The following is a 115,343-nucleotide window of genomic DNA, read 5'->3' on the forward strand; positions in this document are numbered from 1 at the left end:
TCAATAGTGTGGCTGCCAATGTTTTTGCCAAACCAATCGTATCTTGTAAATGTTCCCGTAACACAATGCGATACATTGCTTCTCCCATATCATTACGACTTTTAGCAATATGCATCTTCCCTGCTAAGTCGTTTCCAATCATGTCACCGATTTTAGATTCTACTAGGAAAAACAAATCTTCATATGCTGCAGTATAAATGAAATCGGCTTTATCCATATTACGAATTTCTTCGATTGCCTCTAACACTTTTTCAGCCTCTACCTCTTTTATAATGTTCTGTTCTGCAAGCATAATCGTATGCGCACTATGCACCGCAAGCATTGCGTGAAATAAATGATCTTTTTGAAGTTCGAACAGCGGTTTTAGTAGGACTTCAGAATAAGTTTGTCCAGGAAAAGACTTCCCATCGGCTTCTTCAAATCTAAGCTTTTCTTCATTCATCTCCCCACCTCATTCAATTCATTTCCAGGGCTTTCTATGGGCAATTTCCAACTGTGTTCTCTAGTATATGGTTTGTTGTCCGGTTGGAAATGGGAGATGCCTAGTGAACTAGAAAATAACCCACTCCATTAGGATAGTTATAAATCTTAAAGCACTAGATGAGCCAGATAACGAAAAAAGCATTGGAATCCACTTGTGGAATCCAATGCTTTTTTCATTTTGATTTTTATATTTAAAACTTCTACATTAGACTAGGAATTCTTCTCATTGCACAGAAAACGTACCCAACGTTTCCTGCAACACAGATACTGCCTCTTCAACCACCACTTCATGCCCGCAATTTTGCAAAGCTTCACCGATTTTTCTGATAGAAGTCTCCAACATTTCTGGAGTTGTATTCCCCATGTGACCGATTCTAAAAGCTTTTCCAGCTAGATGTGCAAGTGCGCCTGATAAAATCACACCTTCTTTAGCTAACTCTGCACGGAATGCGGCATCGTCTACACCTTCTGGATAGTAGATACAACTCAATGTCGGTGCAGCGTCTTTCTCTTCAGCTAGCGGTACCATACCATATACCCGTAATGCTGATCGAACGGCACTCCCATAGGCTTTATGACGGACATAACGTTCTTTGAGACCCTCTTCTTCAACAATCCGCAATCCTTCTTCGAGTGCGTAGATCATGTTGACAGGCGGTGTTGCAAAGTATTTGGATGGATCATGCATGACCGGGATCCAGTTATGGATATCACAATAGTAGGCAGATACTGATTCCATTTCGTTACGTGCTTTCAACGCCGCTTGACTGAAAGCTACTATGCCCACGCCCGGAGGGACTCCAATCGCTTTTTGCGAACCAGTTAAGACAATGTCGATTGCTGTATCCGGACCTGCATAATTGTGTTGCATATCTTCCGGCATCGCTGTTGTTGCACATACTCCGTCAACAATAGCTAAAGCACCGTGCTGTTTAATGAGCGGAATTAATTCACCTAAGCTTGCTTGAACCCCCGTTGACGTATCAGCATGCGTCACAGTGACCGCTTTGTATTGGTTTCTCTCTAAATACTCTTTGACGTGTTTCAAATCGACTTGTTTGCCCCACTCTGCCTGCAGCAGATCAATTTGAATCTCGAATGCTTGCCCCAGTTTAATGAAGCGATCCCCGAAATAACCATGGCTGATGATCAAAAGTCGCTCCCCAGGTGCAATCGTATTGACGAGCGCCATTTCCATTGCAAGTGTTCCAGATCCAGCGACGATAAATACTTCCCCATCCGTATTCAAAATTCGCTTTGTACGTTCAATGGCTAATTTAAATCGGCTTACAAATCGTGGATCTGTATGAGCACGAGTTTCCTCCCCCAATGCATCGTAAATGGAATCGACGACCGGCGTCGGTCCAGGTATGAGTAGCAAGTCTTCATTTCTCAATCAAATTCCCCCAATAATCAGATTGTTGTGCATACAAAATTTCGACATGGTTCTAGAAATATCCTTTATTACGAAAAAAAGCCCGTTATCTCAACGGGCCATACGTTCTTCATACGCAGTAATTTGGTCTTCATATTGGAATGTGAGCGAAATTTCATCCCAACCATTCAACAACATCTGGCGAGAATACGGGTCGATGTTGAAGGGGAGGATAGCTCCTGTGTCATGCCGTGTAACAGTTTGTTTCTCCAAGTTCACAGTGAGCTCAATCGGGTTCTTTTGGCCATCTGCAAGTAAGGAATCGATTTCGCTTTGAGTGAGTCGAATCGGTAAGATGCCATTTTTGAAACAGTTACTATAGAAGATATCCGCAAATCCTGGCGCGATCACGACTCGGAATCCGTAATCCAGAATGGCCCACGGTGCGTGTTCCCGGGAAGAGCCGCAACCGAAGTTTTCATCCGCTACTAAAATCTGTGATGCTTCAAACCTAGGATCATTTAGAACAAATTCGGTATTCGCATTGCCTTCACTGTCAAACCGCCAATGATAAAACAGATACTTTCCGAATCCTGTACGTTCAATTCGCTTTAAAAACTCTTTTGAAATGATTTGGTCCGTATCGACATTTTTTCGGTCTAACGGGGTCATGACACTTGTGACACTATTAATCGGTTCCATAGGTATACTCCTCCCTTCAGCCCTGCAGCGCAGGTACTTTTCGAATATCCGTAAATCGTCCTGCAATGGCAGCCGCTGCCGCCATCGCCGGACTGACTAGATGCGTCCGCGCTCCAGCACCTTGGCGTCCTTCAAAGTTCCGGTTTGAGGTAGATGCACAACGTTCTCCAGAAGGAACAACGTCATCATTCATCGCAAGACACATACTGCATCCGGATTCACGCCATTCAAATCCGGCCGCTTTAAATACTTCGTCCAGCCCTTCTTGTTCTGCAAGTCGTTTTACAGAACGTGATCCAGGCACGACAATCGCAGTGACGGTCGGATGAACTTGTTGACCTTCCACAATTGCTGCTGCTGCACGCAAGTCACTTAGACGAGCGTTCGTACATGATCCGATAAAGACATGCTGGATAGAAATATCGGATAACAACATACCTTCTTCCAGTCCCATATAAGCGATCGCTTTTTTCAACGCTTCTTTGTCAGATGGTGATGCATAATCAGAAGCATACGGAACGCGGCCACTAATTCCTGTTCCCATCGCTGGGTTCGTTCCCCATGTTACATAAGGTTCAATTTCAGTTGAATCGAGAGTCAGCGTTGTGTCATAGACCGCACCTTCATCAGTCGCAAGTGCGAGCCATTCCGCCGCAGCTGCTTCAAATGCTTCTCCTTCAGGAACGTGGCGACGGCCTCTTAAATACTCAACAGTTGTTTCATCCGGGCTGATCAATCCTGCTTTTGCCCCTGCTTCGATTGACATATTACAAATCGTCATTCGTTCTTCCATCGAAAGGTTACGGATGGCTTCACCCGTAAATTCGATAATATGTCCTGTTCCTACATCGATGCCGAATTTTGCAATGACCGCTAGAATCACGTCTTTCGCAGTGACTCCCGTACCTAATTCTCCGGAAATCTTCACTTCCATCGTTTTTGGTCGATTTTGCCAAAGGGTTTGTGTAGAAAGTACGTGTTCGACTTCACTCGTACCTATTCCAAAAGCAATCGCACCAAACGCACCATGCGTAGATGTATGGCTGTCTCCACAAACAATGGTACGGCCAGGCTGTGTAAGCCCCAGTTCAGGTCCGATAATGTGGACAATCCCTTGGTCTGGATGCGTCATATGCGCGAGCTCGATTCCAAATTCCTCACAGTTTTTCTCAAGTGTCGTCATCTGTTTTTGAGCGATGGGATCGCTGACAGTTTCAACATTACGTGTCGGCACGTTATGATCCATAGTCGCATAACATCGTTCCGGACGCCGCACTTGCCGTCCTGCAAGTCGTAATCCTTCAAACGCTTGCGGGGATGTCACTTCATGGAGGAGATGGAGGTCGATATAGAGCAAATCAGGTTTCCCTTCTTCTTCTGTCACGACATGTCGATCCCAAACCTTTTCAATAATTGTTTTTACCATTTCCAATTCCCCTTTCCATGAGTGGCAGCATGCAAACGCCGCGGTTGTTTAGTTATACGTACGAACACATGATACTGTTTGAAACAGACTGGATATCCACTTCCTCAGCAACGCGTGCTGCCCATTGTTCTGTCGACATTGGACGGACACCTGGTCCTGCAAGATCTGCAGTGCAATGACCTTCTTCATAAATCGTCTGAACGGCTTGCTCAATCGCTGCAGCTTCTTCTTCCATTCCGAATGATTGACGCAACATCATTGCAGCGGACAAAATTGTAGCAGCCGGATTCGCAAGTCCTTTTCCTGCTACGTCTGGCGCAGACCCATGGACCGGTTCGTATAAACCAAAACCGTCCGTCCGGACACTTGCTGAAGGCAATAGCCCAAGAGATCCTGTAATGACTGATGCTTCATCACTCAAAATATCGCCAAACATGTTCTCTGTCACAATGACATCGAATGCTGCTGGGTTTGTAATCAGTTTCATTGCAGCAGAATCGACTAATTGGTGTTCGACTTCAATGTCGGGATAGCCAGCACGGACTTCCTCGACCACTTCCCGCCATAATCGGCTAGACTGCAGTACATTCGCTTTATCAACAGAAGTTACTTTTCCACGCCGCATTCGTGCGAGGTCAAAGGCAGATCGGACAATTCGTTCGATTTCCACTCGCGTATAAACAAGTGTATCAACAGCAGCATCATGTGTTTTCCTACTTGGTTCACCGAAATACAGACCACCTGTCAATTCGCGAACGATGACTAGATCCACGTCTTTCACAAGATCCTCTTTCAAAGGAGAGCGATGGAGGATTGCTGGTACCGCCTTTACGGGACGAATGTTTGCAAAGAGCCCGAAGTGCTTACGGATGGCAAGCAAGCCTTTTTCCGGACGAGTTTCAGCAGGGTTTTGATCCCACTTCGGACCACCTACCGCGCCGAGTAACACAGCATCACTCTTTTCACACAGTGTAATTGTTTCATCTGGAAGCGGTGTACCAAAGGCATCTACTGCAGCCCCGCCGATAGAACCGTGGACAAATTCGAACGAATGATGAAATCTTCTAGCAATTACTTCAAGCACCTTCACTGCAGAACTGATTACTTCTGGACCAATCCCGTCACCGGGTAATACTGCGATACGTTTTTCCATCGTCGTCTCCTCCTTATAAGATTAATTTACAGTTTCAACTGCAAACTCTTTTTGAGTTTCCAATGACTGTCGTACTAATTGTCGATTAATCGCATTCAAGTATGCTTTAGCAGACGCTTCCAATACGTCTTGCGCAATCCCTCTACCTGTTAACTGCGTTCCATTGAAGTTCAAATTCACCACCGCCTGACCGAGTGCATCTCGCCCCTTACCAATAGAAGAAACTTGATAATCGAGAATGTGCACATCGCCTTTCACAAGCAATTCCAATGTATTGAAGATTGCTTCTACAGAGCCTGCGCCAGTCGTTGCAACGCTGACTGTTTCCCCTTCAGGATTCGTGCTCGTCACAGTAGCAGTCGGTACATTATTTGTTCCATACTGCACTTGGATACTTTCCAAGTCATAAATTGGCGTTTCAGTTTTTTCAAGTTGTTGTCTCGTAAAGAGGACGAATAGGTCATCTTCCGTAATCTCTTTCTTTTTATCCGCTAACTCCTTGAACTCTGCAAACACTTCATTTAACTGATCGTCGCTTAAAGTGAAGCCCATCGTGATGGCCCGATCTTTGAAGGCTGCGCGACCTGAGTGTTTTCCAAGGGCAAGCGGCTCTTTCGTTGCACCAATAAGTTCGGGTGTAATAATTTCGTAGGTCTCTGGATTTTTCAACATGCCATCTTGATGAATGCCAGACTCATGTGCGAATGCATTTTTTCCGACAACTGCTTTATTTGGCTGGATTATGACACCAGTTAATCGGCTAACTAGTTCGCTTGTTCGTTTGATTTCATTAAGACGAATTCCCGTTTCCAGGTTGTAAAAGTCCTTTCGAATATGAAGTGCAACCGCAATTTCTTCAAGCGATGCGTTGCCTGCTCGTTCGCCGATACCGTTAATAGTACCTTCCACTTGATCGGCGCCATTTTCGATTGCTGCGATGGAGTTTGCGACTGCCATCCCTAAGTCATCATGACAATGTGCAGAAAGTTTTACTCGATCAATCCCGCGGACGTTCTCTTTCAAGAAGCGGAAGAGTGCACCGTATTCTTGCGGAGACGCATATCCGACCGTATCTGGAATGTTTACCGTTGTTGCACCAGCTGCGATGACTTCGTTCAAAATTCGGACGAGAAACGCTGGGTCTGAACGGAATGCATCTTCAGCGGACCATTGCACAAGTGGGAATTTAGAGCGAGCATATTTGACCGCTTCCACTGCTATATCCACGACCTGATCCGGCGTCTTTTTCAATTTATATTCCATATGAATGGGTGAAGTTGCGAGGAACACGTGTAAGTGAGGCTGTTCTGCGCCTTTTAACGCATCCCACGAAGTATCGATATCACTCTTTACAGCACGGGCTAAGCCCGTCACTGTAGAGTTTCTTACGGTAGTTGCGATGCGTTGAACTGCTTCGAAGTCGCCGGGGGATGAAGCGGGAAAGCCCGCTTCAATCACCGCTGCACCAAGACGTTCAAGCTGGCGTGCGATTTCAAGCTTTTCCGCTGTATTTAAGTTAATGCCTGCTGACTGTTCGCCATCCCTCAGTGTTGTATCGAAAAAGTCAATTCGTCGCACCTGCAGTCACCTCTTCCTCTTTTTTCAATCCTTTCGCAACAAATGGCATCATCGCGCGCAGTTTTTCACCGACTTCTTCAAGTTGATGTCCTGCTTCTTCTTTTTCAATTCGGTTGAAGTTCGGACGACCATCTTCGTTTTCTTGAATCCACTCTTTTGCGAACTTCCCAGACTGGATATCTTCCAAGATCGACTTCATACGAGCTTTCGTATCTGCGTCGATAACACGCGGTCCTGAAACGAAATCGCCCCATTCTGCTGTATCTGAAACAGAATAACGCATACCTGCCATTCCGCCTTCGTACATCAAGTCAACGATGAGCTTCGTTTCATGGAGTGTTTCGAAATATGCGAGTTCCGGCTGGTAGCCCGCTTCTACAAGCGTTTCGAATCCTGCTTTGATAAGTGAAGTCAATCCTCCACAAAGGACCGCTTGCTCCCCGAATAGATCGGTTACTGTTTCTTCTTCAAATGAGGTTTCAAGAACTCCGCCTCGTGCTGAACCGATCCCTTTTGAATACGCAAGTGCCGTCGCGCGGGCTGTACCTGATGCATCTTGATACACTCCGAATAGTGCTGGTACGCCTGCACCTGCAACGAAAGTCCGTCGTACGAGATGTCCTGGACCTTTTGGAGCGACTAGGAATACATCAACGTCTGCAGGTGGTTTGATCTGACCGAAGTGGATGTTGAATCCGTGTGCGAATGCGAGTGCTTTGCCTGCTTTTAAAGCTGGTGCGATTTCTTCTTCGTATACTTGCTTTTGACGCTCATCTGGAAGCAATACCATGATCACATCTGCTTGTTCTGCAGCTTCAGCAACAGTAGCTACCTCAAGACCATCTTCTTTTGCCTTATCAAATGACTTCCCGGGACGAATTCCTACAACAACTTCGAATCCGGAGTCTTTCAAGTTCTGTGCGTGTGCGTGACCTTGTGAACCGTATCCAATTACCGCAATTTTTTTACCGTCCAATACTTTCTCGTTGATGTCCTGGTTATAATACATGTTTGTCATAATGAATTCCTCCTAGGGTTTGTGGGTTTTTTTATTTTTTTAATCATTTTTCAAGATGTTGACATGCCGCTAACACGATTCGTTGATTGTAGCGTAAGACGGCGACTCCGGAGGGATCAGCGAAGATCGAAGACCCTGGACTGAGCGCAGCGAGGGAAGCGGCTGAGATCGAGCCCCTCGGAAAGCGTCCGTCTGAAGCGTAAATCAACACCGTCCGGATACTATGAGCTATTTCAAAATCGATAACAATGGGGACGGAGTTTTTTGGACTTCTCGCACGAATGCTGCTGTGCCTGTTCGTGTGAGCTCCTTGATGCCGTATGGCTTAAGCAAGGCGATGAACGCGTCGATTTTCTCTGGATCGCCTGTCACTTGATACGTCACGATGTTCTTTCCGGAATCGACGACAGTCGCCCGGAACGGTTCTACCAGGCTGTTCATCTCCCCCCTTGCATGTGGTGGCGACGTCACTTTCACTAACGCCAATTCCCGCAGCACAATCGACTTGTCGGTAATATCATTCACCTTAATCACGTCGATTTGCTTTTGCAGCTGTTTCACGAGCTGCTCGATCTTGCGTTCATCCTCCACATGGACGATGAACGTCATTTTCGACATCCCAGATTGTTCCGTGTGACCAACCGTAATGCTTTCAATGTTGAATTGGCGTTTCATGAGCAACCCAGTGACCCGATTCAGCACGCCACTTTGGTTGATAACTGTTACTGTGATGACTCGTTTCATGGCGCACTCACTCCAATCATTTCTTGAATTCCTTTCCCCGGCGCTACCATCGGATAGACGTTTTCCATACGTTTCACTCGACAGTCGATCAAAACGGGTTCATCTGATAACAATGCTTCCGTAAATACTGCTTCCGCTTCTGCCAAGCTTTTAATGCGGTAGCCTTTCAAATCATAGGCTTCTGCGAGCTTCACAAAATCCGGTTGGATCGGGATTAATGATTGTGAATAGCGTTCTTCGAAAAACGTCTGCTGCCACTGCCGCACCATTCCGAGTGCTTCGTTGTTCAAAATCACGACTTTCACTGGAATTCGAAGTTCTTGAAGCAGTGATAATTCTTGTGCAGTCATTTGGAAACCACCGTCACCAACAACTGCAATTACTCGTGCATCCGGTTTTGCGAGTTGTGCCCCGATAGCTGCTGGGAATCCGAAGCCCATTGTCCCGAGACCGCCAGAAGTTACCCAGCGATCTGCATGATTCAATCCATAATATTGAGCAGTCCACATTTGGTGCTGTCCGACATCCGTCGTCACTATCGCATCTCCCTCTGTAATCTTGTGGATCAGCTCAAGTGCTTGTTGAGGAAGCAGATGTTCCGGGTCTTCTTCATACCAAAGTGGGAAGTTTTTTGTCAGACTCTCGAGTTTTGTTAACCAAACCTCCGTGTCTGGCTTGCATGCCGGATGCTTCAACAATGCAAGTAACGCTTCTTTTGCATCAGCAACAATCGGAATTGCAGTCGGAACATTCTTTCCGATTTCCGCTGGGTCGATATCGATGTGAACGACAGTAGCATTTTGTGCAAATCGGTTTAGGTTACCTGTCAATCGATCATCAAACCTAGCACCGATATTAATGAGTACATCACATTCACTGATTGCCATGTTCGAGGTGTACGTACCATGCATGCCCGCCATACCAAGGAAGAGTTCGTGATCTCCTGAAATACTTCCTAACCCAAGGAGTGTATTGGCAATTGGAATCCGATTCACTTCAGCGAATTCCTTCAGTTCTTCAGTCGCTTTAGCGTGAAGTACACCAGCCCCTGCTAAAATCACAGGCTGTTTCGCTTGCTTAAGTAATGCAATAGTTTTTTGAATTTGCAGGTAATTCGGATGAACAGTAGGCTGATAACCAGGCAAATAAAGTTCAGTTGGAGCTTCTGGGACGTTTTCTGCAGAAGCTGTGGCGATGTCTTTTGGAATATCTACAACTACAGGTCCCGGTCTACCAGTCGATGCAATATGGAACGCTTCTTTAATGATACGAGGCAGATCTTCTACCCTGCTAACTTGGTAGTTATGCTTCGTGATTGGTTGCGTAATCCCAATAATATCCGCTTCCTGGAAAGCATCTGTTCCAATGACGCTACTTGAGACTTGGCCAGTAAACACAACGAGTGGAATGGAATCCATCATGGCATCTGTAATACCTGTGACAAGGTTGGTTGCACCTGGACCTGATGTAGCAATTACCACGCCAGGATTGCCTGAAACTCGTGCATACCCTTCAGCAGCATGAATCGCTCCTTGTTCGTGGCGGGCTAAAATGTGTTGAATTGGATTTTGATACAGTGCATCGTAAATTGGAAGTACTGCACCGCCTGGATATCCGAAAATGATTTCAACTTGTAGTTCTTTCAAGGACCGGATTAACACATCCGATCCATTAGCTGGCCGCATTGGAGCGGCATCGTTCTCATTAGCTTCAGGTGCCGTTTTCAACTTCAATTCCGTACTCATTTGCATCTCTCCTTGTCATCATCGCTATATATATGGCTCCATCGGGAATCCAGATTAAATCATAATAAAAAGCCTTTTCTCCCCGCGCAAAAAATTATTGCGCAAGGGATGAAAAAGCTTTCATGGTACCACCCTTGTTCACGGTAACGTTCACCGTCTCATGGACGCGAATGAATCGCATCCTTTATCATAACGGGCACAACTGCCCGAAACAGCTTACTTTGTTCAGCTGTTCACTCCGAGGCGATATCGCGTTGGTTGCATTACCGGTTTGCAGCACCACCGGCTCTCTGGGAATGCAGGATCCAAACACTTTTACCTCATCATCGAGTTCGTCTATTAAATTTTCATAACGCCACCCGTACTGGCGGATGTCACTAATTTGGAATAACGGGCAAGATACCCTTTTTTGATTTTCGGTTCAAATGGTTTCAATTGGCTTTTACGTTTTGCAAGTTCTTCTTCATCGACTTCCAATTCAATGGTCCGATTGGTTAAGTCGATTGTAATGACATCTCCGTTTTCCACAAGAGCGATTGGACCGCCTTCAGCTGCTTCCGGAGAAATGTGTCCGATGGAAATGCCTCGGGATGCTCCTGAGAAACGACCATCCGTGATGAGCGCGACTTCCGTTCCAAGTCCTCGACCTGCAATCGCTGCAGTCGGCGCGAGCATTTCCGGCATTCCAGGTCCGCCCTTTGGACCTTCGTAACGAATGACTACGACGTGACCTGCTTGCACAGTACCATCGTCAATACCTTCTTGAGCTGCTTCCTGAGATTCAAAGACGATAGCTTCACCTCTGAATTCTTTGATGGAAGGATCGACAGCACCGACTTTTATGACGCCGCCGTCTGGTGCAATATTTCCAAATAGAACGGAAAGACCTCCAACTGGACTATAAGCATTTTCTTTATGACGTATTACTTGATCGTTCTTGATTGGCCGGTCTTTCACATTTTCATAGAGTGACTTTCCGGTGATTGTCATCCTATCTGGATGAACAGCACCTTCAATTTCACAAAGCTCTTTTATAATGGCGCTGACGCCACCTGCCAGATGGACGTCGTGCATTGTATAATCGGATGCTGGACTGATTTTCGATAAATATGGAATCCGTTTAGCGACTTCATTAATATCACGGACGTCGTACTCGATTTCCGCTTCGTGTGCAATTGCGAGTGTATGAAGGACCGTGTTTGTAGATCCGCCCATCGCCATATCGAGTGCAAACGCATCGTCAATTGTCTCTTTTGTAATGATGTCTCGTGGCTTAATGTCCTCTTTTACCATTCTCACGAGATGCTGCGCCGCTTCTTTAATGAGCCGATGACGCTCATCAGAAGTTGCGATGATTGTGCCGTTATCCGGCACGGTGACGCCTAGCATTTCCATTAGAGAGTTCATGGAGTTAGCGGTGAACATTCCTGAACAGCTACCACATGTAGGACATGCACTTTGTTCAATATCGAGCAGTTCTTCAGCAGTCATGGTTCCTTGTTTGTAAGAGCCAACTCCTTCAAACACAGATACGAGGGATAACGGCTTACCGTCTGCTGAAGTTCCACCTTCCATAGGACCTCCTGAAACGAATACGGAAGGAACATTCGTACGGACCGCTGCCATCAGCATTCCTGGTGTAATCTTGTCACAGTTCGGGATGTAAAACACACCGTCAAACCAATGCGCGTTAATGACTGTTTCAGCTGAATCGGCAATGAGTTCACGACTTGGCAATGAATACCGCATACCAATATGCCCCATAGCAATTCCGTCATCAACACCGATTGTATTAAACTCGAAAGGAATGCCTCCTGCTTCACGTATCGCTTCTTTCACGACTTCCGCAAATTTGTTTAAGTGCATATGACCGGGAATGATATCAATGTATGAGTTGCATACTCCAATGAATGGTTTCTCCATATCTCTCGATCGCACGCCTGTCGCATACAGTAGACTCCGATGCGGTGCACGATCGACACCTTTCTTTATCATGTCACTTCTCATGAAACTCACTCCTCACAATGGCACCAACGGGTGAACGATAATTTCAGCAACCAGGTAGTTGAAACAACCTTTCGCTGAAGTAGATTGTTGTAATCATATAGCGAAAGAAATAAAGAGTCAACCATGTTTTTGAAATAATTTTTCAATTTAGAATATATAGTGAAAATGTATACGCTTACAACGCCTCAACCACGCGATATATTGCACATCGCACTTTTTTTATAAACTTTTTGATCAACTGTATCCAACAAATCAAAAAATCTTTCGACAAACTTCGCGCAGTCCACAAGTGTGCATAACTTTTTCCACGTTATCCCCTTGATTGCGATAGACCTACTAACTCCTATGAACAGCTTGTCCACATTTTATCCACCAATCAATGTGGATAACCGAACGGTTGTTCTTTTTTTAGTTATCTGATAAGTTAAAAGTAAGCCGCTTTCCTCGTACTTGGGGAAATTGAATAATACAATGCTGGAAGAAGGTGTCGTGTTTATGAACAGACTCCCCGATGATCTGCTCATCCTATCGTATGTAAAAGCCATGGAACTAGAACTAAGTGCTGAGTTTATTAACTTACTGAAGTGTGAAGTGAATAAACGTAGCTTACTTTGTTTTATATACTAACCTGTCGCAATAGCCAAACCATTCAAGGAAAGCGGCGTTCTTGTGTCCCTATACTAACGTAAGATCAGCTGCTCAAATGGGGCAGCTGATTTTTTTGTATGAGGACAGTAACATGAATGTGTTAGATCATTTATGCATGTATCCAGTGAATTCCTATATCCGCTAGCACTAAAAAAGTCCTCTTGTCAGCTAATGCTGACAAAAGGACTTCCAATTGCTAATTATACTGTAAACTGATGAATCATTTCCTGTAGATCCACCGCTTTGTTGCTAAGGTCTTGAGCCACTGCATTGATTTCTTCTATCGTTGCCAATTGCTCTTCCATCGCAACTGCGTTCTGTTCTGTTTGTGCAGAAGCACTTGTAGCTTGACCTGAAATTTCATTCACAGAGGCTGATACTTCTTCAGCACTTGCAGAAATCTGCTCTGTTGCTGCGGAGATTTCTGCAATCTGACCGGACATGACCTGAACAGCTTTCACAATCTCCAAGAACGTACGCCCTGCATTTTCAATGACATGAACACCTTGTTCTACATTCACCATACTTTCAGAGACCGATTGTTCCACGTTCTTTGTATCAGTCTGAATTGCCATCGTCAACTCGACAATCTGACTCGCGGACTTCTTCGATTCCTCTGCCAGTTTACGTACCTCATCTGCGACGACAGCAAATCCTTTTCCATGCTCTCCAGCGCGTGCTGCTTCAATTGCCGCGTTGAGTGCTAGCAAGTTGGTTTGTTCCGTGATGCTAGTAATGACATTCGTAATGTTCTCAATTTCTTCAGTCTGACGGCTCAACCGTTGGATCAGCTCTGAAGTTTGATTTGACGAGTTATAAATAATATCCATTTGCTCTTTCGCTGTTTCGATTGTCTGACCACTTTCCGTAGCGATATACATGGTTTTCTCAGCACTGTCGTTTAGTTGCGTTGCTGATTCTGCAATACGTTGGACACCTACAGCCGTTTCTTCCATTACTATTGAACTCTCACTTGCAGCAGATGCTGATAATCGTGCACCTTGTGCGACAGAGTCAATAGATTTCGCCATCTCTTCAGAGGATTGTGATACCTCATACGTACTTGCAGACAGCTCTTCTGCTGAAGCTGTCAAATGCAGGGCGTTGTCGTTCACCCCACCAATAAGTGTTCGAAGACTTTGTTTCATGCCGTTAAATGAATTCGCAAGATCTTTCAGTTCATCTTTGGATTTCAGATGAATGTCCTCATCTGACAAGTTTCCAGATGCGACAACAGATACCGCTTTAGATAGACGAATCACAGGCTTAGAAATACTGCGAGTAATCGTTGTTGAAATGAGTGCAGCTAACACTAATGCGAGAATGCTTGCTCCAAGCAAACCAAGCTTTGCGTTTTTAGCAGTGTCGAGTGCGCTCTTATTTACTATAGTTAATTGTTCGTTTTGATACGTAGTCATTTCAGTTAATGTTTCTCTTAGTCCCTCATTTATAAGGCTCATTTCCGAATCCATCAATTGGATTGCGCCTTCTACATCATTAGCTTTTTTTAATTTAATAACATCCTGGGATACTGCATAAAACTCCGCATTTAATTGTTCTGTTTTGTCTATCAATCCCTTCATCTTATCCGATTGGGCAAGTTGACGAATTCCAGCGATGGATTCGTTTATTCTTTCATAATGCTCGTCGAATTTATCCAAATCATCTTGTTGACCTAGTAGTAAATACGAGCGTATGTAAACGCCTTCTAGACCGCTTTCTGCCTGAATATTTTTTGCGAGTATAGTTTGTGCAACACGACTTTCGAGCAAAAAGTCATATTCATCTTCAATTTTAGCTATTTGATTAAAGCTATATAACGATGAAAGTAGAATAACAACGATAAGTACACCGAATCCTCCATACAACTTTTTTCCAATTGACATAGGTCATCTCTCATTTCTAGTAAGTAGTAAAAGCATACTTATACTTTCGGCTCTTGATTTCTATTGTTTATATTTAAAGTAATTGATTTTCAAATTATTTTTCATTTTAAAATTATTTCAGAATAACTTACATCTGGATTGCTTTTTTTCTGCTATTTACGTAAAAAAAAGAGACGCAATGAGTGCGTCCCCTTAAACGTTCTTATTTCAATTCATACTTCCCGTAACCTTCTTTAGTTGGTTGGATATATTTAATGCGCGTGTCATCACCGATATGTTCTTTACCTTTTATTGAGGTTTCAAAAATCATTTTTGCACCTTTTACAGGCTGAATCGACCAGTTGTTGTCTACGTAGGGCTCAATTTGATCGATTGTTTCTAAATACTCAATAACGGCTTCACGATTTTCATCTTGATAGAAGATGATCTCTTTTGCATCCCGTACTCCAGGGAAGTTTCCGCTACCGCGATAGTTATTTGTTACGACAACAAATTCTTGATTCGGATCAATCGGTTGATCCTTATATTGTAAATTCCGAATCCGAGTTGCGTTTTCATTTACAAGCTTTCCTTCTTTGCTATCATACTTCGCAGGTTGCGTAATATCTATCTCATATGTTAGTCCGTCAATTACGTCAAAGTTGTAAGAACGGTGGTTTTCGTTCACAATATTTTGTTCTTCCGACTTTGTAGGATCTACTTGGTTGAATGCACCTGAAGACATCTCGAGCCATTCTTTGATGTTCTTACCTGTAAGAACAACCGCAGCGACCGTATTATCATAGACATACAAGTCCGCTAAGTTTTTAATAGACACATCTCCAGCTGGGATATCCGTATAATAATCAGGACCATATCGACCACCGAACTTTAATGGAGATCCTGCAGACAAAATCGGAAGTTTCTCATACTCGGTTCCTTTAATCTTATCCTCAACGTAGTGTTTCTGTGCTTCCGTTAGAATTTGGATGGAGGAATCGTCTCTAATAAGCCCAAAATAGCTCGTAAGTGGCGCAGTTGTTTTAGAAACAGGAGTTCGAATGTAATCTAATGTTTCTTTATGGACTTCTTTCACTGCATCTACTACTTTTTGATTCACCTTATCAGAGTCTTTATGAACTTCACGTACTGATCCTTTACCGGAAACAACTACCCATTTGCCATTGTCCATTTTCAATTGATAGTCTAGTAATCCAAGGTGACTACCAAAACGGTTTGGCATGACAACTGGAGTACCATTCAGTGTACCTTCTTCTGAGTTCACATTTTTCACATCTTTGAAGTCGCCGGGGAAGAGTGCGTGGTTATGACCTGTCAACACACCATCCACACCTTCAAGTGCAGAAATCTGCCACGTGACATCATCTTCTCCCTTGTCGTGAACTTCATCACCTATTCCAGAGTGAGCAATAACGAATACGACGTCAGCGCCTTCCTTTTGTACTTGTGGCAAGAACTTTTCTACAGTATCCGCACCATCTTCAACTGTAACTTTCCCTTTTAAATTCGACCCGTCCCAACGCATGATTCCAGGAGCAACAACTCCAATTACGCCCACCTTCAAATTATGCATGACCCCTTTAGAATCCGTCACTTCCTTGTCCAGAATGACGTAAGGTGTAAAGCGGTTTTTTCCTGTTGCTTCATCATAGATGTTGGCATTCAGAACTGGGAATTCTGCACCTTCAATAACATTGTCCAAGTAATCCAAACCAAAGTTAAACTCATGATTTCCTAATGACATCACGTCATATTTGAGTGCATTCAATCCGGCAACAGAAGGATGCACTTCCCCTTTTTGGAGCGGCTTTTCCTTTACTTTGTAACTACCGAGTGGCGTCCCTTGAATCAGATCCCCGTTATCGAATAACAACGTGTTTTCAACCTCTGCACGTGCTTCGTCGATAAGAACTCCTGTTTTCGCAAGTCCATAGTCTTGAATCACTTTGTCTTGATAATAATCATAGTTCATGAGATTCGTGTGAATATCCGTTGTACCCATAACACGAAGTGCTACAGTCGCTTCTTCAGGATGTGGCTGACTTACTTGTAACAGTCGATTCACAATTGCTCGCATCTCATTTTTCATGACTGCCTGTTTGGGTTTTGCTGTTCCATCTGAATAGCCCTTCATAAGACCAAGTCCTATGCTTTTTGCCATTTCTGGACGCAATGAAGCACCGAAGTCTCGCTTGTCCTTAAAACGATCAAGCAAACTTAACGGATACGTTTTGTCTGTATTCGTAGCACGTGCTGAAATAACAAATGCCTGCTCACGTGTCAATGTTCCATTTGTGTCGAACACCGTAGTAGACCGCCCATGAACAAGACCTGCTTTCACGGCAGCTTCAACGTAAGGTGCGAGTTGTTTATCTACGTCTTTAAATTTGAGCGTTGAACCGTCACTTAGCGAAAGGTTAAGCGCTTTCACAACTTGTTGGATGAATTCGCCTCTTGTTGCTTCGTTTGACTTTGCAGCATTTGCTTTCTGTGGGACCACTAGGCTTCCAACAGTTAACAATACGATAAGAAAACTAACGCCAACTTTTTTTAGCAAAATTTCTCCATCCCCTTTTCAATGTATAATTTTATTCAATTGAAATAAAACGAATCTCCCTGGCACCCCAAATCAATTACATGGACTAAGACGTAAAGAAACTGTTTCTCTTTATCCGAACTTTACTAGAAAAAAGAGACGCAACGAGCACGTCTCTTTTTCTAGTTCTTACTTCAATTCATATTTCGCATATCCATCTTTTGTTGGTCCAACGTACTTAATGCGGCTATCGTCACCAAGATGTTGTTTACCCTTTTCAGATGTTTCGAAGATCATGTTTGCTCCACCCACTGATTGAATGGACCAGTTGCCATCTGCAGAAGGATCGATTGGATCTACTGCTTTCATATAGTCGACAACCGCTTCACGGTTTTCGTATTGGTAAGAAAGCGTATCTGTAGCGTTGCGTACTCCCGGGAATTCCCCACTTGCACGATAGTTGTTAGTTACTACGATAAACTTCTGTTTTGGATCAATTGGTTTTCCGTCAAACATAAGATTTTTCACTCGACTCGCGCCTTCGTTGACACCTTTACCTGCACCGTCATATTTGTTTGGTTGAGTCACGTCATACTCATATGTGACACCATCAATAACGTCAAACAGGTAAGAACGGTAATTTTCATTTAACACGTTTTGTTCTCCAGATTTTTTCGGATCAATCTGATTGAACTGACCACCTGACATTTCAAGCCATTCCTTAACATCGGCTCCTGTCATTACAAGTCCTGTAATCGTGTTGTCAAATACGTATAGATCCGCCATGTTTTTAATGGCAATGTCTCCAACAGGGATGTCCGTGTAATAGTCGGAACCATATCTACCGCCTGCTTTAAATGGTGCACCTACTGATAAAATTGGTAAATCTGCATATTCTGTACCTGGAATCTGCGTTGCTACATAACGTTTTTGTGCTTCTGTAACAATTTGAATCGATGGATCATCTTTCACAAGCGCGAAATAGCTTGTAATTGGTGCTGTTGTTTTAGAAACCGGTGTGCGGATATACTCGAGTGTTCCTTCGTGAGCTTCCTTGACCGCATCCATGACACCTTGGTTGATTTCTTCTGAATCTTTGTGAACTGCGCGCAGTGAGCCTTTTCCAGAGATGACTTCCCACTTGCCATCTTCTATTTTCAATTCATAATCGAGCAATCCAAGGTGGCTACCGAACTTACCTGGCATAACGACAGGAGTTCCATTCAACGTACCAGCAGCTTGATCTGCATTTTTTGTGTCTGCAAAGTCCCCAGGGAACAACGCGTGGTTGTGACCAGTTAGAACTCCATCGACGCCGTCAATTTCAGAAATCTGCCATGTAATATCATCTTCGTCCTGCTCATGAATTTCATCGCCAATTCCTGAGTGAGCAATTACGAATACAACATCAGCGCCTTCTTTTTGTACTTGTGGCAAGAATTTCTTAACTGTATCTGAACCATCTTCCACAGTTACTTTACCTTTAAGTACTGCGCCATCCCAGCGAAGGATACCTGGTGCAACGACTCCGATAACGCCGACTTTCAATGTATGTTTCTCACCTTTAGAGTCTGTTACTTCTTTATCCATTACAATGTAAGGATTGTAGCGGTTTTTACCTGTTTTCGCGTCATACACGTTTGCGTTAATGACAGGGAAACCAGACTCATCGATCACTTGGTCCAGATATTCCAGTCCATAGTTAAACTCATGGTTTCCTAAAGACATCACATCATAGTCAAGTGCTTGCATCGCTGCAAATGCAGGGTGTACTTCACCCTTTTCCAACGGATCTACACTCACTTTATATGTACCGAGTGGATTCCCTTGGATTAAATCTCCATTGTCGAACATAAGCGTATTTTCGGATTCAGCGCGTATTTCATCCACCAACACACCTACTTTTGTAAGTCCATAGTCTTCTACCTTAGTATCCTGATAATAGTCATAGTTTACAAGGTTCATGTGAAGATCAGTCGTACCCATTACACGTAGGGATACAGTTGCTTCATCAGTACCTGGGTATTCCTGACTTATTTTTACTAAACGATTAACGATTGCACGCATTTCATTTTTCAACACTGCCTGTTTCGGTTTTGCTGTGTGGTCTGAATAGCCTTTCAACAGACCTAAACCGATGCTTTTCGCCATTTCCGGACGCAACGAAGCACCGAAGTCACGCTTGTCCTTAAAACGGTCAAGGAGGCTCATCGGATAAGTTTTATCTGTTTTTGCTGCACGTGCTGAAATAACAAACGCCTGTTCACGAGTTAGTGAACCATTTGTGTCGAACTTTGTAGCTGAACGGCCGTGAACAAGACCTGCTTTCACTGCAGCTTCAACATAAGGAGCTAACTGTTTGTCCACATCTGTAAATGTGAGCGTCGAACCATCGCTCGTAGGTAAATTAAGTGCTTGTACAACTGATTGGACGAATTCTCCTCTAGTTGCCTCATCTGACTTAGCAGCGCTTGCTCCTTGAGGTATAATTAAACTACCAAGGGTCAGCAAAGCGACAAGAAAACTGAAGCCGATTCTTTTAAGCAAAGACATTAACATCTCCCTCTCACCATTTAGTTTTCGTACTAGTCAAACATACCATATATTTCTGGTAGTTCCAATGTCTTCTGAAGTTAAAGTTAAAACTTTGCAAACCTTTACTTCCTTGTCATAGAGGGAATAGAAGTGGGTGCACGATTCGCGTTTTGATTATTCCTCTACCGGTACCGTTACATTTTTACTGAATAGAAAGGATGATAGTTATGTTATCTGAAGATCTCTCAAAAATTATTCTCAGTGCTTCGTCAGAAATCGAGCAGACTGGTACATTGCCAGACGACTTATTGCAAGTTGCTTATGAAGAACAGTTGTTTAAGCTGTTTTTACCGAAAGAGTTAGGTGGTCGGGCGCTTTCTTTACCTGATGCTGCCCATGTATTTAAAGACACTTCATTTAATGATGGTTCGTTTGGTTGGCTGACGACAATCGGATCTGGAGGTAATTTATTTCTTGAAAATATGACGGAAGCACAAGCGAAAGAACTGTATTTACCAGCGAACGCTGTGATTGCAGGTAGTGGATATGCAACTGGCAAAGCACATGCTGAAAAGAACGGCTATCGAGTTTCCGGTAAGTGGCGTTTTTGCAGCGGCGCACCGTACGCTTCCATGTTTACAGCGAATACAATTATTTGGCGTGACGGTAAGGAAACAGACGAAATGCGCGCATGTATATTCATGCCAGACCAAGTCGAAATCGTGGAAGACTGGAATGCGATGGGACTGAAAGGAACAGGTAGCCACACGATCCGTGTGAAGGATGCATTTATACCACATGATCGAACCTTTTCAGTAATTGAAACTCAGAACGCACTCGGCCTACCTGTTCATTCGTTCCCGTTCGTCCAATTTTCACAAGTCTCATTTGCAGCTGTTTGTCTTGGACTGGGTGCGCGCTTTTTAGAAGAAGCACATAAGCTTATAGAACAAGCCAAGTCACGCTGGGATGCAGAAAAGATTGCTGGAACAGTGAGTTTGCTTGAGGAACAACAGGAGCGTTTTAACCTAGCCGAGCAACTCTTCCATAATGCAGTGGAACGACGCTGGGACATGCATCTGAATGGTTCCCTTGACGACCATGAACTTGATCAACTGTCCGCTGTATGCATGGAGAGTTCAGATATCGCAACGGATTGTGCAGTCCAGTTATTCCGTAGACTAGGCATGCAGGCTGTATTGGAAACTTCTCCTGTAAATCGTGCGTTTCGTGATTTATGGACCGCGGGGCAACATGGATTTTTGAATCGATCTTAACTTTTTGGTACCAGCAGTCTCTATTTGTATTGAGAGGCTGCTTTTTATTCGTTGAATTGTGTCCCGATTCCGATTAACTCTCCCTTCTTGCCGATTCTTTGCTCGATATTGCCGATTCCTTTCGTCATAATGCCGATTCTTCTTCCAATCTTGCCTATTTACGCTTCCTTCTTGCCGATTCACCATACAAACAGTGAAAGCCTACAAAAATCAAGCGGAGCGCTACCAATTAATCCCTTAACCCCGTTGAATTGTGTCCTGATTCCGATTAATTCTTCCTTCTTGCCGATTCTTTGCTCGATATTGCCGATTCCTCTCGTCATAATGCTGATTCCCCCTCTGATTTGGTCGATTCACGCTCCCTTCTTGCCGATTCACCCATCCTAATCCCCCCCAATCGTCAGGTGAACAACGCAAAAAGGACGACACCCGGGGGCATCGTCCTCTCCTCAAAATCTACTCAGCTCGCCACACTATTCCATGGCCATTGAATGCCAGGCTTTGTAAGTTTGCGACCAAAGCGGTCATAAAACTCAACATTTTCAGCACTTGCACCATTCACATAACTAATTTTCATAACATTCTCGGCTCCAAAGATCCGAAGTGGATTCGTCCCATCCAAAACGACATTTCCTTGAACTGTCCACTTCGTATCGACAGTTAAGCCTTTTTCAGTCGGTTTCAGAATTAGCTTGTTATTTGCAAAGCCCAGTCCGCTTAAAATTGCATACTGGCCAGTTAACGTAATGCCATTCGTTACACGCGAGCGGTAATCCATTGTGATGGAAGATCCTTTCGCATCGACTGTTAAACTCGGCTTCTTGTAATTCAACAAGAAATAATACTTGTTGACAGGAACCTTTTCCCACTCAAATGGATCAGGATCGCTCTTTGTTTTCAGCGCTAGCTGCACTAATATCGGATCATGGTCACTTGCACGGCCCGCCATGTCTGTATAATCTGCATTGATATGCAGCATATCGATTTCAGAAGCATCTGCTAGATTGTTCGACACGAGTACATGGTCAAGCACTTGAGAATTCCCTTGATAAACGTACGAGTAGCGATCCGATTCTTCGACTCCATTCACAAGATTCGTCATTAGTTCACCTTCATGAATCTTGAGCGCATCTGTAAATTGGAAGTCATTAAAATCGCCAAGGGATACAACATTCGCATCAGGGTTTTTCGTCTTCACATCATCCACGAAGTTATACACGATTTGCGCAATATTTTTACGCTGAATCTCACTCTTATACACTGGTGGCTGGACTGCACCAAACAATGGCGTGTCTCCACCTTTTGAATTCCAGTGGTTTGCAATGACGATGACATCTTCACCTTGGAACGTGAACTCTGCTGCAAGTGGTTTTCGGCTACTATTGAACGCTTCATTTGTCGGATCAATCCGTCCTGGATTCACCGTCAAACCACCATTCTCATACCCAACCGCTGTTACTGCATCCCCGTGAGGTGCTCCTGTTTTCATTGAAACGCGCTCAGGATTGTACAGGAATCCAACACGGATATTGGCATTCGGCTGTCCACCATCTTGGTTATTCACCGGATCGATGTTGACATACTCATACTTCACTCCGCCTGCTTCTACAATCGCTTGAATTAGACGTTCATAACTTTGATTGGCTTCAGGTCCACCCGCATCAGGACCGTTATTGTCTTGAACTTCAGTAACACCAACAATATCTGGACTTTTCATATCGACCGCAAAGGCACGTGCTAGCTTCTTTGCTTTATCGGCAGAAGTCGTTTTCGTATTGTTTGAGAAGTTCTCCAAGTTGTACGATGCAATTGTTAATTTCTCGTTGTCCTTCACAATTGTTGTTTTTTCTGGAACTGCTTTGCCCTTTACAAACTTCGCCTGCATCTCTTCCAATCCCACATAAATCTTATAGTTTTGGAACGAATACCCGACCACTCCAACGATAGGTCCTTTAAACTGGTCACCTGTCGCTACTTCAAAATCACGCGCTGCACCATTCGGCTCCAATCGGAATTGGACCAAATCTGCATTCGGAACGTCTTTCTTCAATACCACTCCGCCGTTTTTCGTCTCCGTTTTACGAGATTCTAAAACAGTTGCTAAATCACCATGCTGTTGGGGTCCAACTGCTTTTACATTGCCTACTTCAACGAGCATCGCTTCACGACTCTCCCAGAAATCGCCTGCATATTTAGCTGGATCAAATTCTTTTAAACCTGCGCTAAGAATTTGTTCTTTTGGTAAGTTCGATTCATCGATAACAAATGGCGTGGGAAGTTCAACATTACTGTCCACAACCGTTACAACACCGCCACGATCTTCACGTACGTTAATTTGCGTCGTTTTCAAGTCCGTTTGCTGACGATCTGAGTACCCGTCAATCGCGTACTCACTCACTTGTCCACTGACAGAAACGAGATCACCTTTCTTCAAGTTCCATGCATCACGTCCACTGTACAAGACAACAGCTTCAGATGTATTCAAATCGCCATCGCGCTTATTATCCGGCGTCTGAATGTGATAATACGTCGATCCTTGAAGTTCGTATTTATACGTAACAATACCTTGTACGCCATCTACGACTTGTCCTGCAAATGGTGAATCATGACCTGCTCCTTGAATGTTATGGATTTGCAGTGCATCCGTAATTGAATAGTCAAACGTTTGGACAGCACTCACACGTCCATCATCCGTTTTAGCAACTGCTTTCAACTGAACATTATCGGTAATCTTCAACGGTGTTGCATACGTTGCACCATTCTCAATCGGATCTGTGCCATCGAGAGTATATAAAATTTCTGCATCTACTGTTCCAGATGTCAACGTCACGTCCACACTTTCAACAAATGTTCCGCTACCTGGATTTGCAACAACTGGCTGGACCACCGTAGAGTCTGCGATAACATCTGACGGACCACGTGGAATCACCTGATAGACATCGTCAAATTGCTGAACAATCCCTGTGATCGAGTCGTAGGTCATACCTGCTTGCAACCCAAGGCTGTCATTTTCATCCCGAATCGTAAATTCAGTTCCATCTGTTGCAATGAAGTTTGCCCAACCTGGCCCTGCTTCTTTGTCGGAAAGCGTCACATTATTCACTGTAACAAGCTGTGATTCAACATCTTCACCAATCGCTGCCCCTGTCACAGTTTTCGCAGTCAGCTCTGTTCCCACAATCTTTTCAACAACTGAAGCTTCGTCCAATTGTAATAATCCTCTATAGTCAGCAATCTTCCCAGTTACCGTCACTTCATCTCCAACATTTACTGCTAAACTCGTTGGACGAACAGCGATACCTCCAGTTTCATCTTGAATCGAAATTGTATTTTTTAGTTTTGCAGCGACAATCCCTTTCACTGTCGCTTTTTCTCCAGCTGGCAATGCACGTGCATCTTTAATGGACACAACGTCAACAGGTATTTCAGGCTCTTCGGGATCCGTTGAACCTGATCCATCCAATTCATGGGTACCTAAATTCGAAAACGTATCTTTCGGATAAACCGTCCACTCTTTCGTTCGATCAAACGTATCATCAATGACACCATCACCTTTTGTAACGTCCGCATTTCGAACAAGCGTTACATCCGTACCCCAATTATCTCGAGCATTGACTTGTCCAAATGAGTCGATCGTAGCGTTCCCTTTTTTCAACACGATGGCATCATCGCCGTTGAAGTTTGTCACGCTCCCGATTTCCATATCCGCCTTGGCTTTGAGATCGGCTGAAGCTTGGTTATGCACAATGACATACGTTTTTCCATCTTCAAGTGTACCCGTCAGTTCTAGTTTGTTCGTCGGCGCAACCGCTCCATTTGCATAGAGTTCAACAGAATACCCACTCAAGTCAAGTGTAGCGCCTGTCCCGTTGTACAGTTCAATCGCCTTATTGAATCCAGCCCCTTCCACATACTCGGAAATCAGCAAATCGGATGCTTTTACAGCCGGTGATTCTACTGCATATACCGGAACAGCTGGTGCGACCAATCCTGCCACAAGCGTTGTTGCCATTAATGAGTTCAACCATTTCTTCCCCGTTCGACCGTGCATTGCCTCACACTCCTCGTTGGAATGAATTCGCTCAACAGAAGAATCCGACTATCTATTGGTAGAATTCTAGTTTCAATTTAAGCGTACCATTACACTGTAATAGCGACTATGCGTCTTTGTAGGAGTATTCATAGTTTTCAAGTGAGCGGGAAGTTCTATTTTTCAGAAAAAATATTTTAGGTATTTGGACACACAAAAACACAGCCTTCGCGAAAGGCTGTTAGAGAGAAATAGAATTCAATCAACTTTTAGTTAGTTTACATGTGGATAGACTACTGTTTTATCCTCCTCGACAATCGGCATTGCTCCCCACTTCCCTAGTTCATGAGGAACCAACTCTCCTGTACCATCGCTTTTCGGAACAATATGAAATACCTCCCAATCATGAACCACAAGCCAGTTACTAATGATCAATCGATGGCAGCGTGCGGGGTGTCTTTCCGAGCAGAAATACGCTGTACGTTTTTCAGAAGCAATGTCAGTCAATCTCTTTACACCATCTTGATAGCAATTCGACAATGTATAATCCGCGTAGTTGTGAAAGGATTGGTTTTGCCAGCCCTCATTTAACAAAGGAGAGACGAGTTGGGATGACTGTCGTCTGCCGCCAAGTTCTTCGATATGTGTATAGTCGATTCCTGATTCAGGTAACCATTCGGCCATTTTATCTTTCGCGAACCATGGGAATTTCCGACTGCCTGGGAACGCCCGTACATCAACGAGTTTTTCAATCCTAGCTTGTTCCAAGAGACTAATAAATTCTTCTTTCGTGTGTGAAAAGTGTCCGATCGTATAGATGTTCATACGTGTCATCCTTTATAAGCGTTTCTTATTCAACTGCCCTCGAGGAAGACAGTTGAAACCTTAAAGGAAGTTAAAATTACAGAATAGTTACCGGATAACTGGTATCTTTGCCCCTCTAGCCCAGTCTAAGATGAATGACTTCTGTCTCAAGTTTAGGTTATCAGGTAAGTTATGCGGCGCGAAGAAACGATGTTCCCTGCTTTCCTCACCTTCTTGAAGTAACTCTCCGGAAATTGAATGCGCAATAAAAATCACCTGGACACTATAGACTTGATCTCCATTGCTGTATTCGGCATAACAATCTTCACCTGAGTAGATTCCAAACAACTCCAGCTGACCGACAGACAATCCCGTTTCTTCAAGTGCTTCACGTTTTGCAGTCTCTTCAAACGTTTCCCCTAGTTCCATCACTCCCCCTGGAATACACCAGCTGTCTTCATCAGTTCTATGCTGCAATAAGAGCTGATCATTCTGAACAATCATCACCCCGCATCCGACCGTAAAGAGTGTTTCGTGTCCAATCAACTTGCGCATATTTTGTATGTAATCCAATGACGCTCCTCCTTAGATGACCGTTGAGACTTCTTGATCATTTTGCTGACGGCATCATTCACCGCCTACCACATACTCCATCAGCCAGCAATCCCTATATTCCCCTTCGTGCCACTCGCGCTCGGGTAGTAATTTCACTTTTTGAAAACCAGTCTTTTCATAGCAATGAATCGCCCGTTCATTCCACGTTTGAGGGTCCAACACGATACGACTTGCTTGTTTTTCCCGAATTATCCTCTCAATCGTTAAGATAACGAGCTCAGTTCCGATTCCTCTGTCCCAGTACTCAGGCTCGCCAATAAACTGATCCATGCCAAAGACGGCATCCTCCGAATCATTATATCCATAGATTTTCCTTTCTTCCATCCCAATCGGGTAATACTGAATGTAACCAATCGGGGTATCCTCGTGAATGACAATACATCTCGTTTCCTCCAGATTTCCATCAAAGAAGGACGCTTCCACTCTGCCCATAGTAAAAGGGTTATCACGCCCTTCGTAAAATCGAAGAACTTGTGGATCCGTCAGCCATTTCAATAGTCTATATTTGTCTTCTTCCATCAATTTGCGAAGCCCAATTGAATGCTTTTTCATCACGTTCCTTCTTTCCTGTAAATTGACGCATTAAAACGTAAACCTAGCCTTCTGTTAGCAGCAAATACTTCCGCAATTCCCCATCCACTTCGACGAGTACATACATTCCACCTTCATTCGTTGAATAAATCACGGAACCAATAGGTAACTTTGTAGCCGTTCCATCTTGAAAGTCTTCCGGAATTTGGGAATTATAAAGTATTTCACCAAGCAGTTCATTCTTAGTGAGCTCCAACTCTTGAATCCACTCCACGTCTGCCTGGTAGACCGAACCTTGCCATTGCAAGATGTCCGCGTCCGGTTCTTGTCTTAACACTTCATCGGAGTCTGGGGGTTTGCTAGTTGGTTCAGTGATCGTTCCTGATTCCGAGGTACAGCTCGTCAAAACTAGCACACTCAGGATGATTCCATCTAAGAGAAGTCTCATCGTCATCTCCCCTTTTTGCGAGTAGACTCAGATTAAAAATAAATGTTACAGATACCATTGATAAAAAAATCAAAGCAGGGGTCCTCTCTTCAATTATGCTTCCGTTTTCAACGTATAACGACACTTAGGATAAGCACTGCAGCCCGTAAATTTTCCAAACTTTCCATTGCGTTGAACGAGTTCACTCGCACAGCGAGGACAGCTGCCAACCGATTCTATTGAGTTCGTCAGATTTACTCGTTTTTTTAACCTTACCTGATTTAGTTCTTTGCTAGCATCCTTCTGCTGTTTTGACTTTGAATTAACCGATTGTCTTGGCTTCTGCTCCCTCTGTTTGATTTTTACAGAATGAAGATGTTCCTTCTTCACTTTCCGTTTTTCTTGTTTATCTGTCATCCTCAAATTTTCAAGCGAATGATTCATGTGATCGAGTTCTACTTCCGTAAACACGATTTCGTGATGGTTTTTAATGACACGATTCAGCTCATTGATATGAATAACATATGCAGTTTCAAATGGCTCCTTAAATTTGAAAGTAGCATCACTTGAAAAAGAAATTATCGATTGCACGTCCAATTCTTCCTTATGTAAGTAACCCTTTAGTGACTGGATATGTCCGTAATTTTGCCAAATCGGATTGTACAAACGTTCCTTGCGCTTATAAATCACTTGCGTCCAATTTTTCTGGTGTTCACTTCCGTATATCCAACCGCTATAATGCTTCGTCTCAATGACAAACACTCCGTAAGGCGATAACACAATGTGATCGACTTGTGTGTATCCGCCCTCCCCATCCGGTACATATATGTCTGAAAAAACACTATATTCAGCACCGAGTTTCGTAAGTTTTCGATTTACCAACCACTCACCTATCGCCCCTCGGATAGCCGGTCGTTTGATCCGATACACTCCACGCAAAAGCAGTAGACCGATCAATACATAAAATAGCGGTGACTTGGTGTACATCCATATACCAGTTAAAATTCCGTCAAAAAAACCAGACATAATAATCCCCTCTTTCTATTGCCAAAACAATTTTGTTCAAGAATTAAGATATTGTGATATTTTCCCATTAATTCAATCATAATGCTTTAGAAAAGAAAGTCCACAAAAAAATCGGACTAATGAATTATATTTTGTAACGACAAAGAATTTGCAAAAGTTTTGCATCTGTTCTATTTTAGTTCACACTTGAATGTTATAAACATCTAGGTGACCATTCTTGAAGCAATCATACGTCTTCTCTCGCTCTTTTTTGGACAACCTACTATTATGCTAAAAATAGTGATCCAAATTGTGAATGTGTACGTTAGCTTCTAAATAATAACTAACTGAACAAGGAGGGAACGAGATGAAAAAGGGGATGTATAATCGATTTTGGCGATGGCACTTTTTTGGTGCGTTGTTTATGGCACCACTTCTCATTACGCTGACGCTGAGCGGAATCGGATACTTGTTTTATAACAATGTAGAAAACGTCGCATACAAAGATCTCTTTTTTGGCAACAGTGAAGAAACATATCAACTAACAATCGACGAAGGTATCTCACTTGTAAAGCATGAGAATGAAGGATTTGAAGTAGCCAAAGTTATGATCATGGATGAACCTTATAATACGAGGATAACTTTGTCATCTGAATCTGGCGAAGAAAAGTATGTATTTTTAGATGAACATAATGAAATTGTTGGATCACAAAATCCAAAGTATACGTACGCTAACATTATGAGAAACATCCATAGTTCACTCTTTGTTGGTGGAACCGTCGTAAACTACTTAGTTGAATTGGCTGCATGCTGGGCAATCTTTTTATTATTTTCCGGACTTTATATGACATTCAAAAGTCGTGCGCTAAAGAAACCTAAGAAATCAACACCCCGCTTAAGACTTAAAAGGATCCATGCACTCATCGGGACAATCATTACGATTCCAATGATCATCCTCATTTTCACAGGACTTCCTTGGTCCGCGTTTATGGGGAACTTCATTTACACTGCATCACAGGAACACCCTTCCATCGGAACACCGTTGCTTCAGCAGCAACCACCAACTTCCGATATGAGCGAAATTCCATGGGCTACTCGGAAAGAAGAAGCGCCTGAATCAGAAAAACCCGACCCTCATGCGAATCATGGAGGTCACGGCAAGATGCCTGGAATGGATATGGGGAATGATGGCATTCTAGTTGAAAAACTATTGTGGAAAGCGAGAGACGCTGGAATCTCAAAACCGTATTCTATCGTATATCCTTTTTCTGAAGATGGAGTATTCACAGTATCTAAAGGAAGTAATACCGGCGTCACTGGATTAGACGTCAGCCCTGCCGAGGAAATGACTTCTTATTTCGACCAATACAGTGGAGATTTAATTTCCAAAGTCGGTTATGACGATTATGGGATTTTGGCAAAATGGTTTACGTGGGGAATTCCATTACATGAAGGGCACTTGTTCGGATGGCCCAATAAAATTATTAACTTAGTTGTCTGTCTCGCATTTTTATTTCTTATTTTCTACGGATTTAAAATGTGGTTGTCGAGAAAACGGAAAGGGAATCTTTCGTCTCCTCCTAAAGCAACAAGTGGCATTTCCATCGGGTTTATAGTGTTAATGGTGATTTTAGGAATCATCATGCCTCTATTTGGAATTTCGTTGATAGTTGTACTGGCGATTGAAGGGGTCTTGTACTTCATTAATAAAAAAGGAAATACTTCCAACTCGAACTGATCACATTAGGATTTAAAATAAAGAAGAGGAAGCCTCTCCACTCGGAGTCGCTTCCTCTTCTTGCGTAATGACTTCATAGTCTAATTGCACGCTTTTACAAACGCCTCGAACAGCTTCTTCGAAGGAGCATCTCCTGCACAAGCAGTGTTTTCAGGATGCCATTGAACGCCTATAGCAAACTTGTGCCTCTCACTCGCGATAGCTTCAATAACACCGTCGCTTGACGTACCACATACTATAAAGGGATCACCGACTTCTTTAACCGCTTGGTGATGAAAGGAATTAACAAGAATACTTGATGTTTCGAAGATACTAGAAAGCTTAGTATCCTCCACTAATTTAACACGATGGGACAAGTGTTCCCTTCTCGCCTTCTGCACATGTTGAAGGACATCCCCATCGATTTGTGCGTGAATATCTTGATACATGGTGCCTCCTTGTGCGACATTCAATACTTGATGACCACGGCATATCCCTAAGATGGGTTTATCAGCTTGAAGAAAGGCACGAACTAACTCCATTTCGTTGTCATCCCGTCCTGGTGAGATTTCTCCAAGTTCTTTGATTGGTTCCTCGCCATAGAATAATGGATTAATGTCGAATCCACCTGACAGTAAAAGACCATCCAAGCGCTCTACCAACATCCCCACATCATTCTTCATTCCCGTTGCAAGCAACAGCGGAATACCTCCCGCTTCAGTGATGGATTGAACATAAGAATGATTGAGCATGTATTGATACTCCAAATCATGATGACATGTAATTCCAATCAAGGGATTCATTTTCAACCTCTCCTCTACCTTGGGCTTTGTCATTGAACAGAATTAGCGATCATTATTGCACCACGAATGAGACGATAGCAATGCAACCAATCTTCATTTTTAAAACTTACCGTTAGCGGATTTCTTCGTTCATATATCGGCAATATTTCAACCGCATCGGCATATCCTGTATTCAAAAATTCGATTTCTACTGTAAAAGGTCCTTCCATCCTAAAAGGTGTTTTACTGCGGACATCCTTCAACGACCGCTTTGTACCTTGCCGTATTAGCAACCGAGATTCCGATGGGCTTAGATTTAACGCTGCTGTTCGGGAAATCGATTCTTTTACGATTGCCGACTCAATTTCTGGAATAACTGCTCGTGCTTCATCCGCCAGTAAATTACAACCAGACACAAACACCGTCGGAACATGAAAATAGCCAACGACTAACGCATTTAGTCCAAATTCACCCATATCGGTGGAATTGACTTTAATCGTTTTAATGACTCTGCCACTAAACGTATGATTAAGAACTCCATTTGTTCCAGCTCTTGTATGATAGCCAACGAAAAGTACCGCATCATATTCAGCTGTGAGACCCTCCACCATGGCAAGCTTTTTGGGGGATCCCATTAACAACATTGCTTTACTATGTAACTCATCCGGGTAAATGTTGCGCATCGTTCCGTGTGAATCATTGACTACAATTTCGTCTGCACCTGCTTCCAGTGCCCCTTCGATACACGCATTCACTTCTTCGGTCATAAGCTTACGTGCATAGTCGTGCTCTTTCCCATCACGCAACGTATGCTCTCCATGAACGACACCGGCCACGCCTTCAATATCCGCGGAAATGTAAACCTTCATGATCCACCTCTTATTCTTTTATGCCCATGAAATACTCCAGAAACGCTTCCCCTTTTTCTGAAATTCGTGTTCCTCCCCGCCCAATCCGAGCATGGATTAGTTGTTCATCCTGCATAATTTCGAGGCGTAACCGCAATTGTTGGTCAGACAGTTTTATTCCACGGAGAACCAATCGTTCCTTCACTTTTGCTCTACCTAAAAGTTCATACGATTCTTTTCCTTCTTTATATATAGACAAAATAACAAGACTCTCATCTAGAAATCCATGGGTTTCAATTTTATTCTTAATCGGATCAATCTCACTTAAGCTAAGTGTGAAATGAGTTTCTTTCCGATTTTCAACAGTTACTATATCAACTTGTTTAGTTCCTGTTTCGTTCTTTTTTGTAGTTGACTTCCGTTTCAGCTCAACCGTAACTTGTGATTTGAAAAAGCGGTTCATCAGGACGATTTCAGATATAGTTGTTTTAAGTTCTGACTCAACCTGTTCGATTGTTAAAAAGTCCAGTGTTCGTGGACCGATGTCTATTACATTTTTAAACGCCGCTGGGACCAGTTCCATCTCTCCAGGTGTAACAATCCAGTCGATATCCGAAGGAACTGCATTCATAGGATCATAGGTTTTATAGTGGTGCTCATAATAAATCTTTTTTAAGGAGGTAGCCGTTTCAACTGCATGTTCGACCGTATCATTGATAATCAGGATACGTTGACCGAAGGGGAGCCCTGATAGTTTTTCTGTAGCAGCAATGTTCACTTCCCTATTTGCAACAATGACCGGACATGAAGCAGGGATGAATGAAGCTGTTATTCCTCGTAGGACTTCCTTCGATAACAGCACCAAATCACCCTCAGCTACCGTTTCCATTGTCAATTGCTGTAGTGTAATAGGATATAACTCCACTTGATCACCAAAAATATCAAATAGTTGATAGGCGACGATGGTTAAATATTCTTTTTGAATCGAGATGATATGAAGTTTTTTCATGTTAATTAATCTCAAGCTCCTCAGCATAGTGGCATGCCACGTAATGTCCGGACTCTAGTTCTCGGAATTCCGGCACTTGAATTTTACACGTTTCTTGAGCAAATGGACAGCGCGTATGGAACGTACAGCCAGGCGGAGGGTTCGCCGGACTTGGAATATCGCCTTTTAAAATGATTCGTTCTCGCTTGACCGTAGGATCAGGTATTGGAACCGCGCTCAGTAGAGCTTTCGTATAGGGATGTAATGGTTTACCAAAAAGTTCGTCGCGCGTAGCCAGTTCAACTAGTCGGCCTAAATACATCACTCCAACCCGATCGGAAATGTGCTCAACGACACTTAAATCGTGGGCGATGAAGACATATGTCAAACCAAATTCCTCTTGTAGATCCTTCATCAGATTCAGTACTTGAGATTGAATCGACACATCCAATGCAGAGACGGGTTCGTCGGCAATAATTAGCTTCGGATTCACGGCCAGTGCCCGTGCAATCCCGATGCGTTGACGCTGTCCTCCACTAAATTCGTGGGGATATCGATCCGCATGGTATTTATTAAGCCCAACCACTTCTAGCAGCTCCGTGACACGTTGATTACGATTTCCCTTGTTAAAATTATGCACAATGAGGGGTTCTTCAAGAATTTCTTTGATCGTCAGTCTAGGATTCAGGGATGCGTATGGGTCTTGAAAGACCATCTGGAATTCTTTACGTAACGGACGGATCTGGTCATCCGTCATATCAGTAATATCTTGCCCTTCGAAGATCACTTTACCTTCCGTGATATCGAGTAATTTCATAATCATTCGACCCGTCGTAGACTTCCCACATCCGCTCTCACCGACGATACTCAGTGTTTCACCTTTGTTCACAGTAAATGAAACACCGTCTACCGCTTTAACGAATTCTTTCTTTCTACTGAATAGCTTTGAAGGTATGGGAAAATATTTTTTAACGTTCTGAACTTCCAACAAGGTTTGGTTCATCTGTCGGCACCTCCTCATACAACCAGCAGCGTACAGAATGATTATCCGTCAACTTATCAAATGACGGTTCTTTGTCCCAGCAGACGTCCATCGCATGTGGACATCTCGGAGCAAATTTGCAGCCCATCGGCATATGTGCTGGAATTGGAACATTTCCTGGAATCGAAGAGAGTCGTTCGACACGATCACCAATTTTAGGAATAGATTCCAGCAGCCCTTGTGTGTAAGGGTGTTTCGGATTGGTGAAAATAGATACGACGTCGCTTTCTTCGACAGCCCTGCCACCATACATGACTACGACACGGTCACACATTTCAGCCACCACACCCAAGTCATGGGTGATCAGTAATATTGCTGTATCTGTCGTTGTTGTCAAACTCTTCATCAGCTCCAGAATCTGCGCCTGAATCGTTACATCTAACGCAGTCGTCGGTTCATCCGCAATGAGTACCTTCGGATTGCACGCCATCGCCATGGCAATCATCACGCGCTGTCTCATCCCACCTGAAAGCTGATGGGGAAATTCAAATACGATTTTTTCCGGCCTTGAAATTCCTACTGCTGTCAACATTTGAATGGAACGCTCACGTGCCGCTTTTTTCGATAGTTTCATATGCAGAATGATCGATTCTTCCAATTGACGCCCGATTTTATAAACAGGATTCAATGACGTCATCGGCTCCTGAAAGATCATCGCGATTTCATTTCCACGGATTTTCCTCATTTCACGTTCGCTGATTTTAGTCAAATCCCGACCTTCGTAAAAAATTTCGCCACCTGCAATTTTTCCTGGAGTATCTTTCAACAGTCTCATGATGGAAAGTGATGTGACGCTCTTTCCGCTTCCAGATTCGCCTACAATGCCTAATGTCTCACCTTTGCCCACTTCAAACGATACACCATCCACTGCTTTGACAACCCCAGCATCGCTAGTGAAGTGTGTCTGCAGATTTCTCACCTGAAGAACCTTCTCTTCCATTCTATGCTCCTCCTTTCAACCTATTATTACTCTTTAATCTTTGGATCAAGTGCATCTCTAAGGCCATCACCTAGCAAGTTGAACGCTAGTACAGTTACGAAAATTGCAATCCCTGGAAATATTGTTACGTGAGGGGCAATATTTAAATAATCACGACCACCGCTCAACATCGCGCCCCATTCCGGTGAAGGTGGCTGTGCGCCAAGTCCTAGGAAGCTTAAACTTGCAGCAGTTAAAATTGCCGAACCGATTCTCATTGTGAAATAGACGATGATACTTGAAACGGTACCAGGAAAAATGTGCTTCCAAATAATTCGTTTTGGTCTTGTGCCAATAGATTTCGTAGCTTCGATATATAGTGTGGATTTCACTGCGAGCGTTGAACTTCGGACAATACGTGCAAACATCGGTACACTGAAAATCGCAACGGCAATAATGACATTGCCAAGGCCCGGCCCGAGAATAGCGATAATACCAATCGCCAGCAAAATTCCAGGAAACGCCAGCAGAACATCGCAAATCCGCATAATAATTGAGTCAATCCGTTTGCCATAATATCCGGCAACAATACCGAGAAAAGTGCCACCGATTGCTCCGAGCAATACAGAGGTCAGCCCCACATAAAGGGAAATCTGAGTTCCAGCTAGCACCCTGCTAAAAATATCCCTGCCATATGCATCTGTTCCTGCCCAGTGCTCGGCAGAAGGACCAGACAACACGTTTTCATAATCCGGTTCCGTAATGTCATATGGAGTTATGAATGGCCCTATAAATGCGAGCAAAATGAGTGCGACAACAAAGAAAAACGCGACAAACGCCAGTTTTTGCTTCTTGAACTTTCTCCAGAACTCAGAAAATGGTGTTTTAGATGGAATATTCTCTAAGGTCTGTTGATAGTAGGCTTCTTTGTTCGATAACTTGAGTTCTACCACAAAATCCCCTCCTATTCATAACGAATTTGCGGATTCAAAATTCCATAGAGCAAGTCAACTACTAAGTTAATGAGGATGAATTCCAGCGCAAAAATCAGCATTTCAGCTTGAATAACCGGATAATCCCGATACGCGACTGAATCGATTAATAGCTTGCCTAGTCCCGGCCAACTAAAAACGGATTCAATAACAACTGATCCACCAAGTAGAAATCCAAACTGTAGCCCCGTCATTGTGACGACCGGAATCATTGCATTCCGTAATCCATGTCCCCATGTAATTCTTCGTTCGTTTAATCCCTTAGAGCGACCTGTTCGAATATAATCTTCTTTCAAAACATCCATTAGAGAGGACCTCGTGAAACGGGCAACAACTGCCGCCACTCCTGTCCCTAATGTGAATGCAGGCAAAATATAGCTTTTCCATGAGTCCATACCACCGCTCGGCAGCCAGCCTAATGTAACAGCAAACAATTGAATGAGCATGAGTCCGAGCCAGAAAGATGGTAAAGACAATCCTGATACGGCTCCAAACATCCCTAAATAATCTTGCCACTTATTTCGCTTTGTCGCGGATACCACCCCGATGATCAGTCCTGCAACTACTGCCCATGACATACTCCATACTGTTAGCCAGAAGGTCGGCATGAAGCGTTCTCCTATTTCGTAGCTGACATCGCGATTGGTCTTCAATGACTTTCCGAAATCGCCTTGAAACAAGTTTTTCATGTACGTGATGTATTGTTCTGTTATGGGTTTATCGAGACCTAATTCTTTACGGACGAGTTCCACATCTTCAATGGTAGCATCCTCTCCTGCCACAAGCCTGGCAGGATCTCCAGGAATCATATGTACAAAAAGGAAGATAAAGATGGAAACCAATATGAGAATGGGTATGATCTGCAGCAATCGTTTTCCGAGAAATCGTAACATTCGTAAGCCCCCTTTAGATAAAGAAGGAGCGCTTTAAAATCCAGCGCCCCTGTATCCATCTCTTACTCAATTTCAGCTTCAGAAACACTTAACGAGCCATCAGGCAACAGATAAACACCCTTTAGATAATTTTTCTTTCCCGCCAACGTGTTATCAGCTGATAAGAATACCCACGGTGCATCCTCCCAAAGTAGCTTTTGGACGTCCGCATACGCTTCTGCACGCTTATTTTCGTCAGCAGTCTGTAATCCTGCGCTGATCAATTTGTTCGCTTCATCATTGTCATAATAAGAAACGTTATAAGATTTTGGTGGGAATGCATCTGCTCCGCCTAGCAATGGGCGAATCCCCCAGTCTGCATCTCCCGTCGATGGTGACCAACCGCCATAATACAATTCAAGTTCAGCATCTTCAGCGTTTTGAACGGACCAGATTTTGTCCGACAATGTACCTGATTCCATTGGTACCACTTCAACTTCAATACCAACCGCTGCGAGCTGCTGTTGCAGGAATTCCATTGCTTTAACTGTGCTTGAGCTATTTCCACCCCACAGTTTCGCTTTCATCCCTTCCTTAACTCCCGCTTCCTTCAAGAGTTCTTTTGCTTTTTCAAGATTAAATTCATACAGCTCTTGCTGTGAATAGAACTGTACGTCCGGTGCAATAACGGAGTCTAGTTTTTCTCCTTGACCGTTCATGACAACTTTGATGAATGCATCTTTATTAATCGCGTAATTCAAAGCTTGGCGAACTTTCACATCGTCATAAGGCTTTTTCATCGTATTCATCGCCATATAGCGGACAACAATGGATGGTTTGCTGTCGACTTCAATACCGTCCTTGCCATTTACTCCTTCCACTTGTTCAGTCGGCACTGGGTAGATGAAGTCCGCTTCTCCTGTTTGAAGCATTGCGATACGTGATCCGTTCTCTGAAACCGGTTTAAATGTAATAGAATCGACTTTTGGGAACCCTTCATTCCAATAATCATCATTCTTCACGATTTTCAATCCTTCACTAGGTTTCCATTCAACAAACTTGAATGGCCCTGTGCCGACAGGGTTTTTACCAACCTCGTCTCCAAACTCTTCAAGTGCTTTCGGGCTGTGGATCAAAGCTGCTGGATGCGCAAATGTATTGATCATTGCACCGAATGGTTCAGACAAAGTGAATTTCACTTCGTAGTCACTTATAACTTCCGTCGATTTGATCAATGCGAAAAGACTGTGACGCTTTAAGCCACTATCTGGATCAGCCAGTCGGTCGAAGTTCACTTTAACTGCCTCTGCATTAAAGTCAGTACCATCATGGAATTTCACATTTTCACGAAGCTTAAACGTGAACTCGGTTGCTTCATCATTCGCCTTATATTCTTCAGCAAGCAATGGAACAACTGTCATTTTCTCATCAAACCCTAGAAGACCTTCCATCATTGTTTTTTCAGCAGAGTTTGAAAGCGTATCATTCGTGTCATGTGGATCAAGTGTCGTAAAGTTATCCGCGACCGCGATCACTAAGTCTTTACCTTCTTTTGTCGCCCTTTTTCCATCGCCTTCTTTTTCTGCAGTCCCCTCTTTTGATCCAGAGTCGCTGCATCCCGCTAACACAAGCAACAAGACTAATACAAATGCCGATAGCCAACCGTAGGTCTTCTTCATCTTCTTCTCCCCTTTTTGTTAGACTCGTTTATGATAAAATTCATGAAGCACTTTTCATCGTAAACACAGGTTTCAAGTGACCAATTATTTCATCACGAGCATTTTTCAGAGCGGGCTCATGGTAGGAAGCCAACTGTTTTAATTGTTCATCCGTCAGCAATTCCAGCTGTTTAAGTACTTCTACAGCCACTGGATATACCGCTCTACCATTTCCGTCTTCGATCTTAATCGCAATCCCTAATCCCGTTTCAAGATCCCCTATACAATAGACGCCTTCTGCTCCGGCTTTCCCAAACATTCTCCCATCCATGACTTTCATGAAGTCGGTACAAAAACGATCCGTACCACCTACCATTTCAGGCTCAGCCATCATGGAGGAAGTCACCCTTTCAATCGCTTGCTTCCGTTTTTCAGGGAAGTTTTCTGGGTTCGCCATTTTTGCAAAGCTAAGTGCCAATCTTACAAGCGGGATTCCGTGTACAGGAACCCCACACCCATCGATGCCAATTTCAATTTCTTCAACTGGGACTTCTGACAAGTCACTGATTACTTCAAGAATACGTTGCTGTACTGGATGTTCTAATTGGTAATAATCCTCTGTCGATTCATTCATATACTTGGCAGTTGTCAACATCCCGCTGTGTTTACCTGAGCAGTTATTGTAAACAGGTGTAATCGGGGTATTCGTTTTAATTACGTTTTCATATGATTCAGTCCATCTCGGTGGATGTGTCCCACATTTCAGATCATCTACTTCGAGTTCCAGACGGGTCAGAATGTCTTTCACTCTGATTGTATGCTGGTCTTCACCGTTATGAGAAGCACAGGCAAGTGAAATGTCAGCAGCTTGTAACCCGTAGTGATTTGCAGCACCTGTTTCAATAATTGGAATGGCTTGAAGTGGCTTCATGGAGGATCGTGCAAATGTATGGCGATTTGGATCTCCACAACTGTAGATCAACTTTCCATTCCAATCGACCACAGCAATATGTCCGTTGTGTCCGCTTTCCATATATCCTCCCCGAACTACGTCTACTAATCGTTCAGCTGTCACATTACCACTCTCCTACTATTCTATATTTTCTAATACTTTACATCATGTTAAATCACAATACAACACTATATTCTAAATTAAATCTTATTATTTTAAATATATGTTTAAATGCGTTCTTTTAGGTTATCGAATTCCGTTTGATTAAGTGACTGGGAATGGAGCTTGCAGGAAACAAAAATAGCTGGCTACAGGTTTTCTTTCCTGTAGCCAGCTATTCTCATGATTTTCATTAATCGAGTTTCACTTTTAACACTTTACCTGAATTCGCATCCACTTTTACTTCAAACTTCTGTCCATCACGTGTACGGATTTTGATCTCATAGATTACTGATCCGTGATCATATTCCAATTCCGATTTCACAACGTGGCCTGGCACCTGTTGTAAGGCAATCATCATTGCTTCCTCGATAGAAATCACACGATACTGAGGATTTTGCCAATGGTTTTCCCAATGCTGATTCGGGGCCATCCAATTCTGATTCGTCAATCTATCTCCTCCAGTTCCCGTTCTCTATGACAGTGTATTCATAGTTGGGCAATGTGTGAGGAGGTGTAATTCAAAATATAGGTATGCTTCACTTTTTATTGGTTACAGGATTATACTCAACCTCAATTAAAGGTCGCTTCCATCCGCCGTCTACGGAAACTTCTACTTTTGGTACATCGTCGTCTTCCTCTGGTATCTCTACATCAAAGGCACATACCTTCTCCCAATCCTTTTGTTTTAAGTAAACTATTCCGGGTGGTGAACCATCACCCATGCCCTTCATATATACTCGGCTTCCAGGTTCCATAGATAACGATTTGCGTATGAAGTTTCCCCCTACACATACTAAAGAATCAGATTTTAAATATACATTCTCTGCATTTAAATTACCGAGAGCAACCATTTTAAAGTTAGAGTTGTTTTGAATATTTTTAGTTGTAATATTGCCTTTACTGAAAAGTCTGGATTTTGTGTTCCCATAAAGTATTCCACCAACATCTATATTACCACCTGCACTCAAAGTTAGGTTTGGATTTTCTTGAATTTGACCAGAAACAAAATTATTTTTAGTGATAATGGTTGTTTTTAAAAGATTATAATTCATAAATCCGTTGACTGTGAAATCACCACCTGAAAGTATTTCCAAGTTTGAATTACTCTGCATATTTCCAGTCGTAAAATTCTTTTTTGACTGAATTTTTACCGGAACATTCGAATTAAGTACACCATTAATTGTTACGTTTCCACCTGAATACATATCTAAATTAGAATTACCTTGTACATTTCCTGAAGTGTAATTCCCTTTTGCATATACTTTAGCCGGTGTATTTGAATTAAATACACCATTAATTGTCACATTCCCACCTGAATACAAATTAAGATAATTGTTTGATAGTAATTGTTCAGTTGAATTAAAATTACCACCAACATATAAATTTAGACTGTCAAGATTTTTTTCTAGCCCACTAGCCTGGAAATCTCCTTTAGCTTGAATATCTACCTTATTGTTATCTTGGATTTTTTCAGATGTGAAGTTTTTATCTGTTTTAATCGTAATAGCCGGTGTATTTTTATTAATTAGTTTAGAAGTGAAGTTCCCTTTCGTTTCGATATTTGTATTTTCATTGTAATGTATTTTCTCAGCTATAATGTTTCCTTCAACTTTAAGCGACAAACGCTTATCGTTTTTCCACATATCTCCTGTAGTATAGTTTCCATTCGTTAAAATATTAACGTTCGGGTTATTAGAGACACTTGAAGAAGACATGTTACCTTTTACTTGTACATCTAGAAAGCCTGTATTGCTATCGAGCTGACTACTTCCTGCAAAGTTACCACCTGTTCTAATAGTAACGTTATTGTTAACATTAAAGAAGTTGCTTGAAGAAATATTGCCTTTACTTATTAATGTAAGATAGCCAGTATTCGCCTGTATCTGACCTATTGAGAATTCTCCATTAGATCTAATGTCTACATTATTATTTCCATACAATTTACCTAAGGTAATATTCCCATGTGACTGCATGGAGACAGACTTTCCGTAACCTTGTACATTTTCATTTGAATTAATGTTTTCTTTTTTGTATACAGTTCTTGTTTTTTGATTGTTACTCTCACTAATAATATCTACTTCTTTGGTAATATTTAAGTGATCAATGGGATCCACTTGGGGTATTGTAAACGGCTTATAAGTTAGGCTTGGTAATCCCCCATCTGGTAGAGGGTCCTCCTTTGGCTCTTCGACTTCAACGTCTTCACCTGATCCTTTAGCTAGAACTGAAGGTGCATCAAATTCCATTGATAACTTTAGAATAGACTCCTTCCCATCTAGATAATGACCTTCTATATTTCCTTCAATTGCTATTGGATTTACAGTGTAATTGATATCGAACTTTTCGGATTCGAGCTTAAATGAAGTACCTGTTGGAGTTAACATGTGTTCCACTTCATCAAAAGCAATTCTCAATTCATTTTTCATTCGATCATCATAGAATTTAGCTAGTTTCGTAACATTACCATCAAAGTTTTTATCTGCCATTGCGGCTTTAAACTCTGCTACAGTAGTTTCCCATACGCGGTCTTTCACCTCATAATACCGATTCGTAAAAGATGTTGCGTAATAGTCGACGCCCATTTCGGCAGATACTACGGACAAATGATTTTTATCGACCCGTTGTTCTTGTTTGGCATTGCTAATTGCCCCTCTCATGAAGACCGCGCTGATGCTCATGATTAAAACAACGAGAAGTAAGACGATTAATAACGCATAACCTCGTTCATTGCTCGTAACTTTCATGACGAATACCTCCTACTGATATTCTATATTGGCCGAGGATATTCACCTCGGTAAATCCATTCAATCTGAAACTTCATTACATGCAACACTTACTGATTTCCATTGAACTATCTGTTTCTATTATACCATTAAAAAATGTCCAAGAAGGATAGACTTACTATCTCCCTTGGACATTTTCAGAAAAAATATATTATTGCATATTTTAAGAATGCATATAGACACCATAGATTGCCGGAATGAGTAGGGCAACTGCGAGACTAACGACAGCCGCAATTTTTGATTGTTGCGCAAGTCGCTGATCCTCCATTTTGAGATGTTGGAAAAAGGATAGTGTGAAATACAAACATGCGATAACGAATACAGCAGATAAGATATTCAACCAATTGACTGTACCAAACATGGCGATATTCTCCAAAGCACTCACTTCACTTTCTATTTATTTTCACACAGTTTTAAGACCGTACCATTTGCTGTTCAATGAAATCTTTCAATACTTGCACTCCGTTTACACAATCACTCAAGTCCGTCCATTCTTCCGGATTGTGGCTGATTCCTTTTTTACTTTGAACAAACAGCATAGCAGCGGGAACTTCTCTTCCCAACACCATAGCGTCATGTCCTGCACCACTGATCAGCTCCATCGGTTCAATCCCAAATTTAGTAATGGATTCTTTCATATCCGATAATAACTCTTCGTTTATCAACAGTGGTTGAACGGTTAATGTCTTTTGGCAAGTGACGTCAACATTGTGTGCTACTCCTGACTGTTCAGCTGCCTCTATAATAGCTTCCACTAAAGCGTCACGTTTGTCTTCGTGGATATCACGTATATCTACAGTCAGCTCGACTTTTTGAGGAATCACATTGATACCATTCGGAAAGACATTCAGTTTACCAATCGTTGCTACAGCTGTTTCACTGAATCTGCGAGGTAATGAAGAAACACTATGAATGAAGTGACTCGCTGCTACCATTGAATCCCTTCGATCATTCATCGGTGTGTTGCCTGCATGCCCTGCTTCCCCTTCGAACGTCACATTCATCCATACCGGTCCAGCAATCCCTTTGACAACTCCGACAGATAGATCATTTTTTTCCAAAATCTTACCTTGTTCAATATGTAATTCTACAAACAATTCGATATCACTCATCTCTCGCTTTGCATGCCATACAGCTGAAAGTGAACTACCATACTCTTCGATTACGGCTTCGAATGACTTACCATCTTTGTCTATTTTCAATTTCGTCTCTTGCTCAGTCAATTGTCCGACCATCGCATGACTTCCAGTTAGACCGGAACCAAATGTTGTACCTTCTTCGTCTGAGAAAATAACAACTTCATATGGTTTTCGAGGTATATAGCCTGTTTCTTTCCACGCTTCGACAACTTCTAACGCAGCAATTACTCCGAGAGGTCCGTCAAAGTTTCCGCCATTCGGTACACTATCCACATGCGAACCGGACATAATTGCCTTCCCATTTTCGGTTCCTTCTAATCGACCAATGACATTTCCTGCTCCATCTTCAATGACTCGCAAACCCGATTGTTCCATCCAAGACTTCACAACCTGTTTTGCCTGCTTTTCCTCAGAAGAGTACCCAGGTCGGGTCACTCCACCTTCTAAAGAGGCACCGATCTTCGATAACTCGCTCAGTCGTTCTGCAACTCTCCTGCCATCGACGCCTCCACGTGAAAGGGATTGATCATATCCAGTAGTCAATTTTGTAAATAAGGTTTCTGAAGCAGTCATCGATTTCACTCCTCTCATTACTTTTTTTGAATATGCATAATGTGTTGACTATACCACAAAATCGCTGCCATTTAAGATCGAATCTACAAGTTATTCTCTCATTTAACATTCTTGGTTTCCTGGAAGAAGGCGATGATTCAATCTTTAGTTTAGTGAATCTGAACTTATAATACTCCGTTACTATTTACCCAAAATTACTACCACCTCTTAATAACCAGGAATTTTCTCAGTAAAACCCGTTATATTCAGTTCTAATTACCCATATATTGAAATAAAAGGCGTACGATACTAAGTGTATTCATACTTAATGAATATCCTAGTAATACTTACTCTTCTATGCAAGAACAAATTAAGTACTGAACACCTATACCAGTCTTAATGTACGTGTTAAAACACTTAATAACGGAGTATTCAATATAATTTATTAGAACTAATAATAGTATCTAATTACTATAGCTACACAATTTATCTCGAAGAAGGTTAGGAGGAGATTCAAAGGATGTCAGACCCTCAATACATTATAGCGGCCAATAAAATGTGTGAAGAGGCAGGAATGAATTCAAATGAAATGTCCGCCCCAAAACATTTCTTAAGCGAGTCAGAATTTGAAGAGAAGAGGATGACGTATAGTGAAATCTTATCTGTCGTCAGTTTCTTTTCAAATAAATTGCTGAACTCCTTAAAAGGGACACCCATTCTAGTCGTCGTTTCAGATGAAAATGGATATCTACTTTCGTCTGAAGGTGATGAAACAATCAAAGCGATGAGTGACCAATTTGGTATTAAGCTTGGGGCACAATTCACACTGGAGGATACAGGTACAAATGTGGTGAGTCTGTCCTTGCAACAAATGCATCCTATCAGCATCATTGGAAAGCAACATTATCATTCACCTCTCTATGGAATCGCTTGTTATGGGACAGCTTTTCACAATAAAGAAGAGAATAATTTATTGGGTAGTATTTCAATCATGATGCCTATTGAATTTCAAAATCCGCTCTATCTTTCAATGCTTGTCCAAGTGGTAGATTCGATTGAACGTGAACTACTTCTTCGTAGGCAAAATCGTAAACTTAATATCTTAAACCAGATCATGCTTAAGAAAACGAGGAATGGAATTGTCATTACTGATGAAAACGGTATCACAACGGAATTTAATGAGTTCGCCGAAAAAATATCGAATAATAGTAGAGAATCTGTCATAGGTAGAAATATTTGTGATTCCCCGATCACAGGAGAGTATTTCAAAAAGGTTTTGCACGATGGAAAAACCTTTAACAATGAAGAAATCAAATTTAAAGATGATAACGGGATACAGGTAGTCTGCTTATTTGATGCTCAACCCATTTTTGAAGAAGACAAAATGGTCGGGGCTTTCGGTCAGTTCAGAGATATCTCAAATCGATATAACACGCAAGAAAGATATAATTACTTAGCTTACCACGATGATTTAACTCTCCTTCCGAACAGAAGATATATTCAGAATGAAATGGAAGCAGTCATCGATGAAATCAATTCAGGTCAAAACCGCCAACTTGCTCTCCTTTTTATCGATTTGGATCGCTTTAAAGTCATTAACGACAACTTTGGTCATTCATACGGAGATGAGCTACTTCACAAGGTTAGTGAACGTTTGACGAGTTCCCTCGGAGAAAACGATACGCTCGCACGAATGGGCGGGGATGAATTCATTTTTCTACTAACTGACTTTGACAACCCGAGTTACGTGATACAAAAAGCAGAAGAGATTCTTAATCTGTTCAATGATCCTTTTCTTGTGAACAAAAAAGAATTACACACGACTGTCAGCATCGGGGTTGCAATTTATCCTGACCATCCCCTTTCCATGGAAAAGTTTTTGGTATATGCGGATAACGCCATGTATCAGGCAAAAGCTCAAGGTAAAAACCAATTCGTCATCCATACTAGCGACTTATCGGATGAAATGATTGCAGAATCCGTCCTTGAAATCGAATTACGCAATGCGCTTGAGAATGATGAATTCGTGTTGCATTATCAACCACAAATTCATAACATCACCGGAGATTTAATAGGATTTGAAGCACTGATTCGCTGGCAACACCCCCGATTAGGACTGCTTGAACCTGGACGTTTCATAAGACTAGCTGAAGAAAATGGTCTCATCACTCAAATTGGTGAGTGGGTCATCAACGAAGCCTGTTTACAAAACAAAAAGTGGCAAGATTCAGGGATGACACCTGTTAAAATTTCCGTAAACTTGTCGACTCAGCAATTTTTGACCCGTAATCTCATTTCATATGTAGAAGAAGTACTGGAACGCACAGAGCTTAATCCTAAGTATCTCGTTGTAGAAATCACAGAGAATATGGCGATGGAATACGAATATTCCATTTTCGTGTTGAAAGAGCTAAAAAAATTGGGTATCGGTATTAGTATCGATGATTTCGGTACAGGATATAGTTCGCTAAACTATCTTAAGAATTTTCCGATCGATTACATTAAAATCGACAAATCGTTCGTCAGTGAACTGACGAATGACGAAAGTGATGCGATTATTGTGATTGCTACGATAACACTTGCTCACAATCTTCATAAAGAAGTGATTGCTGAAGGTGTTGAAACAAAAGAACAGCTGGATTTTCTCAAAAAACACAACTGCGATATCATACAAGGCTATTTCTACAGCAAGCCACTGCCTGCTTCTGAAATCGAGAAAGTCTATTTGTTACATTAATTGGTATAGGGAGAGAGTGGAGTATGAAGAAGGTTGCATCTGTCTTAGTAGAAAATTTTAAACATTGGGGGATCCATCATGTTTTCGGCATTCCAGGGAAGGCCGTTTCCCCCATTCTTTTTGAACTCATACGTTATGAAATGGAATTCGTACTTAGTAAACATGAAGGTGCAGCAGGATATGAAGCGACAGGCTATTCGTTAATGAATGAAACGATTGGTGTTGCAGTAGGGACATCTGGCCCTGGCGGCACTAATTTACTTTCCGCTGCTGGACAAGCAAAAGCATCCAATATCCCTCTTTTACTCATAACAGGACATCCTTCGATGAAAGATACGGGGAAAGCGATGGGACAAGACTCAAGCAGTTTCGGAACCGATCTGACAGATATGTTTCAATCGGTGACAAAATTCAGTGCCCGGGTGGAACGCGGGGATATGCTGAAGCCTTTCTTGGAGCATGCACTAGAGAAAGCAGTTTCCGGTGTTAAAGGACCAGTGCATTTATCCATTCCGTTTGATATTTTACTGGAAGAGATCGAACCATTTCTACTTGAATTCCCCAGGTCCTATGAGCTGATTTCGCCGAAAACAAGTGAGGTAGCTGAACAACTGAGTAATGCGAAACGACCACTCCTTTTCCTTGGAAAAGGCGTTCATTCCAGCAAATCCTACGAAGAAGTCCAGCATCTCGCAGAGCATTGGAAGATCCCTGTGATTACAACGCCCGGGGGAAAAGGAACGTTCCCTTCCAATCACTCACTTTCTCTAGGCGCTTTCGGATTAGGAGGAACGCCTGAAGCATCGGCTTATCTCAGTGAAGGAGTCGATTTGCTTATCGTTATCGGTTCACAACTCAGCGACATGTCAACTGCTGGCTTAACTGAAGTAATGTATCCTGAACACATTCTTCACTTCGACTACAATCCAACGTTCATAGGCAAATCAATTCCAGTACCTACCACGCCGGTACTCGGGGATATCAAATCGAATTTAACGGCAATTTTAAAAGATGTTCCCAAAACAGATAGTAACGAATTTTTATCAAAAATAGAGAAGAAGCCACTGGAAGAAAACACCACTGGAAAGCGCATGTCGGCTGTCCAAGTACTGAAAGCGATGCGGAATACACTATCAGAGGAGGCAATTGTTTTCGGGGATGATGGCAGTCATTCGTTCTACGGCATCCAACACTTTGACATCTACAAACCTGGTACGTTCTTCTTTGATGATATCTTTGGTGCCATGGGCAATGGAATCGGCTATGCTATTGGCGCAAAACTTGCAGCCCCTGAAAAGCTAATTGTCTGCTTAGTCGGAGACGGTTGTATGTTCATGCACGGAACGGAATTGTCCACTGCATATAACTACGATGCCCCGGTACTATTCATCGTCGTTAATAACGGCCGATTGGATATGGTTGAAAAAGGCATGAGGAAAATGATTGGGACATCCATTGGAGGTATTTATGAAACCCCTCTTGACGTCACTAAATTCGCAGAATCGATGGGGCTAGAGGCGATTACTTGCCATACCCCAGTTGAAGTTTCCAATTCGATTCAAGAAGCACTCGCACGTATTCAAGAAACGAATAAACCTTTCGTCATAGAAGCATTAGTCGATGAACACGAAATACCACCAACGATGGGGAGACAATAATATGGACAACAATGAGCGCTACGAAAAAGGATCGTACGTAATGAACGAACTATTTTCTGAAGAGGTACAAACAGGTATGAGAAACATCCAAAAAATCTCACCTGATTTCTGGGACATGATTGTATCATCAGGTTTCGGAGATCTGTATGCTCGAAATACACTCACAATGGAACAACGCGAATACATCACACTTACAACACTTATTACTCAGGGCGCATTTGACCAGCTCGGGGTTCACATCCAAGCTGCTTTAAACATTGGTTTGACTCAAGAAGAAATCATTGAAATCATCATCCATTGCACTGGTTATGTCGGATTCCCGAAAGCCATTCAAGCAATGGGGATCGCTGGGGAGATTTTTAAGAATTATGAGTTGAATAACACTAAAGTGTAAGTACCAAGTTTGAGCAATATTAAAAGCGCCACGACTTCAAGGAGAATTTATCTTGAGGTCGTAGCGTTATCAACTAGCTTCGATTGTTAAAGTGTGAATGCATATCAAACGTCAAAGACCAACGCCAGCTTTCAACGTCTCCTCAAAAAACTCAACAATACGGCTATTCATCGAAATATGATTTCCTATTTTCTCCGTCTGATGTCCTTCATCCTCAAAAACAACTAGCTCCACGTCTTTTCCCATTCCTAACATTTGCTTAGTCAGTTGCTCTGCTTCGCTAACTGGGACTCTTGTGTCATTCTTGCCATGAAAGACCAGTAAAGGTGCTTGGATCTTATCCAAATGATTAAGTGGCGCAATTTCTTCGAAAAAGTCATCATCTTCACCTAGTGTTCCATACTCATATTCCCTGATTTTTCTTCTCCATGCCCCAGTATTTTCTAAGAACGTTTTAAAGTGTGAAATCCCTACAATGTCTACCCCTGCTGCCCAAATTTGAGGATAATGCGTCAGCGCAGCAAGTACCATGAAACCACCATAGCTTCGTCCCATAATTCCGATTCGATCTCGCTCGATTGATTTCGTTTGAACCAGATCTTCTACTAGACTTGCTAGATCCGCAACAGCATCCATTCGTTTACGCGCATCATCCAATTGCATATAGTTTCTACCGTATCCTGAACTTCCTCTTACATTAGGCGCTACTACCGCAAATCCTTTGGAAACTAAGTATTGGATAACCGGATTAAAATCAGCCCGAATCTGGCTCTCGGGACCGCCGTGTACGTAAATAACTGTTGCTTTCGGCTTCTGTTCTCTCGCATAGTAAAAATACGGAACTTTCAAGCCATCAAAAGAGCTGAACTTACACACTTCAGGCTGTGTTAATAAATGCTCGATTTCTTCACACTTTCCGAAATATGTTAAACGCTCACCCTTCTTTTCATGTAAATCATAACTCCAAATATCACCAGGCATCAATGGGCTCTTAACAGCGAATAGTAGCCGCTGATCACCCATCCATGAAATCGAATCAATGACCCCTTCCGGAATATTTTCCAAGATGCTAACCTCATTTGTTCGTAAATCAATCCCCTTAAGAATCGACGTTCCTCCTGAATTCACATTAACAATCAATTTATCATCTGTAGGAGACAGCGAAATTTCTTCTAGATCCCACTCCAGATCCATAGACAGTTGCTCTAGTTCACTAGGATTACTCACTTGAAAACGGTAAATAGCTAACTTATCTCCATTCATATCAGAGAGCACATAACCTGTATTACCATCACCCGAAATGACTAGCGATTGATATCTTGCCTGACTTTCACTTGAACCAATTTTGGTCATCATTTTAGTTTCCAAATCGACAATCATCAATGATTTAAAGATATTCGTTTCTTGAATGGAAATGACTATTTTATTTTCGTCATCTTTTAGCCAACAAACAGGTGTGCACTTTCCATCAAATTGAAAGACGAGTTCTTCTTTCCTTGTCGATAAATCCAATACATAAATATCAAAGTAACCAATATTCCGTCTATTACTGGCGTACATAATCTTACGCTCATCGGATTTCCAGCCACCAAAATTATGAAAATGCTCCGGTGAAAGAACAAGAGCTTCATAACTTCCATCTTCCTTCACTAAATAAAACTGCTGCTTCTCATCCCCTTTATTGTCCATTCCCACAATTGTTTGTTTCCCAGAAGGAGAATGATAGACCGACATGACCCGATCCTCAAACTGACCGAGTAATTGTACGTCATCATCAGCACCTGTCCATAGATATGCTTGAGGAGCTCCCGTTTTTTTGCTGATAAAAGTAAATTTATCTGTATCAGGAATTACGGCAGGACTATAACCACTTACAACATTTAGATAGACCGATAGTTTGTCTTCCAATATTACACCCCTTTTTCGATTTGCCTGTCTGTCAGTTAATAATACCTAACTGGATGGGTTCTTGCATGTGTAACAAACTGACGAACAAAATACGAAATGTTAAAGTGACAGGATTTGCGTGCACTTAAAATTTTGACTCGCTAAATAGTTGTGCCTTTCAAAAAAGTACTGAAACTCTTACGCATCTAACTAAAAATGGCTGATTCATGTAAAAAAAATGGACACCAGAAAGGAAGGTGTATAAAAAATTTTAAAAAACGGATTTCCCCAAAAGGTAATCCGTCACATATTAACTCTTTATCTAGGTGGGAAAATGATACATACACTTGTAAACTAATGGTGTAGACACAATTTAATATGCCATACGAATGAATTACAAATTTTCCTACTCAACTATGAATAGCATGTTACAAAATAATTAATTCTTTAGGTGAATGAGTGATGATTTCAACGCCGTCTCTCGTTACGATGACATCATCTTCAATCCGTACACCGCCAAGTCCCGGAATATATATGCCCGGCTCTACTGTCATCACCATATTTACTTCTAATATGTCCTCACTGACTGTTGACATGAAAATATTTTCATGTAAATCCAAACCAATTCCATGTCCAGATCCATGTCCATAGTTGGCTCCATATCCTCTTTCTTTAATAAAGTCTCGTGTATAGCCATCTACTTCTTTTCCCGTAATGCCCGCTTTCATACTATCTAGTGCTCTCTGAAGGGATTCATGAACAATTTGATAGACTTCTTTTAGCTTTTCAGGAGGCTCGCCTACTGCGACTGTTCTTGTCATATCCGATAGATAGCCCTTATAATAGGCGCCAAAATCGAGTGTGATCATGTCCCCCGCTTCAATAACTTTTTCAGAAGCTACACCATGTGGTAAGGCCGAACGTTGTCCAGAAGCGATAATTATATCGAAAGCTGCCCCTGAAGCTCCATTTTTTCGCATATGGAAATCCAATTCATTTGCAATCTCAATTTCTGTTACACCAGGTTTAATGAAATTTAAGATATGTGTAAATGCATTATCTGAAATCACAGCGGCTTTTTTAATGAGTTCAATCTCTTTCGTCGTCTTAACCATTCGCAAACCTTCCACCACATTGGCTAATGGCGTTAATTTAGCTGATATTTTGTTTGTCATTTGTTGATAAACATAATATGAAACGTGATGTTGCTCAAAACCTACAGCCTGGATGGACTCCTCATCAAGTATCTGTTGAATTGTTTCATATAAATACTTTCTTTCAATTTCGCGAACCTCAAAGTCTTCACTTTGATCCATCGCTTGTTGAGTATATCGGAAATCCACAAGCAAAAAAGCATTCGTTTGTGTTACTACTACTGTACCCGCACTACCTGTAAAGTCTGTTAAGTAGCGACGGTTTTGATCGTTCGTTACGATGATTGCATCCAATTGTTGTGCTCGTAAAGTGGTACGTAAATGATTTAATTTTGACATAGTTCTATTCCTCCCCTTCTTAAAATACAATGCAACATTTATGCCAATAGTTCAAATTCAAATGTTTATTACTTCAAACTTGAGAAAGAAATATAATTCATGATCTATTCATATCCAAACTACAAATTACGTTTCTTGAAAACTAGCTGTACATATTGGGGTTTTCGATGTGCGCCTTGTTCTTTTATGTAATTACAGAAGAAATGTTGAATATAAATAGAAGAAAAGTACGTTTTGAGGAAGACTTCTCTCTTGGTCATGTTCAGTTATGTGCAGTTCTTCCCAGAGTGCTTTCATTTTGACGTTTGATGTTAAGCGAATGATGTAAAACTCCGATTCTACTTCACGTAAATCGTACAATCCAGGCACCTCAAGGCCACTCTATCTAAGAATAAGTTGGTATTCTAGTTAAGGCGATGAAACCTTCATCGTGTAACTGCAGGCGCTCAGTGATTTTATCCGCTAAACCGTTTTTTTATTAAACTCACGGATTAGCAATTTACCTGAATGGGAAGAAAGGGCACCTTCATCCGTAAAAAATTAACTTGACGATTGAAATGCAGGGTATTTTGCAATAAAGTAGCCGTTTGAATAATCCTTTCTATGGTTGTTGTTTAGCCGCAATAACCTTAACCGAATTGGATTCTTTTTTCATATATTTATAGAAAAAGAGAATCCCACAAAAAAGATGATATCTCAGCTTTTCCGTGGGATTTTGTATGGGTTGATGAATAACCTAGGTTCCAGTAAAAAGTTTTACAGAATAACTAATTCCTTCGTAGACGGTGACAATACTTCACAGCCTTCTTCTGTGATCAGCAGCATGTCTTCAATACGGGCTCCACCTACTTCGGGTAGATAGATCCCCGGTTCAATCGTAATAACCATGCCTGGCAACAGAATTTTTTCAGAGTCCACGGAGAATAGTGGCTTCTCGTGTACTTCAAGTCCGATACCGTGACCCGTACCTGTTCCTGAAAGTTGATTATAGCCGGTTTCAATTAAGACATCCCGCATAAATTTGTCGACTTCCCGATCTGTCAATCCTGGTTTAATATTCATTGCACAGTTAGTGAATGATCGAAGAACGACTTGCTGTACTTCCAGCATTTTGTCGCTCGGCTGACCAATAGATACAACTCGGGAAATATCGGACCAATAGCCATTGTAGTTTGTCCCGAAATCGATTGTAATCATATCACCTTTTTCAATGACTTTGTCACTTGCACGCCCATGTGGAAGGGATGCTCGTTTTCCGGATGCTACAATCGGACTAAAAGTTGAAGTAACTCCACCTTGATTCTTAATAAAGCTTTCTAATTCCCCGGCGACTTCCAACTCCGTCATACCTGGACGGATGAAGTCTAATACATGCACGAAGGCTCCATCTGTAATTTTGGTAGATGTGCGAATGTTTTCGATTTCTTCTTGAGACTTAACCATCCTTAGGTTTTCTACCACGTCATAAGTTGAAATCATTTCACAATTGGTTAGTGCATCCAATTTGGAGTAGTTCCCGAAGTTTAGATGCTGTTGTTCAATCCCAAGTCGGTTTATACCCATTCTATTAATTTGCTTTGCTACTTCATCGTAAATTTTATGCTTATGGCCTGTGTGCTCTGAATGTAAAACCACGTGTAAACCCGTCTGATTTTTTGCTTGTTCAAAATAGCGATAATCAGTTATGAGAATAACTTCGTCTTTCGTGATAAGTAAAACTCCGTTACTTCCTGTAAAACCTGTTACATATCTTCGGTTCCAGTCGCCATTAATCATTAACCCATCAATCTTTAATTCCTCAAGTTGGTTTTGAAGTTTCGCAATTCTACTCATTCTTTCCCCTCCATTGTCAGGATAAATACTGTTGTGTTTCATTTTCACTCATTACAAGAGATATACTGGAAAAACTGTCGTAACAATGATAATTGAGATTCCAACGAATAGGATAGCTCGTGAAATTGTAGCATTTTCGGCTGTAGATGTTGCAAACTCATTTTCATCATTCACTTCGGATACGTACTTCTCTACTTTCGAAGAGGTCTTCAAGAACTTTTTAAAGCTATAAAAGAAGAAGTCGAATATTCCTTTTTCCAGCAATAAAAGTACCCCACCCACCATGAATACCACTAATCCAAGGAGAAAAAAGACATCCCAAAATGCAGTACTTACATCTAGTAATAAGAATGCCAGCGCTATCAAACAAATAATACTAATAGTAATGACCGATTTTTTTCCCATCATATACAGTCCTTATTGAAAAATTATTAAACCAAAAGAGCTGTATCTTCTGATTTACTTCTATACGAATCGAGCTCGTCTTCAGTACACGCAACCCAGTGCCCATCAGTTATTTCCCTGAGTTTACAATCTTCAGATTCGATGGCCCATTCACCTTTAGGTATTCTAATTCTTTTCTTCTCAACTTCAGGGTCCGGAACAGGTATGGCTGACAACAATGATTTAGTGTATGGATGTAACGGATTGTCATATAACTCATCACTATCAGCCACTTCAACAAGTTTCCCCTGATACATAACACCAACCCGATCACTAATATACTTCACCATTGATAAATCATGAGCGATAAATAAATACGTCAAGTTCTTCTCTTTCTGAAGTTTCTTCAGTAAGTTTGTAATTTGAGCTTGAATTGAAACATCTAGTGCTGAGATTGGCTCATCCGCAATGATAAATTTCGGATCTACAGCAAGTGCTCGTGCGATACCTATACGCTGTCTTTGACCTCCACTAAACTCATGTGGGTATCGATTGGCATGTTCTTCAGCAAGGCCGACTGTTTTTAATAATTCATACACCTTTTCCATTCGATTGGCTTTTGATGTATATAAACCGTGTATATCCATTCCCTCAGCTATAATGTCAGCTACCGTCCACCGTGGATTTAGTGAGGAATAGGGGTCTTGAAAAATCATTTGAATATCTTTGTTTAAGTTCAACACATTTTTTTTATGAATATCAACACCTTTGAAATAGACCTCACCAGATGTCGCATCATATAAACGAACTAAAGTCCTTCCCGTTGTTGACTTTCCACATCCTGACTCTCCCACAAGACCAAATGTCTCTCCTTCGTATATATCAAAAGAAACACCATCGACAGCTTTAATAACTGAATTTTTACCACCCTTAAAATGCTGCTTCAGTTCTTTAACTTCGAGTAACTTTTCTTTTCCGATTTCTTTCTTTGCAATCTGATCGCTAGTAGCTATTTTCACTCGTTGCTTTCCTTCTATTTCTTTTGTAACTTTGGATGCTTTTTCATGCAATAGCCAAGTCGCGGCAGAATGCGTTTCAGTTACTTTAAACATCGGTGGATCATGTAAAAAATCTATTTTAAGTGCATGTTCGTTTCGTAAAGAAAACGCATCACCGGGCGGTGGATATAACAAATTAGGTGGAGATCCTGGAATAGTTTTCAATTCTTCTTGATCAATCGTTAAGTCAGGCATCGCAGCCAATAATCCTTTTGTATACGGATGTTGTGGATTATAGAAAACCTCGTCCGTCTTCCCGATTTCTACTACTTTCCCTGCATACATAACCGCTACCCGATCAGCTATATTTGCAACAACACCTAAATCATGCGTAATAAAAATAATAGATGTATCCATTTTCTTTTGGATATCTTTTAACAGTTCAAGAACCTGAGCCTGAACTGTTACATCAAGAGCTGTTGTCGGTTCGTCCGCTATTAATATGGCAGGGTTGCAGGCTAATGCCATAGCAATGACTACACGCTGTTGCATTCCACCAGAAAATTGATGAGGATACTGTTTCACGCGGTCCGCAGCATTTGTAATTCCTACTAATTCCAACAAAGAAACTACTTTTTTCTCCGCTTCTTTTTTCGTTATTTTTTGGTGGACGAGAATGCCCTCCATAATTTGATTGTTAATCGTCATTGTCGGGTTCAGTGAGGTCATGGGATCTTGAAATATTATTGATATTTCAGATCCTCTGAGTTCTCTTAATTCTTTGTTCGAAATTTTAGTGATGTCACGATTTTGGTACTTAATTGTCCCTTTGACAACCCGTCCTGAAGGTTTTGGTATTAAACCCATGATACTTTTTGACATAACCGACTTTCCTGATCCTGATTCACCAACAATGGCTAACGTTTCACCTTTGTATAAATCGAATGTAACTCCTCTGACAGCACGCACTTCCCCATCGTACGTGTCAAAAGAGATATGTAAATCATCAACGGATAAGATTCTTTCCATCTTTATTCACCTCTATTTCTTCATTTTCGGATCAAACGAATCCCGAAGACCATCACCAAGCAAGTTGAAACTGATCATAATTAAACTGATAATGACAGAAGAAAACATGAGCATATGGGGATATATCTTCAACATTTTAAAACCATCATTTACAATCATTCCAAGTGAAGCGATTGGTGGTTGAAGTCCCAACCCGATAAAACTTAGAAAAGCTTCAGTGAAAATCGCAGACGGAATTGTAAACATTGTTGTAATAATAATTGGTCCCAATGAGTTAGGTATAAGATGGCCCCAAATGAGGTTTTTATCTTTAGCACCCAATGTTCGTGAAGCTAAAACGAATTCCTGGCCCTTCAATTTCAAGACCTGACCTCGTACGATTCTAGCCATACTTACCCACCCTGTAATTACCATTGCCAAAGTGATTGAAAGAATTCCCGGCTTTAATATCAAAATCAAGAGGATGACGACAATTAGGTTTGGAATCCCCATCAGCACTTCGATAATCCGCTGCATTACATTGTCAATACGACCTCCATAATATGCAGAAATACTACCGTAAGCTACACCAATCACCAAATCTAATGTAGCCGCTAAAAACGCGATGTATAGTGAAATTCTTGTACCTTGCCATATCCGAGTCCATAAATCTCTTCCTAGATCATCCGTACCGAACCAATAGTATTCAGTCACTTCTTTTGCAGCGTATTGATCGGTCCCGCGGATATCAACACCACTTAATCCTAGTAAAGGTAAATTCTCCAATACAGGTACCTTCGGCGGTAAATTCGTTCTCGTTAGGTCTTGTTCATCAAAGCCGTGTGAATTCATATACGGTCCGAAAGCCGCAAGAAACATAATCAAAACAATGAGGATCAATCCCGTAAATGCGCCTTTATTCTTTCTTAAACGAATCCAAGAATCTTTCAAAAAAGTGGATGATGGGCGATTCATAATTTTCTTCTCTTCGAACTCTTTCCCTGACTCTTCAAATAGGTCATCTGTTAATTCAAATTCATTTACCTTCACGACGCCCACCTCCTGAAAGACGAATTCTCGGATCTACCACGCCATACAAAAGATCCACAATTAATATGACGATGATAAATAACAAGCTATAAAATAATGTCACGCCCATAATAACCGGATAATCATTTGTTAAAATCGATTTGACGAATTGTTCCCCTAGGCCAGGCACACTAAATATCTTTTCAACTACTAATGTTCCAGTCATTAATGATACGGTTAAAGGCCCTAAAATCGTTATTATCGGGATCATCGCATTACGTAAACCATGTTTCAGAATTACCGTATATTCCTTAATTCCTTTTGCTCTTGCAGTTGTAATGTATTCATTGCCCAGCACATCCAGCATTTCTGTTCTCATAAATCGAGCCATAGTAGCAACTACAAATGCTGCAAGCGCAATCGTTGGAAGGATCGAGTATTCAAAACCTTCCCAGAACGCAACTGGTAACCATCCGAGTCTTACACCTACCCAGTATTGGAGAAGACCTGCCAATACAAAGTTCGGTATCGATAATCCAAGGACAGCTACAACCATGGCTCCATAATCAATGAATGTGTTGTGCCTTAAAGCAGCTATAATTCCTAAGAAAAGACCTATAATCATCCCTGCTATTAAGGATTGTGCACCTAATATTGCCGAGACACCTATTCGCTCACCAATAATACTACTGACAGATCTACCATCAAATTGAAAAGACACTCCAAAATCGCCTTTCGTAATATTCCCGAGGTATTTAAAATATTGAACAGACAATGGTTCATTTAATCCGTATCGTTCATTTAATACCTCTTTTTGAGTTGATGATAATCGTTCGTCATTAAAGGGAGATCCTGGTAGCGTCTGCATTAAGAAAAATGTAAACGTCGCAATGATTAGAAAGGTGAACAACATATACCCAACTCTGCTAGCAATATATTTTTTCATACAAGTCACCACCTATAACGTTATGAACTAACCTGCCGTATCTCTTCAAATCAACCTTCTTCTATGAAGAGATACGAATGCAGATTGTATAAAACAATTAGTTGCCTATTGTTACCCATTGGTAAGAATACGTAGAATTCGCATGTGCAGTGAATCCTTTTACGTTAGGCTTAATGAGTCGTGCAGATCCTGCTTGGTACATAGGAGAGATTGCCGCTTCATCTCCGATTAGAATTTTTTCGGCTTCCTGTAGTTCAGCAAAACGTTTGTCAATATCCGTAAAGTCGACCATTGCCTTTTTCACGTTTTTGTCAAATTGATCATTTTTAAATTCCTGCCAATTATACGCACCGTCTGAAAGGAATACCGAGAGGAACTCTACCGGATCCGCGATATCATTTCTCCAACCTGAATAAGACAAGTCATAATTCAAATCATCTTCCAGTGCTAACTTCTGTTTGTTCGGCTGCTGATTGATTGTAATGCTTAAGCCCGGCAGATTTTTCTCCAATTGGTTTTTCATATACTCTGCTACAGACTTCCTTTGACCGTCATCATAGCTTAGTAGATCCAGGTTAATTTCTTTCTCACCAAGTTCTTCGAGACCTTTATTCCAAAGTTCTTTTGCTTCTTCAGGAGTTCCTTTGTTCAAATCACCAAAGCGATCTCTGAACTCTTCACCCTCCGGTGATTGAACAAATCCGGGGAATACTAACCAGTAAGCAGCTTTTGATCCATTCTTCAAGATAGATTCTGCAGCTTGCTCTTTATCCCATCCCATATCGATGGCCTTCCGGATATTCGTATTACTTAAGAATTCATTTTTCTGATTCATCCTCAAGAAGTAAACTTCAGATTTTAGTGAAGTCGTATATTCCTCGTGATCTTTGTATACATCTACAAATTCCGATGAAAGATTCGCAACATCGATTGTGTCTGTTTCATATAGATTAACTTCAGTCGAAGTGTCTTTTGCCACTTTGAAATTGATTTCATCAACTTTCACATTCTCGGCATCCCAATAGTCTGAGTTCTTTTTTAACGTCCACTTTTGGTCATGATCCCATGAATCTAATGTAAATGGGCCATTGAATACGAGATTTTCTGGTTCGAGCGCGTATTTGTCTTGTTGCTCTTCAGAAAACTTTTCGTTTTGTGGATAGAAAACTGGATTTGCAAGAAGTTCAGTGAAGTAAGGTACGTCATTTTCCAGTTCTACTTCTAATGTGAAATCGTCCGTAGCCGTTACACCAAGTTCATCAACTTTGCCATACAGTTCATGGTCAGGATCTTGAATGTGCGCAGCGCCTTTCACTGATTCCATCAGGTAAGCATGAGGAGAGATTGAATCTGGATGTAATGCTTTTTTCCAAGCATAGATAAAGTCTGTTGCTTTAGTTGGGTCACCATTGCTCCATAATGCGTTTTCTTTTAAGTGAAACGTATATGTCAATCCATCCTCACTTACGTCATAGGTATCTACGAGACCTTCAGTAACTTTGTCATCCGCATCTATTCTGAAGAGGCCTTCGAAAACGTTCTGTATCATTGTTTGAGATAGTCCATCCATAGCGCCATTCGTTTTCAATGTTGGAATTTCTCCCGCAACCGCCAAATGAAGTACACTCTTCCCTACTTTTTCATCGGTAATAGAGTCGCCATCTTTCTCGGTTTCTTGAACGTTTTCTCCCCCATAACACCCAGCCAATAATACTAGACTTGTGAAAATCATCATGAAGAACCATAGGGATTTCTTTCTCATCTTTTTCGCCTCCTAATAATGGTGTCTATACTTTCATGCATGTTTAAATTACTTTACAGGTAACTGAATAGAAATCAGTTTACTGTCCAATTATTTTGAATACTCGAGACCGAAAAATTTAATAGCAAATCTTATTTACACTTATCTTCTTTGTAGACTAAATGAACGGCTTCTAGTTCTAATTATTCTGTCTTTTGGTTTTGGTATTCTACCTTTAAAACTTGATTACTAATCATATTGATTAAAAATGAACTACGGTAATATCTCTACAAATTATGACTAGTTAACTTTTCACTTCCCCTCTTTTCATAAAATTCGTTATCACTTCTCTGAGTACATAAGTAGTATTGCAATTTCTATGCCAATTCACTATCATCCAATCTAAATATTCAAATTTATGGTCGAAGTTTAAAAACGCCCATGTTATAATAAACTCTATATTCAAAAGAGTTCGTACAACATTTTTCAGCTTTAATAGACCACTTACATGATGACAACAAGAATTTATTAGTACATTCTTTCATAACATTGAATTTAAGACTCAACTAACATTGCCTACATATCTATACTTTTATAAAGATTTTTGTAAACAAGGTAATTACTCTAAAAAGTTTTACACAAGGGGGAATAGAAATGGAGCTAGGACTTCAACAACGGCAGGAACTTAATTTATTGATGACTGTTGAATTAAGGCAAGCTATAGAACTACTACAATACTCCACCTATGAACTCGAACAGTATATCCGTGAGCAAGAATTGGAAAACCCACTGATTCAATTGAAGGAAAAAGAAGAGAGACCTGTCTATGAGGAACGTTTGCATCGTCGATCTGCCCCATTTGGGAGTTCGGAAATGCCATTGGATGCAGTACAATGCGTGGAGGAAAACAAGCGGGAGGAATTACTGAAACAGGCAAAGCTAATGTATCCTGACGCCCCAACGCAAAGTTTGTTAAAGTATCTAGTCTACAATCTGGACGATAATGGATTTTTACAACTTAACGAACACACTTCGACTGCCGGTTTAGCGTTCAACGAAGATTGTATCGAAAAAGGAATCCATCTCCTTCAGGAATTAGGTCCGATCGGGATAGGTGCCAGAGATTTAAAAGAGTGTCTACTCCTGCAAATCATATACAATTATCCGCAAAACAGATTAGCTGCCTATTTAGTGGAGCATCATTTAAACCTGATTGCCGAACGTAAATGGAACGAAATCGCTTCAAAGATGAACATCAGCATGAACGAAGTGAAAAATCTTTTCGATTTCATCCAAACTCTCAATCCAAGACCGTGCTCATTTATGTCAGATAATTCGACGAAGTACTTAACGCCTGACATCATCGTCGAGGTGAGCGATGAAGTATTCACATTCCACTTGAATGACAGCTATTTACCAGGAATTCATATGAATAGCAACTATTCACAGTATCTTCACGCGAAAAATGATGCATCTAAATATATCCAAACACAATATAAGAATTATCAGTGGCTCCTTAGTAGCATTGAGCAACGTCGAAATACAATCATTAAAATCGTGCATGTCCTCTTGGAGAAACAGGAGGATTTCTTTAAAAATGGATTCCAATCCCTGAAACCTCTTACACTCAAAGAAGTCGCCGATGTTATTGAGATGCATGAGTCCACCGTTAGTCGGGCAACTACGAACAAAGTGATCCAAACGCCCTTCGGCTCCTTTGACCTTCGATTACTTTTTACTTCAAAGCTGGAAACGTCAGACGGAAATTCCGTCTCCCAAACAAAGGTAAAAAAACTGTTGGAGAGTTTCATCGCACAAGAGAATAAGTTCAAACCGTATTCTGATCAAAAAATAGCGGAGTATTTCAGTACTGAAAAAGGCATTACGATTTCTAGGAGAACTATTAGTAAGTATCGGGAAGAGCTACGAATCCCCTCTTCCAACAGGCGCAAGGAAATTCAAGTATTATAACTATGAAAAATAGGAAGAAGGGGAATGTAGATATCCCCTTCCTCCTATTTTTTAACCTACTTTAGTTTTTCTACTAAAAAGTGACCAAACCAGTATCTGTTATAACCGATAATTGCCCCACTTAATAAGATCATATACATTCCAGAGGGCTTTTCTAGAGCATAGAACAATGCTGAAAGAATGACAGTCGCAAAAACAAGAGAACTTAAGATTTTGAGAATCGGTGATACAGTTTGTCTAAAAGTTATAGAGATTACTTTTTCACCGATCCACATTAGTAGTGATGTCGCCATGATAGCGCTTACCATTAGTACCAAAAAATAAGTTAACCCCATAGTTTAGCTCCTTTTTGGAAAGACATTCATTTCTCTTATTATATACTAAACACCGAATCTGTTTCCGTTCAATTCAGAAAAAACAAATTAATATTTCATATAAAAAAATGGTCTCGGATATTAAACCCAGACCATTTAGATTTGCATGAAATCATTGTTTAATATTTACAAATACACTCTTCACTTCAGTATAGTTTGCCAATCCATACTCTCCACCCATTTCTCGACCTATTCCGGATTGTTTGTAACCTCCGAACGGCATCGTTTCAATCTCGATGCCGAAGTCGTTGATCCAGACAGTTCCTGCTTTTAATTTTTTGGCTACGTAATGTCCTGTTTTGATATTTTCAGTCCATACACTTGCAGCTAAGCCGTAGATACTGTCATTTGCACGTTGGATTACTTCTTCTACCGTGTCAAAAACAAATACAGATAGAACAGGTCCGAAGATTTCCTCACGCGCGATCGTCATGTTATCTTCCACATCAACAAATATTGTTGGTTGCACATAGTAGCCTTGATCGAATGCTTTGCTACCTCCCGCGACAAGACGAGCACCTTCACTTTTCCCTTTTTCGATGAAATCTAGAACCGTTTGTTGCTGTTTTGCTGAAACGAGTGGTCCCATTTCAGTTTCCGGATCCATGCCTGGCCCTAGTTTCAATGCATTTGCACGTTCTACCAATCCATTTACTACTTCTTCATGAAGGGAGCGATGGACGAAGACGCGCGTACAGGCGCTACAGTTTTGTCCGTGGTTATACATCGTTCCATTGAATGCACCTTCAATTGCTTCCTCAAGGTTGGCATCTTCCAAAATGATACTTGGTGACTTCCCACCAAGTTCAAGTGTGACACCTTTAAGCTGATCCGAAGCTTTTTGCATAATCCCTTTTCCGACAGCTGTTGAACCAGTAAACGCAACTTTATCTACATCTTTATGAGTGACAATGGCATCTCCTGCTACTCTTCCTGCTCCCGGTACAACATTGACGACTCCGTCAGGGAATCCAGCATCTTTAAATAATTTTGCCACATAAAGAAGAGTTAGTGGTGTTTCACTCGCAGGCTTAATAACAACAGTACAGCCTACCGCAAGTGCGGAGCCTAACTTCCACGCAGCCATTGCTAGCGGGAAATTCCAAGGAATAATTTGGCCGACTACGCCGACAGCTTCGTGGACAGTGTAATTCAAATAATCATTGGAAACTGGGATTGTTTGCCCTACCATTTTTGTCGCCCAGCCCGAGTAATACCTGAAATGCTGAACTGTACCATCTACATCGTCTGACAGCGCAACTTCATAGGGCTTACCGTTATCTAACGCTTCAAGTTGTGCAAGCTCTTCACGATTTTCTTCCAGGAGATTTGCAAACTTATAGATGAGGTGAGAACGCTCAGCAGTATCCATCTTCGTCCATTCGCCTTCATCAAACGCTTTTCTGGCAGCAGCTACCGCAACATCGATATCTTCTGTTTGCGCTTCACTTACTTGCGCAATTACTTCTTCCGTCGCCGGATTAATAACGTTGAATGTCTTTCCGCTAATAGCAGGTTGGTAATCCCCGTCAATATAAAGTCCTTTAACCCCTTGCAAGAATTCTTCAACTTTCGGTTTCAGTTTATAGTCAGTTACTTTCATTCCTCAATCGCCTCCCTCTCTCAGTTAGTAACGATTTCCAAGCTTTGTAGAAGTTCTTTTAACGTTGCTTCTTCCTCATCATTAAGTGGAAGTCTTGGTCTACGGCATGGTCCACCTGCTAAGCCTTGGAGATCCATTGCTCTTTTTACAATTTGAACGTACTTCCCTGATCCTTCAAGGAATGCACAAAGCGGTAGAAGCCGCTCGTAAAGTGCCCATGCTTCATCCATTTCATTGTTTTGGACATGATTATACATATCCGTCACAAGGCGTGGTGCAATGTTTCCTGATACACAAATCCATCCCGTTGCCCCGACAAGAAATGATTCGATTGCAAGATCTTCAGAACCACAGAATACTTTAATGAATCCTTCGCCTTGACGTGCGATATCACGCGCTTTACCGATACCCCCACTAGACTCTTTAACGTGTGTAATGTTCTTCACATCGCGACCAACTTTCAGGATTGTTTCCGTGCTAATGTCGACCCCCGATGTGAATGGGTTATTATAAATCATTACCGGGAATTCAACGGATTCTGCCACTGCCTTGAAGTGTTCATAGATCTCGTTCTCTTTCGGGTGTGCGTAATATGAGTTGATGAGCAATGATGCATCCGCACCAGCCTTTTCAGCCTGTTTTGTAAATTCAATCGCATCTGCCGTCGTTTCAGCTGCCGTACCCACAATGAGTGGAATCCTTCCGTTGACTTGTGCAACGGCTACTTCAACCGCTTTATAGCGTTCTTCTCTCGTCAAACTGACAAATTCACCTGTACTTCCGTTAATTGCCAGACCTGCTACACCTGAATCAATGAAGTGTTCAATGTTATTTTTAAACCCTTCCCAATCGATTTCCTGTTCATTAACCATCGGTGTAATAAGTACTGGGAATACCCCTTCAAGTTTTACCATATAAATTCCTCCTAAGTTTTGTTTTTCTATTTCGATTAACTTCCAACAGGCGTTGCTGGTTCCTTCGTTCTGTTTGACTCTTCTAGTTCAACAATTTCCTCTGATACATTTGTATTTGAATCCGTATACCAGATGAATTTGTTCGTAAATCCGTAAATTACTGAAATAAGTAGCACTAATAAGTTGAACCATAGGAATGGTAGATAACTAATTGTCGAGACTCCGAGGGCCGTAGCCATGAATACTCCACCATCCGACCATGGAACCATCGGAGTTGTTATCGTCCCTCCTGCCTCTGTATTTCTTGAAAGAACTCGACGATCGATATGTTGACGATCATAGTTATCTCCTGTGATTTTACTAGCAGTGATAATTGAGACGTATGCTCCCCCAAATAGATTTCCTAAAAAACCCGCCAGAAGCGTAGATACCGTAGTTTTCCCAGGATTGTTTGCCCACTTAGATAAGTAGTTTCCAATCGCTCGTAAAACACCAATTCTCTCCATCAAACCTCCGACACCAAGTGCAAAGATAATTAAAGCGATGACATCCAGCATGAATACAATTCCACCGCGGTTCAACAAATTGTCGATGAATGCAACGCCTGATTCAATTGAGTTTCCAGCGTACATAATGTTGAATGCTTGTAAAAACGTTGCTCCCTGGAATAGGTAAGCCCAAATTGTTCCTAAAAACGCACCAAATAAAATAACTGGGATGGAAGGCATTTTGAAAGCCAGTAAACCAATAACAACAATTGCTGGAATCAACATATACCAGCTAATACTGAAGTACTCATTTAAAGATGCCATCGTTGAAGTTGCAGCACTCAAATCGCCGTTTCCATTGAAGAAGAAACCCGTTACCAAAAATAACACTGCCGCAATCACCCACGCAGGGAGACTAACCGTAAGCATTGATTTGATGTGATCTATCAAGTCCACTTTCGATAGTGAAGCTGTCATTACTGTTGTATCTGATAATGGTGATAGCTTATCTCCTACGTAACACCCTGAAATAACAGCCCCCGCAACAAGCTGTAATGGAAAACCAAAACTAGCGCCAATCGCCATCATCGCGATACCTGCTGTTCCTGCTGAGCCAAATGAAGTTCCTGTAGCAATAGAAGTTACCGTACAGATGATGAATGCTGCCATTAAGAAGATATTCGGATCGATAATCGCAAGACCATAGTAAATAATGGACGGTACAACTCCCCCTGCGATCCAAGTTCCAATTAATGCGCCAACTGATAGTAAAACGAGAACAGCTTCTAGTCCGTCACTAATTCCGTTCAAAAGACCTTTTTGCATCTCCCTATAGTTATAGCCGATTTTCAAGCCAACCATAATGATCAAGAACCACGTTGTCAACAGCGCCAAGTGAATTGAGATATCAAACTTGATAATGAACAAAATCATGATCAAACCAAAACCGATTAATACAAACAGTGTCTCACCTAAACTGGGTAATCTTTTTTCAGTTTGCATACCGTCCCCCCTCACTAATTTCCCGTGACCATTCCCCTTCATTCCTATGCAACTATTCTAGTTCAGGCTACGCCTCCCTTTCTACGCCAATAAAAACCCCTCCTTTAATGGATCATCTTGGTCAAAGATGAACTCATGACTGCCGGTGATAAATGCTTCTGTTTCAAGTGAGAATCGATGTTCATCACCCGCTATTCTTTTCGCGGTAAGTGAACTACCGAAGATACTATGATTTTCAATTTCAGATTCGCTAATTTCTTTTTGTCCTAATGCTGTCAGAATGGCAAACGTGCTATCGACTCCAGGAGAACGTAAGATATAGCCATCTTTTTCAAAAGTTACAGAGCGAATTTTTCCCGGTGAAAATGGAACTGATTCGACAACGACTATCCCCGAATAATTGATGTTTTCGTTCTTCAATTCCGTCGTACGTTCCAATCCCCATCGATTCAATTTCGCCAATTGTTCTAATTCAATGCCGGGAATTGAATCGGGTAGTGTGTAAAGGAAGTAGTTACGGTCATTGTCAATGCGCACTACCGTGTAGTCCAGATTGGTTTCAATTTCGGAACACCATTCACTTTCAATTGAAACAGACGTTACTTCTTGGTTTTCTACAAGCGCTTTCACAGTATAGATGCCGTTCACTGTCTCTACTTTATAAAGATCATCTGCAGAATGATTCAAATTCCCGGTTTCAATCAATGCCGTTACCGTCGCAAGTAACCCTTCATATTTGAAGTTACTCACATCTTGATGATTGAAGAATAATAACGAGAAATCAGCAACTCGAGACGGAGTAACTACACATCCATGCATGCCTCGATGTCCGCGTGGCTCGTTCAGCAATAGATTCTTTTCATTTGAAAAGTTGTTTTTCAACTCGTCATGTTTAGTTTGTATGTCATCTCCGCTCAGCCTAATCGGTGATTGGATCACGATTCTGAATGCTTCACCCGCCGCATGAGTATCAATCGTGTTGTACATCTTTTCGTAATTCATTTAGACACCTTCTTTCACGGACTCATGTTCCATAGGTGGTATAAGCAAATAACCTTCTCTTAGCGGATCTTTTTCATTGTAGAAAAAGCGATGATTTCCCATCAACCAAGCGGAACCTGTCACTTCTGTAATGACTGCATCCAGCTCTTTCACGTTAGTTTCTTCTAATACTCTCGCTTTAAATAACGTGCCGACGATACTTTCGTGAACGAAAAGTTCATCCATTCCAATTTCTTTGTTCTTATACAACGTCGCCAGTTTCGCAGATGTCCCTGTTCCACACGGAGAACGGTCAATCCCGCCAGGCGGAACGATTACTGTATTTTTCACATCAGCCTCGGGATGAACCGGATCTGTGTAAAATTCGATATGCGTCAACCCTGATATGAATGGAAACTCAGGATGGATTACTTCCTCAGTAGCATTGATGGCATTACGAATGTCGATGGCTTGATTGATAATCGTTGTTGCATTGTTCTCGACCAATGGCATCCCCAGTTTCCGCGCATCGATAATGCCATAAAAGTTACCACCATAAGCAATATCACATTCCACATGGCCGATACCTTCAACGTCAATTTCGATGGATTTCAATAAAAAAGCAGGCACATTATTAAATGTCACTTCCTCGGCTTTCCCGTTGCTGACTTTGATTTTAACTGCGATAAGTCCTGCAGGTGTATCTATTTTGAGTTCCGTGAAGGGCTCACAGACTTCGATTAATCCAGCTTCAACCAGTGCCGTACAGAAACCAATTGTATCGTGGCCACACATTGGCAAATAACCGCCCGTTTCAATATAAATAACACCAACGTCAGCATCCGGATGGCAAGGTTCTGTCCATAATGCACCAGACATCACGTCATGCCCCCGTGGTTCATTCATTAGAAATTTTCTTATCCAGTCATAGTTCTCTTCCATAAACAGCATCTTTTCAGACATCGTTTCGCCAACCAAGGGAGGCAGTCCGCTAATCAGTGTTCTAGTCGGATTTCCTCCCGTATGTGTATCGATTGTTGTAAACAGTCTCTGGTAATTCATTAGGTTGTCACCCTTTCTTTAAAACGGCTCAGCTGTAGCGGCTCAATTGGAATGCACGTTTCTTTGTCATTCAACATTTCTTCAATCAGCTTACCTGTCACAGCTGCAAGACTAATTCCATCACCTTCATGGCCTGCAGCTATGAAATATCCTGGAATGTGCTCCACTCGTGAAATAATCGGCAAATGATCTTCTGTCCATGGACGCAATCCTGCATACGTTCGGATGACGGTCATATCCGCGATTTTCGGATAAAACCGGATGGCACGCTTCGCAATGAGTTTCGTCACTTCATGATTCACTTTCGTATCAAATCCACCGAATTCTCGACTACTTCCAATTAGGAAGTTTTGGCTTTCAGTGGGCTCAAAAACGAGCGCAACACCGTATTTTTCCATGTCGGCGTCAACGATTCTCTCACCACCAAATTTCGAAATCAGATATCCAAACTCCATCACTTTTCTCAAGCCCACAGGCTGTTGGCGTGAAGCGACTATCAATTGACCTTTTCTTGGAAGGATTGGAATGTCGAGTCCCACCATCGCGCCAAGTCTAGGAGCCCATACCCCACCGGCGTTGACGACTTTTTTGGCAGTATAGGTACCATTATTGGTTTCAATTACAAATTGTCCTGTTTCATTTTTCGATACGTTTTTCACTTCTGTATTCGTATGTATTTTTGCGCCTTGTTTTTCAGCACTATGAAACATGGAATACGTCATCATGTATGGATTAACAGTAGAATCTGTTTTACACTCCAAACCACCATACAAATCATCCGCAAAGTACTTGGACTCATTACGCAAGTCCTCGCGGTTCAGCATCTTGAATTCCAGTCCCGCTACTTGCTGTTTGGTAACCCACTGATTCGCTGCTTCCATTTCAGCATCATTTTCACACACTAAAATACTTCCTGGGTTGCGGTATTCAAATGAAACTTCAAGTTCTTTATCCAACTCATGGACAAGCATCTGACTTTTCAAAGACATTTGACTATCAAAACCAGGATCTTTATCGATCGCAAGGATATTCCCATCACATCTAGAAGAGGTTCCGCTTGCTAACTCTTTCTTTTCAAGGACAGTAATATCAAGACCCGCTTTCGAACCATAATAGGCAATTGAAGCCCCCATGATCCCACCGCCAATGACGACGACATCTCGATGTATCATTTTCACCACAATACTCCCCCTCTCGCTCGCTTGTTAATATCTACTGCAATTAGCATGCCAAAATTGAAAAATCTATCAAATCATCCGTCTCTATTGAAAATTCTAATAACTAGTGTAAAATTATTTATACGTTTAAAATATTTTGACAGTTGAGGTGTTTAATCCAATGATGTTTTCACAAAAACTACTCAGCAAAATAGTAGATACTGAATTCACGATTGTTGAATCAGTAAATAACAACGATTCATTAGCGCATCAAATCGCCAAAGAAATGCCGAAGAAAGTATTCCTGATAACCGCTGACGGTCCGCAATGTGTCGAAATCGTTGAATCTTCAAACGAAGTTTTCTTTACCCCATCCAGAATCCTATCGGTGAACAGCACAATTGAAGAAGCCTTCAATGATCTCAGGATTGCCGATATAGCGCTCATCTCAAATGATTCCAATGAGTACGTAGGATTTTTGACGCATGAAATGTTTTCAAAACACTTACTTATCGAATACAAACGGGCACAAGCCTATTTGAAAACTATATTGGAAACCATTGATGAATCCTGCACAGTAATAGACCAAGATGCTAATGTACTGTACTGGACAAAAGGCGCTGAAAAAATATTTTCTGTAAAAGAAAAGGATATTATCGGTCAACCCATAACCAACTTTTTCAGCGCTGAAAGGTTGGAAATTTTAAAGTCCTTAAACGATGGAACTTCCCTTTACCATAGCCAGCATCACGCTCGCAAAGATCTTGTCGTTATGATCAATTCCAAACCAGTTTATTTAAATGAGGAAATCATCGGTGCAGTCGTTTCTGAAACAGATATCACGAGTCAAATTCTATTAAATAATGAGTTATACAATACATCTGAAAAACTATTCACCCTAGAGGAAGAAGTTAGAAAGACATCGCCATCCGTCAATCCCTTTTCCTATATAAAGGGAAACAGTCCGGCCATTAAACAGACTTTGGATATTGCTAGAAAGGCTGCCACTTCAGATGCAGCCGTTCTAATTTATGGGGAAAGCGGTGTTGGGAAAGAACTGTTTGCAAAAGCAATCCACAACTTAAGAGAGCCTGAAAACTCCCCATTTGTCGCCATTAATTGCGGAGCTATCCCTAGTGGATTGTTCGAAAGTGAAATCTTCGGTTATGAAAAAGGGGCTTTTTCAGGCGCCAATCAAAAAGGGAAAAAAGGGAAAGTGGAACTTGCGAAGAACGGAACCTTGTTTCTAGATGAAATCGGGGAAATGCCACTGGAGATGCAAGTGAAAATCCTCAGGCTCCTGCAAGAAAAAAAGTTTTACACAGTCGGTGGCACGAAGGAGATTGAAGTGGATTTCCGTGTCGTTGCGGCAACCAATCGTGATTTGAAGGAACTGATTAATGAAGGGAAATTCAGAGAAGATCTCTATTACCGGTTGAATGTCGTGAACTTCAAAGTTCCTCCTCTACGGGAGCGTCCTGAAGATATTATTGAGCTTACGCACTACTTCCTGTACGAATTATCCGTGAAGTATAACCGTCCGATCCATGGGATTTCACAATCCGTTATGCAGGCATTGCTTCAACATGCATGGCCTGGAAATATCCGTGAACTGAAGAATGCCATTGAGCGACTCGTTGCGTTTTCCGAGAATGGTGAAATTCGGATTGAGGATCTTCCGAACGAAATGGAAAGAATTCCACAGTCCACTGCAGATGAACAGGATGTCCTCCCCTCAAATCAGCCGAGTCCTAATGAAAATCTGTCTTTACAAGAGCAATTACAAATCTACGAGAAAGATATTATCTTAAAGGAACTAAGTAAAGTCGATGGAAACAAACTTCTTTGTGCGAAAAACTTAGAAATCACTAGAGCCACTCTCTATAATCGGATGAACAAATTAGGTATCCAATTATAGAATCCAAAACTTGGCTACATTCTTGCATATATTTTAAGTATGCGTATACACAAAGTATAAGAATGAGGTGAGGGACTTGGCGGAAAATGAAATGATCATTTGCAGATGTGAAGAAGTGACTTATGGTGAGTTGAAGAATACAGCTGAAACGTATAATTGTTCCGCACGAGAACTAAAATTGCGAACTCGTGCAGGCATGGGGTATTGCGGAGGAAGAACGTGTCGATCCATGGTGGACAGCATTGCACACGCTTCTACTGAAAGAGATGTTACGCAAGTCACATTAAAATATCAGCCACCTATTAGACCAGTAAGTTTCGGTAGTTTGGGGGAGATTACAAAATGACAAGTAGAATTATTAACCATCCAGTACTGGATAAAGTGGACGACACAGATTTTGTTTCTTTTACATTCAACAACGATGAAATACGCGGGTTGAGAAACGAATCACTTGCTGCTGCATTACTTGCGAACAATATCCGGACGTTGCGTGTTCATGAAGAAAGCGGCACACCTCGTGGGATTTATTGTAATATCGGACATTGCTTCGAATGTCGTGTCACAGTGAACGGACAGCAAGGAGTTAGAGCATGCCTGACTCCTATTCAAGAAGGCATGACAGTCTCAAGCGGGGAAAAGTTTCTGACATCTGTGAAAGATTGGAGGTCGAATAATGAATAGAGTCATTGTTATCGGTGCAGGGCCTTCAGGATTATCTGCCGCCATCACTATCGCAGAAAACGGAAACGAAGTTCTAATTCTTGATGAATATATGCTAGCCGGTGGACGTTTGTTAGGTCAGCTTTATGAAGAAGAAAACGGGAAATGGTGGAATGGCATTAAGGAATCGAAAAGTCTGCATGACAAAGCCGTTGCGCTCGGCATTGAAATTCGGTTAGGCACGCCTGTTTCCAACATTGAAAAGCTGGATGGATCCTGGGTGATTTATACGGATGAAGAAACGCACTATACACAGCACCTCTTGCTTGCAACCGGTGCAGCTGAAGTACCACTACCGATACCTGGCTGGACGCTACCGGGTGTAATGTCCGTAGGTGCCGCCCAAGTGATGACGAATGTACATAGAGTCAAACCCGGAAATCGTGGAGTTATTATCGGTGTGAATGTGCTGTCATCCGCCATCGCCATGGAATTGAAACTTGCTGATATCGATGTTGCCTGCATCACGTTACCAAAGATGAATCAGGTGACGAAAGAATCGGGTAATCCAATGGATGTTATGAATTCACTACTACACGTTTCGCATATGGCTCCTTCTGCGTTCGTTAAATTCGGAAGTAAATTGATGAAAAATGAATTCATGAAAAAGATGGGAATTACGTTCTTCCCGAAAAAAGGTGTGAAAATGTGGGATATTCCCATTATGCTTCGAAAAGCGGTCATTAATATTTATGGTGAGAATGCTGTAGAAGGTGTGACGATTGCTACAATTAATGCATCGGGAGAAGTGATTGAAGGAACTGAAGAAAATATTAGTGCAGATTTTGTTTGTATCGCTGGCGGGTTGTATCCTTTGGCGGAGTTGGCGGCAGTTGCTGGCTGTCCGTTCTATTACATTGAAGAATTGGGTGGGTATGTCCCTCTTCATAATAAACGAATGGAGACAGTATTGGATGGACTTTATGTTGCTGGAAACATTACGGGTGTTGAAGGGGCTAAGGTGGCGATAAGCCAAGGGGTTACTGCAGGGCTTGCGATTGCGAATAACCTCAGTGGTGGTAAACAGGAAGTTGAAATCAATGAAGCGATTAAGAGAATCGAACATACTCGAGATAATGCTTTTATTCAATTCCATCCCGCTGTGAAGGAAGGTAAGGAGAAACTTCAACGGTATTGGGAGGAGTATGGGCAGGAAGTAAAGGTTGGCGTCACTAGTTAACGTTTTCATAGCAGAAGGGGCTGTCTCGAAGAGTCGTGTAAATGACTTCTCGGGATAGCCCCTTCTTTGAATAGTAATATTAAAAGTGTTGATTTACGTTTCAGATGAACGCTTTCCGAGGGGCTTGCCCTCAGCCTCCTCGCTCGCTTGCTGCGGGGTCTTCGGACTTCGCTGATCCCTCCGGAGTCGCCATCTTCCACTTCAATCCACATGACTACTTGGAGACAGTATCATATTTAATAATGGGATAGCTCCATCTAAATTCCTTTGGATAATTTTAAGCACACATTAACGGGTACAAGATCCTACGTAACCTCTCTAAAAAACCATTATCGTATCTTTTAAATCGTTACATACTGCCCTAGTTTTTGCTCTCTCGCAGTTTCATATACGCCAATTGCTACCGCTAAGTCAAAGTAAGCGGCGCCGACGCATTTGAAGAATGTGATTTCGTGTTCGTTTTCGCGGGCTGCTAGTGTACCAACATAAGCATCTTTCAATTCCCCATGAATTTCGTCATATGACCAGTCGCTTTGAGCGTTTGCGTGAATTAGCTCTCCCGCTTCTTCAGTGGCACCGTGGAAATCATCCACAATGACTTTGTCTGCACGACATATGAACGTATGATCCACTTCTCTCATATGGGGCAAGTACGAGCCTACTCCGTTCACATGGGTTCCTGGTTGAATATCATCGCCATTAAATACAGGTGTCTCCGATCTTGTGCTGCAATTAATGATATGAGATTTTCGAACGACTTCGGATTTTTGTTCCTCTGGTATTACTTCGATGTTTATCGAAGTAGCGATGCCGAATTCAAGTAATTTCTCTTTAAACTTCTCGGCATTCAATTTTGTTCGATTCACTAGATTAATGGTCTTTATATCTCGTACTTCCAATACGCCGAGCACCTGTTCAAAAGCCATTCCGCCAGTTCCAATACAGGTTAAAACCTCTGCGCTTTCCAACGCATATAGATCAGTTGCAATCGCACTTAATGCACCTGTCCTTAAACGTGTTAAATAGGATGCGTTAACGAGTGAGACATGCTCCCCAGTTTTCGCATCAGACACAAGTGTAACGCCTTGAGTAGTTTTGCCTCCTGATTCCCTGTTGTGGGGGAAAATCGTGACCGCTTTCATCGCCATCAATTCCTTATCCAAGTCTGCACTCGGCATATATAAAACACTTGCCTCATGTTTTTTAAATTCAATAACTGTCCTAAGCGGATTTTCCACTTGCTCCTCTACTTTTGCTTTTAAGAGGTGTTTTAAATCTTGAACTGCTTTATCCATTTTATACATGCTTTGAATTGTTTTTTCATCGAGTACGATCAAAATGTTCAACCCTTTCTTTTATCATATTTGATAATGTGATATACCTTATATAGGTAAAGAATTTCAGAGGAGTGTGTTTGTGATGGATCAACCCATTGGTGAAAGAATTCGTGACATACGGAAAGAAAACAAAATGACCTTGAAAGAAGTGGCGGAGAGAACAGGCTTTTCGATCAGCTTTGTTTCGCAATTGGAAAGAGGTAAGAGTAATGCCACGTTAGAGTCTTTAAAAAAGCTCTCTTTAGCTTTAAATGTAAGTCCCGCCATATTCTTTGATGAAGGAAACAATACAAGTAATTACGACACATCATCAGAAACAGAAAAATTGAGCCATCATAATATCATGTATAAAAGTTTACATCATCCATTGAAAGACTATGCTTTCCAACCCCTACTTGTTAACTTGAAGCCCGGGCAAAATGAAGGGAATGCCTTTACACACAACGGCCAAGAATTCCTCTTTGTATTAAAAGGTGTACTTACCGTCTTACTTAATAATGAAAAAATCGAACTAAAAGAACATGAATCGATCATGTTCGATTCTAACCAAACACATTACTGGTATAACTATACAGACGAAGAAGTCGTCTTCCTGTGCGTTTCTTATGATTTTCAATAATAGCCGAAGAGACCAAGTGATCTCATCGGCTATTTCTTTATAATTCTTCTACTTTATCTCCAAACCTAGAGTGAACAATAGCAGTTCCTGTTAAATCACCTGCAATATTATTCGTCGTGTTCCCTGCGTCCACTAATGGTGAAACAGCTGCATAAATAGCCACAATGTCCATAGGTAATCCTAGGGATGTCATTAATATAGCCATCATCACTATGTCCGCCCCTCTAGCCCCAGCTGTCCCCATCGAAAGAGCCAGTCCGAGAAAAACAAACTGAGCTAACAACCCAAACGTTATTGGGATGTCATATAAATTCGCTGCAAAAATTGAAGTGACTCCAAATGTTACCGCTAAACCGTCCATATTTATCGTTGCGCCTAAGGGCAATGTGAAACCGTAAATCTTATCGGACACACCTAATTTCTTAGAGACATTCATGGAAGCTGGCAGAGTAGCGTTACTAGAAGACGTTGCTGCTGCCAACATCAAAGCCGGACTTATGGCACGTAAAAATGTGATTGGTTTATACTTTGTAAATAAAGCGATAAGCGTCGGATAAACAACAAACAACAATATCGCCAAACCTATAAGTGCACTAAGCACATAGTACAACGCAGAAGATATTATAGACATATCTGTCGTGCCCACTAGTTTTGCAATGAGCGCCATTACTCCAAGAGGTGCAAGATACATAATCATGTCCGTGATTTTCAGCATTAAAGCTGCACCTTCTTGAAAGAGCAATCGCACGGTTTTAGCCTTATCTCCCATACTCAAAAGGGCAACTCCGATAATGATGGCCCCAATAATAATCTGCAACATATTCATTTCAACGAAACTACCAAATAGATTATTAGGCGTCCAAGAAACCAGATTATCTATAAAGTTGAATTCTTCTGGTGAAATCGTTTCGCCATCTGTTAGCATTCCTACAGAGTTTTTCCCCGGGTTCATAATTAAGGCAACTGCTATTCCAATAGATGCAGCTATAACAGTAGTAGCCATATAATACATAATCGTTACCCCACCTATAGATCGTAACGACTTAACATTAGGTAAGTTCGTTATCCCATCTATTAGCACCAGAAATGTTAAAGGAACGATTAGCCATTGAAGCAAACTAATGAAAATATCACCTATTGGCGTAATATAAACTACATTCTCTTTCAAAATCAGCCCTAGCACAATTCCTAAAACAGCCCCAATTGCAACCTGAACGAATAGATGTTGTTTCCTCCACCATCCCATTTCTTCCCCCCCTTTGTTCCCTACTTATCTTCTAATAAAAAACCAGTAGGTAATTCATCATGAGGATCTGTTACGAACTGATGGAAACCAGTAATATACGCTGTTCCTTCAACTTGTGGTACAACACCTGGTATGCCCGCAATCGTCTCTTCTCCAATAATTTCCCCTTTAAATTGACCATCTGTAATACACTCGTGAATAAAGGAATCCCCATTCTTCATTTTTCCATGAGTATATAAAGTTGCGAGCCTAGCAGATGTACCTGTTCCACAAGGCGAACGATCAATTTGTTCATCGGCAAAGATTGTTACGTTACGTAAATCAGAATCTTCTTTTACAGGTGAGTCAGAATAGATCACTCCATAGATTCCTTTTAGACCTGGCTCATCTGGGTGAACAACATTATAGTTCGCCTCGACATAATGCTTGATTTTCGTACCCCACTTTTGTAATTGTGGAAGGTCTTTCTTAGACACTTTGAAGCCCAATTGATTTGAATCCAGTATCACGTAAAATGCGCCACCAAATCCAATATCTGCGACTAAATCCTTGCCCTCAATTGTCATTTCAATTGACTTTTCTAAAACGAATGAAGGTACGTTTTCAAACGAAACAGATTTCACTCGATTCCCTTCCACATTGGCATACGCGATTACTTCACCAGCTGGACTATCAATTACAAATCTAGGTCGCTCTTCAGTAACCTCAAATCGTCCGGTTTCGATTCCCATCGTGACAACTGCGATAATTCCATGACCACACATCGTACTCCAACCCTCGTTATGCATAAACAGTACTCCAAAGTCCGAATCTTCTTTTGCAGGTGGCGTAATAATACATCCATACATTCCATGGTGGCCTCTTGGTTCATACATCAGCACTTTTCTAAACTCATCTAAATGCTCCATACAATACTCTCTACGTTCTAACTGCGTGTTTCCTTTAATCTCCGGAAAACCATCCGTAATAATTCGTAAAGGCTCACCAGACACATGCATATCCACCGTTGAAATCATCTTGTTAATAATCATTTTTCCATCTCCCTCTTAAAATCAGCATATTATTGAAGTGGCACTTAAATTCAGTATAATTGAAATATATTAGAATAGTCAATTGATTCTTTAGATTAGTAGATATCAAATGTCTTATTGCTCTTTTGCAAAGCCTTTGTTGTTTAAACCATCTGAGTTGCCATTGTTAAATACCCCGGATTGAATCCGCGGGACATTGCAAGCATACTTCCTAATTTCCAGAGCACTGATCGTTTTTAGACAAGCAGTTGGTGGCTTGTGGACAAAGGATTAATTGTTCGATTTTGGTTTTCTTTCTCTCTTCTTGGACTGCAACATTTTTGGAAACCTTTTTACACAGACGGCTTCCTGCAAACCGTTATGAGCGTTACGTGTTTATTCTTATCGTCTTACTTGATTTCCAATTGCTAATGAACCCCAGATAACTGGTTACTATTTATGAGGGTTGATCCCTATTAGGTTTCGTCTAGTCGCTCACTCATCAAATAATTGGAAAATAAAAGAGTACCACTGCCTGATGATTCATTATCAGACAGTGGTACTCTTTTATACATTTATAGTCACCCGCGTAGGATTAAAGTAAGTAATTTCCGAAAACCAAAATTCTATAACTATTAGTTTACACAGAAAATCCTTTATTATGGGCTGGCGGTAGTAACCTATCCAACTCCAAAACAAAGGATCCTGCAATAGATTATTGTATATCATGCATTTTCTTTTATTGAATTTATGCTAATTGGAACCCTTAGTTTACATAGTAAATTTTTGTAGATAATCAGAACTAAGACTATAAGAAAAAACTTTCTCCTTGTACTGCTTGACTACATCAACGTGATTATCGGAACTATAAACAAAGAAATTAATCTCTTTTTTTCTATTTTTTACGTTGATGACAAATGGAGTAACATTAGTCACTGGATGGAGAAATAACTTTTCATTGCCTGGAAATATATCGTGTTTTTTCAAGAAGTTAGATTTATTAAAATAGTCCGTAAACCTATCTTTTTCTTCTTCTTCTAAATGCTTTCCGTTAAAAGTTATCATAACATCTTTTGTATCAAGATGTGGATGTAGTGCGAATTTGCTTAACCCCCATGCGACAACCGCACTGGGAGGACTCATTAACATTTTGAAAACAAATCCAATCAATATCGAACTAGCCAAAGCCCATGTCATATCAGATCAACTCCTTCAGTAATAATATCAAGTTAACAATATAGCTATGGGCATTTTTTTACAGCATGTAATATATTATCAGAAGACTAGCGATTGTCAAATGGAGCCATGTACAGTATCTTTGTATAGTATTTTAGAGGATGAATGTTCACCTGTTCTTCAAACAAAGTTTTTCGTGTGATCTTATCCATTAAACGGTCCTTTGTTTTTGACTTGGACAGGAACTACCCGTACCTACCATTATAAAGGGCTTTTTATTTTTGAGTGTTTTGTTACTATCGGGTTTAAATTACTGCGACGCAAGTGATTTTTTGTAATTAAAGTAACGTGCGAATTCAGTGATCGATATCAGGTTATTTGATAATCAGCCTAACTTATATCAGCTATCTTAAAATAATCATTCATTACCTTATTATACTGCTCGGTAACCTGGTTAAATTGTTCAACAACCTCAGACATATGTATACTATCTTCGTTTATGGCATCGATCTCATCTTCAAGTTTACCCAGCTCAAAGTTGCCTTGTTCAAGATTTCCAAAGAATGTAGTTTGTGAGTTCAATTGATCTCGATAGGTGTCAAAAAAGTTCTCCATCAGCTTTTTCCGATTGTTCATGAGTGTCATGAGCTTCGTTGCTTGCTTCTTTTGGTCAGCATCTTTAATCAGCTCAATGTTTTCATCAATGGACATCAGTTTACTATAAGCGGTTTGGAAGTTTTCTTCAGCCTCGTTCAACTGCTGTTTTTCCATGGATATTTCATGATCCCCCACCCTTTGTTTGATGGCGTCAGTGTCTTTGCTATCAAGGCTTAGTACATCATGGTAAATCTCTTGTACCTTTTTTCTATTTACATCTAAGTCCTTTTGGTGCTCCACGAATTTCTCTTCAAAGGATGCCGACTCCTCCATTTTCTCATGTATTTCTACTGCTTGCTTATGATCAGATTGACAACCAGACAGAAAAGTAAATAAACCTAAGATCATGACAAGAAAAACTACTCGTTTCAACTTAAATCCCTCCTCGATTCAATCAGTGCATTAGCTGATTGAATTACAGCGACCTTCACATTGAAATGTTACGGGTGGCTGTTCATTGGTCAGTACTTTCGTTTGATACCCTTGATTCTTAATGTAAGATAGTAGCTCGGGCAAGTATTCAATAGTATGGGGTTTATCATGCAGCAGCACGACAGGTGTAACACCCGCTTGCATATACCGATTGATTTCCTGCTTTGTATGTTGTACATACCTTCTATCTTTTAGTTCCCAGTCACGACTATCCACATTCCAATCCCACACATTGAAATCGCTTTTGTCCAATAAATACCGCATATCTTCGGTTAAATACGGGATGCTCCCGTAAGGAAGTCTAATAAGATTGGATCGGACTCCAGTCACTTTCTCGAGGATGTCCCGATCCTCGGACATTTCATCTACTGGAGCAGACGGACTGCTGTAGATTTTTCCTGCTTCATGAGTAATCCCATGTAAGCCAAGGCCAAAGCCTTCCTTCTTCATGCGGACTACTGACTTGGAGTGCTCCTTTATATTTGGTCCAAGCATGAAGAACGTGGCTTTCATTTGAAAGTCATCCAAGATGTCTAGCAACTGATCCGTAACAGCAGATGGACCGTCGTCAAATGTTAAATATACCGCTTTCTCTTGTTGATCAATTTCATTTTGCTTGGCAACTGCTTGCTTTCTGGTAATTTCTTTATCTGCTCTTTCTTTTAAAATTATGGAGTGCCTTAATGGGGATTCCTCAAAACCTTCCATCGGTTCAAACGAAACCGACAATGTTTCTAAGGAATTCTTATGTAGAGTGGACGCAGCCTCATCGTTCTTATTCGAAATAACTAATTCCACTAATAGAATAACCACTGCAACCACTAGAATAGCCGACAGAACTTTCCCCTTGTTGTTTAGATGTTTTTGCAAGTTTCCTCCTCCTATTCTTGATAGATTCAGTATCAACAATGAAATTAAGTCTAGATAAGAGGATAGGATTAACCCTCCCCTCCTATGGGTCGTTCGTCCCAAAATCTCATTGTTTTCCGAGGTATTTCATCAACTTTATGTATTTATTATATTTATATATGGTAACACAATTCCACGTATTTCATGTAAGGTAAAGTGTTATTAATGGTCATATACTCAACCAATACTCCTTCTTAAAATCACATCAAAATATGATTATTAGTAAATTAAGCTTGCTCACAGGTAAGTTCTCGTATTACTAGCTCTCTTGTTAATCGCTTTGTGTAAATCCGACAGCAAAAATCCCTATCTAGCAATGTATTATCAGCTAGTTAGGGATTTTACCTACTCAATATTATTTAGCATAGATCCAATATACAACGCATGATTCACAAATTTTTTTCGAATCTGACTCTATCTATCTAACCGTCTTTCTATTAGCACATCTGCACCTTCTGTAAGTCCTTGATGAGCTACTTCAGTAATTTGTTTCTTTCTCAATTGCTTGTCCAACAGAGTTTTGAATTTATTTAATTCCTTAATGACTTTCTTATTTCGTTTTTCATCTTCCTCCTTTTGTTTGTCTTTGTCCTTGTCTTTGTCTTTGTCTTTGTCTTTGTTTTTTCCTTTATTATCTTCCTTCTCGATTTTACCTATCTGCTTTTCTAAATCTTTCACAACTTTCTTATCTAAAATATCATCCGACTCTTTGTATTGTGCAACTAGCACATAGAGATCGGCTATTTCAGTGATAGGTTGAGATGGTACTTTTTCTACAGTGATAGTTGCAGTTTTCATTACTGTTTCTACTCCGTCTTCCGCCAACGTAAATGTAACTTCGTAAGTGCCAGGTGCGTTATGATCAAAACCACCCGCGTCGATTACGACAGATTGAGTTGCATCGTTTCCTTTTGAATCTATGGCAACTGTAATCAGTGCGCGTAAATCCAACTCTTCTCCAGCTAAAATCGTTGCGTTTTCAACTTCTAATGCAAGCGTCACAGGATTGACTACTAGATTGTCCAATGCTGTCGTTAGGTTAGCTCTCGCTTGATCCACTTCTAATTGAGTTGCTGACGCTTTCTTATTGACATCTTTCGCTGTGAGCAATGCTTCACTTAGTACATTCCAGCTTTCCGCAGTATAGTCCGCCTGATCTTTCTTCTCGGCTTCTGCGATGGCCGAAGCGAGTGCTGTTTTATCAACCTTCTCAACTAAATCTTTGTTAGTTGAAATATTCACTTCATAGATGAGAGGCTGGACATCTCCCCATGACAATTTAATTTCAAAAATATTGTCATACGATGAATTATAGAAGGTATTTAAACTGCTATCCAAAGTCCCAAGTCTCACCCATTCGTCCTCACCGACTCTTGCACTTACGGTAGCATTGGAAATATTTTTTGAGCCTTGCACGATTGTAATTGCTGTCGCATCTGTCTTTTCTGATAAACGATATATCAAAGATCCATCAGTTCGGTCGGTCATGTTAGGCTTGAACGCTGTCGTCAAATCACCATCAAATAACTGCCCTGGACCAAATCCTTCTTCTTCAATTGGATCTGCTGCAAATGTTGGGTTGTTCTCTGTCTTCACAAACTCCCCGCCATTAATCAAGATTTCATTGAAATGAGCAAATCGCGCTGGATAGTTGGCTGTGTAAAGAATTCGAATATATTTCGCTTCAATGCTGCCAATCTTTTCGTTCCCAAAATAGTAATTCCCGGGATTTACAGAATCATGGGTGTAGCCATCTTTAATCTTGTCGGAATAATCCGGTTTTCCTCCTGCCATGTTATCTTGACCATCGCCCAATGTTGCGATATCCGTCCATGTTTTGTTATCCATCGACAATTGCACAACCGCATCTCGAATATAGTTACTCTCATTTTCATCGTTGTAAATTCGAAGACTATTAAAGATTCTTGGCTCTCCTACAGAATAGGTAATGTACTCACCTTTTCTTTGGTAGTCCGCGAAAATCGTCTTCGTTCCAAGCTTTTTATCAAACAAATTAAGAAGTGTACCTTTCTTTCTAGAGTCGTTTTCCGACCAGTTTGGTGCAGTTCCCATAGTCGTTTCAACAAACTCCGGCCCGTGAATTTCTTTTGATGAAACATTGAATTCATCCAAGTTGAAAGTAATTGCTTCATTCGTATTGTTAATAAATTTTACATAACGGGCAATTGTTCCTTCTTGCGGCGTTGTCCATTCCACTGCATTTGCAGAAGCCTGCAGTGTAAGTTTCCCGCTCGTTTCAGACGTATTTACAACATCCAATTCCTTAATGCGTTCTAGTTTCACACCAATATACTCTTCTGGTTGAAGTGTAATGTCCGCTGTTTGATTCAAACTCGTGCTTTCTAGGGAATGCTGAGAAGGAATTCCTTTGTAAGATTCATTGTTTGTATACGTAAACTCAGAATTCGACTTCGCAGACTCTACTTTGATTTCACTAAACTTCAGCCAAACAGGAACGTTCTTCAGATTTTTAACGCGGACATATCGAGCTTCTATACCTGTTAAATCTTCTTCGATTTTATCCATTCCTGAAGCTTTTCCTTTATACTCTTTAAATTTTGAATACGTTACATTGTCCGTCGAGTACTCTAACTGATAGTCTGTCCACTTATCCACATTATCTCTACCGATAGCAAATGACACCTTCCCAATATCTCTTACTTTCGATAAATCCACACCAATATAATCGCCAACAACAGACGTATCTTTTACTGTCCCTGAAGGATTATACCAAGCAAACGTCGTGTCGTTTCCATCAAATAGATTCGCTTCTGTTCCTTGATAGAGTGTGAAATGATCTGGCACCATCAACTTTGATTCCAACTCATCGACTTCATCTTGTTGTTCATTAATGACAATATCTTTAATTCCAAACCAAGTGCCTTCACGTTTTTCTGTTGCAATTAATCGAACACCTTTGACCTTTAAATTCAAGTTTTCGACAGTAGCTTGCGTGACATGACCAAACACTTGTCCATCGACATCAGTCCATGTTGTCCCGTCTACTGTCACCTGCAACTTACTTGCGTTAAATGTATCGTTATTGTTTCCAACTCTCCCTAGTTCAAAGCGAGCTGATTCCAATGTAAACGGCTTCTCATAAAGTACTCCAATATACGTTCCGACCGCGATTGCACTCGGTGTTTTATAGACAACATCCGTGTTCGTATTGTTGTCTAACAGGTTTTTCAAATCTCCAGTTGGTGTGTCCGTACGATTTGTAATGACACGTGCACTGTTCAAGTCTGGATTCACAATGGATTGCACTTTCGATGACACATCGTTCAGTAGTGTCTTCACAAATGGCACGATATGTTGTACGCCGACTTCTGCATATTGATAGTGGTCAATATAGCTGAACGGGTGATTTTTCGAAGCATCAAATGCAGCCTGCCCTTGGCTGTAGTTCTCCCATACCGCAGACTTGTCCCCAGCTTCATGCGCAATTTCTGCTTCCAATAATGAAATCGCAGCATTCGCTGTATCGATTGCACTATCTAACCAGTAAATGATTTGATCACGTGTTCTTGCATTCCCTGGATTCTCTTTATATGTCTGTGCCGCATACAAAATCGTTTCAAATTCTGTAATTAGCTCTGTTGCTTGACCTGTGATTGGTTCTGTTCCAAGTGCTGTTTTAAAAGCATTCAACTTCGGAGCTAATTCAACCGACTCTTCTAGTTTCGCGACACGACCGTCCATGTTTTGGTTGATCATATGTTTCGACAGCTCTTTCAACGCATTCGATGCCTCTGTTTCATTATTGTTGGCGTGGTCCACATAAGCAAAAGCGTCATTCCAGTTTTGGTCTGCTTGTTCAGAACTATCCCATATGTTCCAAGCATAATCTGCATTCGCAAAAATCGCTATTTTACTTGGCTCCGCTTGTTGCATCGGATTGAGCACGATGCCTTCAATGTTTTCTGGATTCACATTAGGCTGAAGGAAAGTCTCATGCCCACCCATGATTAAATGCTGTTTAGAGTTATCCGTACATGGCCAGTTAATCCAAAGATATGGCCCTCTTCCGGCATTTTTAGTAAACGTTGACGTGAAATTATTCGATACTTCTCCCCAAACTTTACCACCTGTTTGGATCACGCTCACAGACTTCGGCAAATCTCTTAGTGTCTGAATTTGTCCGCTTTCTCCCCATCCCATATAATCATTTGGACAGAAAATCATATCCGTGACGAGACCGTCGTAATCAGCTTGTTTCTCTACTAGCCAATTCGTTAAATCCGTCATTAATCGTACGTAAGTTTCCGCTCCTTGAGGAGGAACGCTAGCGTCATCCGCTAAAATACCGAACTTCCTCACTCCCGAATCCATTAATTGCGTAAACTTCTCTTTAATAATCGCTAAATCGTGTTGATAATTTTCTTCTGTATTAAATCGAATCGCGTTATTCATGAACGGATGCAGTGTATACACAAATCGCGTCTTACTTGCATTTCCTGCCTCCGCAAGTCTACTGATCTTCACTAACTCGTCTGGTGTATATAATTCTCTCCATTTACCATTATGTTTAGGATCATCTTTTGGCGCATAAATATATGAATTCATTTTAAAGTCGCCGCCAAAAGTCATGAGGTCCGCACGGTCTTCATTGGACCACGGTTCGCCGTAATACCCTTCGATAAATCCTCTTCCTTTAACATCTGCGTAATCTTTAATGTTTAATTCTTCAATCGAACGGTTCTGCATTTGCTTAAAAATATGCTTAACTGTAGTAACTCCGTAGAAAGCAGAATCGATATCTTTTCCTAGTACGGCAATGACATTATCTTGAACGGAGACCATATTCGCATCAAGCTTCGAGAGAATTGTGTCGTCCGTCAACTGGTTGTCCTTAAAATAGCTGTCGACAGTTTCACCTGATTGGTGAATTCCTACTAAAATATTCGTTTGATCGGCAGCAATCTCTGCAGATTCTGTGAAAGTAAGTTCTTTCGAGGTTAATAGTTCTTCCACTCGATTTTTCGTATATTGGTCTACTTGTGTTTCATAAACAACGTTAACTGAATCGCTCACATCAAATTGCTGTCCACTATACGTAATTTCATGTGGATTTGGATAAATTGTATACGGTTTCATTTCATCCATCGGTTCAGCAGCGTGCACCACTTGAACTCCAGACAAACCGATAGAACCAGCAATTGTACTTACCAACATGAGTAAAGCAACAGCCAAACTTGCAATAGACTTTTTACTCTTCTTCATGCTCCATTCCTCCGTTTCAATTTTGTAATTAATTTCTAGTCACCAACTGGTATATACCAGTTGATAATAGCAATATACCACATGGTGAATAGATAAAGAGGAATAATATATAAATGATTCAGACTACTCAGATTAATGAGGTAGTAAATGCCTATTCACGGAACAAAGGTGAATGTTAAAACAACTAGAAAATTTATGTACAGATATTTATTTCAATTTAAAAGGTGTGAGAAAACAACCATGAATGTTTAAACTAACACTAGAGTTTCACCGAGGTATTAAAAGAGGAGGGCGACGAAAGGTTCTTTGACGATTAAACATTTTGAGTATTTTTCAGCAAAATCGATCAAAATTATAAAATACAAGGAATAAATATAGCCTTCTAGTCAGTTGAATGACTAGAAGGCTACTTTTCAAACGAATACCAAACTGTCAGTTCAGTGTCTGAAATGTACAGTGTAAAATTTTCTTACTGCACATTTAAATCGTTAGCCACCATATTCGGTAATCATATCTTTCGTTTTTGATAACTCATCATCGGGTACCATCAAATACCAAATATCATTAATGAATTTCCCTTGACCTGTCATTTGGTAAGATGTCGTGTCACCGCTCACATTTCTATAGTTCGTCATTAAATTCTGCATATCGGCAAACTGCATATTAGTGACCATGTTTTCCCCAAGAATATCTATCAATTTATGGATTTTCGTTACAGACGTTAAACTTGCGCCACTATCAAGTACACCTTGAATGACTTGACGTTGTCTTTCATTACGTCCCACATCACCTTCCGGGTCCTCTTTACGCATCCGAACATAGGAGAGCGCTTGTTTTCCATCTAGCGTATTCGTACCTTTAGTGAATGTGTGTCCGTCCTGACTAAACTCTAATGCGTTATTCACTGTAATCCCACCAACTGCATCTACTAACTGTTCCAAGCCTTCCATATTCACTCGTACGTAGTAATCCAAGTCAACATCTAAAAAATTTTCTACCGTAGCGACAGACATCTCACTACCTCCAAAAGCATAAGCATGGTTAATTTTATCCTCTATCCCTTTACCGATAATTTCAGTACGACTGTCTCGCGGAATACTAACCAGCTGCATCCTGGAATGCGTGGGATCCAATGTCATGACAATCATCGTATCAGATCGTCCACGGTCGCCTTCGCGTTCGTCAACTCCAAGTAACAATACATTCAACGATTCCCGATTCTCCAGTTTCTTCTTTGTTACTTCGGTATCAATCGCTTCTACAGGTTCATGACTCGTTTCATTAACTGTAGATTTAATAGAGCTATAAACCGTAAATAAGTAAATTCCGATACTAGCAACCAATACAAATACGATGAGAAGCGAGATCCAAAACCACTTTAATTTACTATGTTTCTTCTTTACCAACTAGTTCATCTCCTAATTATTCTGTCTTCCAAAAAAATTCTTGTAGATAATCTCCACTAAACATTTACAAAACGTTCTGACTCGAGCATCCATTTGACAAGACCCGTTTTTATAAAATTAACACCTATAATAATGAGTAAGACAGAATTAGGATGAATGAGAGACAAGCCCTACTTACAGGATAGGCAATTAGGTTTTTATTAACGAAAACTTTGAGTGTTAGTTATCAACACTGTTGAATTCAACTTGATAGTTACAATACTTGAAAAGTACGCAATGCGCGAAACAAACGTGAATGTTAAAACAAACACGCAAGTTTCATACACAGGTGTGATTTTTCCACCTAGGCAAATCAGCTCTCCAATAAAACCAAATCATCTCTTGTAATTTCCTTTTCCAGCACGTTACTCAACTGGTTGCTACTCGCTACTGCCAGGCGGTAGTCGACTTTTCGTGTCATTTCTTTCGCCATCTTCTTAGCGAGACCTGCATTCCCAAAGGTTTCGTCCCTTCTTTCATAGATGTCCTGGTAATGTCGAACCAGCGCATCCTTCGCTTCGACCGTTATGCCATATCCTTGAATGTAGAGCTCGGTAATCTCCATCAGTTCTTCTGGAGTATAGTCTTCAAAATGTAAGGTGAGACCGAAACGGCGACGCAGTCCTGCGTTACTGTCCAGGAAGCTGTTCATTTCTTTTTCATAGCCAGCCGCAATCAGCAAGAACTCTCCTTGTCTATCGGACATCTGTTTCAGCAGTACTTCCACTGCTTTTTTTCCGTAGTCATTCTCTCCGCCGCCCGCTAATGTGTAAGCTTCATCGATGAACAGTGCACTCCCCATTGCCCGCTCAATCTGGTCTGCTGTACGCTTTTCCGTTTCACCAATATGCGAACCGACTAAATCGCTGCGATCCACTTCAATCAGTTCGCCTCTTTCAAGTAATCCAAGCGCTTGGTAGATTCCTGCAAGTACGCGAGCAATCTCGGTTTTGCCTGTCCCAGGTTTTCCAATCAGCAGTGTATGGTTCATCAACTTATCGGCTGTATGGTTTTCTCTTTTGTAATACCTCATCAATTCAATCATTTCATCGATTTCAGCTTTCACTGTCTCAAGACCGATAAATTGATGGAGTTCCGCTCTTTTCTTTTCCAGTAGTTCCTCGTCAATCGGAACTTCGTAACTCTTTACATCACGCTCTTTCACTACTTGAAGAACGTCTTCTTGTTCAAAAGTCGTCAATAACTCTTCAGTCCATTGATTTCGTGGGAACTTCGCAATTCTTAGGGACTGGGCTAACCCGATTTGATCGGAAAGCGTGCGTACCATTCGGGCATTACTAAACGTCTGGTCTCGCTTGCGATATCGTTCAACGAACTCATCATGTATGGCCTGTTTGGCAGCATTGGTTACCGAATAGCTACCTTCACACTTGGATAAGAATATTTTCATCAACTCATCAGGCGTATAGTCCTGGAAGTGAATCTTTTCTGTAAATCGATCCTTCAATCCTGGATTCGAGGATAAGAACTGATTCATGTCCTCCGTATAGCCTGCTGCAATGACAATGAATTCACCACGATGGTTTTCCATTGCAGGAAGTAATGTATCGATTACCTTTTTTCCGTAATCGTTGCTTGAGTTCTTTCCTGCTGTAAGCGTATAGGCCTCGTCAATGAAGAGAACCCCGCCCATCGCTTCTTTGATTTTCAGCTTTGTTAATTCCTCAGAACTCCCTACGTGAGTTCCAACCAGATCCTCCCGTTTCACTTCAACAAGATGCCCTTTCGGCAAGAGGCCAAGCCACTTAAAAAAACCTCCCATAAGTCGTGCAATGGTTGTTTTCCCAGTGCCTGGATTTCCTTGAAAGATCATATGAGGTGCTGCCAGCTCAATAGTTTTCAACCCGCGTTCCGATTTGAAGTGGTTGATCTCCACTAGATTCATCATATCGCGTAGTTTGTCTTTCACGTCTTCAAGACCAATGAATTCATCCAGTTCACTCATTAAGAGGTTAAGCATCTCTGGATTACTAAAGGCTACGTTTGCTTCACTCTGTCCCTTTAGTACTCTTACACTAGGTCCGTCAGCCACCTGAGGGATTGACAATTCCGTATTTTTCAATACTGGTTCGCTGTTATCCAGCCGTTTCAAATCTCCCGCACGATTGTTGTCGAAGTGGCAGTCTTCAAGTACAGGAGTCGATTTCTCCAGCTGTAATCCCGCTTTCATTCCGTTCATCACTTGCATCGATTTGAAGATAGAAGTAGAGCAATCTTGCAAAATGATTTGGTCCGCGCGATGACCACGGACTCTAGTATCCGTTATTTCAACATGTACCACCTTACTCAACGACAATCCAGACGAGCTGCCATCATATAGTTCACACTCCGTCAGCAAAACTTCAGCAGATTTCGTTGCGCTCACTTGTGCTCTTTTATGATTAAACAATACCGTCCGTTCCAGTGAAATGGTTGTCCCCGGTCCAGCAAGCACTCCATTCTTTTCTCCACTTGAAATCCTGCAATCTGTAATTTCCGCCTTCGCATCGGAACTCAGTAAGATGTTCGACCCTTTATGCCCCATGAGAACACAGTTAGCGACTTCAATTGTCGATTGCTTAGCTGACACGCCCGCACTTTTTCCACTCTTCACTTCAGTTGCCGAAAGGATTAATTCTGATTGTTCGGCAGCAAAAATCTGTATATCACCGTGATGACTGACCTGCGAATCAGATATCTTCACTTGACTGCCAGCTGAATAAATTCCTTTGCTTTTCCCATTTTCAATTTCGCAACCTAGGATTATTAATTTACTTTTTTCAGATGTAGACAGCTGCGTCATCTGATTGTACTTCACCGCGGATTCGATGATTGTACAAGTAGAATTCACACAAACGATTCCTCGTGCTTCCCCTGAAAGAAACTGAGTTCGTTGAATCGAAACATTGCTTTGTTCAATACAGTTCAGCTGATCACCTTTTTGTCCTTTAAACAGCGAATCTGAGATTTCAACAGAAGAGCCCTTGATTGTCATCCCCACGGATTCTCCGTTTTCAAACTTACTGGATTTCATTTCAAAATTCGACCCATTCACAAGAACAACATGAGCTAGATTTTGCATAGTAAAGGTACAGTTTTTCATTACCCCTTTTGATTGATCACAAGAAATCCCGTCTGATTTCCCAAAATAGAAATTCGTCTGTTCCAAATCCAAAAAGCTGTCATTTTCTAAATAAATTTGCGAGCCGCTATTTTCTATGAAGGAACTCTTTGTAATCGTGCATCGACTGCCGCCTGTCAGGCTAATTCCTTCTTCCTGACCGCTTAAAATTCCGCAATCTGTTAGGGAGAGTTCCCCTAAATCACGCACAGAAATCTGTGCCTTCTCGATGGTTTCTTCTACTATACAATCGAACAGAGTCAAGCGCCCAGACACTTCGATGCCCTGAATATTCTTCTTAAAAATCGTATGCTCTGCCGATACTTTTGCAGATGCACCAACTCGCATAGGAATTCCTTGAATCTCAGAGAAAAGACAGTGGTGAAGAGTTAACTGCCCTGACTCAATATGAAGTCCATACTCAATCGGCGTAGTGCCGCCTCTGACAGAAATCGATTCAAATCGCACTTCTTCGATTGCCGCGACATGAACACCGCCTGTTATACAAACTGAACGAGCATCCCCGCTTGAACTACGAAGAATAAGCGGCTTATTGATGGCCACATATTCTTCGTAGATCCCATCATCAATTTTCACTGTATCTCCTGGCAGAGCTACCTGAATTGCCGAATTGATTGTTTGATAGCCTGAAACATGATGCTCAGAAACGTTAATAATCGCCATGTAGCTTTCCTCCTTTCTCTAGTTAAATTCATTCAGTCTGCGTACTATGTATTTCACCGTTTTTTCACACTGTTCTGGTACTCATGCCGAAGTACTGCTTACCCATATGTATAGAGCAGACATAAAAAAAGACACTGTAAAAGTTACAGTTCTCTGACCTATCTCATTCCTATATCACCCGAGAAATATATCTTCAGTTTAGCATATTATTCAGCATGGAGGCAGTGCGACATCCTTCTCGTGAAGTTCTCATATTGCTATAAGTGAATTATATTAACGTTCAGAGATTTTCAATCAAAACTGTTATAATACCTGCCTTGTTGCGCTGTAAAACAACAAGGCCTCACGATTTATCAATGATTACAGATACGAATTGTAAGTAGTCATAGTGCACACTCAAAGTTTCCCAAAAAGGTAGAGCTTTTTCATCTTCCGGATGCTACGATTAACGCAATAGATAAAGCGCAATTCAGAATTCAATAATTAAATGAGTTCGAATTTTGCTGTTTCACACTCTAATGGGCAGGTGAATGATATGAATTATATACAATTAAAAGAAGAACTAGACAGAATCGCTAATAACGCAGTGGGAGACGTATCGATATACGCAACTACGCCTGAAGGGGTGATTGCTATACGGGAGGATGAAGTGAAGCGATCTGCAAGCATTTTGAAAGTACCGGTCGCCATGGCATGTCTTGCGGCAGCGGACCGAGGAGAGATTGACTTGGATACCCTGTTAAAAATAGAGGAACCTGTCGGAGGATCTGGAGTTTTAGCGTATATGAGCGGTATGGAACAGATAACATTGCGGAATGCCCTGACCTTGTCCATCATTGTCTCAGATAATACTGCAGCGAACCTCGTCATTGAACACGTAGGAATTGAGCGCATCCAGAAATTCTTCAAACACGTCGGTGCCACTCACTCGCAGCTGACAAGGAAATTTATGGACTATGACGCACTTGCCCGAGGTCTTGAAAATGTTGCAACAGCAAAAGACATGGTCCGTTTCCTTATGTGTCTGGATCCATCAAGTGAAAACCTATCACTGACAAGTAAACAACAATTGAAAACAATCATGCGTGACCAGCAGCTGATTGACAAGCTCCCTGCCTTCCAGCCGATTTTCGATGAAACGCTTATCATCGGAAACAAAACCGGCACACTCCCTGGTGTCGAACACGACATCGCCTACTTTGAAAACGGTGAAAGGTGCGTCAACATCGCCGTACTGACGACAGATTGGGAATATAACCACGATGGTCAGCAGACCCTTGCTCAAATCGGTAAATCGATCATTAAGTATCTTCAGACAGGCTTAAAAAGTGTTAACTCGTGAAACACCTATAGTTTTATTATAGACCTACTAATAAAGAACACTTAGAAAGGTTGTCGATTATGATGCAAGTGGCTAAAGCGCATTTAGTTCAACTTCAATGGGAGGGGCCGTATAAACTAGCGGATATTCCATCCTTGAATCATGAAGAATGGGATTATGGAATTTATCAAATTTATGGAAAGCACCCTGTTTACGGAAGCGACGTTTTACTGTATATCGGTAAAGCAGATCTTCAAACTCTAGGAAAAAGAATATCACAGGAAAATTGGCTCGATACAAACGACTCCAATAATACTAAAATTTATGTTGGAAGATTACATGGACCGGTAAATAAAAGTGAAGAAGAATGGTCAGTGGAGATTGTATTAGCGGAGCGCTTATTAATTTATGTCCATAAGCCCGCTTATAATGCTAGAAGTATTACTTCACTTCCCGATTCAAAATTGCAAGATATGCACCTGCTTAATTGGGGGCATCATAGAGATTTACTACCTGAAGTTTCTGGATTACGATGGACGCAAAAGCTTGAACATTTACCATACGAAATGTACAAGTTAATCTAAGGTTATCATTTATAGAAATGTTCATACATGTGAATCTACTATAACAGCGCCGATTCAACCCTTCGCAATCTCCAAGCTAACATTTTAGTTTTATATTTGTTCTTTTATACATTGAATTCGCTTTCAAAAGGATAGGTTGGGTGACGCAAACAAAGTAATGCATCCATTTCAGGGATAACGAATCGATTTTTTTAAAAGTAAGTCAATCTTATAGCTTCCAAAAGACCATCCCTGAACTAACGAAAGAAATAGAGGGAATAGATATTTGTATAATGCATAAACAGCACTTTTCCGAATACTTGTTCATCCTATTTGTGTGGTGCACAGCGCTTACTCGATATTGTATTGCTTAATTTTATTATAAAGGCTCACTCTCGAGATACCCAATTTTTTTGCCGCAGCACTTTTATTTCCGAAAGTTTCTAGTAACGTTTCTTTAATTCTATCGCACTCTAATAATGCTTTTTCCTGTGCCAAGCCCTCTTTATTTAGTGCATTGTTCATGGTAACCGGAATTATGTCTATTAGATCCTCTGCATGTATAGTAGGTTTATCAATAAAAATAATCATTCTTTCTACAATATTACGCAGTTCTCTAATATTACCTGGCCATTGATAATTTTTAAACATATCCATTGCACTATCCAACAGACTAGGCCGTTCTCTATTATATTTTGTAGAAAACTCATGAACTAAGCTATCTACTAAGTCTGAAATATCTTCAATCCTCTCCCGAAGTGGAGGTACGTTCAAAGATACGACATTTAATCGATAAAACAGGTCCTCTCGAAATAATCCTTTTTTAACCATGCTTTCCATGTCGCTATTGGTTGCTGCTACAATTCTAATGTCAACTTTTCTTGAGGTCACTCCTCCTATACGGGATACCTCCCTCTCTTGCAAGACCCTTAATAACTTCACCTGCATATCCAATGGTAACATTCCTACTTCATCCAGGAATAATGTGCCACCATCTGCCATTTCCACTTTTCCGGGTTTACCATCCTTGTTAGCACCTGTAAATGCTCCTTTTTCATAGCCAAAGAATTCGCTTTCAAAAAGTGCTTCCGGGATAGCCCCACAGTTAATGGGGATAAACGGTTCCTCTTTTCTAAGACTAGCTTCATGCAGACCTTTCGCAAACAGTTCTTTACCTACTCCACTTTCCCCTTGTATAAGTACTGTCGCATCCGTTTTAGCTACTTTTTGTGTTAACTCTTTTGCAGTTTGTATAGCGACACCCTTTCCAATAATTCCAGATAGCGGACCCATTTGTTCTTGTAAGTTGTATTGCTGTTTGATTTTTTGCAACTCATTGGTTGTTAAGGCTAGCTTGTCATTCAGTTTTACAATACTTGTTATATCTTGATCGATTGAAATAGCTCCAATTAGATTTCCTTGTTCATCAAAAATTGGAGATGAACTGATTAATACGTGTTTATCTGGTCTTGGAAGATGATAGACATTACTAACCTTTTCTTTTGTTTCGAGGATCTCTACTATTTTCAAGTCTTCCTTTTTGAAGAAGTTGATGATTTTTTTATTCCTAATGGTAGTTAGCGGAATACCATACATTTGCTCTGCTTGAGAGTTCCAATACTCTACTTCCCCTAGTGTGTTAATAATTATTATTGCATCTGAACTCGTTTCAATTAATGTATTTAAGTAATGAAATAAATGCTTACTTGGAGTTTTAACTATTTTACTCACCCTTTTTCAATAATAATGATTGTGCATTATCGTTGTATTTACATAATTGTAAACATACTGTACACTTTTCATTTTACGGAGTATGAAAAGATATTGCAATATAAGCGTTAGACACATTTCGACAAGTTGGCACACATCTTGCAAATAGAGATTATTGAAGAACTAATTCATCTATTTGGGAGGTATTGAAATCTAGTGGTCATACTAAAAAATTATATCGAAACGATTGATGCCCATACGATGGGTGAAGCAGCTAGAATTGTAATAGAAGGGATTCCAGAAATCGTTGGAGATACTATGATGCAAAAGAAAATTTATATGCAATCTGAAATGGATTCTATAAGAAAATTACTGATGCATGAGCCAAGAGGGCATTTAAATATGTTTGGAGCAATTTTAACTGATCCTTGCAATGAAGAATGCGATTTGGGAGTTATGTTTATGGATAGTGGCGGTTATCTGAACATGTGTGGTCATGGAACAATCGCATCAGTGACTGTGGCCATCAATAATGGCTTGATAGCAAAAAAAGAAAAAGTGTTACTGGATACACCATCTGGAATTGTTGAATGCCATATTGCTTACGAAAATGATCGGGTTAAGGAGGTTTCTTTCATTAACGTTCCTGCATTTGTTTTGAAAAAGAATGTAAGCGTTTCACTAAAAGGAATCGGTACTATCTCTATGGACATCGCATTCGGCGGAAGCTTTTTTGCCATCGTCGATGCGAAACAATTCAATTTCGAACTAATCATTGAGGAACAGGATAAGATAGCCGCACTTGGAATGGAAATCCGAAAAGCCGCTAATGAGCAATTAAACATAATGCACCCGGGAATCCCGGAAATAAACACAATCGATCTTGTAGAATTCACCATGGAAGTGAAAAAAAATCATTTCCGAAACACAGTTGTTTTTGGTGATGGTCAAGTCGATAGATCACCTTGTGGGACAGGTACCTGTGCTAAACTCGCCACTTTAAATCTCAAAAAAAATGAAACAATCATCCAAGAGAGTATTATCGATTCAAAATTCAAAGGAGAAATCGTCGGTTATACCACTGTAAACGGTATTGATGCGATTATTCCCAAAATCACAGGTTCTGCTTGGATAACGGGAATCCATAAGTTTTCAATTGATGCAACAGATCCGTATAGAGAAGGCTTTTTATTGAAATAAAGAAGTTGTAGTAACACTTCTTGAGTAAAAAAATGAGTGTACACTAAGTTATTGGAGGAATGGAAAATGGGTGTAACAAGAGACTTTTTTATGATGCTTTCACAAAATAAGGTGTTAAATAGTGGTGCCAAACGGTGGGGATTAAAGTTAGGTGCCCATACGGTTGTAGCAGGTACAACTATTCCAGAAATGATTAAAAGTGTTCACCAGTTAAACCAAAAAGGCATATCAGTTACGATTGATAACTTAGGTGAATTTGTATTTGAAAAACAGGAAGCAATTGACGCAAAAGTACAGATTCTCGAGGTTATCGATGCGATACATGAATATAACTTGGATGCACATATTTCGCTGAAACCTACCCAGCTTGGATTGGATATTGAATATCAATTTTGTTTGAATAATCTTAGAGAAATCGTTACCAAAGCGAATGAATATAATATATTTATAAACTTTGACATGGAAGATCACGGTCATTTGCAGCCTTCATTCAATTTGCTCGATGAACTTTCAAAAGACTATTCGAATATTGGAACTGTCATTCAAGCCTATTTCTATCAAGCTGAAGCAGATATTGAAAAGTACAAGGATTACCGTTTACGTATTGTAAAAGGAGCTTACAAGGAGCCTGCGAACTTAGCTTTTCAAGACAAAAAAGAAATCGATCAGAACTATATCAAGCTGATTGAGTACCACTTGCTAAATGGTAAATTCACATCTATTGCAACGCACGATCATCATGTCATTAATCATGTTAAAAAGTTTGTAGAAGAACATAATATTCCAAAAGATAAATTTGAATTCCAGATGCTCTATGGATTTAGAAAAGAATTGCAGCTCGAACTTGCGGGTGAGGGATATAATTTCTGTACATATGTCCCATTCGGCATTGATTGGTACGGCTATTTCATGCGTCGTTTAGCAGAACGTCCACAAAACCTTAATCTTGTCGCTAAACAAGTATTCAATAAAAAAACTAATACATTAATTGGAATTGGAACAACAGCATTTCTACTGGGGAGAATAAGCAAGAAGAATATTAATAAGTAAATCGTACAAAGGGATATGAGATGTATGCTCACATTTACAACTTAAGGGGGAACAAGGATGGAGACAAAGGTACCATTCTCAAAAATAATCATCATTGGTTTTATGCTTTTTGCTATGTTCTTAGGGGCAGGTAATGTTATATTCGCTCCGATGCTCGGTCAAGAGGCTGGAACAAACACGTGGATTGCCATGAGCGGCTTCTTAATAACAGGAGTTGGACTAGTCTTTCTTGCAATTATCGCGTTAACACGCGGAGGAGGGACAGTAGAAAAACTTGCTGGAAGGGTACATCCTCTATTCGCTACTGTATTTTCCGTCCTACTCTTTTTGACGCTTGGCCCTATTTATGTGATACCCCGAACAACATCTGTCGTTTTTGAAATTGGTATAAATCCATTAGTCCAAACAGAATCGAGTAAAGGTGTCTATTTATTTATTTTCTCTTTGCTATTCATTATAATTACCATCATTCTCTCGTGGAATACGACAAAATTTGTAGACCGATTAGGTAAAGTAATAACGCCTATATTTATCGTATTATTAGTAGGTTTAGTTGCCAAGTCCATTTTAACACCTATGGGAGTCTTCGGAGAGCCTAAAGGAGAATATATTACGGCTCCTTTCTTAAAAGGATTTACACAAGGATATTATACAATGGATGTTCTTGCAGCTTTTGTATTTGGTGGTATATTCATTAAGTCCATCAGCTCACTGGGCATTAAATCTGAAAAGGCGGTCTCCAAAGTATTTATCAAAGCTGGGCTAATTACAGTAGTCGGGTTGGTTGCATTACAAGTTTCCATGGCCTGGATAGGTGCTTCTAGCATAAATTTAATTGGATATAAAGAAAACGGCGGAGAAGTTTTGGCTCAAAGCGCCATAGCCCTATTTGGACAAATTGGAATTTATATCATCGGAATCGTCATTCTATTAACTGGTATTACAACAAATGTTGCTTGTTTAGCTGCCGTTTCGGAGTATTTCGAAAGGATTATTCCATCTATCAGTTATAAGAAGTGGTTAATTGTCTTTGCTCTTTTAGGTCTAGTCATTACAAACTTTGGACTGACTACTATTTTGACACTAGCATCTCCTATTTTGCTTTTACTATATCCTTTAGCAATTGCTTTAATCGTTTTAATATTTACAAATAACTTGTTTGATGGCCACCAGTCGGTTTATGTGGGTACCGTAATTGGTGCTGGATTTGTCGCAATTCTGGATGCGCTAAAGGATGCAAACATCGCAACAGAATCAATTAATAGTGTTTTCAATTTCATACCGCTATTTGAAAATGGCGCTGGATGGATTATCACAGGTGCCCTCGGGTTTTTTATAGGTTTAATAGTTGCAAAAACAAGGAAAGAACCAATCTCAATAATCAATATCGCAGGAGAAGAAGTTGGATGAACTTCTCGTTATGTCTGATTAGCTGAACATGAGAGCAAGTCTCCTACCAGAATAATTGTCTTAGACTTTTGAGTTATTAAGCTTTTTAAGGTACCTATGTATGAATACTACGCGGATGCTTAAATAAATCCCGTAGTTCATGCACAGCTACCTTAAAACTGAAGGAAAATATGAAAAAAAGTTTGACGAAAACGGAATTTCTATCTTAGTGATCCCGAAATCCTATTAGACAACTAGGCAGTGTAGCGATTTTTATGTAAAAAAATAAAAATGCCTCCCAGTGTATACCTGGGAGGCTTCTATACTAGGCACGACCACTCAATTGTCAGAATAGAGCATGAATTGTCCGGTGCACAGGAAAATTCCGCCTTTAACTACGGCTAATTCCTTTTCGTTGCAGTCCTGTATACTCTTCGATGCACTTGTGATACCTCATCTGCGTTCTTTTCAGATTCGTAGGAAACGAACCATGAAGAGGGTGAGGAAGTCGCTCTGCGATCGGGTAGTCCAGTTGGCCGTCTTTTACCAGTTGACGGAGAGTTCGTCCCACTTCTTCACTGAGAGGGACAATGAAAGAAGGCTGTACAATTTTCATCTCTTCCACAAAAGACTCGATAAAATGATGTCGAACGTTACGAGGTAGAATATAGTAATTCAAATTTCTTCCGTCACGCTGGAAACCATACCAGGAAAGATTAGTACAATATACAGCATCTTGAAACTCACCTTCTCCATATTCCTCAATGATGGACAGCATGAATTGGGCGGTTCTCTCCTTTTCCTCTCGGTCATGTCCAGGCAGCAGCCGACTAATACCGTGGAAGTCGATGAATGGCACTCCCGTTTTCCCCGCGCCGTATTTACCGGGGTTAATTCCACAAAAGACGATACGATGGCCTGGCTTGGAGTAAAACTTTTTGTAATAAGAGCGGACAAGCTCCGCCTGTTCTGTAAACCCAGGTAATATAGAAATGCGCTCTCGTTCTAACTCCCGTAGCACATCCCCTTCTTCAAGCAGGCGGTCCATAAAAGATAGATGCAAATCGATAATTTTGTCCATTAGTTACCCTCCCTTCTTTCCCAACCAAAATACATCTTCATACCGCTGCTCGCTATCATCTGAATCCTCATGCTATATTTTCTATTTTTTAATAGTATCAGATGCCAATCTAAAATGGTATATTATTCAAACTATTACACGTTGTCCAACTTTCTCAGGCGGGATTGTTAAAATGATCTATGAAAGCACTGGCCTGAGTCTCCCACAACTCATGCAAATTTCTTTGAATTTTTTCCGTATGATACTGCATTCAGGTGTCCGCTATCCAAGAAAGATTAGAGAGCTTCTCAATTCAACTCATATTACTATTCACATAATTGCACCTAAATTGCATAGTACACGAGAAGCTGTTTTACAGCATAGGACTCCCTTTTTCTCCACACAACAAAAACTCTCCCACCACCATTATCCAGCTTTCACTTATCAACAAAAAATAGTCAGAATAGCGCTTTATTTACTTGGTAAATCCTTCACTTAAGTAGATTAAAGCCGTTCCCACTCCTTCTGCACGTCTGCTTCTAACGCGAGCAGGTCTGTCCCTTTTTCTTTATAGAGTGCACGGATTTCGAGCAATGAAATTAGTCCGAAACGCGACCAGGCAGCGAGGTTGATGTGCAAACCGAAGAGAAGGGCGTTGCCTGATGAGCGAATTGCAGCATCTGCAGCATCAACGATACAGAGTGTTCCGTGGCCGACTGATAGCATGCGGCGGAGTTCCGGTTTCGACCCAATGGGCAGCGAGTCTTTCCAAGTTCTTTTATGATACAGCTTACTCTTGAGCGACCAGGCAAGCCGTATGGCCAGTTCGTTAAAGGCCACGGGGATAGCCATCGTCGCACCAAATCGAGCATCATATCCTGCCTCGAAAATCGCGGTTGAAAATTCAGCGAACGTTTTCTTTTTCCCATTTACCGTAATGGCTCCGAAATCGCACAACTGGAAAAGTGAAAAGAATGGAATGGGGATACCCGATCCGCGCCGGCCGTCTTCATGCCCTCTGGTTCCACTCGATCCAGCAGCATCGGACAGCAGGTGTCCCAGCCAATTTGAAAAACCGGCAAACAGTTTCCCCAAAAAACTACCACCTTTCAGTTCGAATTTTTCTGTGCCTTCAACTGGCTCTATCCTCATGATTCTTCCTTCCGCTATAAAGCTCGCTTTTCCGGTAAATTGGTCGAGGATAGAAAAAAACAGACCGACCAAATCGGGTGAATGACCGAGTGACTTCAAATGATGATCACTCGGTCGCATATTTAGATCCAGTCCGCCTGTTTTCAGGTCGCTTGCATACCGCGCATCATAGTTCACCTTGAAACGGCGCTCCAAGTATCCAATAGCCCCCGCTATAGTATCCGGTTCTTTACGCAGATTAGCCCCGTTCTTCTTATCCGAATGCCATACATATTGGCTAAACTTTTTAACCAGCGTATCTGTCTGCGCATCAGTCCAGCCGCCTAGCTTACTTGTAGCTGGCATGCCGACAAAGAAGCTGTCGATCAACCCAGCAGCTGCACCGCAGCAAGCGGCAATCGCGTAATCATATTTATCGCACTTCGGAACAGCCATCTTATAATCTTCCTGGATTGTCCGCTTGAGTTCCGCTTGTTCCCGATCCGTCATCAGCTGTCGGAAGGGATCTGCTTGTAATACAACGTCATGGCGTTGAATATAGGCGTCCGTTGCAGCCAGGTATGCTTCCCAAGAATCGACATCGTTCAGATCAATTGTATCGATACGCTCCGTATCTCCCTCAGGCAGCTTTTCGAATTCCAACGATGCTGGTTGAAAGGCGTTCATTTCAGCGTCCAGCTGTCCATTAAACGTGAACCGCTCTGCCATGGCCAAGAGTTCATCCAACGACTGGCTGTGCGCATCGTTCAAGGAACTGAGCTGTTGGATGTCCGCTTGTGCCCGGTCGATCACCCGATTGGCATTTGTCAGCATATGCTGCTGCGCCACCAATATTTTTCCGCTGTCTCTCATCGTCTTCTGTGAGAGTTTGTCGGACGCCTTCATGTGCGGTCACCGAAAAACCCTTTGGCCTTTGTAGCTGCAGATGCGAATACAGCTTGCGTAACTTTGTTATACTCAATTTGGTCAAACAAACTCTTCAAGTCCTCCGCCTCATTTAGTGTCAAGTCACTTCGCAGTCGGCATTCAGCCTTCGCGGATTCTAAGGCTTCCTCACTTTGTCGTCCCGGTAGCTTTTCTTCGTAGCAAGATTGAATGAAAAGACGCACTTTTTCGAGCGTCGGTTTGTTCGTCAATCCGCTCAAACGGTCGAGATCCAATTTAGCTGGCAGCATGGTGATTACTTTCTCAATCTCGTTTTCTTCTTGCTTCGCTACACTCAATTTCGCACTCCGGCTCAGCATATCCAGCATCGCAGACAATTTTTGGATCCTCTCTGAATTCTCATTGCCTTTTTTCATCTCCACAATTAGCTGCTGGCTGATTCCATTAATATCTTCAATAAGAAATGACAACGACTTTTGTGTATTGCGAATGATGGCCTGAAGCATATACTCCCGCTGCTTATTATTTTGGATATCACTGATGCCGCTCACTTTCTTGATCCCTTGGTAGGTACCGAGACCAACCAGGACTAAGGCTCCGATCCCTGTAAACATGCTCGAAAACCCAAAAATCCCTCCGAATCCCATGGTAGCAAGTCCTGACGTGATACCTGCCGCACTCAGCCCCGCAACCGATCCAGTAAAGTAGACGGCTGCCAGCGGAACACCGACACCGGCCGCTTTTGCAGCAATATCCTTCATCGATTTTGTGATTTGTGAGTCATTTTTTCGATATTTCAATATATCCTCGTCATTCTGGATCGCTGCAATCATAAGGGTAGCTTCCTCTTGCGTGATCGTGAGCGATTCGGCTAACGCTTTCATATACTCATTTTGCTCCCATAGAGTCATATCATTGCGCCGGCCGAACAGGTAGAGGGTGTCTTTAAAGAGTGATTTGCTAAGAAGATCATAGGAACTCTCTTCCACTTCGTTCCTTAGCCTTGCTATAAGCGAATCCATCGGTTGCGCATAAGAAGGATCGATCATATACCCTCTTATGTCCAGTCGGCTGGATGAGGTGATGTCGATTCGGGCAATCAGTGACATGATGTCCATATATTCTTCAACATCTATGACGGAATCATCCAAGTACGCATAGTTGACGACAAGCTTTATGTAATTTCCCTTCACTTGTTCGCTCATCTCAGACAGCGGGGTGGCTTGGGAGCTGTTGACAAACTCCTTCCCCTGGGCTGCCTGCTCAAGAATCCCATTCAGCAATGCGACAAAGCCTCGATAGTTAACGTTCAGCAAATGGGGGGCCATATCTATTGTTTCCCCTGACTTCAAGGTAACTTCCACGTGTTCCATGTTTTTCACCTTTCCAAAGCTCGCTGCTTTTTCAGATGTCCAGTATGCAGCTTTTTCAAGTGCCCCATATTCCAGCTTGATGGGTTTCTCAAAAGCCGCTTTTAGATATACTGCCTCTCCGAGAAACAGACACCCTTCTTTTCCGGTCGATAGAATAGAAGAATCCTTCAGAGCAATGACATGCTCCAGTTCCACTTCCTCTGCATACGACTTCAGCGCACCATTCAGTTTCTTATCTGGAATGGAAGGAGCCGTATAGGTGGCAGCCCCCAATAACTCGATATGATCTTTAATATATTTATGAATTGACATAGCTTCCTCCTTAGTTGGGTATATTTATTCAGTTCAGCATGGTCTATTTCACACAATTTGACTCAATGGGTTCTCGTATAATTGTATCATAGGACATTTGAATTAAATACCTATTTTTGGAAGACATCCACCTCAAGCGGTGCCTGGCATAATTGTGCGGTGCACCCCCAAGGCTTTTAAACCGCACAGACCTTGCTAAAGTCGCAAATTCAAATTTTGTAAAAGTTCGATTCTCTTAGCAACGTTGTTGTAAAGCAATCTTAGGTGAAAACGGATTCTAATGAAACCATCCAAACTTGAAGTCCTACACGTAAAATGGCCTGAAATCGATAATATGACTAATTTTCTATTATTCGTGATCTGGTTGTTGAAATAGAACTCAAAAACCCTCTCAACGTTGCATTGAGGAGGGTTTGTTTTCGTTTCCCAGTTTTCCACATATTCCTGAAAAACAAAATATATTATAGGAATAGCCATCTTGCGTCGAACTCAGCTAGATGGCCACTTAATTGTAAATTGCAGTGCTTTCTTATATGAAAAGTTTCTCCCAACATGCTGTATAGCTGAATGACTATCCAATTGCCAGACTAGAGTCTGAATTGTGCGGGCAGAGCTTTAAAAAGGGATTGTTTAAACAAACACAAAAGTTTCTTGCGCAGGTGCCTTTTAAATAGTCAGATTAGCTTACAAATCAAGTGGTGCACTGCAGCCATTTCATTTTGGAATTGTTCATTGGTTGATCGCTCAGCTTGGGATTTTTTATTTCATTTTTAAGAGAAGGTCTTTCAAGAAGGTATAACGTTTTTTAGGTTTTCTCTCTAGAGCGATTAAGAAGGTTTCTAACTCACCGACAATCGTCAACTCATTTTTGGCACGGGTAATTGCAGTATATAGTAGATTTCTATTCATAAAATGTAGATGAGACCTGGATATTGGTAAGATTATGCTAGGAAATTCAGAACCTTGTGCTTTGTGAACTGAAAAGCAGTATGCAAGTGAGAGTTCCTGTAATTCCTGTTGATAATAAGCAATTTCCCTTCCATCAAAACTAACTATAATCTTTGGCGGATCCTCCACGACTTCCTCAATTCCTGTTATTTCATTCATTTCAATCACTTCAGTGATTGGGATAACTTTTATCACAACTCCTATATCGCCATTCAATACATATTTTTCTTTGTTGTTTTTTAATTGCATAACCCTGTCGTGTAGATGAAATTTATAAAACTGATTTGTAAAACCAGTTGGAACGTGTGGATTTGCAGAAGGGAGTTTGCCTTCATAGAGTAAATTTTGTACATAAGTGTTGATGAAAATAATTCCTTGCTCACCGTTATGGATAGGTGCAATTATTTGTATGTCATCGAAAGAAACTTGTCGATCCAGTGCTGAAAGAATTTCAGTCTCTATTGTTTTGGTAATAGAGTCCCTTTTCACTGACAATAAGTTTACGTCACCACTCGGTGTCAGCAGTTTTTCTGAGATGTCGCCTGTCCGTATAGAAGCTGCTAATTCATTAATAGTAGACTCTTCATGTTGGCGAAATACAGTTTTCAACTCAACTGCAGTGAAAGATTCGGTTTCAATAATATCGACAAAAACGTTTCCTGCTTTAATAGGGGGGAGTTGTTCTTTGTCGCCAACTAAGATTAGTCTGTCCCCTTTATGTAGATGCTCGAGTAATTGACTCATCATAGAGATGTCCATCATCGACATTTCATCAATAATGAACAAACGACCCTCAGTAAACTTGCTCTGTCCTTTTCGAGTCATTAGAAAATGGTGGATGGTTTGTGCCTGAACTTGTGTCAATTCAGTCATGCGTTTGGCAGCACGTCCGGTGGGCGCTAATAGTATCACTTTTTCTTGAAATTGAGTGAAGTGATCCAAGCATTCTAATTCTTTGTATAGCCTAAGTATTAGTTTGAGGATTGTACTTTTTCCTGTGCCTGGTCCACCTGTAATAATAACGACATGATCAATCACTGAAGCTAGTACTGCTAATTGCTGTTCTTCTGATGGTATAAATGGTAGATCGGCTAATAAGACATCAAAAAGATTGAATAGCCTTGTCATATCCTCGGGCTTAAGAGGCTCTCTAATAGAATTTATGTTGGATATTTTTTTTGCTATTGCAAATTCATAATTATAATACTTTGATAAATAAATATTATTCCCTGTTTGATATACTTGTCCGATGTCTGTTGTGAAGTCAAGTAATTCGGTTACATTGTTTGATACCAGCTCTTCTAAATTATTTTCAATTAGCTCTGAAGGATATCGAAGATGGTCTTGGTCGAATAAAATTTTAGAAGCTTTTTGCATTACATATCCTTTGTGTGCATACGTACTTCCTTCTTCCTCGTAAATCTGATGAAGTGTATGCTCGATAGCCCCTTTAATCCGACGGCCATCTTCACCCCTAATATCAATGTGATCTGCGATTTCATCTGCTTTTTTGAACCCTATACCGCGGACCGCATTGGCAAGACAATATGGATTCTCTGTAATTTTTTGAACAGAAGCGTCCCCGTACATTCGGAATATACGTTTCGCCAAGTTTATGGTAATGTTCCACTCGTGAAGTTTAGTAATGATATCTTGCATACCTAAATTTTCTACAATAACCTCTTGTATTGATTCAATAGTTTTCTCTGGAATACCTTTAATATCTCGAAGGATTTCGGGTGTATTGACAATTTTTATTAAGCAGTCTTCACCGAAAGTATCGACAATTTTTATTGCGCGTTTCTTCTTAATTCCATGAAATAATCCAGATCCTAAAAAATCTACGACATGAGCTTTATCTATTGGAATGTCACGAATATATGTATCACATTTGAAAGATTTTCCATATTTCTCCGTTTCCTCTAATTGACCAAAAAATTTATAGACAAAACTGTTCTTTACAGGAGGGTCTGAATGAAGGATCACACGTATGAATTCTGAATCTATGTTAAAGTTTGTCTGGTGAATATGTATCTCACATATACAATAAGGAGACAATGGATTATTAAAATTCGAATAAACCATGTTTACTACAGTTCCAGATACAAATTCGATAGGTATTTTCTTCTCTAGGTTTATAATAACCACCATCCTCTAGTAATATTGGAGGGTTAAAAGTTTGCTTTGCTGTGTCTAAAACAATTGATTATAGTTATTATAGCAAAAAGGCGATTTCGTAATTAGATTAAATAATTGGATTTCCTGTATACGACACAACTCTAGAATGATTCAACATAGTGTCTGTATTGTGCGGTACAAGCCTTTTCAAGCATCCAGCTCAGCAAGATGGTCACTTAATTGTAAATTGTAGTGCTTTCATATATGAAATAATAATGTTTCCCAGCATGCTATATTACTGACAAACTGCTGTTCAGGAATGACTACTAAATTATCATACTAGTATTTCAATTTTACGATGCATAAGCAGACGCTTTGTGTAGTGCACAGCGTTTTTTGACTACTTACAAACCTACAATCCCTACCAAAACCCCCTCACTTCTTGTATAATGAATTCACAAACTATTCCCTCATCACAGGAGTGATCCTTTATGCGTTTCGAACAGTTGAACCACCTGTTATTTGCTGTCCATTATGGTTCGGTGACACGAGCGGCAGAGGCGTTATTTGTTACGCAGTCCGCGTTAAGCCAGTCGATTTCGAGGTTAGAGGAGGAGTTAGGGGTTCAGTTGTTGGTTCGGACAAAAAAAGGAGTGGCAGCAACTCCCGATTCGCATTTTTTCTTGGAGAAGTCCCGCTTGGTCGTAGATGCGCTTGAGGAGATGCGGCGCGAGGCGGCTCGGTTGGATGAGAACTCGAAGATGAGAATCGGAACGGTGAAGGGATTGCATCTTAATTTCTTGATGCCTGCCTTTCTCTCATTTAAGGCAAGCTTTCCCCATCTTTCATTTGAGTATGAAGAAGCCGGCTCCATTTCCATCCGGAATTCTGTGATCAAGCAAAATATCGATATCGGGATTGCCGTGTTGTATGCAGAAACACTTATCCCGCACGAAGAGATTTGTTTTATGCCCATAAAACGAGTCAATTTCTTTGTTTTAGTGGGCAAAGATTCACTGCTAGCCCGCAAGCCTACCATTAGTTTCGAAGATATCTCCAATGAATCGCTTGTTGTCTACGATGGGGAATTTATGAATTGGTTTATGGAAGATCTTTTTAAGAGGAATGGCAACATGAATGTACTGATGAGAACGAATAACGTGGACACAATCAGGGAGACAATCTCTGGGGGGCATGCCATTGCTATAGAGACAGAGAATGAAATTTACAATCCTCTTGTACAGGGGGGCCAGATCATCTCGATTCCTTTTATGGATTCAGGCATTCCAGAAGCTACTCTTGGTTTAATCTATTCTGTCGGGAAGCCGGTCAATGGTGAACGAAAGCAAATTATTCAAATGTTGGAAAAGTATATATCTGAATGGAGCGCCCTGCCCTCTATCCCTCATTGAAGAAAGGAAGAAGCAAGGACGATGTAGCAAACGCATCGTCCTTGCTTCTTCCATTATGTCATTCTTCCTTTCCAAACAACATTTCTCTCCGGTTCTTTTCATCGATTTTCACCGAGTGAACATTTTTAAAGTAATAAACAACCACCACAACAAGCAAAATGATGGTTACGATGGTTTCGGCAGGGCTAAGTCCTCCGATCGGATTGAGCGGCGTGTAAAGCAGTAGGAAAAACACGAGAGAGCCGATGGATAGGAAGCCAAGTAGTTTCGGCCGTTTGACTCGATAAGGCCGTTCCAGATCTGGGCGCAGTTGGCGCAGTCGTACAAAAGAGATGGCGACCAGAAGCCAGGAAGAGACGGTAATCACACCGACTACATCGACCAGGCTACCGAAAATCAGTTGGCTCGTTCCGAGGAACGCACCGAAGCTGCTCACAATGAATAGGAAGATAGTGGCATTCCCTGGTGTTTTGAACTGAGGATGGACTTTAGAGAATGCAGGTGCAACGTACTTGCCCCGACCCAAACTTAGCAAAATCCGGCTTGCCGCAATGTAGGATGCGTTCCATGAAGTCAAGAGTCCAATCAGTGAAGCGATTGCGACGAAGTACATTGGCAGAGAGCTTGAAGTGTACAGATTTTGCAACGAATTTAGTACAACGATGCCGCCGGATGCCCGCAACTCGGCGTCCGCTGAAAGTGCCGTCCCGATGATGATTAGGACATAGAACGCTACGCTTGCCCAAACAGTGGCGATGACCACCTTGCCGATCATCGACGGCTTGATGGTTGTCTCCTCTGCAGCCTGCGCTACCGCATTGAAGCCGAGCATAAAACCAGGAACCATCAACAAGGCCAGAGACAATCCGGAAAAACCGGTGAAAAATGGCTTTGCATTGTCAATGCTGCCAAGCGTCACTCCGCTGAATACATAGAAAACCGACGCAAACAACAGCACGCCGACTGTGATTGTCTGAAATACCTTTGAAAACTCAATCCCTCGATAGTTCAGCACAGCAAAGAACAGATTGACCACCATAGAGAGCAGGATATAGGACAAGTAGACGGTCTCACCACCCAGATTATACAACGGCAGCCACTCAACCACCGGGAAACCAAGCGCCTCCAGCATCATCGGGAACATGATTGTTTCAATGATGATTAGGCCTATGAAAATGATTGTCAGGAATGCGCCTGAGAAATAGGCCCATCTAGCACCCAGCCCTTCGAAAGTATAAACGATGTCTCCTCCTGCATAAGGCAATGCAGACGACAGTTCAGCATAGGTCAGTCCGACGAACGTACAGAGGAGGCCACCGATCAGAAAAGCCATGACCCCTCCTATGCTTCCTGGCAGCGTTGTCCAGATACCGCCGTAAATAACCCAGGACCAGCCGATCACGGCACCGATTCCTATAGACAACAAATCCCACTTTGAGAGGGATTTGTTCAGATGCGAAGAGGTCGTACTCAATACAACGTGGCCTGCGTCTTTTACGTTTGCCATACCTTCCCTTCCTCCTTCTCGTTCAGAGTGGTTAAGTTCAACTTAAACAGTCTGTTGGCGTTTTCCCAGTAAAACTTGCGCCGTGTGGAGTCTTTGATCGGCCACTTCTCGAATTCCGTCATGACCTCTGCGATGGGCATTCCTAGAGTCAGCCAGTCTGTTCCGAGCAGAATCCGGTCCTGCAACATCCGGTCTGCATAGTAGAGGAACATATCCCAGCCGGTATTCGACTCAGCAATGTATTTGGGACGGAAGGCGGATGTATCCACGTACAGATTCTCATATTTCAGCAACATTCCAATCATGTCATTCACCCATGGCCACCCTCCGTGCCCGGCAATAATCTTCAAATCTGGAAAATCGCTCAGTGGTTGCTCCAGGTTGGAAGGGTGGTCAATATACAGGGATGTATCCTTGAAATAATTGATGGATGTGTGGATCCAGATTGGAACATCCAGCTCTTCGCACAGTGCATAGAGTGGATAATAGCGGCGATCATTTGCTTGTAGCCCGTGTTCATAAGGAGGAATGACGACAGCTTTGTACCCTTGTTCAGTCAACGCCTTGCGGACCACCTTCAGGCTCCTTGTCCCTTTATGAGGATTAAAACCCGCGAACCCGATGAACCGGCCGGGATACTTTTTCAGGATTTCGGCGACATAATCATGGTCCTCCGGCTCTTCATCGCCGTTTCGTCCGTAGTCCATGTTGTGGATTGCGTGCGCCACCACTTCCTGCTCATCGAGCTGCTTCAGGAAATTGTCCATCGACAACTGCTTGCCGAGCTCCGTCATCACCTCGGTCATCACTTCTTTTATATCCTGCTTCTCGAGCTTTTCCATGAATTCGTTCTTCGACCAGCCAATCAGACCTGCCCAGCGTGGGCCAAATACTTTAAGATAACCGATGTTATCTTTTCCTGGATCAGAAAAGCCTTCCATCAAAAACTTCGGTAGCGTGTTGGAAACGTCCACTTTCATCGGATTCCCTCTCCTTTTTTAGATATATTCAAAACCTTTTCGTTGTCCTCGCCAACCCGCTTTGTACGCGGCTCATTCATCTTTCCAGGACGATGTCCATCAAAGAGGATCGGTAGGTTGGCAACTTTGATGTCCCCGAGCTGTTCATGTGAGATATCTGTGAACATCCCGCGCTCGTTTAAGTGAGGATCCTCCAAAATCTGATCTATGCTTTTTACGTCTCCTGCAAGGATGCCATTTTTTCTGAGTGTCATGAGCACGGAGTCTACTTCTTGAGTCTGCACCCATTCTCCGAAGATTTGGTTGAGCTGCGGGGCATGTTTTTGAAATTCTTCATTCATAGCAAAAGGATAATCTTGAATGATATCTTCTCTGTCGATCAATCTGAAGGCCCTTTCATATTGTTCTTTTCCTAGTGCACATACCATCACCCATTTCCCGTCCCTCGTCTGGAACGAGTCCCACGGCAACCCGAATGGATCGGTATTCCCTTTTCTAGTCGGACCATGTTCGTTCATGCTTGCATTGACAATGGCATCTTCCAGCACAGCCACCGTGCTCTCCAGCATGCTTACTTCAATCTGCTGACCCAGCCCAGTCTTCTCCCTTTCTAATAAGGCGCTCACAACGCCAAGCGCGAGATAAATCCCGGAAAGAGCATCTGTTATGCCAGGCCCGGTTTTGAACGGCCGGCCGCTCTCATCTCCGGTTAGTGCCATCAGTCCGCCCATCGCCTGAGCGATTGGATCGATGCACGGCCGACTGCTGTAAGGCCCCGAGCTTCCGAATCCTGAAATGGACGCATAAATCAGTGATGGATGCTTCTGCTTCAGTTGTTCGTAGCCCAGTCCGAGTTTCTCCATCTTACCAGGCACGAAGTTCTCAATCAGCACGTCAAATTCAGGAAGAATCTTTTTCAGTCCTTCTATGCCATCCGGTTCTTTCAGATTTAGTGAAATTGAGTTTTTATTTCGGTTCAGCATGTAATGATAGGCGCTTGCCCCGTTCCTGAGAGAAGGAAACTGCCGCGTCGGATCACCAGCGTCCGGCACTTCCAGCTTCACCACCTCCGCACCTAGCTGCTGTAGGAGCAGCGTTGAAAAAGGACCCGAGAAAATCCAACTTAAGTCTAAAATCCGTACGCCTTCCAATGGATTTCCCATGCCCACTCACCCCTCGTAGCATTTTTCAAAAAGCGGCGTCTTGGTCAGCTGCTTCTTTAGTGTTCCTGCTCCGACCCAGTCAATATCCGGCGTGATTCTGAGTTCCCTGTGCAACGCCGACTTCAGGATATCCTCGATATAACCTAGATCCGTTTTCTGGACACCTTCCCTATGTTCCACTTTCAGCACGAGCGGCGGTACCACCCGTGGGGGCGGGCTATCCAGAACAATCCTGAACTCTCCCGTCAGCATCTCATCAAATGAAGCAACCACTTTTTTAATCGCCGAAGGATAAACGTTGACTCCCTTCACGATGAGTAGATCGTCCGAACGGCCAACGACTTTAAGGCGCGGACCGGTAAATCCGCATCCCGGACACTGTTCCGTAAAGACTTGGACAAGATCACCGCTCGCATACCTAATCCGCGGCAAGCCTTCCAACGAAAGTTCCGTTAAAATGACTTCCCCGACCACTCCATCTTCCACTTGAATCGGCTGTTTTGTCTCCGGATCCACCAAATCCTCCGAGAACAGCACCAGGTCAGGAGCAACGGCATGAATGCCGTGGTACTCTTCAGAGTCGCATGAAAATCCGAACTCACCAAGATAATCATACACTCTGCACTTGTAAGCGGTTTCAATTTTCCGTTTAATTTCCGGGATCCCGATTCCGATTTCACCTACCGTAAAGAGTGCGTTCAACCCGAGATCCCCCACTTCCTGACCCGTCAGCTGCGGCGCACGGTCCACTAAGTACTCGGCGAGTGACGGCGTCATCATCGCCCCTTCTGGACGTGACATCTGAGCATATTTTAAAATCATGTCACTGCCCGCCCGTACATCCACGTCAATCGGCAATACCCCGTGTTCTCGAACACCAAAGAGAATGGAAGACGTCGCATAAATGCCGAGTGAATGACTGAACAGCAACCGATCTCCTTTATAAATCCCTCCGTACTCCAGCATGTTTCGAATATATTTGTTCATCGTGCGGATATCCCGCTCCGTGAACGTATATGTGAAGGTCGGTGTTCCTGACGTTCCGCTGGTCGTCCCCGTAAAGGCGATCTGGTCCGGTTTCACCAGTAAATGCTCACCAAACGGATGACCTTCCTTTTCAAAAGACAGGCGTTGGCTCTCCCTTTCCAAATCTTTATTCATAAATGGCGGCAACTTCCGGAAGTCCTCCAATGTTTTGATAGAATTCACATTGACTCCAAGTTCCCTGAAAATCCGGCGGTAATACTCCGAATTTCTCACAGCCCGCTTGAGCTGCTTCTGAAGTAGAACCTCCTGATACGACCTGATTTCTTCGGAAGTAAACTGATTAAGCTCCTTTGTCGCATAAGGCGTCCGCCGTTTTCTCGTGGTCTCGATAGATATATTCACCATGTGCGTTGCTCCTTTCTATCAATCGTTCTGACTTTACTTTATATTCAGATATATTAAATGTAAAATTCAAAATATTTATGACGTCATTAGAGTGGCTAATGGATTAGACAGTAAGGGAGCATTGAATTAAGAGGGCATTACCTGCATCCCCTTAATTGGAACGGCTATGCACTACAAAACTCTAAAGTTGTTCTGAATGGGGTCAGAATTGTACGGTGCACGGACAAGTCTTTAGGCGAGTATTTTTTTAATGGTAATAGGCACAGCAAACCGAAAGAAAGAATTGAAACATTTAAAGACCGACGAAACTTTATAACAGCCGAAACGTAATGGTAATACCACAAAAAATGGAGGCGCTCAAGATGAAAGAACACGCCAAAAAGCGGTTCGTGACCATACATCAGGAAGGTAAGTTATCTGGCGTTAAAATATGGGTCGACACTGCGACCGGCGTCCACTACTTATACAGCTGGGATGGATACTCCGGCGGGATGAAAATGGAGATGCAGGGGTAGATAAAAACGCGGTTCAGGACTAAGTGAAGGAGGATTAACTCAATGTCACCATCTGTTTTTCAAGGCAGGCATACAGCCGACAACTCGGAAGACATCGTTGTCTTTATCATCGGCATGCGCATCAATAAAAGGTTTTCCATCCACAAATGGCTGCCCGTTTTTCTATCAATGCCAGGTATGATCAAGGAGCTGTACACGCATAAACGAGAACTTGGTTTTCATTCAGCCGAAAATTACTTCGGACTGCGTACTACTGCCATGATCCAATATTGGCGATCCCTTGACGACTTGCTCGCCTATTCGAAAAACGGAAAGCATCTGAAAGCTTGGAAGAAGTTCAATCAGCTAACCGCCAATAATGATGCAGTCGGTATCTACCATGAAACGTATATCATTTCCAAAGGTCAATACGAATCTATTTATGTCAACATGCCGCAATACGGACTTGGCAAAGCAACAAAGCACATGCCGGTTACATTAGAAAAACAGACGTCAAAAAAGCGGCTTTCCCGGTAGTGGGTGGCCGCTTTGTTTTGAAAATAATAGTGGAGAATTGTGCAACAAGAAGTACATAAGGTTGCAAATATAATTTGGCCGCTTTCGCATCACACAACTATAAAATGGATTGTAGGGTGCAAAGCTTATAGTTTAATTCCTGACAAGTTTACTTGCTTGTAAGTGTTAGATTAATTTCCTGTTCTTCTAGTAAATCATTTGAAAATGTTTCAGAGTCAAACGCACTTGATAGAAGGAGTTTTAACGATGTTGCTTTAGGGTCTTTTACTACTACCGCAAATTGCCCTTCAGATTCGACTCCGCCCAACATTGTAGAGCCACCTTCGTCTTCAGTCGCCATATCATCTGTAATCGCATCAATCTGTTCACTGCCTAATACTAATGCATTAATGCCACTAAATTCTATAGACATATCTGTTTTATTTGTTTTCTTTTCTGTGCCAATTACTGCATACACTGACTTGGGCAGTTCAGCAGCACTATCTAGTCCCGTTCCCCATAATAATGCCCATTCTCCGTCTTCTGTATAGTCTTCTATTTTCACCAATTTCACATCAGATAATTCATAACCTATGTTTTCATTTCCTTCAAGTATGAAAGGGTCCGCTTCAGCAAGTACAGATACTTTACCAAACTCACCAATTTGTCCTAGCCCCGTCTGATTTTCTGCTTTTTCTTTATCAACATTTCCAACCACTTGCGTTTGTCCAGTTTTTGGTTCAGCTTTTTTTACCTCTTCTGTAGTGCCACAACCTGTTAATATCCCTAATGATAAGATTACTAATGTGATACCTGGTAATGCTAATTTTTTCATGATGAAATTCCTCCTGTTGTAGAAAATTAATATTCCTTCCTAATTATAAGGTATAAAGTAATATAATAGGACTAACAGAATATCCCAATATCGTCATAAAATTATTTGACCTATTCGTTACTTTTAAAGATCGATATAGTTGTATACAAGCCAAGAAAACCAGCAACACCTGTAATTAGGACTACATTATTTTCTACACATGGCGTGACCTGCTAATTTTGTGGTGCAGGGATTTTAAAAAGACGGCTAAAAAACGGCTTTCCCAGTAGTGGGAAGCCGCTATGTTCATATTAGGTGCCATGCACTACACAACTTCAAATTGGTTCTGATTAGTGTTTGAATTGCACAGTTCACGGGAAGTGCCTTTAAACAATATTTTTCGGTTCGCGTCCTTCAAATACATCCATTATCGCCTGAGCATTCAAGTTCATCATCGCCAGACGTGTTTTAATGCTGGCACTGCCAATGTGTGGGAGAACAGTGACATTCGGAAGTGAAAGAAGCGGGTGATCAGGAGGTACAGGTTCTGTTTCGAACACATCCAGCCCTGCTGCCCAAATAGTATTGTCCGTCAGCGCATTATACAATGCTGCTTCGTCGACGATTCCGCCTCGCGACACGTTAATTAGGACCGCTGTACGTTTCATAAGTCCCAATTCCCTTTCACTGATGAG

The 115,343-nt window shown here is 41.4% G+C and carries 88 protein-coding genes and 1 other annotated feature (2 of these 89 only partly in view); of the genes, 20 read left to right on the forward strand and 68 right to left on the reverse strand.

All coding sequences use genetic code 11. The annotated features are described in order from the left end of the window. The 10 genes from argH to ilvD form a co-directional block, all read right to left on the reverse strand. Window positions 1-442, reverse strand: the 5' portion of a protein-coding gene (gene argH / locus RL70_RS04320) for an argininosuccinate lyase (RefSeq protein WP_039042170.1). 959 nt of this gene lie to the left of the window's left edge; only the first 442 of its 1,401 coding nucleotides appear in the window; its start codon is at window positions 440-442; the stop codon falls past the left edge of the window. A 264-nt stretch (window positions 443-706) separates the two neighbouring features. After that, a complete protein-coding gene (locus tag RL70_RS04325; protein WP_039042171.1) occupies window positions 707-1,879 on the reverse strand; it encodes an alanine--glyoxylate aminotransferase family protein in 1,173 nt (390 codons plus the stop codon). 90 nt (window positions 1,880-1,969) lie between these two features. Then, entirely contained in the window at window positions 1,970-2,560 is a 591-nt protein-coding gene (gene leuD, locus RL70_RS04330; RefSeq protein WP_039042172.1) for a 3-isopropylmalate dehydratase small subunit, read from the reverse strand. 16 nt (window positions 2,561-2,576) lie between these two features. Continuing rightward, window positions 2,577-3,986 (reverse strand): 3-isopropylmalate dehydratase large subunit, encoded by a 1,410-nt coding sequence (leuC, locus tag RL70_RS04335; RefSeq protein ID WP_039042173.1) that lies wholly within the window; start codon window positions 3,984-3,986, stop codon window positions 2,577-2,579. A 52-nt stretch (window positions 3,987-4,038) separates the two neighbouring features. Further along, window positions 4,039-5,139 carry a 3-isopropylmalate dehydrogenase gene (gene leuB / locus RL70_RS04340; RefSeq protein WP_039042174.1) on the reverse strand — a complete coding sequence of 367 codons (1,101 nt, stop codon included), beginning with the start codon at window positions 5,137-5,139 and terminating at the stop codon, window positions 4,039-4,041. Window positions 5,140-5,160: 21 nt separating this feature from the next. After that, window positions 5,161-6,717 (reverse strand): 2-isopropylmalate synthase, encoded by a 1,557-nt coding sequence (locus RL70_RS04345; RefSeq protein WP_039042175.1) that lies wholly within the window; start codon window positions 6,715-6,717, stop codon window positions 5,161-5,163. After that, window positions 6,704-7,735, reverse strand: coding sequence for a ketol-acid reductoisomerase (gene ilvC / locus RL70_RS04350; protein WP_039042176.1), 1,032 nt, complete (start codon window positions 7,733-7,735; stop codon window positions 6,704-6,706). Before ilvC ends, RL70_RS04345 begins: the two co-directional genes overlap by 14 nt. Before the next feature lie 228 nt (window positions 7,736-7,963). Further along, entirely contained in the window at window positions 7,964-8,479 is a 516-nt protein-coding gene (gene ilvN / locus RL70_RS04355; RefSeq protein ID WP_039042177.1) for an acetolactate synthase small subunit, read from the reverse strand. Further along, a complete protein-coding gene (gene ilvB, locus RL70_RS04360; RefSeq protein WP_052245778.1) occupies window positions 8,476-10,164 on the reverse strand; it encodes an acetolactate synthase large subunit in 1,689 nt (562 codons plus the stop codon). The genes ilvN and ilvB overlap by 4 nt, the downstream gene beginning before the upstream one ends. A 161-nt stretch (window positions 10,165-10,325) precedes the next feature. Then, window positions 10,326-10,560, reverse strand: a binding site (T-box leader). 3 nt (window positions 10,561-10,563) lie between these two features. Beyond that, a complete protein-coding gene (gene ilvD, locus RL70_RS04365; RefSeq protein ID WP_039042179.1) occupies window positions 10,564-12,231 on the reverse strand; it encodes a dihydroxy-acid dehydratase in 1,668 nt (555 codons plus the stop codon). A 495-nt stretch (window positions 12,232-12,726) separates the two neighbouring features. Here ilvD and sda point away from each other — a divergent pair, with 495 nt between their 5' ends. Further along, entirely contained in the window at window positions 12,727-12,858 is a 132-nt protein-coding gene (gene sda / locus RL70_RS18265; RefSeq protein WP_156137899.1) for a sporulation histidine kinase inhibitor Sda, read from the forward strand. 221 nt (window positions 12,859-13,079) lie between these two features. Here the strand turns inward: sda and RL70_RS04370 are convergent, their stop codons facing one another. From RL70_RS04370 to RL70_RS04380, 3 genes are all read right to left on the reverse strand, one after another. Next, window positions 13,080-14,765 carry a methyl-accepting chemotaxis protein gene (locus RL70_RS04370; RefSeq protein WP_039042180.1) on the reverse strand — a complete coding sequence of 562 codons (1,686 nt, stop codon included), beginning with the start codon at window positions 14,763-14,765 and terminating at the stop codon, window positions 13,080-13,082. A gap of 202 nt (window positions 14,766-14,967) precedes the next feature. Next, window positions 14,968-17,322 (reverse strand): bifunctional 2',3'-cyclic-nucleotide 2'-phosphodiesterase/3'-nucleotidase, encoded by a 2,355-nt coding sequence (locus RL70_RS04375; protein WP_039042181.1) that lies wholly within the window; start codon window positions 17,320-17,322, stop codon window positions 14,968-14,970. Between the two features lie 168 nt (window positions 17,323-17,490). Further along, window positions 17,491-19,854 (reverse strand): bifunctional 2',3'-cyclic-nucleotide 2'-phosphodiesterase/3'-nucleotidase, encoded by a 2,364-nt coding sequence (locus tag RL70_RS04380; RefSeq protein ID WP_052245760.1) that lies wholly within the window; start codon window positions 19,852-19,854, stop codon window positions 17,491-17,493. A gap of 209 nt (window positions 19,855-20,063) precedes the next feature. Here RL70_RS04380 and RL70_RS04385 point away from each other — a divergent pair, with 209 nt between their 5' ends. Continuing rightward, on the forward strand, window positions 20,064-21,113 hold the full coding sequence (locus RL70_RS04385; protein ID WP_052245761.1) for an acyl-CoA dehydrogenase family protein: 1,050 nt from the start codon (window positions 20,064-20,066) through the stop codon (window positions 21,111-21,113). Window positions 21,114-21,292: 179 nt separating this feature from the next. On the opposite strand, the gene RL70_RS17750 is transcribed toward RL70_RS04385, so the two are convergent. The 7 genes from RL70_RS17750 to RL70_RS18000 form a co-directional block, all read right to left on the reverse strand. Continuing rightward, window positions 21,293-21,436, reverse strand: a complete 144-nt coding sequence (locus tag RL70_RS17750; RefSeq protein WP_156137892.1) for a hypothetical protein — start codon at window positions 21,434-21,436, stop codon at window positions 21,293-21,295. 137 nt (window positions 21,437-21,573) lie between these two features. Next, window positions 21,574-25,164, reverse strand: a complete 3,591-nt coding sequence (locus tag RL70_RS04390; RefSeq protein ID WP_082003305.1) for a chitobiase/beta-hexosaminidase C-terminal domain-containing protein — start codon at window positions 25,162-25,164, stop codon at window positions 21,574-21,576. Window positions 25,165-25,416: 252 nt separating this feature from the next. Further along, the gene (locus RL70_RS04395) at window positions 25,417-25,968 is read right to left on the reverse strand and encodes a DUF488 family protein (RefSeq protein ID WP_039042182.1); all 552 of its coding nucleotides are present in this window, start codon (window positions 25,966-25,968) and stop codon (window positions 25,417-25,419) included. 87 nt (window positions 25,969-26,055) lie between these two features. Beyond that, on the reverse strand, window positions 26,056-26,520 hold the full coding sequence (locus tag RL70_RS04400) for an NUDIX hydrolase (RefSeq protein WP_039042183.1): 465 nt from the start codon (window positions 26,518-26,520) through the stop codon (window positions 26,056-26,058). Window positions 26,521-26,574: 54 nt separating this feature from the next. Further along, window positions 26,575-27,114: a GNAT family N-acetyltransferase gene (locus RL70_RS04405; protein WP_039042184.1), complete on the reverse strand. Its 540-nt coding sequence runs from the start codon at window positions 27,112-27,114 to the stop codon at window positions 26,575-26,577. 43 nt (window positions 27,115-27,157) lie between these two features. Beyond that, window positions 27,158-27,541 carry a hypothetical protein gene (locus tag RL70_RS04410; RefSeq protein WP_052245762.1) on the reverse strand — a complete coding sequence of 128 codons (384 nt, stop codon included), beginning with the start codon at window positions 27,539-27,541 and terminating at the stop codon, window positions 27,158-27,160. A 93-nt stretch (window positions 27,542-27,634) separates the two neighbouring features. Next, window positions 27,635-28,546 (reverse strand): NERD domain-containing protein, encoded by a 912-nt coding sequence (locus RL70_RS18000; protein WP_052245763.1) that lies wholly within the window; start codon window positions 28,544-28,546, stop codon window positions 27,635-27,637. A gap of 346 nt (window positions 28,547-28,892) precedes the next feature. Here RL70_RS18000 and RL70_RS04420 point away from each other — a divergent pair, with 346 nt between their 5' ends. Beyond that, window positions 28,893-30,263: a PepSY domain-containing protein gene (locus RL70_RS04420; protein WP_039042186.1), complete on the forward strand. Its 1,371-nt coding sequence runs from the start codon at window positions 28,893-28,895 to the stop codon at window positions 30,261-30,263. 80 nt (window positions 30,264-30,343) lie between these two features. Here RL70_RS04420 and RL70_RS04425 read toward each other — a convergent pair whose 3' ends face one another. From RL70_RS04425 to RL70_RS04485, 13 genes are all read right to left on the reverse strand, one after another. After that, window positions 30,344-31,045 (reverse strand): gamma-glutamyl-gamma-aminobutyrate hydrolase family protein, encoded by a 702-nt coding sequence (locus tag RL70_RS04425; RefSeq protein WP_039042187.1) that lies wholly within the window; start codon window positions 31,043-31,045, stop codon window positions 30,344-30,346. Between the two features lie 29 nt (window positions 31,046-31,074). Beyond that, entirely contained in the window at window positions 31,075-31,893 is an 819-nt protein-coding gene (locus RL70_RS04430) for a M55 family metallopeptidase (protein ID WP_039042188.1), read from the reverse strand. 10 nt (window positions 31,894-31,903) lie between these two features. Next, a complete protein-coding gene (locus tag RL70_RS04435; protein WP_039042189.1) occupies window positions 31,904-32,881 on the reverse strand; it encodes a winged-helix domain-containing protein in 978 nt (325 codons plus the stop codon). 1 nt (window position 32,882) lies between these two features. Then, window positions 32,883-33,863, reverse strand: coding sequence for an ABC transporter ATP-binding protein (locus RL70_RS04440; RefSeq protein WP_039042190.1), 981 nt, complete (start codon window positions 33,861-33,863; stop codon window positions 32,883-32,885). Then, window positions 33,829-34,842, reverse strand: a complete 1,014-nt coding sequence (locus tag RL70_RS04445; RefSeq protein ID WP_039042191.1) for an ABC transporter ATP-binding protein — start codon at window positions 34,840-34,842, stop codon at window positions 33,829-33,831. Before RL70_RS04445 ends, RL70_RS04440 begins: the two co-directional genes overlap by 35 nt. A 26-nt stretch (window positions 34,843-34,868) precedes the next feature. Next, window positions 34,869-35,717, reverse strand: a complete 849-nt coding sequence (locus tag RL70_RS04450; protein ID WP_052245779.1) for an ABC transporter permease subunit — start codon at window positions 35,715-35,717, stop codon at window positions 34,869-34,871. Window positions 35,718-35,785: 68 nt separating this feature from the next. Next, window positions 35,786-36,706: a glutathione ABC transporter permease GsiC gene (gene gsiC / locus RL70_RS04455; RefSeq protein ID WP_039042193.1), complete on the reverse strand. Its 921-nt coding sequence runs from the start codon at window positions 36,704-36,706 to the stop codon at window positions 35,786-35,788. A 62-nt stretch (window positions 36,707-36,768) separates the two neighbouring features. After that, complete coding sequence (locus RL70_RS04460) at window positions 36,769-38,364, reverse strand: glutathione ABC transporter substrate-binding protein (protein WP_039042194.1); 1,596 nt, start codon at window positions 38,362-38,364, stop codon at window positions 36,769-36,771. A gap of 40 nt (window positions 38,365-38,404) precedes the next feature. Continuing rightward, window positions 38,405-39,418, reverse strand: coding sequence for an asparaginase (locus RL70_RS04465; RefSeq protein WP_039042195.1), 1,014 nt, complete (start codon window positions 39,416-39,418; stop codon window positions 38,405-38,407). Window positions 39,419-39,647: 229 nt separating this feature from the next. Beyond that, the gene (locus RL70_RS04470) at window positions 39,648-39,905 is read right to left on the reverse strand and encodes a PepSY domain-containing protein (RefSeq protein WP_052245764.1); all 258 of its coding nucleotides are present in this window, start codon (window positions 39,903-39,905) and stop codon (window positions 39,648-39,650) included. Between the two features lie 88 nt (window positions 39,906-39,993). Then, window positions 39,994-42,201 (reverse strand): hypothetical protein, encoded by a 2,208-nt coding sequence (locus RL70_RS04475; protein ID WP_039042196.1) that lies wholly within the window; start codon window positions 42,199-42,201, stop codon window positions 39,994-39,996. Window positions 42,202-42,403: 202 nt separating this feature from the next. Further along, window positions 42,404-42,601: a hypothetical protein gene (locus tag RL70_RS04480; protein ID WP_039042197.1), complete on the reverse strand. Its 198-nt coding sequence runs from the start codon at window positions 42,599-42,601 to the stop codon at window positions 42,404-42,406. Window positions 42,602-42,653: 52 nt separating this feature from the next. Then, the gene (locus RL70_RS04485; protein WP_039042198.1) at window positions 42,654-43,952 is read right to left on the reverse strand and encodes a M20 family metallo-hydrolase; all 1,299 of its coding nucleotides are present in this window, start codon (window positions 43,950-43,952) and stop codon (window positions 42,654-42,656) included. A gap of 499 nt (window positions 43,953-44,451) precedes the next feature. Here RL70_RS04485 and RL70_RS04490 point away from each other — a divergent pair, with 499 nt between their 5' ends. Genes RL70_RS04490 through RL70_RS04500 form a run of 3 tightly spaced genes read left to right on the forward strand, consistent with a single transcriptional unit; the run spans window position 44,452 to window position 48,720 of the window. Further along, window positions 44,452-46,668: an EAL domain-containing protein gene (locus RL70_RS04490; RefSeq protein ID WP_039042199.1), complete on the forward strand. Its 2,217-nt coding sequence runs from the start codon at window positions 44,452-44,454 to the stop codon at window positions 46,666-46,668. Window positions 46,669-46,691: 23 nt separating this feature from the next. Next, a complete protein-coding gene (locus RL70_RS04495; RefSeq protein WP_039042200.1) occupies window positions 46,692-48,326 on the forward strand; it encodes a thiamine pyrophosphate-binding protein in 1,635 nt (544 codons plus the stop codon). Between the two features lies 1 nt (window position 48,327). Further along, on the forward strand, window positions 48,328-48,720 hold the full coding sequence (locus RL70_RS04500) for a carboxymuconolactone decarboxylase family protein (protein ID WP_039042201.1): 393 nt from the start codon (window positions 48,328-48,330) through the stop codon (window positions 48,718-48,720). Between the two features lie 111 nt (window positions 48,721-48,831). Here the strand turns inward: RL70_RS04500 and RL70_RS04505 are convergent, their stop codons facing one another. The 8 genes from RL70_RS04505 to RL70_RS04540 all read right to left on the reverse strand — a co-directional run bounded on the left by RL70_RS04505 (window position 48,832) and on the right by RL70_RS04540 (window position 60,060). Further along, entirely contained in the window at window positions 48,832-50,628 is a 1,797-nt protein-coding gene (locus tag RL70_RS04505; RefSeq protein ID WP_039042202.1) for a S9 family peptidase, read from the reverse strand. A 407-nt stretch (window positions 50,629-51,035) separates the two neighbouring features. Beyond that, window positions 51,036-52,100, reverse strand: a complete 1,065-nt coding sequence (locus tag RL70_RS04510; RefSeq protein ID WP_039042203.1) for a Xaa-Pro peptidase family protein — start codon at window positions 52,098-52,100, stop codon at window positions 51,036-51,038. Window positions 52,101-52,856: 756 nt separating this feature from the next. After that, on the reverse strand, window positions 52,857-53,933 hold the full coding sequence (locus RL70_RS04515; protein WP_039042204.1) for a Xaa-Pro peptidase family protein: 1,077 nt from the start codon (window positions 53,931-53,933) through the stop codon (window positions 52,857-52,859). Between the two features lie 51 nt (window positions 53,934-53,984). Then, window positions 53,985-54,338: a DUF3899 domain-containing protein gene (locus tag RL70_RS04520; protein ID WP_039042205.1), complete on the reverse strand. Its 354-nt coding sequence runs from the start codon at window positions 54,336-54,338 to the stop codon at window positions 53,985-53,987. Between the two features lie 26 nt (window positions 54,339-54,364). Then, complete coding sequence (locus tag RL70_RS18315) at window positions 54,365-56,344, reverse strand: ABC transporter ATP-binding protein (RefSeq protein WP_082003308.1); 1,980 nt, start codon at window positions 56,342-56,344, stop codon at window positions 54,365-54,367. A 12-nt stretch (window positions 56,345-56,356) separates the two neighbouring features. Next, window positions 56,357-57,373, reverse strand: coding sequence for an oligopeptide ABC transporter permease (gene opp3C / locus RL70_RS04530; RefSeq protein WP_039042206.1), 1,017 nt, complete (start codon window positions 57,371-57,373; stop codon window positions 56,357-56,359). Beyond that, window positions 57,360-58,298 carry an oligopeptide ABC transporter permease gene (opp3b, locus tag RL70_RS04535; protein ID WP_039042207.1) on the reverse strand — a complete coding sequence of 313 codons (939 nt, stop codon included), beginning with the start codon at window positions 58,296-58,298 and terminating at the stop codon, window positions 57,360-57,362. Before opp3b ends, opp3C begins: the two co-directional genes overlap by 14 nt. Window positions 58,299-58,395: 97 nt before the next feature. After that, the gene (locus RL70_RS04540; protein ID WP_039042208.1) at window positions 58,396-60,060 is read right to left on the reverse strand and encodes a peptide ABC transporter substrate-binding protein; all 1,665 of its coding nucleotides are present in this window, start codon (window positions 60,058-60,060) and stop codon (window positions 58,396-58,398) included. Between the two features lie 633 nt (window positions 60,061-60,693). Here RL70_RS04540 and rpoN point away from each other — a divergent pair. Continuing rightward, complete coding sequence (gene rpoN / locus RL70_RS04545; protein ID WP_039042209.1) at window positions 60,694-62,010, forward strand: RNA polymerase factor sigma-54; 1,317 nt, start codon at window positions 60,694-60,696, stop codon at window positions 62,008-62,010. A 56-nt stretch (window positions 62,011-62,066) separates the two neighbouring features. Here rpoN and RL70_RS04550 read toward each other — a convergent pair whose 3' ends face one another. The 7 genes from RL70_RS04550 to RL70_RS04580 all read right to left on the reverse strand — a co-directional run bounded on the left by RL70_RS04550 (window position 62,067) and on the right by RL70_RS04580 (window position 69,606). Beyond that, a complete protein-coding gene (locus RL70_RS04550; protein WP_156137893.1) occupies window positions 62,067-62,303 on the reverse strand; it encodes a hypothetical protein in 237 nt (78 codons plus the stop codon). A gap of 193 nt (window positions 62,304-62,496) precedes the next feature. Continuing rightward, window positions 62,497-63,987 carry an aldehyde dehydrogenase family protein gene (locus RL70_RS04555; protein WP_039042211.1) on the reverse strand — a complete coding sequence of 497 codons (1,491 nt, stop codon included), beginning with the start codon at window positions 63,985-63,987 and terminating at the stop codon, window positions 62,497-62,499. A 20-nt stretch (window positions 63,988-64,007) separates the two neighbouring features. Beyond that, the gene (dapA, locus tag RL70_RS04560) at window positions 64,008-64,901 is read right to left on the reverse strand and encodes a 4-hydroxy-tetrahydrodipicolinate synthase (protein WP_039042212.1); all 894 of its coding nucleotides are present in this window, start codon (window positions 64,899-64,901) and stop codon (window positions 64,008-64,010) included. Window positions 64,902-64,936: 35 nt separating this feature from the next. Continuing rightward, window positions 64,937-66,391: a Na+/H+ antiporter NhaC gene (gene nhaC, locus RL70_RS04565; RefSeq protein ID WP_052245766.1), complete on the reverse strand. Its 1,455-nt coding sequence runs from the start codon at window positions 66,389-66,391 to the stop codon at window positions 64,937-64,939. Window positions 66,392-66,472: 81 nt separating this feature from the next. Continuing rightward, window positions 66,473-67,393, reverse strand: a complete 921-nt coding sequence (locus RL70_RS04570) for a proline racemase family protein (protein WP_039042213.1) — start codon at window positions 67,391-67,393, stop codon at window positions 66,473-66,475. Next, window positions 67,394-68,434, reverse strand: a complete 1,041-nt coding sequence (locus RL70_RS04575) for a proline racemase family protein (protein WP_039042214.1) — start codon at window positions 68,432-68,434, stop codon at window positions 67,394-67,396. Further along, window positions 68,434-69,606, reverse strand: coding sequence for an FAD-binding oxidoreductase (locus RL70_RS04580; RefSeq protein WP_039042275.1), 1,173 nt, complete (start codon window positions 69,604-69,606; stop codon window positions 68,434-68,436). The genes RL70_RS04575 and RL70_RS04580 overlap by 1 nt, the downstream gene beginning before the upstream one ends. 169 nt (window positions 69,607-69,775) lie before the next feature. Here RL70_RS04580 and RL70_RS04585 point away from each other — a divergent pair, with 169 nt between their 5' ends. The 4 genes from RL70_RS04585 (at window position 69,776) to RL70_RS04600 (ending at window position 73,409) form a co-directional block, all read left to right on the forward strand. Continuing rightward, entirely contained in the window at window positions 69,776-71,509 is a 1,734-nt protein-coding gene (locus RL70_RS04585) for a sigma-54-dependent Fis family transcriptional regulator (protein ID WP_039042276.1), read from the forward strand. 91 nt (window positions 71,510-71,600) lie between these two features. After that, window positions 71,601-71,855 carry a (2Fe-2S)-binding protein gene (locus RL70_RS04590; RefSeq protein WP_039042277.1) on the forward strand — a complete coding sequence of 85 codons (255 nt, stop codon included), beginning with the start codon at window positions 71,601-71,603 and terminating at the stop codon, window positions 71,853-71,855. After that, complete coding sequence (locus RL70_RS04595; RefSeq protein ID WP_039042215.1) at window positions 71,852-72,190, forward strand: (2Fe-2S)-binding protein; 339 nt, start codon at window positions 71,852-71,854, stop codon at window positions 72,188-72,190. Before RL70_RS04590 ends, RL70_RS04595 begins: the two co-directional genes overlap by 4 nt. After that, window positions 72,183-73,409: an NAD(P)/FAD-dependent oxidoreductase gene (locus RL70_RS04600; protein ID WP_039042216.1), complete on the forward strand. Its 1,227-nt coding sequence runs from the start codon at window positions 72,183-72,185 to the stop codon at window positions 73,407-73,409. Before RL70_RS04595 ends, RL70_RS04600 begins: the two co-directional genes overlap by 8 nt. 341 nt (window positions 73,410-73,750) lie before the next feature. Here the strand turns inward: RL70_RS04600 and RL70_RS04605 are convergent, their stop codons facing one another. Further along, the gene (locus RL70_RS04605) at window positions 73,751-74,746 is read right to left on the reverse strand and encodes an ornithine cyclodeaminase family protein (RefSeq protein WP_039042217.1); all 996 of its coding nucleotides are present in this window, start codon (window positions 74,744-74,746) and stop codon (window positions 73,751-73,753) included. Window positions 74,747-74,828: 82 nt separating this feature from the next. On the opposite strand from RL70_RS04605, the gene RL70_RS04610 reads away from it, so the two are divergent. Further along, window positions 74,829-75,365, forward strand: coding sequence for a helix-turn-helix domain-containing protein (locus RL70_RS04610; RefSeq protein WP_039042218.1), 537 nt, complete (start codon window positions 74,829-74,831; stop codon window positions 75,363-75,365). A gap of 37 nt (window positions 75,366-75,402) precedes the next feature. On the opposite strand, the gene RL70_RS04615 is transcribed toward RL70_RS04610, so the two are convergent. The 8 genes from RL70_RS04615 to RL70_RS17210 form a co-directional block, all read right to left on the reverse strand. Continuing rightward, the gene (locus tag RL70_RS04615; RefSeq protein WP_039042219.1) at window positions 75,403-76,611 is read right to left on the reverse strand and encodes a dicarboxylate/amino acid:cation symporter; all 1,209 of its coding nucleotides are present in this window, start codon (window positions 76,609-76,611) and stop codon (window positions 75,403-75,405) included. Between the two features lie 20 nt (window positions 76,612-76,631). Next, window positions 76,632-77,642, reverse strand: coding sequence for a proline racemase family protein (locus RL70_RS04620; protein ID WP_039042220.1), 1,011 nt, complete (start codon window positions 77,640-77,642; stop codon window positions 76,632-76,634). A 750-nt stretch (window positions 77,643-78,392) separates the two neighbouring features. Next, window positions 78,393-78,818 (reverse strand): YfmQ family protein, encoded by a 426-nt coding sequence (locus tag RL70_RS04625; protein WP_039042221.1) that lies wholly within the window; start codon window positions 78,816-78,818, stop codon window positions 78,393-78,395. Window positions 78,819-79,187: 369 nt separating this feature from the next. Continuing rightward, a complete protein-coding gene (locus RL70_RS04630; protein ID WP_039042222.1) occupies window positions 79,188-79,826 on the reverse strand; it encodes a YkyA family protein in 639 nt (212 codons plus the stop codon). Window positions 79,827-79,856: 30 nt separating this feature from the next. Continuing rightward, the gene (locus RL70_RS04635) at window positions 79,857-80,756 is read right to left on the reverse strand and encodes a polysaccharide deacetylase family protein (protein WP_039042223.1); all 900 of its coding nucleotides are present in this window, start codon (window positions 80,754-80,756) and stop codon (window positions 79,857-79,859) included. Window positions 80,757-81,209: 453 nt separating this feature from the next. Further along, window positions 81,210-86,039, reverse strand: coding sequence for a beta-N-acetylglucosaminidase domain-containing protein (locus RL70_RS04640; protein WP_052245768.1), 4,830 nt, complete (start codon window positions 86,037-86,039; stop codon window positions 81,210-81,212). 488 nt (window positions 86,040-86,527) lie between these two features. After that, window positions 86,528-87,445 carry an LCP family protein gene (locus RL70_RS04645; RefSeq protein WP_039042224.1) on the reverse strand — a complete coding sequence of 306 codons (918 nt, stop codon included), beginning with the start codon at window positions 87,443-87,445 and terminating at the stop codon, window positions 86,528-86,530. A 352-nt stretch (window positions 87,446-87,797) separates the two neighbouring features. Continuing rightward, the gene (locus RL70_RS17210; protein ID WP_052245769.1) at window positions 87,798-91,289 is read right to left on the reverse strand and encodes a right-handed parallel beta-helix repeat-containing protein; all 3,492 of its coding nucleotides are present in this window, start codon (window positions 91,287-91,289) and stop codon (window positions 87,798-87,800) included. Window positions 91,290-91,824: 535 nt separating this feature from the next. Between RL70_RS17210 and RL70_RS04655 the strand changes: the two genes are divergently transcribed. Continuing rightward, window positions 91,825-92,631, forward strand: coding sequence for a serine hydrolase (locus RL70_RS04655; protein ID WP_039042225.1), 807 nt, complete (start codon window positions 91,825-91,827; stop codon window positions 92,629-92,631). Window positions 92,632-92,690: 59 nt separating this feature from the next. Continuing rightward, entirely contained in the window at window positions 92,691-93,194 is a 504-nt protein-coding gene (locus RL70_RS04660) for a hypothetical protein (RefSeq protein WP_231567229.1), read from the forward strand. 330 nt (window positions 93,195-93,524) lie between these two features. Here RL70_RS04660 and RL70_RS04665 read toward each other — a convergent pair whose 3' ends face one another. Then, entirely contained in the window at window positions 93,525-94,904 is a 1,380-nt protein-coding gene (locus RL70_RS04665; protein WP_052245770.1) for a sigma-54-dependent Fis family transcriptional regulator, read from the reverse strand. A gap of 195 nt (window positions 94,905-95,099) precedes the next feature. Between RL70_RS04665 and RL70_RS04670 the strand changes: the two genes are divergently transcribed. From RL70_RS04670 to brnQ, 3 genes are all read left to right on the forward strand, one after another. Continuing rightward, on the forward strand, window positions 95,100-96,083 hold the full coding sequence (locus tag RL70_RS04670; protein ID WP_156137894.1) for a proline racemase family protein: 984 nt from the start codon (window positions 95,100-95,102) through the stop codon (window positions 96,081-96,083). Window positions 96,084-96,149: 66 nt separating this feature from the next. Continuing rightward, entirely contained in the window at window positions 96,150-97,133 is a 984-nt protein-coding gene (locus tag RL70_RS04675; protein ID WP_039042226.1) for a proline dehydrogenase family protein, read from the forward strand. A gap of 57 nt (window positions 97,134-97,190) precedes the next feature. Next, window positions 97,191-98,543 carry a branched-chain amino acid transport system II carrier protein gene (gene brnQ / locus RL70_RS04680; protein WP_039042227.1) on the forward strand — a complete coding sequence of 451 codons (1,353 nt, stop codon included), beginning with the start codon at window positions 97,191-97,193 and terminating at the stop codon, window positions 98,541-98,543. A 370-nt stretch (window positions 98,544-98,913) separates the two neighbouring features. Here brnQ and RL70_RS04685 read toward each other — a convergent pair whose 3' ends face one another. The 4 genes from RL70_RS04685 to RL70_RS04700 all read right to left on the reverse strand — a co-directional run bounded on the left by RL70_RS04685 (window position 98,914) and on the right by RL70_RS04700 (window position 106,403). Then, complete coding sequence (locus tag RL70_RS04685; RefSeq protein WP_052245771.1) at window positions 98,914-99,603, reverse strand: uracil-DNA glycosylase family protein; 690 nt, start codon at window positions 99,601-99,603, stop codon at window positions 98,914-98,916. A 483-nt stretch (window positions 99,604-100,086) separates the two neighbouring features. Continuing rightward, window positions 100,087-101,619, reverse strand: a complete 1,533-nt coding sequence (locus RL70_RS04690; RefSeq protein WP_052245772.1) for a hypothetical protein — start codon at window positions 101,617-101,619, stop codon at window positions 100,087-100,089. Further along, a complete protein-coding gene (locus RL70_RS17215) occupies window positions 101,616-103,304 on the reverse strand; it encodes a hypothetical protein (protein ID WP_052245773.1) in 1,689 nt (562 codons plus the stop codon). Before RL70_RS17215 ends, RL70_RS04690 begins: the two co-directional genes overlap by 4 nt. A gap of 759 nt (window positions 103,305-104,063) precedes the next feature. Next, complete coding sequence (locus tag RL70_RS04700; RefSeq protein WP_039042228.1) at window positions 104,064-106,403, reverse strand: AAA family ATPase; 2,340 nt, start codon at window positions 106,401-106,403, stop codon at window positions 104,064-104,066. A 458-nt stretch (window positions 106,404-106,861) separates the two neighbouring features. Here RL70_RS04700 and RL70_RS04705 point away from each other — a divergent pair, with 458 nt between their 5' ends. Beyond that, a complete protein-coding gene (locus RL70_RS04705) occupies window positions 106,862-107,782 on the forward strand; it encodes a LysR family transcriptional regulator (protein ID WP_039042229.1) in 921 nt (306 codons plus the stop codon). Between the two features lie 58 nt (window positions 107,783-107,840). On the opposite strand, the gene RL70_RS04710 is transcribed toward RL70_RS04705, so the two are convergent. The 4 genes from RL70_RS04710 to RL70_RS04725 are packed head-to-tail and all read right to left on the reverse strand — an operon-like array spanning window position 107,841 to window position 112,824. Continuing rightward, window positions 107,841-109,289 (reverse strand): APC family permease, encoded by a 1,449-nt coding sequence (locus RL70_RS04710; RefSeq protein ID WP_039042230.1) that lies wholly within the window; start codon window positions 109,287-109,289, stop codon window positions 107,841-107,843. Next, on the reverse strand, window positions 109,277-110,269 hold the full coding sequence (locus RL70_RS04715) for an amidohydrolase family protein (protein ID WP_052245774.1): 993 nt from the start codon (window positions 110,267-110,269) through the stop codon (window positions 109,277-109,279). Before RL70_RS04715 ends, RL70_RS04710 begins: the two co-directional genes overlap by 13 nt. After that, window positions 110,266-111,432: a CaiB/BaiF CoA-transferase family protein gene (locus RL70_RS04720; RefSeq protein WP_039042231.1), complete on the reverse strand. Its 1,167-nt coding sequence runs from the start codon at window positions 111,430-111,432 to the stop codon at window positions 110,266-110,268. The genes RL70_RS04715 and RL70_RS04720 overlap by 4 nt, the downstream gene beginning before the upstream one ends. A 6-nt stretch (window positions 111,433-111,438) precedes the next feature. Then, a complete protein-coding gene (locus RL70_RS04725; RefSeq protein ID WP_039042232.1) occupies window positions 111,439-112,824 on the reverse strand; it encodes a phenylacetate--CoA ligase family protein in 1,386 nt (461 codons plus the stop codon). A 362-nt stretch (window positions 112,825-113,186) separates the two neighbouring features. Between RL70_RS04725 and RL70_RS17760 the strand changes: the two genes are divergently transcribed. Together RL70_RS17760 and RL70_RS04730 are read left to right on the forward strand one after the other, a co-directional pair. Further along, window positions 113,187-113,339: a DUF6440 family protein gene (locus tag RL70_RS17760; RefSeq protein WP_156137895.1), complete on the forward strand. Its 153-nt coding sequence runs from the start codon at window positions 113,187-113,189 to the stop codon at window positions 113,337-113,339. Window positions 113,340-113,381: 42 nt separating this feature from the next. Continuing rightward, window positions 113,382-113,855, forward strand: coding sequence for a DUF4188 domain-containing protein (locus RL70_RS04730; RefSeq protein WP_039042233.1), 474 nt, complete (start codon window positions 113,382-113,384; stop codon window positions 113,853-113,855). A gap of 148 nt (window positions 113,856-114,003) precedes the next feature. Here RL70_RS04730 and RL70_RS04735 read toward each other — a convergent pair whose 3' ends face one another. Together RL70_RS04735 and RL70_RS04740 are read right to left on the reverse strand one after the other, a co-directional pair. Further along, window positions 114,004-114,669: a hypothetical protein gene (locus RL70_RS04735; protein ID WP_039042234.1), complete on the reverse strand. Its 666-nt coding sequence runs from the start codon at window positions 114,667-114,669 to the stop codon at window positions 114,004-114,006. Window positions 114,670-115,034: 365 nt separating this feature from the next. Then, window positions 115,035-115,343, reverse strand: the final stretch of a protein-coding gene (locus tag RL70_RS04740; protein ID WP_039042235.1) for a D-glycerate dehydrogenase. 651 nt of this gene lie beyond the right edge of the window; the window shows 309 of its 960 coding nt (coding positions 652-960); the start codon falls outside the window, past its right edge — the gene reads right to left on this strand; the stop codon is at window positions 115,035-115,037.

Source organism: Sporosarcina sp. ZBG7A, assembly GCF_000813425.1.
GTDB lineage: Bacteria > Bacillota > Bacilli > Bacillales_A > Planococcaceae > Sporosarcina.

Excerpts from the sequence above, each read along its gene's own strand:
- RL70_RS04495 (WP_039042200.1), top strand. The coding sequence starts at position 46,692 with ATGAAGAAGGTTGCATCTGTCTTAGTAGAAAATTTTAAACATTGGGGG.
- RL70_RS04475 (WP_039042196.1), bottom strand. The coding sequence starts at position 42,201 with ATGAAAGTTACGAGCAATGAACGAGGTTATGCGTTATTAATCGTCTTA.
- RL70_RS17750 (WP_156137892.1), bottom strand. The coding sequence starts at position 21,436 with ATGACGAGAGGAATCGGCAATATCGAGCAAAGAATCGGCAAGAAGGAA.
- RL70_RS04730 (WP_039042233.1), top strand. The coding sequence starts at position 113,382 with ATGTCACCATCTGTTTTTCAAGGCAGGCATACAGCCGACAACTCGGAA.
- RL70_RS04675 (WP_039042226.1), top strand. The coding sequence starts at position 96,150 with ATGGGTGTAACAAGAGACTTTTTTATGATGCTTTCACAAAATAAGGTG.
- RL70_RS04460 (WP_039042194.1), bottom strand. The coding sequence starts at position 38,364 with ATGAAGAAGACCTACGGTTGGCTATCGGCATTTGTATTAGTCTTGTTG.
- RL70_RS04515 (WP_039042204.1), bottom strand. The coding sequence starts at position 53,933 with ATGAGTAGAATTGCGAAACTTCAAAACCAACTTGAGGAATTAAAGATT.
- RL70_RS04420 (WP_039042186.1), top strand. The coding sequence starts at position 28,893 with ATGAAAAAGGGGATGTATAATCGATTTTGGCGATGGCACTTTTTTGGT.
- RL70_RS04660 (WP_231567229.1), top strand. The coding sequence starts at position 92,691 with ATGATGCAAGTGGCTAAAGCGCATTTAGTTCAACTTCAATGGGAGGGG.
- ilvD (WP_039042179.1), bottom strand. The coding sequence starts at position 12,231 with ATGAGAAGTGACATGATAAAGAAAGGTGTCGATCGTGCACCGCATCGG.
- RL70_RS04500 (WP_039042201.1), top strand. The coding sequence starts at position 48,328 with ATGGACAACAATGAGCGCTACGAAAAAGGATCGTACGTAATGAACGAA.
- RL70_RS04590 (WP_039042277.1), top strand. The coding sequence starts at position 71,601 with ATGATCATTTGCAGATGTGAAGAAGTGACTTATGGTGAGTTGAAGAAT.
- RL70_RS04425 (WP_039042187.1), bottom strand. The coding sequence starts at position 31,045 with ATGAATCCCTTGATTGGAATTACATGTCATCATGATTTGGAGTATCAA.
- leuD (WP_039042172.1), bottom strand. The coding sequence starts at position 2,560 with ATGGAACCGATTAATAGTGTCACAAGTGTCATGACCCCGTTAGACCGA.
- brnQ (WP_039042227.1), top strand. The coding sequence starts at position 97,191 with ATGGAGACAAAGGTACCATTCTCAAAAATAATCATCATTGGTTTTATG.
- opp3b (WP_039042207.1), bottom strand. The coding sequence starts at position 58,298 with ATGAAAAAATATATTGCTAGCAGAGTTGGGTATATGTTGTTCACCTTT.
- RL70_RS04485 (WP_039042198.1), bottom strand. The coding sequence starts at position 43,952 with ATGACTGCTTCAGAAACCTTATTTACAAAATTGACTACTGGATATGAT.
- RL70_RS04440 (WP_039042190.1), bottom strand. The coding sequence starts at position 33,863 with ATGAACCAAACCTTGTTGGAAGTTCAGAACGTTAAAAAATATTTTCCC.
- RL70_RS04735 (WP_039042234.1), bottom strand. The coding sequence starts at position 114,669 with ATGAAAAAATTAGCATTACCAGGTATCACATTAGTAATCTTATCATTA.
- RL70_RS04395 (WP_039042182.1), bottom strand. The coding sequence starts at position 25,968 with ATGAACATCTATACGATCGGACACTTTTCACACACGAAAGAAGAATTT.
- RL70_RS04405 (WP_039042184.1), bottom strand. The coding sequence starts at position 27,114 with ATGAAAAAGCATTCAATTGGGCTTCGCAAATTGATGGAAGAAGACAAA.
- RL70_RS04390 (WP_082003305.1), bottom strand. The coding sequence starts at position 25,164 with ATGCACGGTCGAACGGGGAAGAAATGGTTGAACTCATTAATGGCAACA.
- RL70_RS04580 (WP_039042275.1), bottom strand. The coding sequence starts at position 69,606 with ATGATACATCGAGATGTCGTCGTCATTGGCGGTGGGATCATGGGGGCT.
- RL70_RS04685 (WP_052245771.1), bottom strand. The coding sequence starts at position 99,603 with ATGGACAAAATTATCGATTTGCATCTATCTTTTATGGACCGCCTGCTT.
- gsiC (WP_039042193.1), bottom strand. The coding sequence starts at position 36,706 with ATGTTACGATTTCTCGGAAAACGATTGCTGCAGATCATACCCATTCTC.
- RL70_RS04585 (WP_039042276.1), top strand. The coding sequence starts at position 69,776 with ATGTTTTCACAAAAACTACTCAGCAAAATAGTAGATACTGAATTCACG.
- RL70_RS17210 (WP_052245769.1), bottom strand. The coding sequence starts at position 91,289 with ATGGCGATTATTAACGTTTCTGAGCATCATGTTTCAGGCTATCAAACA.
- RL70_RS04715 (WP_052245774.1), bottom strand. The coding sequence starts at position 110,269 with ATGAAAGTGGACGTTTCCAACACGCTACCGAAGTTTTTGATGGAAGGC.
- RL70_RS04510 (WP_039042203.1), bottom strand. The coding sequence starts at position 52,100 with ATGTCAAAATTAAATCATTTACGTACCACTTTACGAGCACAACAATTG.
- RL70_RS04370 (WP_039042180.1), bottom strand. The coding sequence starts at position 14,765 with ATGTCAATTGGAAAAAAGTTGTATGGAGGATTCGGTGTACTTATCGTT.
- RL70_RS04555 (WP_039042211.1), bottom strand. The coding sequence starts at position 63,987 with ATGAAAGTAACTGACTATAAACTGAAACCGAAAGTTGAAGAATTCTTG.
- RL70_RS04725 (WP_039042232.1), bottom strand. The coding sequence starts at position 112,824 with ATGGTGAATATATCTATCGAGACCACGAGAAAACGGCGGACGCCTTAT.
- RL70_RS04490 (WP_039042199.1), top strand. The coding sequence starts at position 44,452 with ATGTCAGACCCTCAATACATTATAGCGGCCAATAAAATGTGTGAAGAG.
- RL70_RS04520 (WP_039042205.1), bottom strand. The coding sequence starts at position 54,338 with ATGGGAAAAAAATCGGTCATTACTATTAGTATTATTTGTTTGATAGCG.
- RL70_RS17215 (WP_052245773.1), bottom strand. The coding sequence starts at position 103,304 with ATGTCAATTCATAAATATATTAAAGATCATATCGAGTTATTGGGGGCT.
- RL70_RS04620 (WP_039042220.1), bottom strand. The coding sequence starts at position 77,642 with ATGATTATTAACAAGATGATTTCAACGGTGGATATGCATGTGTCTGGT.
- RL70_RS04700 (WP_039042228.1), bottom strand. The coding sequence starts at position 106,403 with ATGGTGGTTATTATAAACCTAGAGAAGAAAATACCTATCGAATTTGTA.
- nhaC (WP_052245766.1), bottom strand. The coding sequence starts at position 66,391 with ATGCAAACTGAAAAAAGATTACCCAGTTTAGGTGAGACACTGTTTGTA.
- RL70_RS04540 (WP_039042208.1), bottom strand. The coding sequence starts at position 60,060 with ATGAGAAAGAAATCCCTATGGTTCTTCATGATGATTTTCACAAGTCTA.
- RL70_RS04570 (WP_039042213.1), bottom strand. The coding sequence starts at position 67,393 with ATGAATTACGAAAAGATGTACAACACGATTGATACTCATGCGGCGGGT.
- RL70_RS04410 (WP_052245762.1), bottom strand. The coding sequence starts at position 27,541 with ATGAGACTTCTCTTAGATGGAATCATCCTGAGTGTGCTAGTTTTGACG.
- RL70_RS04430 (WP_039042188.1), bottom strand. The coding sequence starts at position 31,893 with ATGAAGGTTTACATTTCCGCGGATATTGAAGGCGTGGCCGGTGTCGTT.
- RL70_RS04705 (WP_039042229.1), top strand. The coding sequence starts at position 106,862 with ATGCGTTTCGAACAGTTGAACCACCTGTTATTTGCTGTCCATTATGGT.
- sda (WP_156137899.1), top strand. The coding sequence starts at position 12,727 with ATGAACAGACTCCCCGATGATCTGCTCATCCTATCGTATGTAAAAGCC.
- ilvC (WP_039042176.1), bottom strand. The coding sequence starts at position 7,735 with ATGACAAACATGTATTATAACCAGGACATCAACGAGAAAGTATTGGAC.
- RL70_RS04575 (WP_039042214.1), bottom strand. The coding sequence starts at position 68,434 with ATGAATTACCAGAGACTGTTTACAACAATCGATACACATACGGGAGGA.
- dapA (WP_039042212.1), bottom strand. The coding sequence starts at position 64,901 with ATGGTAAAACTTGAAGGGGTATTCCCAGTACTTATTACACCGATGGTT.
- RL70_RS04385 (WP_052245761.1), top strand. The coding sequence starts at position 20,064 with ATGTTATCTGAAGATCTCTCAAAAATTATTCTCAGTGCTTCGTCAGAA.
- RL70_RS04445 (WP_039042191.1), bottom strand. The coding sequence starts at position 34,842 with ATGGAAGAGAAGGTTCTTCAGGTGAGAAATCTGCAGACACACTTCACT.
- RL70_RS18315 (WP_082003308.1), bottom strand. The coding sequence starts at position 56,344 with ATGGAAAGAATCTTATCCGTTGATGATTTACATATCTCTTTTGACACG.
- RL70_RS04480 (WP_039042197.1), bottom strand. The coding sequence starts at position 42,601 with ATGTTTGGTACAGTCAATTGGTTGAATATCTTATCTGCTGTATTCGTT.
- leuC (WP_039042173.1), bottom strand. The coding sequence starts at position 3,986 with ATGGTAAAAACAATTATTGAAAAGGTTTGGGATCGACATGTCGTGACA.
- RL70_RS04600 (WP_039042216.1), top strand. The coding sequence starts at position 72,183 with ATGAATAGAGTCATTGTTATCGGTGCAGGGCCTTCAGGATTATCTGCC.
- RL70_RS04720 (WP_039042231.1), bottom strand. The coding sequence starts at position 111,432 with ATGGGAAATCCATTGGAAGGCGTACGGATTTTAGACTTAAGTTGGATT.
- RL70_RS04435 (WP_039042189.1), bottom strand. The coding sequence starts at position 32,881 with ATGAAAAAACTTCATATCATCTCGATTCAAAAAGAATATTTAACCATC.
- leuB (WP_039042174.1), bottom strand. The coding sequence starts at position 5,139 with ATGGAAAAACGTATCGCAGTATTACCCGGTGACGGGATTGGTCCAGAA.
- RL70_RS04625 (WP_039042221.1), bottom strand. The coding sequence starts at position 78,818 with ATGACATGGGCTTTGGCTAGTTCGATATTGATTGGATTTGTTTTCAAA.
- RL70_RS17760 (WP_156137895.1), top strand. The coding sequence starts at position 113,187 with ATGAAAGAACACGCCAAAAAGCGGTTCGTGACCATACATCAGGAAGGT.
- RL70_RS04610 (WP_039042218.1), top strand. The coding sequence starts at position 74,829 with ATGGATCAACCCATTGGTGAAAGAATTCGTGACATACGGAAAGAAAAC.
- RL70_RS04380 (WP_052245760.1), bottom strand. The coding sequence starts at position 19,854 with ATGTCTTTGCTTAAAAGAATCGGCTTCAGTTTTCTTGTCGCTTTGCTG.
- RL70_RS04655 (WP_039042225.1), top strand. The coding sequence starts at position 91,825 with ATGAATTATATACAATTAAAAGAAGAACTAGACAGAATCGCTAATAAC.
- RL70_RS04550 (WP_156137893.1), bottom strand. The coding sequence starts at position 62,303 with ATGGCGACATCACTACTAATGTGGATCGGTGAAAAAGTAATCTCTATA.
- RL70_RS04595 (WP_039042215.1), top strand. The coding sequence starts at position 71,852 with ATGACAAGTAGAATTATTAACCATCCAGTACTGGATAAAGTGGACGAC.
- RL70_RS18000 (WP_052245763.1), bottom strand. The coding sequence starts at position 28,546 with ATGTCTGGTTTTTTTGACGGAATTTTAACTGGTATATGGATGTACACC.
- ilvN (WP_039042177.1), bottom strand. The coding sequence starts at position 8,479 with ATGAAACGAGTCATCACAGTAACAGTTATCAACCAAAGTGGCGTGCTG.
- RL70_RS04640 (WP_052245768.1), bottom strand. The coding sequence starts at position 86,039 with ATGAAGAAGAGTAAAAAGTCTATTGCAAGTTTGGCTGTTGCTTTACTC.
- RL70_RS04690 (WP_052245772.1), bottom strand. The coding sequence starts at position 101,619 with ATGAAGGCGTCCGACAAACTCTCACAGAAGACGATGAGAGACAGCGGA.
- RL70_RS04615 (WP_039042219.1), bottom strand. The coding sequence starts at position 76,611 with ATGGGATGGTGGAGGAAACAACATCTATTCGTTCAGGTTGCAATTGGG.
- RL70_RS04710 (WP_039042230.1), bottom strand. The coding sequence starts at position 109,289 with ATGGCAAACGTAAAAGACGCAGGCCACGTTGTATTGAGTACGACCTCT.
- rpoN (WP_039042209.1), top strand. The coding sequence starts at position 60,694 with ATGGAGCTAGGACTTCAACAACGGCAGGAACTTAATTTATTGATGACT.
- ilvB (WP_052245778.1), bottom strand. The coding sequence starts at position 10,164 with ATGCGGCCAGCTAATGGATCGGATGTGTTAATCCGGTCCTTGAAAGAA.